Origin of the sequence: Comamonas trifloxystrobinivorans (genome assembly GCF_043359985.1) — a bacterium.
Classification (GTDB): domain Bacteria; phylum Pseudomonadota; class Gammaproteobacteria; order Burkholderiales; family Burkholderiaceae_C; genus Comamonas; species Comamonas trifloxystrobinivorans.
Map to the genome: position 1 here is coordinate 1 of NZ_JBHZGV010000005.1, position 113,281 is coordinate 113,281.

The window sequence follows — 113,281 nt, forward strand, 5'->3', positions numbered from 1 at the left end:
CGGGGACGCTGGATGTGGGGCAGATTTTTCGCCTCCCTTTTTGGCTGGGCAAAAAGGGAGGTCGCCTGCCGGGGCGAGACCCGGCCAGCTGCAGCATGCAAAACCCAGTAACGCCAGTTAGAAAAACAGCCTCATCAAATCTGCGTGAAGCGCAGAAAGCCCCGCCATGGGCGCGGACGCCACAAACTCCGCGCCCTCACCCAGCCGCTCCAATCAATGCCAGTCACGCCGAAGTGACACACCGCCTACTGGTTCGCCCACACCGGCTTGCGCTTCTGCGCAAAAGCCTGCGCCCCTTCTTGCGCATCAGTATCCATCATATTGGTGGCCATACATTGGCTGGCCGCCTGGTAAGCTGCCTCCAAGCCCAGCTCGCGCTGCTGGTAGACCAAGGCTTTGCCCATGGTGATGGCAGCGCGCGGTTTGTTGACGATGGCGGCCAGCAATTGCTCCAGCTCGGCATCCAGCTGATCGGCTGCCGCCACGCGGTTGACCAAGCCCTCCGCCCTGGCCTGCTCAGCGCTCAAAAATTCGCCCGTCAGCAGCATTTCCATGGCTTGTTTGATGGGCACATTGCGCACCAGCGGCACACTGGGCGTGGCGCAGAACAGGCCGTAGTTGATGCCACTGGTGGCAAAACTGGCCTCGCTGCTGGCCACGGCCAGGTCGCACTGCGCCACCAGTTGGCAACCGGCTGCAGTGGCCATGCCATGTACCCGCGCAATCACCGGCACCGGCAGTTTCTGGATGGCCAGCATCACCTTGGTGCAGCGCTGAAACAGATCCTGGTACCAGGCTTTGTCCGGGTGGGCCGCCATGTCCTTGAGGTTGTGGCCGGCGCAAAAGGCGCGGCCATTGGCGGCCAGCACCACGGCGCGCAGGCTTTCGTCTTGGGCGGCAGCCGCCAGCGCGGCTTGCAGGGCAGACAGCATTTCGTCGCCCAGCGCATTGAAGCGCGCCGGGTCGTTCATGGTCAAGGTCAGCACGCCGCGCGCATCGCGCGACTGCAGAAGGATAGTGCTCTCGGACATCGGCTCGGTCTTTACAGGTCAGCTTACAAATCGGCCAGCACGCGGATATGCGCTTCCACACTGGCGGCCAGCGGCGCCATGACATAGCCGCCTTCGAGGCAGGAGACGATGCGCCCCTTGCTGAAGCGCCGGGCAATGTCTTTAATGCGGTGCGTGATCCAGGCGTAATCGGCTTCTACCAGTCCGAGCTGGCCCATGTCGTCTTCGCGGTGGGCATCAAAGCCGGCGCTGATGAAAATCATCTCCGGTTTGAAGGCTTCGAGGCGCGGAATCCAGTAGGTCTCGACGATTTCGCGCACATCCATGCCCTTGGTATAGGCGGGCACGGGCACGTTCAGCATGTTCTCGGCCGGGTCTTTATCACCGCTGAAAGGGTAGAACGGGTGTTGGAAGATGCCGACCATCAGGATGTTCGGATCATGGGCACAAATATCTTCGGTGCCGTTGCCATGGTGCACGTCAAAGTCAACAATCGCTACGCGCTTGAGCTGGTGGCGCATGAGCGCATATTTGGCTGCCAGCGCCACGTTGTTGAAAAAGCAAAAGCCCATGGCCTGCTTGCGCGTGGCATGGTGGCCAGGCGGGCGCACGGCGCAAAAGGCGTTCTCCATCTCGCCGCCAATCACGGCATCGGTCGCAGCCAAGGCTGCGCCAGCGGCACGCAAGGCGGCGTTCCAGGTGTTGACGTTGACGGAGGTGTCGGTGTCGAGCATCAAGGTGGCCGGGCCGCCGACCGCCTGGTTGTCGCCCGCCATCTCGGACAGGCCGCGGATCGCGGCGATATGCAAGCGCTCATGACCCAACTCAAGATCTGATGGCATGGCCTTGGGCGCGTCGCGGCGCTCCAGCGCGTCACCCACGCCCGTCATCAGCAGGCGGTCTTCAATGGCGTCCAAGCGTTGCGGGCACTCGGGGTGGCCCGGGCCCATGTCGTGTTTCCAACAGTCACGGTGTGTGAAATAACCTGTCTTGGACACAGCTTTCGTCTCCTTGCTCGTTTTTATCGTCTATGGTTATGCTATGCAGACACAGCACACCATACAAAAATTATTGGCTCAGCTTAACACGGTGATTGTGGGGAAACCGGCGCAAGTCCAGGATTGTCTGACTTGTTTGCTGGCAGGAGGTCACCTGCTGATTGAAGACGTGCCGGGCGTGGGCAAAACCACCTTGTCGCACGCACTGGCACGCACTTTGGGGCTGCAGTTCTCGCGCGTGCAGTTCACCGCCGATCTGATGCCCAGCGATCTGACGGGCGTATCGGTCTACGAGCGCGAGCAGCAGAACTTCGTCTTCCACCCCGGCCCGGTGTTCACCCAGGTGCTGCTGGCCGACGAGATCAACCGCGCCAGCCCCAAGACACAAAGCGCCCTGCTCGAAGCCATGGAGGAAAAGCAGGTCACCGCCGAAGGCACGACGCGGCCGCTGCCCCAGCCGTTTTTCGTGATCGCCACACAAAACCCGCTGGAGCAGCTGGGCACCTATGCCCTGCCCGAGAGCCAGCTGGACCGGTTTTTGATGCGCATTTCGCTCGGCTACCCGGACCAGGCGGCCGAGTTCCAACTGCTGGCCGGCCAAGGCCACCGCGATATTGCCAACCAGCTGCCTGCGCTCACCTCGGCCGTGGAGCTGAAGTTTTTGCAGCAGGAGGTGAGCGCCGTGCGCACCAGCGATGCGCTCATCCACTACGTCCAAGCCTTGATGGCGGCCACCCGCTCGGGCAAATGGTTTGTGCAAGGGCTATCGCCCCGCGCCGGTATTGGCCTGGTGCGGGCGGCCAAGGCGCAAGCGCTGATCCAGGGCCGCGACTATGTGGCGCCTGACGATGTACAAGCCATCTTGCCGCAGACCACGGCGCACCGCATGGTGCCGGTCAGCAGCGCGGGGCGCAGCGCCGTCGAACAAGTACGCGCCATGATGGACAGCGTGCCGCTGCAATAAAGTGGCCAGCACTATCACCCCGCAAGCTGGCACCAGCCGCCCTGCCCGGCCCGCCTTGTTGCAGGCCTGGCGTCAGCGCATGCGCCGCTGGTGGCTGGGCAAGCTGTCGCTCAGCAGCACCCTCACGGTCACCCGGCGCAACCTCTACCTGTTGCCCACGCGCGCCGGCTGCATGCTCGGCGTGACCTTGCTGGTGCTGCTGATAGCCAGCATCAACTTTCAACTGAACCTGGGCTTTTTGCTGACCTTCATGCTGACCGGCGCGTCGCTGGTGTCCATCGGCGTTGGCTACCGCAATTTGCTGGGCATGCAACTGGGCTTGCACGCGCCGCAGGCGGCCTTTGTGGGCCAGGCCTTGCCCTTGGGCTTGAAGCTGGACAACCCCAGCCGCCGCGCCCGCTATGCGCTCGGCGTGCGCCTGTACGAAGAGCCCAGCTACAGCATGGCCAACGTCCCTGCCCAAGGCCAAACCACCGTGCAACTCGCCATGCTGGCCAGCCAGCGCGGCTTGCAGCCCTTGCCAGCGGTGGTGGTGGAAACACGTTTTCCCTTGGGTGTATTCCGCATGTGGACGGTGTTCCGCAGCGACGAGAAAGCCCTGGTCTACCCCAGCCCCGAATCCCACCCGCCGCCACTGCCGCATGGCCTGGCTGATGCGGGCCAAGGCCACAGCGCGCGCTTGCATGCCAGCGGCGGCGAGCTCGACGGCGTGCGCGGCTACCGCCGTGGCGACCCGCTCAAGCTGGTGGTCTGGAAAAAAGCCGCCAGCGCCTTGGCCACCGGCGTGGGCCCGTTTGTGGTGCGCGACAACCAGCAGCAAGCGCAGCAAGACCTGTGGCTCGACGCCAGCCGCTGCGGCCTGGCCGAGCTCGAGGCCCAGCTCTCGCGTCTGACCGCATGGGTGCTGCATGCTGAGCAGCAAGGCCTGCGCTACGGCTTGCGCATTGCCGCCAACGGCAACGACATAGCGCCCGACAGCGGCCCGGAGCACCGTGCTGCCTGCCTGCGGGCACTGGCCCTGGCGTAGAAAGCAAGCCATGCCCAACAGCTCTCTCTCTCTGCGCCAGCGCCTGAGCAACCTGCCCCGCGAAGCACGCGATACGCTGTTTCTGCTGGCCGTGGTCAGCTGGGTACTGATGCCACTGACCGCCACCTTGCCGGTTTGGGCTTCGGCCCTGGCCTATGGCTTGTTGCTGTGGCGTGCCTCGCTCGCTTTCCGGCAAAAACCCTTGCCCAACCGCTGGACGCTGGCCGCCTTGCTGGTGCTGACCGTCGGTGGTACCGCCCTCCACTACAAGACGATTTTTGGCGCCGATGCCGGGGTGACGCTGATCACCATGCTGCTGACCCTCAAAACCTTGGAGATGCGAGCCCGGCGCGATGCCATGGTGGTGTTTTTTCTGGGCTTTTTTGCCTTGCTGGCCAATTTTCTGCATTCGCAATCGCTGCTGACAGCGCTGGCCATCTCGATCGGGCTGGTCGGTTTGCTAACGGCCCTGGTCAATGCCCATATGCCCGTAGGCCAGCCTTCGCTGCGCTATGCCGCCAAGCTGTCGCTGAAAATGATCGCCATTGGCGCGCCGCTGACCTTGGCGCTGTTTGTCTTCTTCCCACGCATGGCGCCGCTGTGGGGCGTGCCCACGGCCAAAACCGCCAAAACCGGTTTGTCCGACGAGATGAGCGTGGGCAATATGGCCTCGCTGGCGCAAGACGAAGGCATTGCCTTCCGCGTCCGTTTCGAGACCGAAGGCAACCGCCCGCCGCCCAGCCGGCTGCTGTACTGGCGCGGCCCGGTGTTGGCCGATTTTGACGGCAAAACCTGGCGCGCTGCGGGCGGCCAGCCCGCGCCCAGCGACAAGCCCCTCACCGACATCAGCACCAGCGGCGAGCCCTTGCGCTATGAGCTGACGCTGGAGGCGCACCACAACTCCTGGCTGTTGGCTCTGGACCTGACCAGCGAGGCGCCAGCGCTGCCGCGCGGCCGGCCCTACCGCACGCAAGACATGCAGTGGCTGAGCTACCGGCCAATCACCGAAGTCACCCGCATCAGCATGCAAAGCCACACCAGCTACCGCTTTGGCATGCAGGCCAGTGAACGCGAGCTGCGCTTCAACCGCCGCTTGCCGGCCAACAGCAACCCGCGCACCCAGGCCTGGGTGCAACAGTTGGCGGCTGAAGTTGGCGACGGGCCCGAGCGCGACCAGCGCCTGGTGCAGCGCCTGCTGGCCCAACTGCGCAGCGGCGGCTACACCTACACGCTCAACCCCGGCGTTTATGCGGGCGAGGCAGCCGACCAGTTCTGGTTTGACCGCAAAGAAGGCTTTTGCGAGCATATTTCGTCGGCCTTTGTGATTGCGCTGCGGGCAGCTGGTGTGCCAGCACGCATCGTCACCGGATACCAGGGCGGCGAGATGAACGCGGTAGACGGATTTTGGACCGTGCGCCAGGCCGATGCCCATGCCTGGGCCGAAGTCTGGCTGGGCGCGCAGCAAGGCTGGGTACGGATCGACCCAACCGGCGCCGTCAGCCCTGGCCGTGTGACGGCTGCGCAGCGCATCAACACCAGCAACGTGATGGGCTTCATGGTCAGCAACCAGGCCGCCATCAACACCTTCCAGCACATGCGCGCCATGTGGGAAGCCGTCAACAACAGCTGGAACCAGTGGGTGCTGAACTACACCCAGCGCGACCAGATGGACATGCTCGGCAAGCTGGGCCTGTCCAGCCCGAACTGGATGGACCTGGTGCGTATTCTGGGCGGCCTGCTCATCGCGGCAGCGGCCATCGTCTCCCTGGTGCTGTACTACCAACGCCGCCACACCGATCCGTGGCTCGTCTTGTTGCTGCAAGCGCGCCAACGTCTGGCCAAGGCCGGTATCGCCAGTGCGGAGAGCGCCACGCCGCGCAGCCTGGCGCAGGCCATCCGCCAGCAGGCGCCCGAGCAGGCGCCGGCTTTCGAGGCCTGGTTGCAAGCGCTGGAACGCATCCGCTACGCCAGCGCTGGCGCGCCAGGCTCCACGACCGCTGCACTGGCAGGCTTGCGCAAACAGTTACGACAATTGCCCTGGTCTGGGCTGGCACGCCCCGCCGACAAGGTATAAAGCCGCATGCACCGCATTCTCCAAAAAACGCTCGTTTTGCTAGCAGCCAGCGCTTGCGTGGTCAGCGCCAACGCACAAAAACCCTCGAAGAAAAACCGCGACAGCGAAGCCAGCGCCTCAGCGCAAAGCTACGCCAACCGGCCCGAGGCCGATGACTTTGTGCGCGAAGTCGCGGCGCGCCGCCATGTTGACGAAGCCTGGCTGCGCGCCAGCGTCAACCAGGCCCGCTTCAACCCCACGGTGCAGCGCCTGATGACGCCGCGTACCGGCCCCGCCGGCGTCAAAAACTGGCGCGCCTACCGCAGCCGCTTTGTCGAGCCGATCCGCATCCGCGCCGGCCTGCGCTTTTGGAACGAGAACGAAGCCGCCCTGGCCCGCGCCGAGCAAACCTATGGCGTGCCGGCCGAATACATCGTCGGCATCATCGGGGTGGAAACCATTTACGGCCAGCAAACCGGCAACTTCAGCGTGGTCGATGCGCTGGCCACGCTGGCTTTCGACTACCCGGCCAACCACCCGCGCCAGGCCGAGCGCAGCAAGTATTTCCGCGGCGAGCTCGAGCAGTTTCTGACCACCGCCTACCTGAACAACAGCAACCCGTTCGACACCCAGGGCAGCTACGCCGGCGCCATGGGCCTGCCGCAGTTCATGCCCACCAGCTGGGCCAACTATGCGGTGGATTTTGACGGCGACGGCAAGATCAACCTTTTCAGCAGCAAGGCCGATGCGATTGGCTCGGTGGCCAATTATTTTGTCGGCCACGGCTGGCAGCGCGGCATGCCGGCTTATTACGATATGCAGCTCAACAGCACGCCCGCCCAACTGGCCACCTTGCTGGAGCCCGATATCAAACCCACGTTCAGCGCCGCCGAGATGGCCGCCAACGGTGTGCAACTGGCCGCGCCCGGCCCGCAGCACAACGGCCCGCTGGCCCTGATCGAGCTCAAGAACGGCGATGCCGACGCGCAGTACGTGGCCGGCACGCAGAACTTCTACACCATCACGCGCTACAACTGGTCAAGCTTTTATGCCATGTCGGTGATCCAGCTGGGCCAGGCCATCAAGCGTGCCCGCACCGGCACGCCGGTGGTGCCAGAGAGCTATACGCCCGAGGCCGAGCCCAGCAGCGAAAGCACCAACTCGCCCAGCGCTGAAGCTGCGGCCAAGGCCTATCTGCGCAACAAGGCGCGCCAACAACGCACACCCGATCCGGCCAGTTTCAGCCCGCAGTGACCGCTGGCGAGCGCGCAATATGGTCGTGATCCAGGCGCTTTCAAGGGCTTGGCAGCAAAAATAAAAAGCCGCCAATTTCTCTTGAAATCAAGACCTTGCCATCCAACTACCAGTCATCGAGCAGCAAGATGCTGCACTGATAGAAAAGGATTGAACATGATCATGACCCCTCTGCTGCACCGCTCTGCCTACGCTGTTTCTCCCGCTGCCATGGATGCCGCGCTGCAACGCTTTTTGCAAACCACCACGGCCGCCTCGCCAGCCAACGAAAACGTCAGCCAAGACGGCAGCGTCTTCACCATCCAACTCGACGTACCCGGCCTCAGCCGCGAACAACTCCAGCTGGAGCTGCAAGACAAAACCGTGCGCCTGAGCAGCGTGGAAGGCGCACCGCGCAGCGTACAACGCGCCTGGAAACTGCCAGCTGCCATCGACCTGGCCAACTCCAAGGCTGCACTGGAAAACGGCGTGCTGACCTTGACGCTGGCCACGCACCAGCCCGAGCCCCAAGTGCAGACGCTGGCCATCCAGTAAACGCCGTAGCAAGGCTGTAGCCACCAACAAAATGGGCCGCGATTTTCGCGGCCCATGGTTTTGGCAAAGCAATGGCGCTCAAGCTGTGGCGGTGTTCGCCAACACGATGGAATCCAGCGGCCAGCGTGGCTTCACATCAAAAGCGTATTCCTTGGTGGCTTCTTGCTGACCAGCCTGGATGCGCATGGCTGCGGCCATGGCAATCATGGCGCCATTGTCGGTGCACAAATGCAGCTCCGGGTAATGCACGCGCACGCGGCGCTTGGCGCATGCCGCGTTCAACTGCTCGCGCAGCAAGCGGTTGGCGCCCACACCACCAGCTACCACCACGCGTTGCATGCCGGTTTGCTTGAGCGCGGCCAGAGTCTTCTTCACCAGCACATCAACAATCGCCGCCTGCGTGGAGGCGGCCAGATCGGCCTTGCGCGCTTCCAGCTCGTCGCCCAGCTTTTTGGCCTGGGTCAGCACCGCCGTTTTCAGGCCGGCAAACGAGAAATCCAGATCGCCACTGTGCAGCAAAGGCCGCGGCAGCTTGAAAGCTTCGGGATCGCCGTTTTGCGCCAAGCGCGAGAGCTCCGGACCACCCGGATATGGCAGGCCCAGCAGCTTGGCGGATTTGTCAAAAGCCTCGCCAGCGGCGTCATCAATCGTTTCGCCCAGAATCTCGTACTGGCCCACGCCATCCACGCGCATCAGCTGCGTGTGGCCGCCCGAGACCAACAGCGCCACAAACGGGAACTGGGGCGGATCGTCGCTCAAGAACGGCGAGAGCAAATGGCCTTCCAGGTGGTGCACGCCCAGCACCGGCTTATCGAGCGCGGCGCCCAAGGCGCAAGCCACGCCCGAGCCCACCAGCAAAGCACCGGCCAAGCCAGGGCCACGGGTAAAAGCAATCGCATCTACGGCTTCAAGCGAGCTGCCCGCATCTTGCAGCACCTGGCGCGTGAGCGGCAGCACTCGGCGAATATGGTCGCGGCTGGCCAGCTCGGGCACCACGCCGCCATAGGCGCGGTGCATGTCGATCTGGCTGTACAACGCATGGCTCAGCAACTGCGGCACAGCGCCGTCGTCGCGCGTGCGCACCAGCGCCACGCCGGTCTCGTCGCACGAAGATTCGATTCCCAAAATCAGCAAACTCATGGAGCGAAAGTGTAGGCTTTCCGCCCTCTGCGCATGAAAAATCCCCAACACCACCCTGCGCTGCAGGAAGGTATTGGGGACTGTTTTGGGGATAGTGGCTGCGCGCAGCTACGGGCGCCTGCTTAGCGGCGGCCGCTGAGCAGGGAGCCGCCGATCTTCATCAGGTCACCAACGTCCAGCTTGCCGTCGCCGTTCTGGTCCAGCAGCGAGCCGAGCAGGCCGCCACCCAGGCCGCCTTGCTGCTGCACCTGGGCTTTTTCCTGGCCCAGGGCGTTGCCCAGGTCGGACGAGTTCATGCCGCCGGCCATGACGCGCTGCGCCAGGAACGACATCACCAGCGGTGCCAGCATTTTCAGCAGATTGGCCGCGTTGCCGCCGCCCAGGCCCGTGGCCTGGCCCAGATTGCTGGATGCCTGGTCTTGCTGGCCGCCAAAGATGTGGCCCAAGATATCGCCCGCGCCCGAGCTTTGTGCGCCAGCCGGTGCACCACCGCCCATGGCGCCACCGAGCACACTGCCCAGCATGCCGCCGAGACCGCCCAAGCCGCCCAATCCACCAGCAGCCTGGCCGCCGCCTGCGCCACCGCCGAGCAGCGAGCCCAGCAAGCCGCCCAGATCCGGGCTGCCGCCGTGGCTCTGCAGCGCGCCAAACAAGGCATCGGCACCGTCGGCGCTTTGAGCATTGTTGCCCAACGCGCCCAGCATCATCGGAATCGCGGCATGCACCGCCTGCTGGGTCTGCTCTTCGCTCTCACCCAGGCTTTGTGCCATCTGCTGCATGGGCGCGCCTTGCAACTGCTGCAACAGCTCGTCAACCATCGATGGGGATCCAGACATATTCTTTCCTTTCAAAAGCCCCGCAGGGCATGGCACAGACTGCGGATATTAGGGCTTGGCGGCGGCGGCGCAAGCTTTTGCAGCGCAAAATTTCGTCAATTCTGCGGGCCGGGCAAGGCGGCGCCGTGACAATGCCCTGCGCCCTCTCGGCCAGCGGACGGGCGCAGCCATTTTTCGTTATTACTTTTTCGTCTATAAAACCGAAAATAATACGCACAACTTTGCAAACACCATGGCCATACAGCACTACATCAAGGACATCGGGCGCGGCGCGCGCGGCGCCAAGGCGCTGGAGCGCGCGCAGGCAGCCGATCTGTTGGGCCAGATTCTGGACGGCCAGGTCAGCGACTACGAAATCGGCGCTTTCTGCATCGCCATGCGCATCAAAGGCGAGACTGCCGACGAGATGTGCGGCCTGTGGGACGCCGTGCACCAGCGCATTGCGCGCTTTTCGCTGGCGGGCGAGCAGCCTGCCATCGTCATCCCCAGCTACAACGGCGCGCGGCGTCTACCCACGCTGACGCCGCTGCTCGCCTTGTTGCTGGCCCGCGAAGGCTTGCCCGTGCTGGTGCATGGCATGCAAACCGAGGCCAGCCGCGTCACCGCATTTGCGGTTTTCGAGCTGTTGGGTATTCAGCCCCAGGCCGCTTTTGGCAGCTTGGCGGCGGGCCAAGTCAGCTGCGTCCACACTGCCAGCCTGCTGCCGGCGCTCGCCAAACTGCTGGCTGTGCGCCAGATCATTGGCCTGCGCAACCCCGGCCACAGCATCGCCAAGCTGCTGCAACCGGTGGCCGGGCCGGCGCTGCTGCTCGGCAGCTACACGCACCCCGAATATCTGCCCATGTTGCTCAGCACCCTTCAGCAATTGGGCGCTAACGCCCTGCTTTCGCGCGGTCTGGAAGGCGAAGTTTGCGCCGACCCGCGCCGCACGCCGCAGTACGACGGCTTTGTGCAAGGCCAGCACCTGCTGCTGCAAGAGCGCGCCGCCGGCACCGAAAGCGAAGTGCCCGGCTTGCCCAGCGCCATTGACGCGGTCACCACCGCCCGCTATACCGAAGACGTGCTGGCTGGCCGCCTGCCCGTGCCCGAGGCACTGGCCCAGCAGGTGCGCTACATCCGCCAATTGGCGGCTCGCATGCAAAACCCGGTTTGACGACCGCCCGCTCCACATCGACTTTCCGCAACACACCATGCCCTCGTTCACGCTGACACCCCACTCCAAGCCCGCCAGCACTGCCAGCGGCACTTGCACCTTGGTGGGCGCCGGCCCCGGCGACCCGGATCTGCTCACCATTGCGGCGGCCAAGGCCATCCAGCAAGCCAGCGTGCTGCTGGTGGACGACCTCGTCAACGACGCGGTGCTCGAATGGGCAGCGCCCAGTGCACGCATCGTGCATGTGGGTAAGCGCGGCGGCTGCAAGAGCACGCCGCAAGACTTCATCCAGCGCCTGATGCTGCAAGAAGTAAGCAACGGCGAGCGCGTGGTGCGCCTCAAAGGCGGCGACCCGTTCATCTTTGGCCGAGGTGGAGAAGAGGTAGATTTTTTGCGTGCCCATGGCGTAGAGCCACGCATCATCAACGGCATCACCGCCGGCCTGGCGGCCATCACCAGCCTTGGTGCGCCGCTGACGCACCGCGATCATGCGCAGGGCGTGGTCTTTGTCACCGGCCATGCCAAGCCGGGCGGTGCCGGGCCGGACTGGGCCGAGCTGGCCCGCACAGCCCACAGCGCCCGCTTGACCTTGGTCATCTACATGGGCGTCGCCAGCGCCCACAGCATCACCGAAGGGCTGCTGCAGGGCTTGCCCGCTGATACGCCTGTGGCCATCGTGCAGCACGCGAGCCTGCCGCAGCAGCGCCATGCCGTCACCGCGCTGGCAGATTTGCCCTCTACCATGGAAAGCCAGCAGCTCGCCAGCCCCAGCATCATGGTCGTGGGAGATGTGGTGCACTGCGTCGCTTTGGCCGCCCAAATGTCAAGCCGCCAAGCAATCGGCTGATTTCCCCGATTTCTACGACATTTCAGTCTACGATAGTCAACAACTGTCAGTGCTCAGGCACTGAACCGTTTGTCATTCACGCCGTAGCACCAGCGGCAAAGCAGCTGCGCTGCCACAGGTGCTGCGGCTGCGCGGCGGCCGCCAGTGGCACGCAGCCTACCCAAGACTATTCGAGGAGACTGAGTCATGCGAAAAAGAACCGCCTTGCAACTGAGTGTTGCGGCCCTGTGTGCTGCGCTGGTCAGCGGCTGCAATACCGAATGGGGCATCAACACCGACCCTGGCACGGGCACCGGCAACGACAAGTTCCCCACGCTGGACGGCAGCAAACCCAAGGCCTTTTCACAACCCGGCCTGGCCAACTTTCCGGCCAATTCGTTGGAGAGCATCCAAGAAGCTATCAACCAGAATGCCGATTTTCTAGCCATTGATCTGGTGATGAGCCAAGACGGCGTGCTGGTGGCCCTGGGCTCGCCCGACATCACCGAACTCACCGATGTCAAAGACATCCGCAGTTTCGGCTCGCGCAAAGCCACACGCGAGATCGATGGCAAATCCAGAACCGGCTGGTTCGCCGCAGACTTTACGCTGGCCGAGTTGCAGACCCTGCGGCTCAAAACGCCTAAAGGCGACTACGCCAGCAACAGCGCAGGCATCCAGTCGTTCAGCCAGATCCTCAACTACGTCCAGCGCCAAAACCGCAACGTTGGCCTGTACCTGCAAACCCGCCACCCCAGCTTCCACACCAAACTCAAACTGGGCATGGAAGACAAGCTGGTCAGCGCCTTGCAGCAAGCGGGCTACAGCAAGGCCAGCGATCCGGTGTTGATTCGCTCTTTCGAAGTGGCGCACCTCAAGAGCTTGCGCAGCAAAACCAAGCTGCGCCTGGTGCAGATGATCGACGCCAGCGGTGTAGCGGCCAACGGCGACGTGCTCATCCAGTCACCGCACGACCGCCCGTACGACTTCACGGCCAGCGGCACCACAACCACTTACCAGGACATGGTCACGGCCGACGGTCTGGCGCAAATCAAAACCTATGCCGACGGCATATCGCCCGCCAAGGCATACATCGTGTCCTCGAAAAGCGTGGACAAGAACAACGATGGCAAGATGGACGATCTGAACGGTGACGGCCTGTGGGACGAGCGCGACCGCGTCCTGACCACCAACACCGCCCTGGTCACCAACGCGCACGCCCAAAACCTGTTTGTACACCCCTGGGTCTTCTCCAGCGACCCGAGCCAACTGGCCAGCGATTACAACGGCAGCGCCACCAACGAGTACCGCAACTTCTACAAGCTCGGTGTTGACGGCGTGTTCTCTTCTGCGCCTCGCGACGCGGTGAAGTCGCGCTGAGCGCTCAGCGCGCTTGCACTGAGCCAGCACTGCGGTGCTGGCTTTTTTCTTGCGCACGGTTGGCAAGTTTTGCGTAAAGGCCTGGAGACGGCCCATCACCAACAGCGTGGCGGGCCATGCTGCAGCCAGCAACCCTGTTTCTTATGCTGCGCTGCCGGGCTATGCTTCCGCCTTCCGCGTCTCGGCAAAACGGCGCGCCAGCTCCTTGCGCAATTCCTTGCGCGTGATGGCGGCGTTCCAGCGGCGCTTTTCCTCGTCTGTCTCGGGTTGCAGCGGCGGCACAGGCACGGGCTTGCGGTTATCGTCCACAGCGACCATGGTGAAAAAGCAGCTGTTCACATGGCGCACGCTGCGCTCCTGAATATTCTCAGCCACCACCTTGATGCCGATCTCCATCGACGAGGTGCCGGTGTAGTTGACACTGGCGTAGAAAGACACCAACTCACCCACATGGATGGGCTCCAGAAACATCACCTGGTCCACGCTCAAGGTCACCACATAACGGCCTGCATAGCGGCTGGCGCAGGAATAAGCGACGTTATCAAGCTGGCGCAAAATCGCCCCGCCGTGCACATTGCCAGAGAAATTGGCCATGTCGGGCGACATGAGCACGGTCATCGTGAGTTGGTGGTGAGGAAGACGCATGAAAGCGATTGTAGGCAGATCGCATAACCATGGCCGGCGCTGCTTTTCGCTTGAAACACGCCTGCGCCAGGCTTTATGCTGCGCAGCATGGCCGCCACCGAACCAGCCGTAGCACTGCTCAGCCCTGCGCAACAACAGGCGCTAGAGGCCGTGCGCCAGCGCGGTATGCAGCGCGGTCCAGCCGTGCCCTACGCGGCCATGCACATTCACTTCCATCCTGACTGGTTGCATGGCGGCGCCACGGTGATCGAGCACCTGGCCAGCAGCGGGCGCTACCAGTCACAGTTCGAAAGCGGCAGCAGCAACGGCAGCTACAGCCCGCACAACGGCGGCCAGCGCTGGCAGTGGGAGCACGACTGGTTTGCCGGTGCCTACGATGCGGCGCCCAGCAGCGAGCGCCCGGTTTACGGCGCGGTAGATCTAAGCGCTTTGGGTGCCCGCCACTGGGTCGGCCACGGCGCAGCGCCGCGCTTTGGCTCGGCCTGGTTGCAGTTGCACGTTGGCGTTGCCGCCCGCAGCAGCTTTTGCGACCCCGACAGCTACTGGCAACCTGAGCACATCGGTCTGTGGCCGCAGATGGACTGGCAGCAATTGCAATGCCTGACGCTGCCCGACCCGCTGGACCACTATGTTGAAGCCCAAATCCACGGCGGCCTGCTCTTGGCGCGCGATGTGGCAGCCCTGGTGCTGGACCCCAGCTTTGCCGACACGCCGATTGCAGCGGCCGCACAGCGCTGCCAAGTGCCGGTGCACTGGCACGGCGGCTACCGTTTTACAAATCACAAGCTCACCGCAGCTGCTGAATACCGAGGCGATGAAATCGCTGCAACATTGCAAGACCTGTTGCAGCACTTTGGCTCGGGCAATGGCTCCGCCCGCAGCCTGAGCCCGGCCGATCTAGGGCGCGCCCAAGCACAGTCCACACGCAACCAGCGCTACGACGCCCAATCGTTGAAAAAGGCCTGGCATTGCATGGCCCGCTTTGGCGGCATGCCGCTCGGGCAGCCGTAGCGCCAGCCACCCGGATATGCCACATGGCCGATAATGCGCAGCTTTGCTGAACGGGCCCGCCCGCCTCAGCCGCACCGCAACCAGAGCCTTTCTCGCATGTCCGCTTCCCACTCCCTCTTGCAATTTGATGCCGTCATCATCGGCGCTGGCGCTGCCGGCCTGTTTTGCGCGGCCCAGGCGGGCCAGCGCGGGTTGCAGGTGTTGCTGATCGACCATGCGGACAAGGTGGCCGAGAAAATCCGCATCTCGGGCGGAGGCCGCAGCAATTTCACCAACCGCGATCTGGACGTGCGCCAGCCGCACAAGCATTTTGTCGGCCAGAACCCGCAGTTCTGCCGCTCGGCGCTGTCGCGTTTTGCGCCGGCCGACTTCATCGCCCTGGTCGACAAGCACGGCATCCCGCACCACGAAAAACACAAAGGCCAGCTCTTTGCCGACCGCTCGGCCGAAGACATCATCGCCATGCTGCTGGCCGAGTGCGAGGCCGGCCAAGTACAGCGCTGGCAGCCATGCGCGGTGAAAAACATCAGCGCCGTGGATGACGCCGCCAGCACGGCCCGTTTCCAGATCGACACCGATCGCGGCCGCGTGCACACGCGCAACCTGGTCATCGCCACCGGCGGGCTTTCCATCCCCAAAATTGGTGCTACAGATTTCGGCTACCGCATTGCCCAGCAATGGGGTCTGAAGCTGGTGCCACGCAACCCCGGCCTGGTGCCCATGACTTTTGATGGTGCGGCCTGGGCGCCCTACGCGCAATTAGCCGGCTTGGCTTTGCCGGTGGTGATTGGCACTGGTAGCAAAAAAACGCGCATGGAATTCCACGAAGACCTGCTCTTCACCCACCGCGGTCTCTCGGGCCCGGCCATCTTGCAAATCTCCAGCTACTGGCAGCCGGGCCAGCCCATCGACATCAACCTGGCGCCCGAGTTGGACGTGGCCGAACACCTGCAAGCGGCCAAACAACGCTCGCGCAAACTGATCGCCAACGAGCTGGCCGCCCTCGTTCCCGCCCGCCTGGCCGACGCCTGGGTGGCGCAAGACGCCGATTGGCAACGCCCGATTGCCGAAGCCAGCGACAAAGCCCTGCTGCGCCTGGCCGAACGCCTGAGCCGCTGGCAGCTGACGCCCACTGGCACCGAAGGCTATAAAAAGGCCGAAGTCACCGTGGGCGGCGTGGACACCAGCGAGCTGTCACAGCAAAGCATGGAAGCCAAGCGCGTGCCCGGCCTGTTCTTCATAGGCGAGGTGGTCGACATCACCGGCTGGCTCGGCGGCTACAACTTCCAATGGGCCTGGGCCAGCGCGCACGCCTGCGCGCAGGCGCTGGAAGCGGCCTGAGCCCACGGCCCGGTGCGTGCTTGCCAACAGTCCCTTGGCAAGCCCCAGGAAAACTGGTTATAATCCTCGTCTTTGCTGGCAAAGCCCTGTCTGCCAATACTAGTCAATATGACAGGGCACAACCGCCATTCAAGGCTTTCAGGCTGATCTTCCTGAAAACCCGCTGTTGGCACCAATGGAAAACATTAGCTAATGACGACTATCCGTGTAAAAGAAAACGAACCCTTTGACGTTGCTCTGCGCCGCTTCAAGCGCACCATCGAAAAGCTGGGCCTGCTGACCGACCTGCGCGCTCGTGAATTCTACGAAAAGCCCACCGCAGAGCGTAAGCGCAAGAAGGCTGCTGCCGTGAAGCGCCACTACAAGCGCGTTCGCAGCATGCAACTGCCTAAGAAGCTGTACTGATCGCAGCATTCACAGCTGGTGCGCACTGCGTCATCAGCTTGTGGAAACACCCGCGCTCGGGACGCCAGGCGCGGGTTTTTGTTTTTCTGGCGCTGCCACGCCGGCACGCCAAACCTTCGGCAGACCGCTGCTTGCTACCCACGGTATAACGGCCTGCCCCAACAGGAGAGAGCTATGAGCTTGAAGGCCCAAATCACCGAAGACATGAAGAACGCCATGCGCGCCAAGGACACCGAGCGCCTGGGCACCATCCGCCTGCTGCAAGCCGCGATGAAGCAAAAGGAAGTGGACGAGCGCGTGGAAATCGATGACGCCATGGTCATCGCCATCGTCGACAAAATGATCAAGCAGCGCAAGGACAGCATTGCCGCCTACGAAGGCGCCAACCGCCAGGATTTGGCTGACATTGAAAAGGCCGAGATCGCTGTGATCGAAGGCTACCTGCCCCAACGCATGTCGGCCGAAGAAATCACCGCCGCCGTCAAGGACATCGTCGCCAAAGTGGGCGCCACCGGCCCTGGCGACATGGGCAAGGTGATGGGCGCCGTCAAAACCCAGCTGGCCGGCAAGGCCGACATGGGCCTGGTATCGGCTGCGGTGAAGGCTGCCTTGAGCAATTGATCAGGCACTAACCGCCACCAGGCACGGGCAGCCCGCCAGCCTGGTACACAATCTGCCTTTTGCAAATATGCAAAAGGCATTTTTTTTGGACCATATTGGGTTTCCCGGGTGCGCAAGTGATGTGACGAAGCCAGTTACAACGCCTGTGCTGAGGGACTTCGTTTTGAGGTGCTGAACTGTTCCCGTGCCCGCTTCACTGCACGGCGAAGTGGTTTGAATACCAGCCAAGCAAGACCCATTGATCCAAGAAAATCCATTTCCGCCTCTGCACGCCCGATCGGTTCAAGCCTCCATGCCTTCTCCCACCAAGCCTCTGCCGCTCGCCGGCATCCGCGTTGTCGAATTCACCCACATGGTCATGGGCCCCACCTGCGGCATGGTGCTGGCCGATCTGGGGGCCGAGGTCATCAAGGTAGAGCCGGTGGAGGGCGACCGCACGCGCCATTTGCTGGGTGCGGGCTCGGGCTTCTTCCCCATGTTCAACCGCAACAAAAAGAGCATTGCCCTGGATTTACGCCAAGCGCAAGGCGTAGAGGCGGCGATCAAGCTGGCAGCTTCGGCAGACGTGGTGGCACAGAACTTCAAACCCGGCGTCATGACCAAGTATGGACTGGACTACGCCACGCTGTCGCAACTGAACGAGCGCCTGATCTATGTGAACCACACCGGCTTTCTGCCCGGCCCGTACGAGCACCGCACGGCGCTTGACGAAGTGGTACAGATGATGGGCGGCCTGGCCTATATGACGGGCCGCCCTGGTGACCCGCTGCGGGCCGGCACCAGCGTCAACGACATCATGGGCGGCATGTTTGGTGCGATCGGCGCCATGGCGGCGCTGATGCAGCGCGCCCAAACCGGCAAGGGCCAGGAGATCGACTCGGCACTCTTCGAGAACAACGTCTTTCTGGTGGGCCAGCACATGATGCAGTACAGCGTCACCGGCGAAGCCGCAGCGCCCATGCCGGAGCGCATTTCCGCCTGGGGCATTTACGACGTGTTCACCGTCCAAGACAAGGCGCAAATCTTTTTGGCCGCCGTGAGCGACGCGCACTGGCAAGCCATGTGCCAGGCCTTTGGCTGGGCCGATCTCCAAGCCGACCCGCAATACGCCAGCAACAACGACCGCGTGCGCGCCCGCCCCACGCTGCTGCCCGTGCTGCGCGAGCGCCTGGCGCCCATGAGCGCAGCCAGCATTGCCCAAATCTTCGAGGCCCAAGGCCTGCCGTATGCGCCCATCAGCCAGCCGCAGGATTTGCTGCAAGACCCGCACCTGCTAGCCACCGGCGGCCTTGCCGACATCCGCCTGCCCGATGGCGTCCGCGCCGGGCAGACCGCGCCCACCACCTTGCTGCCGCTGCGCATGGACGGCCAGCGCTTGCCGGTGCGCACCGATCCACCGCATCTGGGCGAGCACACAGCCGAGCTGCTTGCCAGCCTGGGCTACAGCGCCGCACAGATCAACGCCATGCAAGCGGCCAAAGCCGTGCTGTAACAAGCGCAATTTCGCTGCTTTCCTACAAAACCCGTTGCGTGCCGCGCCTACGCTAAGGGCTTTTCATTGCCAAAGGAATACAGCCATGAAGCATTGGATCGTCATCCTGGGTTTGGCGCTGGCAGGCGCAGGCAGCGCCCACGCGCAAGCGGCCAAAGCGGCCTCGGAAGCCGCAGATGCGGTAGAGCACAAAATCGACGAAAAGCGGGCGGAAAATGCCGCCGCCAAAAGCGGCCCCGTCGGCAAGGTGGTGAACAAAACCAAGGCTGGTTACCACAAGGCCCAATCCAAACGCTCGGCCAACAAGGCCAAGGCATCGGCGAAAAAGGCCGTGCAGTAAGGCCACGCTAAGCAGGCGGCAAGAGGGCTGCGGCCCTCTTTTTGGCGGGCCTCGGCCAGTACGCCAACATCCAGTTTCATCTCTCACCAGCGGCAGCGCCAAGGCGTGTGCGAAGATGCCCGCTTGTCTGCTTTACAAGGATTGCCGCCATGCTGCGCTCACGCTCGTCTTGTCTTGTCCTCGCACTTGCTACTGCCCTGCCCTTGGCCGCGCAGGCCCAAGTGCCTGGCTCCGGCAACCCGGCCTACTCCGGCCCGACACTGACGCTCGACGCCGAGGCCACGCAGCGCGTGCCCGAAGACACGGCCTGGGCCAGCTTCAGCGTGGAGAAGGAATCGGCCAACCAGGCCGATGCGCAAAAGGCCGGCCAGGCTGCGCTCAGCGAGCTGATGGCGGTGATCAAAAAAGTGCCGGCGCTGGAGACCAGCACCGAGAACCTGTTCACCCAGCCGGTCTACAACAAGGAAGGCAAGATCACCAGCTGGCGCACCCATTTCTCGGTACGCTTTGAATCGACCGATACCGCCCAGGTGGCCAAGACCATGGGCGAGCTGATCGGCAAGGCGCGCCTGTCGGGCTCGGGCTCCAGCCTCTCGGATGCTGCACAAAAGAAAGTGCAAGAGCAGCTGATCGGCAAAGCCGTCAAGGCATTTGAAGCCAAGGCCCAGGCCACGGCCAGCGCCATGGGCTTCAAATCTTACGAATATGGCAATGTGGCGATCAACCAATCGGGCGCCATGCCGATGCCACGCAACTCGGTCACGCTGTTCAGTGTTGGAGTCGCCTCCGCCAAGTCTGCTGCGGGCGACGCCATGGGCATCGAGCCCGGCCAAACCCAGGTGGCCGTGCAGATCTCCGGCACCGTCAAGCTCGTCAAATAAACGGCAATGCCCGCGCCGCCGGCGCCGGGCTTACAGGCTGCGCGAGAGAATCAGCACCACGCCGGCCACCGTCAGCACTGCGCCCACGCACGCGCCCAGCGTGGGCGCAACCCGGCTCTTCCACCACAGCAGGGGCAGCAGCAAGATCGGCGAGATCGAAGACAGCATGCCCACCAGGCCGGCACTGCCGTATTTGAGCGCCGCCAAAATCAAAGTCATGCCCAGCGCCATCGACAAAAAGGCACTGCCCGCCAGCAGCCACCAATCCTTGCGCTGCATTTGCGCTTGCAAGCGCGCCGGCTGCCAGCCCGAGAGCCACAAAATGGCATGGAAGCCAAAGCCCGCCGCCATGCGGATGGCCGATGCAGCCACGGGGTCCACCTCCGGCCCCATCACCGGCTTCACCACCAAGGTGCCCAGCGCCTGGCCCAAGGCCGCCACCAAGCCCAGGCCCACACCAATCGCCAGGCGGCCGCGCGTGGCCTCCCAGCTCGATTCATTGCCCGCACGGCTGCCAAAGGCAATGGCGCTCATCACACCGCTCACCACCAGCGCACAACCCAACATGGCCATGCCGCCCATGCGCTCGCCCAAGAACAAAGCCGCCAGCACCGCCGACATCATGGAATGCGTGGCAAACAAAATGCCCGAACGCCGTGGCCCGAGCCGGTTCATGCAGGCGAACAGCGCCGTGTCGCCGACAAAGATGCCGATAAAGCCGGACAACACCAACACGCCCACTACCGTGGTGTTGAGCGTGCCCCAACTGCCCATCAGCGTGGCCGCGCCGCCAAGCATGGCGCTGGCAAACACCATGCGCCAGCGCGTAAAGGCAAATGCGCCCATTTTGCGTGACACAGGCGCCGAGAACAGCGCCGCCAGCGCCCAGCAGGCAGCAGCCAGCACGGCCAGAAATTCGGGAGGAAAAGGTAAGTGAGACACGGCAGCGCAGAAAAAACCGCAGCTGGTGCCCTCTTCTGTCTCGCAGTTGCTGCGCAGGCGGTGGCAATGGCGCTAGGATGCTGAGCCAAACCGGCGCCCCCTGCTGCAGAGCAAGGAGGCGCCATTGTAGGGCTGCGGCCAACGCCTGCGCGGCAGCCCCTGACACCCAAAGGACGATTCCATGAGCAAGAAACAACGCATCGCCGTACTCGCTGGCGATGGCATCGGCAAGGAAGTCATGCCCGAAGGCATTCGCGTGCTGCAAGCCGCCGCCCAGGCTTTTGACCTGCCGCTCGAGATGCAGCATTTCGACTGGGCCCATTGCGACTACTTTGCGCAGCACGGCCAGATGATGCCCGACGACTGGAAGGCCCAGCTGCAAGGCTTTGACGCCATTTTGTTCGGCGCCGTGGGCTGGCCCGCCACCGTGCCCGACCATGTTTCGCTCTGGGGATCGCTGCTCAAGTTCCGCCGCGAGTTCGACCAGTACATCAACCTGCGCCCGGTGCGCCTGTTTGACGGCGTGCCTTGCCCGCTGGCCGGCCGCAAGCCCGGCGATATCGACTACTACGTGGTGCGCGAGAACACCGAGGGTGAGTACACCTCGCTGGGCGGCATCATGTTTGAAGGCACGGACCGCGAGATGGTGCTACAGGAGGCCGTGTTCACGCGCAAGGGCGCTGACCGCCTGCTCAAGTTCGCCTTCGATCTGGCCCAGAGCCGCAGCAAAAAGCATGTCACCTTGGCCACCAAATCCAACGGCATCGCGATCAGCATGCCTTGGTGGGACAAGTGCGCCGAAGCCATGGCCCAGAACTACCCCGATGTGGTGCTGGACAAGCAGCATATCGACATTCTGACCGCACGCTTTGTGCTGCAGCCTGGCCGCTTTGACGTGGTGGCCGCTACCAATCTGTTTGGCGACATTCTGAGCGACCTGGGCCCGGCCACCACCGGCACCATCGGCCTGGCACCGTCGGCCAACCTCAACCCGGAGCGCAACTTCCCCTCGCTGTTCGAGCCCGTGCACGGCTCGGCGCCCGACATTTATGGCCAGAACATTGCCAACCCGATCGCCATGATCTGGTCGGTGGCGCTGATGCTCGACTTTTTGGGCAACGGCCAGGGCAACTGGCGCGCCGCGCACGACGCTATTGTCGATGCCATCAGCCGCGTCATCCTGAGCGGCCCGCGCACGCCCGACCTGGGCGGCACGGCCAAGACGCCCGATGTGGGCAGCGCCATCGCCGCACTGTTGGCTTGACGCGACTGAACTGGCTGGCCCGTACCAGCCAGGGCAAAACAGCGCTGGCGGTTTTGCCCATCAGTGCCAGACGCTCATAAATAGATAGCACCCAAGACACCACAGGCGGCCTCTGCGCTGCCACGCGGGCGACAGCCGGCGCTGCCACAGAAAAGCGCAGACGCCTATCATGGTTTCCTCTGCAAGCCATGCACGAGCCGCCTGCCCGCAGGCGCCGCGTCCGCCCCATGACCGCCATCGTCACCCCTCCCCAGCCCGAATCCCCTGCGCCGCACAGCGGCCTGTACTTTGGCTGGGTCATCGTCGCCGCCTCCACCATCCTCACCTTGCTCACCGTCGGCATGCGCATGGGCATCGGGCCCTTCATGCTGCCCATGGCGCAAGACCTGGGTTTCAGCCGCAGCCTGCTGTCGTCCATCGTCGCCATCGGCATGCTCTGCTACGGCCTGGGCATGCCGGCGGCGGGCTGGCTGGTGGCGCGCAAAGGCACGCGCACGGTGCTGCTAGTGGGCACCGTCATCGTCGTGCTGGCCTGCATCTGGACGGTCAACGCCCGCACGCCCTGGAGCTTTTTCTGGGCCTATGGCGTGGTGTTGTCGCTGGGCCTGGCCTTTACCAGCCCAGTAGCGGTGACGCCGATGATCAGCCGCTGGTTCACACGCCAGCGCGGCATGGCGCTGTTCTTTTTGTCTACCGGCTCCATGGCCGGCATTGCGGTGATGACGCCGGTTTTCACCTACACCATCAGCCACTGGGGCTGGCAAAACACCTTGCTCGGCTTTGCGGCGGTGTTCGCGCTCATCATCAGCGCCATGGCTTTTGGCATTGTGCGTGACGACGCGCCAGAGAACACCGACCTCAGCCCCGCCCAGATCCAGGCCAGGCGCGCGCAAGCGGCAGCCAGCCCTGCGCAAGTGCTGCGCCCCGCCCACTCGCTGAGCTTTGCCCAGGCCATTGCCACCGCACCTTTCTGGCAAATTTTTCTGGGTCTGTTTGCCTGCGGTTTCAGCATGAACCTGCTCGGCACCCACGGCGTGCCCATGCTGATGGACCACGGCTTTGACGCCGGCAGCAGCGCAGGCGGTATTGGACTGATCGGCTTTGTCGCCATCTTCAGCACCCTGGGCCTGGGCAAGCTGTCCGACATGGTGCCGCGCCGCTATATCCTGGCCGTCATCTACCTGGTGCGCGGCCTGGGTTTTATCGGCCTGGTCGCTGTCATCCACCACTGGCAGTTGTACGCGGTGGCCGCCATTGGCGGCATTGTCTGGGCTGGCTCGATTGCCGCCTCCTCCGCCATCCTGGGCGATCTGTACGGCATCAAACTCGTCGGCCTGCTCTACGGCTGGGCCTACCTGGGCCACCAGATCGGCGCCATGATCAGCAGCTGGCTTGGCGGCTGGGCTTTCGAGCAGTTCGGTACGCACTGGATCGCATTTGGCGCCGCCGCCCTGCTGCTGGTGGCCGCAGCTGGCGTTTCGCTGATGTTGCCCACCAAGCTGGCCACCAGCGCCAACCCAGCCTGAAGCCTGCGCTACCCTGCTTGCGCTACCTGCAGCCAGGCGCAGCAGCTGCGATCAGGCCGCTGCGCTGTGCAAGCGGTGGCGCACCAAGTCCGAGCGGCTGTGGTTGACCAGCAGAATGCTGACCGCCGCCACCAGCGACGGAATGGCAATGGCCATGAAGTTCTGCTGCAGCGGCAGTTGCTTGCTGACGATCATGCCGATGATGACGGGCGCCACAATCGCGCCAATCCGGCCCACACCCAGCATCAGCCCCAGGCCCGTGGCGCGGATGCTGCTGGGGTAGAACTGGCTGCAGTACGCGCAAGACACGGTCTGCGTGCCAATGGTGCAAGCACCGGCCACGCCCACCACCAAAAACAGCGCTGCGGTGGGCAGGCCGCTGCCCATCAAGCTGATGGAGACTGCCGCAATCAAAAACATCAGCGCCAGCACCGCCTTGATGTGAAAGCGATCGGCCAGCCAGCCACCGATGATGGCGCCCACCGTGGCACCAATGTTCAGCGCCAGCACAAAGTTCAGCGCTGAGCCCAGGCTGAAACCGGCCTCGGCCATCAGTTTGGTCAGCCAGGTGTTGAGCGAATACACCATGAACAAGGACATGAAGCAGGTGAGCCAGAACATGACGGTGCTGAACGCGCGGCCTTCGGTAAACAGCGCCAGATAAGGTGAGCCCCCTTTGCTGGCAGCCTCGGCTTGTTCTGGTTTGGGCTGGTTTTGCAGCAGCACAAACTGGTCGCCCGGCTGCGGTTCATAACTGGGCGAGAGCCGCTGGGCAATGCGCTGCAGCTCTTCGGTGCGGCCTTGCTTGAGCAAGAACGCCATCGATTCGGGCAACTGCTTCCACAGCCAGGGCAGCAAGACCGCGGGCACGGCAGCGGCAAAAAATACCGTCTGCCAGCCATGCTGCTCGATCAGGCCTTTGCCCAGCACCGCCGCCAGCATGGCCCCTACCGAATAGCCGCTGAACATCAGCGCCACCAAAGTGCTGCGCTGCTTGAGCGGCGAGTAATCGGCGGTTTGCGCAATCACATTGGGCATGACGCCGCCAATCCCCAAACCGGCCAAAAAGCGCATCAGGCTGAAGCTCAGCGGGTCTTTGGCCAGGCCCGAGGCGGCCGTGAAAATGCTGAACACGCCGATGCACAGGCAGATGACAGCGCGCCGGCCAAAGCGGTCGGCAAAGCCGCCAAAGACGATGGTGCCGAACATCATGCCGAACAAGGCCGAGCTCGCCATAAAGCCGGCCTGCGTGCCATCGACCCCCATCTCTTTCATGATGGAGGGCAGCGCAATGCCCACTACGGCCAGGTCATAGCCATCGAACACAATGGCCAGGCCGCACCAGATGAGCACCACCCAGTGAAAAGACGAAAAACGGGCTTCGTCTACCATGCTTTGCAAATCGATCTGACGCATGTTTTGTCTCCCCAATCTCGGTTTGTAGTGATACGGGCGGGAACGGATGCCGAGCGGCTTGGGCAGCGCCTATTGGCCCAGGCCGGGATGGACCTGGCCCATAGGCCCCAGGCCGGCTTGGTCCGCGCCAAGTGGTTCCAGGCCGGGATGGTCCAGACCGGGATGGTCCAGACCCAAATGGCCCAGACCGAAGAATTGCCGGGCATTGCCGTCCAGCAGCTGCTGCTTGAGCGCCGCGTCGAACTGCGGCGCGCTCTGGATCAGCGAGCCAATGGGCTGCTCGCCGAGTGGAAACGGGTAGTCCGAGCCCATCATCACGCGCTCGGTGCCCATCACACCCACCAGCATGGCCAGCGCTTCGTGGTTGAACACCGCCGCGTCGGTATAGAGGCGGCTGGCGTATTCGGAGGGCGGGCGCGGGCAGTCTTTGCGCACAATGTCGCGGTGCTTCCAGGCGTTGTCCACGCGGCCCAGCGTGTAGGCAAAGCTGCCGCCGCCATGGGCAAAGCAGATCTTCAGGCTCTCGGGAATGCGCTCCAGCGCGCCCGACAGAATCAGCGACAACATGCCCAGCTGGGTTTCGGCCGGCATGGCTACCAGCCAGGGCAGCATCCACTGCTGCATGCGCTGCGGGCCGCCCATCATGTCCCAGGGGTGGACGAAGACGGGAATGTTCTCGTGCGCGCAGTGGGTCAGAAAATCCACCATGTCCTGGTGGTCCAGGTCTTTATCGCCCATGTGGTTGCCAATCTGCACGCCCACACAGCCCCGCTTTTGCGCCCGCGAGGCCTCGGCGCAAGCCCGCTTCAGGTCTTGCAGCGGCACCTGCGAAAGCACTTTGAGCCGCTCGGGGTGCTTGGCGGCGAAAGCCAACGCTTGCTCGTTCATTTGCGCAGCCCAGTCTGCCGCCCGCTCGGCTTCCCAGGCGTAGCCAAACATGACCGGCGTGGCGCAGCTCACCTGAATGTCAACGCCCTGGGCATCGAGCTCCTGTACGCGAAAATCCGCATCCCAGAGCGCACGGTAGACCGGGCGAAATGGCTGATCGCCCAGCATGATCTGCCCCGTCTCTCCGCCCTCGTCCATGCGCAACCAGGGGGCACGCAAAGCATCCACCTGCTGTGCTTGTGCACGGCTGATGGTGGGGAAGAAATGGGAGTGCATATCGATCATGGCGGTAGTCCTGAAGTGGTTGGTGGCATAGCCCAGCCAAGCGCCCCGGGCCGCGTGGGCAGCCGGTGGCGCAGCGCTGGCTTGCGGGATGGAGGAATGGCGACGCTGGCGTCAGACACGCCAAGCGGCATGCTGGCTGGCCGCCTTCCCCCTGTTGGTCACAAAACGGTGTGCGGATAGCTGGCGTTGAGCGTGCGGTGCCAGCTGGCGTAGTCCTTGCCTGGGTGCTGCACGCCGCAGCTCGGGCAGCAGCGCTCGCTGTCGGGCTTGGCGTAGAACTGCTCGTACACAGGAGGCAGATCGTCCACGATGCTTTGCAGTTGCATCTCGGCGCGCCAGATCAGGCTGCCGCAGGCAGCGCAGCTCCACTGCAGAGCATCAAGCTGGCCTTGGGGCCGCTCACGCTCGATCACCAGGCCCAGGCTGCCCGCTTCCGGGCGCTGCGGCGAGTGGATGACATGCGGCGCCATCAAAAACACCTCGCCTTCGTTGATGCGCACGCGCTCGTACTGGCCCCGGTCCCAGATCAGCAAGGACGCATTGCCCTTGATCTGGTAGAAGAACTCTTCGAGCGGATCGTCATGGAAATCGGTGCGCTCGTTGGGGCCACCGACGACCGTGATCATGAAATCGCTGTTCTTCCAGATCTGCTGGTTGTTCACCGGCGGCTGCAGCAGATGCTGGTGCTCGCTAATCCACTGCTGCAGATTCAACGGCAGACCGTGCTTGAAATTCTTCGCCATGGGCTTACTCCTTGGGTTGCGGGCTATAGGCCGTGGCACGGATTTCGATGACCAGGTGCGGATGCGGCAACTGGTGCACGGCCACGGTGGTACGGGTCGGGCCGCTCTCGTCAAAGAACTCGGCCCAGACGTCGTTGAATCCCCCAAAGTCGTTCATGTTGACTAGGAACACCTGGGTATCGACCAGGTCTTGGAGGCTGGCACCCGCGTGCTCCAGAATGCTGGCGATGTTGTTCAGCACCGCGCGGGTTTGGACTCGGATGTCGAGCTGGGTCACGCCCATGGCATCGACCTCGGCGCCCTCAAAACTGTTGTCGGGCCGGCGCGAACTGGTGCCGGAGACAAAGACCAGATCGCCAGCGCGTTTGAAGTGCGGGAAGCGCCCGCGCGGCTTGGCCTTGCCGGCAATCACGCCGGAGGGGTTGTGGTTCATGCGGTGCTCCTTTCAGGCGGTAAAAAACGCCACCCGGCCCAGGCCGTGGATGTCGCAATGCACATGGCTGCCCGGCGTCAGCGCCTGCGCCGCCGTAGCCGCACCGGCCATGATCAGCGAGCCCGCAGGCAAGCTGCTGCCGCTGGCGGCCAACAGGCGTGCCGATTGCACGACCGCGCGCATCGGGTGGCCCAGAATGGCGGCCGTGGAGCCGGTCTGCACCAGGCGGCCGTCGATGCCCATGTTCACGCCCGCGTTGGCCAGCGCCTCGAAATTGCGCGACCAGCCGCCAACCACCAGGCCAGCGGATGAGCAGTTGTCGGCCACCACGTCTTCCAGCGTGAACTTGAAGTTCTGGTAGCGCGAATCGATGATCTCCATGGCGGGCGCCACCGCCTCGATGTAGTCGAGCGCCTCCAGCGCGGTCAGCGGCCGGTCGATGGTGCGCTTGGTCAAAAAGCAGACTTCCGGCTCCGCCCGCGGGTGGATATAGCGTTGCAGCGAGACACTGGCGCCCTCTTCTTCGAGCATGCTGCGCGTGAGCCAGCCCCAGATCAGGTCGTTCACGCCCATCTGCAGCATCTTGGCGCGGCTGGTAAAGCCCAGCTTGATGCCACGCACATCGTCGCCACGCGCCACGCGACGCTGGATGGATGCGCGCTGGATGGCATAAGCCTCGTCCAGGCTGAAAGCACCGGCCGCGAACTGCGGCACCGCCTTGGCTTGCACGGCAGCGTTGTCCAGCTGCTCGGCCCACAAACGGATATCGGTCATGCGACTACCTCCTTGCCTTGTTGTTGGAGCATGTCCAGCGCCACGTCCACGATCATGTCTTCCTGCCCGCCTACCATGCGGCGGCGGCCCAGCTCGGCCAGAATGTCGAAGGTGCTCAGGCCATATTTGCGGGCCGCCGCTTCGCTGTGCAGCAAAAAGCTGGAATACACGCCGGCATAGCCCAGCGCCAGGGTTTCGCGGTCCACCCGCACCGGGCGAATCTGCAGCGGCCGCACCAAGTCTTCGGCGGCATCGATGAGCTGGCGCACATCGCAGCCGTGGTTCAGGCCCAGACGGTCCAGCACCGCAATCAACACTTCCAGCGGTGCATTGCCAGCGCCAGCGCCCATGCCTGCCAGGCTGGCGTCCACGCGGTCGCAACCATGCTCCAGCGCCACGATGCTGTTGGCCACGCCGAGGCTCAGGTTGTGGTGGGCGTGGATGCCGGTTTCCGTCTCGGGCTGGAGCACTTGCTTAAACGCCTTGATGCGCTCAGCCACGTCGTACATGTTCATGGCACCGCCCGAATCCACCACGTACACGCATTGCGCGCCATAGCTCTCCATCAGCTTGGCCTGCTGTGCCAGGGCTTCTGGCTCATTCATGTGGCTCATCATCAGAAAGCCGGTGGCGTTCATGCCCAGCTCGCGCGCATATTCGAGGTGCTGCTTGGCAATATCGGCCTCGGTGCTGTGCGTGGCTACGCGCACCACGCGAGCGCCAGCGTCGTAGGCAGCACGCAGATCGTGCACGGTGCCAATGCCCGGCAAGAGCAAAGTAGCCACCTGCGCGTGTTGCACGCTTTCTGCCACGGCGGCAATCCACTCCACATCGGTGTGTGCGCCAAAACCGTAGTTGAAGCTGGAGCCCTGCAGGCCATCGCCGTGCGCTATTTCTATGCTGTCCACACCGGCCTGGTCCAGCGCGCGGGCAATGGTTTTGACCTGCTCAAGCGAGTATTGGTGGCGCATCGGGTGCATGCCGTCGCGCAGAGTGACATCGGAAACGTAGATTTTCTTAGCCTTGTCAAACATCTCAACTCCCTTACGCCGCAGCGCTTTGTGAAACCGGCAAGTTGCTGGCAATGCGCTCGGCGGCCGCCAGGGCGGCGCTGGTCATGATGTCCAGATTGCCGGCGTACTTGGGCAGGTAGTGGCCGGCGCCTTCCACTTCCAGAAAGACCGAGACCTTCAGCCCCGGCAGATGCCCCACGCCCGGCACATTGAGCGGGTAGCTGGCATCGAACAGATCGAACTGCGGCGCCTGCTTGAGGCGGTAGCCAGGCACATAGGCCGCCACATCGGCCACCATGGCTTCGATGGAACGGGTGATGGCGGCGCGGTCGGCATCGACGGCGGTCAGGCAGTAGACGGTGTCGCGCATCACCAGCGGCGGCTCGGCCGGGTTGAGCACGATGATGGCTTTGCCGCGCTGCGCGCCCCCCACTTCGGAGATGGCGCGCGATGTGGTTTCGGTGAACTCGTCGATATTGGCGCGCGTGCCCGGGCCGGCTGATTTGCTGGCAATCGACGCCACGATCTCGGCATAGGCCACCGGCGCCACCCGCGAGACGGCTTTGACGATGGGTATCGTGGCCTGGCCACCGCAGGTCACCATATTGATATTGGGGGCGTCCAGGTGCTCTGGCAGGTTGACCACCGGCACCACATACGGGCCAATGGCGGCCGGCGTCAGGTCAACCACGCGCACGCCATGCTGCTGCAACAGCTCGTTGTTTTTGATGTGGGCCGATGCACTGGTGGCGTCAAAAACAATGCGCAGCGACGGGAACACCTCCATCGCCAACAGGCCTTGCACGCCTTCGTGCGTGGTGGCCACGCCCATGCGCTGGGCACGCTGCAGGCCTTCGGATGCCGGGTCGATGCCCACCATCACAGCCATCTCCAAATGCTGGGCCTGGCGCAGGATCTTGACCATCAGATCCGTGCCGATATTGCCCGAGCCGATGATGGCCACCGGCGTTTTGGCAAGCTTTTTTGTCATAGAGAACTCCGATCCAAAAGACAGGCGAGGGAAGAAAGACGAGCGCCGCTCGGCGGCCGCCAGGCTGCCAAGCGGCCAGACTCAGGCGCTGGCAAAAGCCGCTGTCACGCTGCCCAGGCCCTGGATATGCGCGCTGAACACATCGCCCGGCTGCGCAGCCACCATGGGCCCCAAGGCGCCGGTCAGTACCACATCGCCGGCACGCAAAGGGGTGTTCAGACGCACCATGGTGTTGGCCAGCCACACGGCAGCGTTCAAGGGGTTGTTCAGGCAGGCCGCGCCCGAGCCGACCGACACCTGCTCGCCCCGGCGCTCCATCACCATGCCGCACTGCACCAGATCCAGATCACGCAGCAGCACCGGGCGCGAGCCCAGCACAAACAGGCCGGACGAAGCGTTGTCCGCCACCGTGTCAACCAGCTGAATGTCCCAATTGGCGATGCGGCTGCCCACCACTTCGATGGCTGGCAAGGCATAGGCCACGGCGGAAATCAGGTCGGCAAAACTGTGTTGCTCATGACCCAGGTCGCGCTCCAACACCAGCGCAATCTCAGCCTCGGCCTTGGGTTGCTGGGTGCGGCTCCAGGCAATCTCTTCGCCGTCGCCCACGGCCATGTCGGCAAACAGGGCGCCGTAATCGGGCGCATCCACGCCGAGCTGGCGCTGCACAGCCACCGAGGTGAGCCCGATCTTGCGCCCCACCAGGCGACCGCCTGCCAGCAAGCGCCGGCGGCTCAGCTCCTGCTGCACCTGGTAAGCCACATCCAGGCCACGGCCCGCTTCGGCCAGTTGGGCGATCTCGTCTCGCACCGGCGCAATGGCCACTCCACTGTGGCTGGCCTGCCAGAGTTGCTCGGCAATGGTTTTGGGAGTGATGCTCATGGATACCCTTTTCAAAGTGAACCAGGCTTTTGCATGCCCTGGAACAGCGGTAAACACCAGCACGGGCCAGCAGAGGTAATGAAACGCCGCTCTGCTGCCGGTGCTGTTAGTGGGATTGACTATAGAAATCCACGCGCAGTCTGGAAAATGAATATTCAGACCGGCGCCATAAGCAACTGGAATGACGGTACAAACCCTAGGAATGGATAGGGCCCGCAAGCAAGTTTGAAAGCAGCATTGCTTGCCGTTGGCAAACTGAAACAAGACATGCAATGCCTTAGCGCAAAAGACTTCTGGCAATGCAGCCAATAAATTAATCGAGCTGCGTTAGATCAATGCAATACTTTCGGTGCAGAAAATCTCAGATCGTTTAAGCGGCTCCAATCCCTAGCCAATGACCCCCATTGCCTGCCAGGAAAGTGGAGATTTTTTGCATCCGGCATCGGTCACAGCTGCGCCAAAACGCAGCAATCTTCAAGCACCCGCCGGGCTGGCGACACAGTTGCCGGCTACCTCTTCAAGCGCCTGCAACAAGCGCGCCGTGGCTGGCGTGATATTGCGCCCCTTGGCCAAGGTGTAGCCCACCTGTGTCAACGATGCGGTTGGCGGCAACGGCAGCATGGTGATCAGCCCCAAATGCACAAATTTGCGCGCCACGCTGAATGGCATCAAGGCCACCATGGCCGAATCCACCAGCAGCCCGAGGCTGGTCATGATCGACACCGATTCGACAATGCGTACCGGCTTGGGCATGCCGATGGCGTCAAAAAACAGCTCGGCCGAGTTTTTGGCCTCCGAGTCCGAGGTGGGCAAAATCCAGTCCAGCTGCCGAATCTCGTCCAGATCGACCTGGCTTTGCAGCGCCAGCGGGTGCTGGCGACCCACCACCGCGCACAGGCTTTCTTCAAACAAGACCTTGTGCTCCACCTCGGCCGAAGCCGCGTGGCCTGGCACCAGGCCCACCACCACATCGATCTGGCCGCGCAACATGTCGGCGAACATGGTTTCGTTAACGCCCACATTCACCTGCACCACCACATTCGGCGCAATCTCGCGCATGCGAATGATGGCCTGTGGAAGCAGTTGCGCCGAAGCTGCCAACAAGGTGCCTACCATCACCTTGCCCGACACGCCGTCGTTCCAGGCATTGATGTCGTCGGCCAGGTAGCGCAACTCGGTCATCAGGCTTTTGGCGTGCTTTTGCACCATCAGGCCAAAGTCGGTCGGCAACACGCCGCGGGAAGAGCGGGTGAGCAAGGGGCGGCCAAAATGGTCTTCCAGCTCTTGCACCGCTTTGCTGATGGCCGGCTGCGTCAGGTGCAACTCGCGCGAGGCGGCCGAGATGGTACCGCTGCTCAGCACCTGCTCCAAGATGGCAACTTGCTGCAGCCGCAAGCGCCTGGCCAATGTGTGTTTGGAAAAAACCATCCATCTGCTCCTTGTTCAAGGCTCGCTGCACAAGCCCTGCTCTCGCCTTCCCGCTCTTCTCCAGCGCAGCAGTGTAGGCACTCAACGGGCGCTTGTCGCACCAGTAGCTCAAGCTCTGTGGCCGGCGCTGCCCGGCTTTACTCGGCGGGGTATTCCTGGCGTTTATGGCAGGCAGCCAAGTCTTCATTGGTCAGCCCGGCGCCTGCTGTCTATGCTTGGCTTGAGCGCGTCAGCCGGACGCCCAGCATTGCCCAAGGAGCACCATGGCCCGTTTTCAACTTCCCCCTTCCATCCGCCAGAACCGCAACTATGTGGATGGCCAGTTTGTCCAGACCGGCAAAACGTTCGACAACATCTGCCCTGTCGATGGCACGGTACTTGGCCAGGTGTACGAGGCCGACCAGGCCCTGGTCGACCAGGCCGTGGCCGCCGCCCGCAAAGCCGTCAGCAGCACCTGGGGCCAGATGCCGGTAGGTCAAAGAGCCGACTATCTGCACCGCGTGGCCGACATCATCGAGCGCCGCTTTGACGAATTTCTGGCCGCCGAGGTGGCCGACACCGGCCGCCCCATCAACCAGGCGCGCAGCCTTGACATTTACCGCGGCGTGCACAACTTTCGCACCTTTGCCGACCTGGGGCGCAACGCGCATTCGGAGTTCTACGAAACCCATCTGGGCGACGGCAGCGAGCTGATCAACTACGTCAAACGCAAACCGCTGGGCGTGGTGGCCAGCATCTCGCCGTGGAACCTGCCCCTGCTCTCGCTCACCTGGAAAGCCGCACCCGCGCAGATCTGCGGCAATGGCATCGTCTGCAAACCGTCAGAAGAAACCCCCTCCACCGCCGGCCTGCTGGCCGAGGCTTTTGATGAGGCTGGCGTGCCCGCTGGCGCCTTCAACCTGGTGCACGGCTTTGGCCCCAACTCGGCAGGCGCGTTTCTTACCGCCCACCCCGGCATTGATGCCGTCACCTTTACCGGCGAATCGCGCACCGGCGCCACCATCATGAAATCGGTAGCCGATGGTGTGAAAGAAGTCTCCTTCGAGCTGGGCGGCAAGAACGCTGCCGTGGTCTTTGCCGACGCGGATTTTGATGCGGCGGTCGCAGGCGTGCTGCGCTCCAGTTTTACCAATGCCGGCCAGGTCTGCCTGTGCTCGGAGCGGGTCTATGTGGAGCGGCCGATTTTCGAGCGCTTCGTCGCCGCGCTCAAAGCCCAGACCGAAGCGCTGGCGATCGGCTGGCCCGACGACGACCAGGTCTTCATGGGTTCGCTGATCTCGCAAGAGCACCGCCGCAAAGTGCAGTCGTACTTTGACCTGGCCGTGCAAGAAGGCGCCACCGTGGTGACCGGCGGCAAGGTGCCGCATTTTGGCGATGAGCGCGACAACGGTGCCTTCGTGCTGCCCACGATCTGGACCGGCCTGAGCGACGACGCCCGCACCACCACCGAAGAGGTGTTTGGCCCGGTCTGCCACATTGCACCATTTGACAGCGAGAGCGAAGTCATCGCCCGCGCCAACCACAGCGCCTACGGCCTGGCCGCCACGCTGTGGACCAGCAACCTCTCGCGCGCCCACCGGGTGGCACCGCAGTTGTCGGTAGGCATCGTCTGGATCAACACCTGGTTCTCGCGCGATCTGCGCACGCCTTTTGGCGGCACCAAGCTCTCGGGCATAGGCCGCGAAGGCGGCCAGCATTCGCTCGATTTCTACTCGGAAATCACCAATATCTGCATCAAGGTCTGAGCGCTTTGGCGCACCCGCCTGCGCCAAGCCAAGCTCAAAATCCCAAGGCCCGCGAATGCGTGCCTTGGTGCTTTGAGCGATGCGGTGCTGCAGGCGCCAGCACCTTCGGCAATCAATCGATCTTCAGGTTGGTGGCCTTGGCCACATCGCCCCAGCGTTTGATTTCAGCGTTCACAAAAGTCTTGAAAGTGGCCGGCGTATTCGGTGCAGGCGGCAGCAAGAAGCCATTGGTCTGGTACTTGGCCTGAATGTCGGCATTGCTCGTCAAGGCCTTGTTGATGGCCTGGTTCAGCTTGTCCACCACCTCGGCAGGCGTACCCGCCGGGGCGAACACCGCAAACCAGGCGGCCACATCGAAATCCGCCACACCGGATTCGGCCACGGTGGGGATGTCAGAAGCAAAGCTGACACGCTGTGCGGTGGTCACCGCCAGGCCCTTGAGCTTGCCGGCGCGGATTTGCGGCAACAAGGGCGGCAGATTGTCCATCATCGAATCGACCTGCCCGCCCAGCAGATCCGACACCGCCGGGCCGCTGCCGCGGTATGGCACATGCAAAATGCTGGCGCCGGTCCTGAGCTTGAACAGCTCGCAACCCAAGTGCGCCGAAGAGCCGCTGCCCGGCGATGCGCAGGTCAGCTTGTTCGGGTTCTGCTTGGCATAAGCAATGTATTCGGCCACCGTGTTCACCGGCAGCTTGGGGCTGACAGCCAGAATATTCGGCACCACATTGAGCTGCGCCACGGGCACCAGGTCTTTGGCCGCATCGAAGCTGAGTTTGGTGTAGAGCCCCTGGTTGATGGCCGTGGAGATGGAGCCTACAAACAAGGTGTAGCCGTCGGGCGCAGAACGCACCACGTATTCCGCACCAATATTGCTGTTGGCACCCGGCCGGTTTTCCACGATGAAGGACTGGCCGAAGTCTTTGCCCAGCGCATCGGCCACCATGCGAGCGCTGCTGTCCGTAGCGCCACCGGGCGCATAGCCCACCACCAGTTTGACCGGTTTGCTCGGGTAGTTGCTGGCCTGCGCGTGGACGCTTGCCACGCCCAACATGGCGCCGCTTGCGATCGCCGCAGACAGCAGCGCGGTTTGCATTCTTATCTTCATCTTTGTCTCCGTTTCTAAAAAGAGCCGCACCATCAGCGCAGCGAAAAATCTCCGTTGAGTCGCAACCAATTGGCGTTCAGCTCTTGCGGCTGGCTCACGCCCAACAAGGCCATGTCCGTCATCAGCTCCTGCCTGAATATGTGTACGGCATGCGCAATCCCGGCCTCACCCGCCACCGCCGCGCCATACAGCTGCGGCCGACCGGTGAAAACCAGGTTGGCGCCCAGCGCGATGGCCTTGAGCACATCGGTGCCACGGCGAAACCCGCCGTCGATGAACACGGGGAAATCGGCGGGCACGGCGCTGCGAATCTCAGGCAGTGCCTGCAAAGGCGAGATACAGGCATCGAGCTGGCGCCCGCCGTGGGTGGAGACGACAACCGCATCCGCACCGTGCGCCACTGCCAGGCGCGCATCGTCGGGGTGCATCAGGCCTTTGAGCACCAGCTTGCCTTTCCAGGCCGCGCGGATCTGGTCGATGCAATCCCAGTCGAGCTTATCGCGCTCGCCCCGAAAACCGTTGGGCGGATCGGCCGTAATGGCCGGCCCCATCTCGTGCGCCAAATTGGCAAAGCGCGGTATGCCCTGGCTGAGCACGGTTTTCAAAAACACGTTGGTGCTCCAGCGCGGGTGGCACAGGCCGTCGACCAACAGCTTGAAGCTGGGGCGAAAAGGCACGGTGAACTTGAGCCGTTGCAGGTTCTCGCGGTTGGCGCCCACGCAGGTGTCGATGGTGATCACCAGCACCTCGATCTGCGCCTGCTCCAGGCGCTGCAGCAAAGGCAGAATGCGCGCCATATTGCCGGGCAGATAGGCCTGGTACCAGCAGCGCTGCCCGTTCTCTTGCTGCAGCCGCTCCAAGGGCACGGTCGAGGCGCCGCTGATGATGAAGGGCAGTTGCTCTTGCCGCGCCACCTTGGCCAGCGCAGCATCGCACTCCTTCATCACGATGGCCGAAAAACCCGTGGGCGCAAAGCCCATCGGCAAAGCATAGGTCTGGCCCCATAGCGAGGCGGCCGTGCTGCGCTTTTCGACATTGCGCAGCCCACGCGGCACAAAGCCCAGGCGCTGAAAGGCTTGCAGGCTCTCTTGCAAGGAAGCGCCGTCTTCGGTGCCGCCACACACATAGCCGCGCACGCAAGCGGGCATGCGGCGGCGTGCGACACGCTCCAGGTCGGCAATCGAAAGGTATTGGTCTAGCGCTGGCATGCGCGGTCTCCGTGGGCTGTTCTTGTGGCTGACAGCGACCATTGTTCGGAGAGCGCCCGCAGCGGGCAAACGAAATTAAATAATCGAGCTATTCCAAAAATTCATGCGCCAGGCTGCGCACTGCTTGGGGAAGCAAAAACGGCCGCCTGCTCCAGCACCCAATCGACAAAGCTGCGCACCTTGGGTACCGCCGCACAGTGGCTGGCGTAGGCCACGTAATACGCGCCGTCGCTGGGCTGCACATACGGCCAGGCTTGCACCAGTGCGCCGGTTTGCAGCAGCGGCGCTGCAAACATGCGCGGCATGATGGCCAGGCCCATGCCTTCCAGCGCCGCCTGCAGGCACATGGCAAAGGTGTCAAAGCGCGGCCCGCGGTAGCAGTGCACCGAGGCAAAGCCTTGGTGGGCCAGCCAGTCGCGCCAGATTTCAGGGCGCGAGGAGCATTGGATCAAAGTGAACTGCTCCAGCTCGCTGAGCGCAGCCAAGCCCTGCGCTGGCAAGTAGGCCGGGCTGCCCAGCACCGCCACATCGGCAGCGAACAGGCGCTGACAATCGGCTCCGGGCACGCTGCCTGCGCCATAGAACAGCGAGACGTCGATGCGCGACTCCATCAGGTCGAAAGGCCGCGCATCGCCCTTGGTGACCACCTGAATATGCGGATGCGCTTGCAAAAAGTATTTGAGCCGGGGCACCAGCCAGCTGATGCCGAACGTGGGTTGTACCGCGATGGTGAGCGTTTCGTCGGAAGCGCCATAACCCATGGCGTAGCGGGCAGAGGCATCGACCTGGTTGAGAATGCTGCGCACCTCGGCCAGGTACATGCGGCCCGCCGGCGTGAGCGCCAAACCGCGGGGCGAGCGGTGGAACAAGGCCTGGTGCAGCAGCGCCTCGAGCTGGGCGATCTGTTTGCTGATGGCGCTTTGCGTCAGGTTCAGGTCTTGCGCGGCCAGCGTGAAGCTCATGTGCCGCGCCACGGCCTCGAAGCACTGGAGCGCGGTGATCGACGGCATGATGCGCTTGTTCATGCCGCTGACCCAGGGCGCCGGCTGCTTGTCGCCCTTGCCCATGTCAGGCCTTGGGCAACTGAGGCGCCTTGACAAAGTCGTCCAGCGACAGACCCTTCTCGCGCAGCAGCGCCTCCAGCACGGGTTTGAGCTGGCCCAGGCTTTCGTCGACGGCTTCGCGCACCGTGTCCACCACCACTTGCGTGCTGCGCTCGATCTCGATGTTCAGGCCGTCGCCCTCGCGCTTGCTCTCGAACACCGTCATGCGGCGGGTTTCGGGGATCAGCCAGACCTCGAACCAGCCTTCCTGGCGGTTGACCTCGGCAACCGTCAGGCTGGCGCCGTTGATGGCGATATAGCCCTTTGCAAACACGTAGCGGCGGAAAGGCTCGGGCACGGCCACGCGCATCACGTAGTTGTTGTCAAACTCGCGCACCTGCACCAGCGTGCCAGTGAAATCGATGTGGCCGGACAGCGGGTGGCCGCCAATCTCGGCCCCATCTTTGGCGGCGCGCTCCACGTTGACGGGCGAGCCCACTTGCAACTGACCCAGTGTGGTGATGTTCAGGCTTTGTTGCATGACGTCGAACTTGGCGTGCTGCGCATCGCTCAGCTCGGTCACCGTCAGGCACACGCCGTCGTGCGACACGCTGGCCCCAATGGCCAGATCTTGGCAAAAGCCCTCTGGGAAAGCCACCGTGAAGGTACGCAGCCCTGGTTGGTCTTCAATCGCGCTGATGCGCGCCACTGCCTGAATAATGCCGGTAAACACTGGCTATCTCCTCGCGCCGCAGTGAACCGACCGGCCCCGCTGGCAGCATGTCTGACAAAAGTATCTTCTCGGATGACCGAGAAAGATAAGAGCATGGTTCTGCGGTATTCAACCAGCATCACTTAGCAGCGAAGCGGGCGCTGGAATCGCTCACCACAATGGCGAGATGGCCGCGCAGGCTAGGCGCCGAGCGGGCAGGCCATCCTGTGCAGATAGTACCTGGGTACGGCAAAGCTCGGTAACAACGCATGCGTGGCCATATCGCCACCTCAAAACGAAGACTCTGATCCAGGCACAAGGGCTGGTTTCGTCACCACTCCTGCGCCTCCAGAGCCCCATAAAAAGTGCGAAAGAATTGCTTAAGAGCCTGCCACCTTCATGCGGTGGACCAGGATCGAGCCTAGGGTCTTGGAGCCGGCGCAATATTCGTCGGCACCCACTGCCTCGATACCCTTGAACATGTCTTTCAGGTTGCCGGCGATGGTGATCTCTTGCACCGGGAAGGCGATTTTGCCGTTTTCCACCCAGAAACCGCTGGCACCGCGCGAGTAATCGCCGGTGACCGGGTTCACGCCCTGGCCCATCAGCTCGATCACAAACAGGCCCGTGCCCAGCTTTTGCAGCATGGCGTCCAGATCGTCGGTGGGGCGGGTTTTGCTGGAGTAGAAGTGCAGGTTGTGCGAGCCGCCGGCGTTGCCGGTAGTTTTCATGCTCAGCTTGCGGGCCGAGTAGGTGGACAGGAAATAGCCGCCCACCTTGCCGTCTTCGATCACATGGCGCTTGGCCACGCGCACGCCTTCGTCGTCGAAAGGCGCACTGCCCTTGCCGCCGATAAGAAACGGGTCTTCCACCAGCTGGATGTGCTTGGGGAAGACTTTTTTGCCCAGCGAGTTGAGCAGGAAGGAGCTGCGGCGGTACAGCGCGCCGCCGCTGATGGCTTGCACCAGCGCGCCCACCAGGCCAGCGGCCAAAGGCGCGTCAAACAGCACCGGGCATTCGGTAGTAGGGATTTTGCGAGCGCCCAGGCGCGACAAAGCGCGCTCGGCGGCATAGCGGCCCACCACGGCGGGATCGGCCAGGTCTTGCGCACGGCGCATGCTGCTGTACCAGGCATCGCGCTGCATATCAGCGCCCTTGCCGGCGATGGGCGCTACCGAGATGCTGTGGCGCGAACTGGCATAACCGCCCGCGAATCCATTGGTGTGGGCGCTGTAGAAATGGCTTTGCTGGGCCGACACACCGGCGCCTTCGCTGTTGGTGATGCGCTTGTCGGTGGCAAAGGCTGCCGCCTCGCACTGCAGGGCCAATTGGGCGGCCATTTCGCTGTCGATCGACCAGGGATGGAAAAGATCGAGCTCGCGTTGCTCGGCTGCTGGCACAATATCGGCTGCATCGGGCAGTCCGGCGACCGGGTCTTCGGCCGTGAAACGGGCGATGTCATAGGCCGCCTGCACCGTACGCTCCACCGCTTGGGCCGAGAAATCCGAGGTACTGGCATTGCCACGGCGCTTGCCGATATAGACCGTCACGCCCAGCGATTTGTCGCGGTTGCGCTCTACCGTCTCCAGTTCGCCCTTGCGCACGCTGACCGACAGGCCAGCGCCTTCGGAGGCGTCGGCCCCGGCATCGGTAGCACCCAGTTTCTTGGCGTGCGCCAGTGCCTGGTCGACAAGGTCTTGGAAAAATGCGCGGCTGTAGCTGAAGCCGGCGGCAGCCTTGGCATCGCCTTGGCTATTGGAGCTGGAAACGGTTTTTTTCATACTGCCCGCTATGATACTGATAACTGCCATCGCCCTGACGCACTGCGGGGCCTTGGCCTTTTGAACCAAAACATTACCATGTCACGCAAACCCACCAAAGGCTATTTCGTACGCGGCAAGTTCGTGGCCGAAGGCAGCGAACTCGATATCGAACTCAAGGCCGAACTCAAAGGCACGACCGAGTCGAGCAAGTCCGACCTGAAAAAGGAGATGGACGCGCTGCAAGACCTGGGCAAGGAACTGATGGGCCTGCGCAGCGATTTGTTCAAGCGTCTGCAATTGCCCGAGATTCTGGTGGGCGCGCTGGCCGAGGCCAAGCGCATCACCAATTTCGAAGGCAAGCGCCGCCAGATGCAGTACGTGGGCAAGCTGATGCGCAAGCTCGACGAGAGCGAGGTGGCCGCCATCAACGCCGCGCTGACCGAGCAAAAAGAAGGCTCGAGCATTGAAAAAGCCTTGCTGCACGCCGCCGAGCAGTGGCGCGACCGCATGATCGTGAGCGACGACGCCGTGGCCCAGTGGATCAACGAAGCGCCCGAGACCGATATCCAGCAACTGCGCTCGCTGGTGCGCCAGGCCCGCAAAGACATGCCCAGCGCCCACGACGCCAAGGTGCAAGAATCCACCGGCCAGGCCACCCGCAAGGGCCGCGCCTACCGCGAGCTGTTCCAGCTGGTGCGCGACCACGTGATGGCCGCCCACGCCGCCCGCCTGGGCACGCCAACCAGCGCCGACGAGCCGGACGAAGACGAACAGCACTGAGCCAGACTATTTGCGCCCGGCGCGCCCTCAGCGCACCCGCCGAGCGCCCTCCATCCATGAGCATTACCTACGATTCCGTCAAAATCGGCATTGTCTCCATCAGCGACCGCGCCAGCAGCGGCGTGTACGAGGACAAAGGCCTGCCCGCTTTGCAAGACTGGCTAGGCCGCGCGCTGCACAACCCGGTGAGCTACGAGCCGCGCCTGATCGCCGACGAGCAGGCGCTGATCAGCCAGACCCTGGTAGAGCTGGTCGATGCCGGCTGCCACCTGGTACTGACCACCGGCGGCACCGGCCCGGCGCTGCGCGATGTGACGCCCGAGGCCACCTTGGCCGTGGCCGACAAAGAGATGCCCGGTTTTGGCGAGCAAATGCGCCAGATCAGCCTGAAGTTTGTGCCGACCGCGATCTTGTCGCGCCAAGTGGCGGTGATTCGCGGCCACAGCCTCATCATCAACCTGCCCGGCCAGCCCAAGGCGATTGCCGAAACCCTGGAAGGCCTGAAAGACGCCGAAGGCACGCAGCTGGTGCCCGGCATTTTTGCCGCTGTGCCTTACTGCATCGATCTCATTGGCGGCCCTTACCTGGAAACACGGCCCGAGGTCTGCAAGGCTTTCCGCCCGAAAAACGCGATTCGCCAGCCCCAAAGCTGATCGCCGCAGCGTGCGTGGTGGGCGGCAGCCCCGCCTGATCTTGGGTATATTGCAGCGCTTGTCTTGGATATTCGACCGCTGCCACCATGCCCACCTACGCCCTGCTCCTGGCCCACGACGAACACCCTGGCCCGACGACCGAATGGCCGGCCGAGCCCGGCGGCGCTTGCGATGGCTGGGCCGAGTGGTTTGGCAGCACGCCACTGCTGTTCAGCCTGCTGTTGGGCGATGCGCAGCATCTGCCCGAGCTGGTGCCTTGCAGCGCCTACCAGGACAAAGAAAGCCTGAGCGCACTTGCTGCGCCGATGGCCCAGGTGCAAGCCCGCTGGCAATGGCTGAACGCCCTGCTGCAACCGCTGCCCATGCACTGGCCAGAGTCGATCAAAAAACAGTGGCAGGAGATCGACACCGCCATCACCCGCAGCCAGCGCCAATGGCTGCTGCTCGACTGCGCCACGCTCTGCCCGCATGATTTTGACGAGCCGGAGTTTGCGGCGTTTTTGCAGGCGCAGCGCGACCGCTGCCTGCAATGGGATTGCCGCGCCAGCAGCCTGCCGCCAGCGCTGCAACCTTTGCAACAACAGCCTGCCAGCAAGCTGGGCTGGTGGAGCCCGGCTGTCATCGCCCGCACCGAGGTGGTCGAGCAAGAGAGTGAAGAGGACTGGCCCGCCTGGCTGGCCGACCACTATGCGCCGCGCCACCACAGCGCCTGGGAAGAGGCGCTGGACGCCTACTACGTGGTGCCCAAGCTGCACCCGCGCACCGGCAAGCCGCCCAAAAACGAAGACGAGCGCACGGACTGGCCGGTAGGCTTGGTCACGCCATACGGCCGCTGGCTGCAGCGCCCGATGGAAGACGCGCGCTGGGCCTATGCCAGCGGCGGCTATATCAATGTGCGCTATGCCGAGGCGGTGGAAGGCGAAGGCGCCAAGTCCGGCCTGAAAGATTTGAACGGCGTCTGGGTGGTCTCGCCCGCTGAGGGCTTGCGCGACGCCTATGCCATCACCCCGCATGTGCTGGCCTGCAAATCGCCCGATCAGGAGCACCGCGAAGACCTGCGCAGCCTGCCCGGGCTGGCGCTGCTGTATGCCGGCGTGCAGAGCATTTACTACAACGAAGAGCAGGACGCTTTCATCCGCGCCACCACCGGCCCGCAAGAGGAGCAATCGGCCCTGCTGCTCAATGCCCACGGCCAACCTTTGTTTGACAGCAGCCGCTACGAGCGCGTGGGCGATTTTGACGCCAAGCACGGCCTGGCCGTGGCCTATGTGCGCAAGCCCTTTACCGATGAGCACGGCCAGGAAAGCAGCCACGTTTACGAAGGCGTGGTACATGTGGACGGCCAGGAAATCATTCCCTGCGAGTACGAGCTGATCGAGCGCGGCTTCAGCAGCTCGCCGCCCAAGGTGTTGGTAGGCGGCAAGCTGCTGGCCTTTACCCACCAGGGCCAGCCGCGGGTTTACAACACCCGGGGCCAGTTGCTGGCGAGCCCCGATATCTGGTGCCCGCCACTCAACCGCAGCGTCAAAAAGAACGAGTTGCTCACCTTCATGGGTGACGGGCCCGAAGCCGAAATGGGCATGTTCTCCCTCAAGGACTTCAGCTTTACCCGCACCGGCGAGAGCTGGGACGATTACCGCAATGCCTTGCGCGGCATGTTCAAAGGCTTGCGCCTTGAAGAGGCTGCGGACAACGGCGATGCGCCAGAAACCACGACCATGACACGCGAGGAGCTGATCGAGGCCGAGGACGAAGTCTGGATGCAAGACCTGGCCCGCATGCTGTGCCTGGGCGACGAAGACGAAGCAGACGAGCTGGTGGCGCAGTGGCGCAACTGCGTGGCCGAGCCCGACCCGGACGACTTCGGCTGGGACGAGGACGACGACGAGTTCGACCCCGATCTGCTGGAGCTGGAAGGCGACGAGAACGCGCTGAGCCTCTACTGGACGCACCTGCTGGCCATTGCCACGCAGTTTGCGCGCTACGACTGGAAAGACGCTGACAGCATTGCCCAAACGCATTGGCTGCCCGGCACGGACGACTGGCACTGGGACACGCCTGCCGATGGTGTGGAAAGCGGGCTCGAACACATGGCCGAGCACCTGGCCGCCCGCGGGCTGGCCCTGATCAAGCTCTACACCGACGACGACAGCCTCCGCATCACCGTGGTGCGAGCCGACGATGCACAGGATTTTCTCGACCGCCTGGCGCAAGCCAGCCTGCAAGCCTGGAACTACAGCGCCGACTGAGCCAGCCTCAGCCCCGCGCCAGCTGTGCACATTTCAGCGCTTTACGCAGGGTTTGCATACGCTCGCCCCGAGTAATACGGTTGAATTGCAAACCCTCGCACCCGCGCCGGCGGCTTGTGCTTGAATGGATGCTTTTTCTGACCCAGCCAGCAGCGCCAGCTATCAACGCAATAGCAGTGCCTTGGCTGCGATAAAAGCGTTGATAAGCGCTGCTCTGCCCCATGAAGTCGCCCGCCGTTCTTACCGTGTTGTTTGCTCTGTGCACCATGCTTGGTCCGCTGGGCATCGACACCTACCTGCCCTCTTTCCAGGCCATCGGCCACGAGTTCAACGCCAGCCCGGCCACGGTGCAGCAAACGCTGTCAGCCTACGTCATTGCCATGGGCGCCACCATGCTGTTCTACGGCACGCTCAGCGACACCTTTGGCCGCCGCCGCGTGATGATGGTCTCGGGCATCGGCTACTGCATCACCTCGCTGGTGGCGGCCTTTGCGCCCAGCATCGAGAGCCTGATCGTGATGCGCTTCATGCAGGGCCTCACCGCCGGCTCGGGCATGGTGATCATGCGCGCCATGGTGCAAGACCGCTACCAGGGCGCCGAAGCCCAGCGCAAGATGGCCTTTGTGATGATGATTTTTGGCGTGGCCCCGGCGCTGGCGCCGATTTTTGGCGGCTGGCTGCAAACCCATGGCGGCTGGCGCGCCAGCTTTTACTTTCTCTCGGCCTTTGGCGCTCTGCTGGCCCTGCTGTGCTGGCGCGTGCTGCCCGAAACCCTGGCGCCGGAAAAGCGCGTGCCGCTCAAACTCGGCGTCATCAGCGCCAACTACCTGCGCGCACTGAGCAACCGCCGCTTTCGCACCATGCTGCTCGGCCTGGGCCTGATGGCCGGCGCCAGCTCGGTCTACATCAGCTCGGCAGCAGAATTTGTGGTGACCGTGCTGCGCAAAGATGTCACCTCGTTCGCCTGGCTGTTCATCCCGCTGATCGGCGGCACCATGGTGGGCTCGGCCATCTCGGGCACGTTTGCCAAGCGCTTGCCGATGCGCACGCAAAAGAAAATCGGCTACGGCTGCCTGGTGCTCGCCTGCAGCAGCAACCTGCTCTACAACAGCCTGGCTGCGCAACCCGAAGTGCCTTGGGCCGTGCTGCCGATTGCCATCTACACGCTGGGCATTTCGCTGCTCATGCCGATCCTGACCATCGAGACCATGGGCCAGTTCCCCGAGATGCGCGGCCTCGCCTCATCGCTGCAAGGCTTTACGCAGATGATGGTGTTCAGCCTGATCTCCAGCCTGCTCGTGCCCCATCTCTTCCACAGCGGCCTGCTGCTAGCGGTAGGCCAGAGCGTGGTGGTAGCAGCCGGCATGCTGGTGTGGTGGTGGGCCACGCGGCGCACAGGCGCGGCAGCAAAAGCCTGATGGGCGACGCCAGGTCACCGATACGACAATATCAATAGTTAAAAATCCATAGCTGCTAGTTAACCCGCTTGCCGGCTCCAACAGCCCAGCCATAGCATTTCTGCAGTGGCCGCCCACATCGGCGCCACCGTATTGCAAGAAGGAATGCTATGGATAACTACTGCAAAAACCGGTCAGCTCGCCTCTCTACCATGCTGTGCGCAGCCGCCTTGCTGGGTTTGGCCGCCCAGGCCAGCCAGGCCCAGGACAAAGTCAAGCTGGGCTTTTTGACCGACATGTCAAGCCAGTACGCCGACGGCGATGGCAAGGGCGGCGTGACCGCCATCCAGATGGCGATCGACGATTTTGGCGGCAAGCTGCTGGGCAAGCCCATTGAGCTGCTCTCGGCCGACCACCAGAACAAGGCCGACATCGCCTCGACCAAATCGCGCGAATGGGTCGATACCCAAGGCGTGCAACTGCTGATTGCCGGCACCAACACCGCCACTGCCTTGGCCATGGGCCAAGTGGCCAACGAGAAAAAGCGCGTGCTGCTGATCAATGGCGCCTACTCGTCGGGCATCACCGGCGCCAGCTGCTCGCCCTACTGGGTGCACTACAACTCGGACACCACGGCTATCGCCCGCGGCACCGGCAAGGCCGTGGCCGAGCAAGGCGGCAAAAGCTGGGCTTTGCTGGTGGCCGACTACACCTTTGGCCACACGCTGGAGAACGACATCACCAAGGTCATCACCGCCAACGGTGGCCAGGTGCTCAAGTCGGTACGCGCACCCTTCCACGCCAACGATTTCTCCTCGTACCTGATGCAGGTGCAAGCCAGCAAAGCCGAAATTCTGGGCCTGGCCAATGCCGGCGGCGATTTTCAAAATTCGCTCAAAGCGGCGCGTGAATTTGGCGTGACACCCAAAATGCGGCCAGTGGCACTGATGGTGTTTGCCAACGAGGTGGAAAGCCTGGGCCTGAAGCTGGCCGGTGGCCTGATGTTCACCGACAGCTGGTTCTGGGACCGCACGCCCGAAGCCCGCAAGTGGACCGACCGCTACTACGCCAAAACGGGCAAGATGCCGACCTCGCTGCACGCGTCGGATTACTCGTCGGCCATGAGCTACTTCAAGGCGGTAGAAAAAGCCCAGACGCTGGACGCCGACAAGGTGATGGCTACGCTCAAATCGATGGAGCTGAACGACATGTTCGGCAAGGGCAAAATCCAGCCGAACGGCCGCTACGTGCACGACATGTATCTGCTGCAGGTAAAGACGCCGGAAGAATCCAAGGCCAAGCACGATGCCTTCAAACTGATCAAAGCCCTGCCCGGCGACACCTTGTTTGCCAGCAAGGACGAAGCCAACTGCCCGCTCTGGAAATAAGCGCCGGCGCCCAGCGTCGAACCGCGCCAGGGCTCCAATGAACAAAGCCGCAAGGTGCAGACCTTGCGGCTTTGTGTTGAGTGAACCAGCCGCGCAGTGCAGTTGGCTCAGGCAGCGCTCAGACTTTAATCAAACCCACGCATTTGCGCCCATTCGGCAAACGGTGCGCGGTCAGCGCGCAGGCTGTTGATGGGTGCATTTTTGTCTTCATAACCCAGCGACACGCCAAACGCCACTTGGTAAGGCTCGGGCGCTTGCAACACCTTCTCGACCGTGTTGCCATAGCGGCGCCAGAAACCTTGGGCGCAGGTGGCCATGCCGCGCTCAGTGGCCAGCAGCATCAGCGATTGCAGGTAAATGCCCAGGTCCACCCACTGCGCGTAGCCCATGCGCTCGTCGGCAAACACCAAGATGCCGACGGGCGCGCCAAAGAACTGCCCGTTTTTGGCCAGTTGCTCCAGGCGAGCCGTCTTGTTTTCGCGCGGGATATTGATGGTCTTGTACAGGTCTTCGCCGTTCTTGAAGCGGCGGCTGCGGTACGGCTCCCACAGATTGGGCGGGTACGAGAGGTTGCTGGCCAGCTCTTCGTCGGGTTGGGCTGCGGCAATGGCATCCACCAGTTGCTTCAAGGCCGGGCCGGCCAAGGCCACTACGCGCCAGGGCTGCAGATTGCCGCCAGAGGCTGCCTGGGCCGCATCGCTGATGAGCTGGTGCACAGCCTCGGGCGTTGGCGCCTGGGGCAGATAAGCGCGCACCGAGCGGCGCTCCAACATGGCTTGGGTGACGTTCATGGCCTTCAGTTCCTCCAATAAAGACAAGCGGCCGCTAGTGTAGTGCAGCGCAACATGCGGGGCTGACGCGTGGGCGGCAAGGCCGGCCAGTTGCGCGCAAGCCCTCCCAGGCCCTACGATGGCAAGCTATGCAACTGACTGCCATCCAAGCCGATATCACCACCCTGCGCGTCGACGCCATCGTCAATGCAGCCAACTCATCGCTGCTGGGCGGCGGCGGTGTCGATGGTGCCATCCACCGCGCTGCGGGGCCGTATCTGGTGCACGAATGTCGCCTGCTAGGCGGCTGCAAAACCGGCGATGCCAAGCTGACGCACGGCTACCGTTTGCCAGCCAAGCACATCATCCACACAGTGGGCCCGGTATGGCGTGGCGGTGAGAACGACGAGGCCCAACTGCTCGCTTCTTGTTACCGGCACAGCCTGGCGCTGGCCGAAAGCGCAGGTGTGCAATCCATCGCTTTTCCCAGCATCAGCACCGGCATTTACGGCTACCCGATTGCGCTGGCCGCGCGTATTGCGGTGGCAAGCGTGCACACCTGCCAGCCCGACGCTCCCGGCATAAAGCAAGTGATTTTCTGCTGTTTCTCAGCCACCGATCTGGCCGTGTACCAGCAGGCTTTGCGCGAAATGGAGGATTGAATGCAGTTGTGGGATCGACTCGTCTACGCTTTCATCAGCGCTCTCTTTGGCGCAGCCATTGGCACGGCTGGCTGGTGGTTGTACGGCATGGCCCATTCGCTGAACTACGATGGCCCGAGCATGGACCCAGTGCTGCGCCACTGGCTGCTCAGCAGCATTGGTCTCTTTGGTGTGCTGGGCTTCATATTTCAGCAAATGGCGGCCGATTTTGCAGGCGACACCATCAGCGCCATTCTGCACTTTGAGTTCAACGACACACCAGGCAATGGCACGCGCTGGTTGGTTGCGCTGGTGTTCGTGGCCATTTGCATCGCGGCCATTTGGTTCACTACGCCACACGGCAAATAACGCCTGACCGCGCTTGATGACTGCTGGCGCTTTGTCACCCAGCGCCAGCAGTATTGTGGGCTACTTCAACCCGATTCAGCGCGCCGTGGTGTCGCTGGCAATCGGCGCGATCGGTATGTAGAAATCCCCGCCGGCCTGGTTGAACTCAGCCGCCTTGGCTTGCATGCCCACGGCAATGCCCTGCTCTGCCGCCACGCCTTGTTGTTGCGCAAAGTCGCGCACCTCTTGCGTGATCTTCATCGAGCAGAACTTGGGGCCGCACATGCTGCAAAAGTGCGCCACCTTGGCGCTGTCCTTGGGCAGGGTTTCGTCGTGGAAAGCGCGGGCCGTGTCCGGATCGAGGCCCAGGTTGAACTGGTCTTGCCAACGGAAATCAAAACGCGCCTGGCTGAGCGCATCGTCACGCGAGCGCGCGCCGGGGTGGCCCTTGGCCACATCGGCCGCATGCGCTGCAATCTTGTACGCGATGATGCCTTGCTTCACATCGTCACGGTCTGGCAGGCCCAGGTGCTCCTTGGGCGTCACATAGCAAAGCATGGCGGTGCCGAACCAGCCAATCATGGCGGCACCAATGGCCGAGGCGATATGGTCGTAGCCGGGCGCGATGTCTATGGTCAGCGGGCCCAGGGTGTAGAACGGCGCTTCGTGGCAGTGCTTGAGCTGCTCCGTCATGTTCGCCTGGATCATGTGCATGGGCACGTGGCCAGGGCCTTCGATCATGGTTTGCACATCGTGCTTCCAGGCGATTTGTGTCAGCTCGCCCAGGGTCTTGAGCTCGGCAAACTGGGCTTCATCATTGGCATCCGATGCACAACCGGGGCGCAGGCCATCGCCCAGCGAGAAGCTCACGTCGTAAGCTTTCATGATGTCGCAGATGTCTTCGAAATGCTCGTACAAAAAGCTTTCGCGGTGGTGCGCCATGCACCACTTGGCCATGATGGAGCCGCCGCGCGAGACAATGCCAGTGCGGCGTTGCGCGGTGAGGTGAATGTAGGCCAAGCGCACGCCGGCGTGAATGGTGAAGTAATCCACGCCCTGCTCGGCTTGCTCGATGAGTGTGTCGCGGAAGATTTCCCAGGTCAGGTCTTCCGCAATGCCGCCCACTTTCTCCAGCGCCTGGTAGATGGGCACGGTGCCAATCGGCACCGGCGAGTTGCGCACGATCCAGTCGCGCGTGGTGTGGATGTTCTTGCCGGTCGAGAGATCCATCACATTGTCTGCACCCCAGCGGATGGCCCAGACCAGTTTTTCCACCTCTTCTTCGATGCTGGAGGTGACGGCCGAGTTGCCGATGTTGGCGTTGATCTTGACCTTGAAATTGCGGCCAATCGCCATCGGCTCGATCTCGGGGTGGTTGATGTTGGCGGGGATGATGGCTCGGCCACGGGCCACTTCGCCGCGCACAAACTCGGGCGTGATGATTTTGGGGATGGCAGCGCCCAGGCTGTTGCCAGCCAGGCGCGCCTCACGCGCTGCGTCTTGCTGGTACTGCGCCATCCATTCGCGGCGGCCGTTTTCGCGCAGCGCCACGTACTCCATCTCGGGCGTGATGATGCCGCGCTTGGCGTAATGCATTTGGGTCACGTTCTGGCCGGCTTTGGCGCGGCGCGGCTGGCGCTGCAGGGCTGCAGCCTCGGCGCGCAGTTGTGCCACGCGGGCGTCTTCTTCGCCGCGCTTGCCGCCGTCGTCCAGCGCCACACGCTGGCGGCCCACGTAAAACTCGCTGTCACCGCGCGCCTCAATCCAGGCAGCGCGCACGCTGGGCAGGCCTTGGCGAACGTCGATGGCGACCGCCGGGTCGGTGTAAGGCCCCGAGGTGTCGTACACGCTGACCTGCTCGCCATTGGTCAGCGCAATATCGCGCACCGGCACACGCAGTTCGGGGTGGATAGCGCCGTGCAGATAGCTTTTGCTCGACGCCGGAAAAGGCTGGCGCGACTGGGCCAGCAGCTCGGCAAAACGGGCAGCATCCGGGGCATGCGCTGCAGCGGGCGTAAAGAGGGATTCAGGGGCGTTCATCGCGGTCTCCATAAGCGGTTGGTTGCATCAAACGCTCCGTGGAGTGCCGGCCCTGCTGCTGACTGCGGTGCTGTGGCTGATGGCCAGCTTACGCCGCTGCTACCGGTTGCTGCCTGCCACTGGTAGGCCAGTGTGGGCCGCTCCCGCCAGAATCTGCCGATTCCGGCCCTGGCCGCTGCGCCCTGGTGTTGGCCCTGCCCAAAAAAGACAAAACCCCAGTGCGCGAGGCGCCTGGGGTGTGCTGTGCTGGTGTGGGCGGATGGCGGGCTTGCTTTAAGCCACTGCACCTGCCTTTTACCAGCCCTGCGTCAGGGTCCCGCTCTTCTTCCGCCGGTATGAACCGGATCAAGTTCGTCGGGTTCGCAGGCAGCAGTTGGTCAACCGCAGCCCGCATCTCAGCGCTTTCGCACACCCCGGAGCTGGCGGCAGTATAGCCGTACTGGAGCGGCTTGGCCAATCCCCCTTTCTCGCTGCGCTGTCAAGCCGTGTTTTCGACAGGGTTGGTAGCTGCCACGGCTGGTGATTCCCCCAAGTGAAATTGACGGCCGCGCCTGCAAATATCGGGGGCCCGACGGCGCGCCTGCATGGTTCGCTGTCATCTTCAGATGGAATGAAAAACGGAGACAACATGCGCACACTCACCTCAACACCTCGCTTTGCCGTGCCTCGGCCTACGGTAGCGGCCGCATCGCTGGCCTGCGCTCTGGCATTGCTGGGCGGCTCGGCCCAGGCGCAAGATGCGGTCCGCATCGGCTTTATCACCGATATGTCGAGCGTTTACGCCGACGTGGATGGCAAGGGCGGCGCACTGGCGCTGCAGATGGCTATCGACGATTTTGGCGGCAAGGTGCTGGGCCGGCCGATTGAGCTGATGACGGCCGACCACCAGAACAAGGCGGATGTGGCCGCTTCCAAGGCGCGCGAATGGTTTGACCAGCGCGACATGCAAATGCTGGTGGGCGGCACCACCTCCAGCACGGGCCTGGCGATGGCCAAGGTGGCCGAGGAGAAAAAGCGCCTCATCATCGTCAACGGCTCGGGCACTTCGGCGCTGACCAACGACCAGTGCAGCCCCTACACCGTGCACTACGCCTACGACACTGTGGCGCTGGCCAAGGGCACAGGCGGCGCGGTGGTGGGCCTGGGCGACAAGGACTGGTTCTTTCTGACGGCCGATTACGCCTTTGGCCACGCGCTGGAAGCGGACACCACCAAGGTAGTGAAGGCGGCGGGCGGGCGCGTGGTGGGCTCGGTGCGGCACCCGATCAATGCCTCGGACTTTTCGTCTTTCCTGCTGCAGGCGCAAAACTCCAAGGCACAGATTCTGGCCATGGCCAATGCGGGCGGCGACACCATCAACACCATCAAGGCCGCGCGCGAATTTGGCGTGACCAAGACCATGAAGCTGGCCGGCATGCTGCTGTTCAGCTCAGACATCCACAGCCTGGGCCTCAAGCAGACCGAGGGCCTGATGTTCACTGACAGCTGGCACTGGGATCTGAACCCGGAAAGCCGCAAGTTCTCGAACCGCTTCATGGAGAAGTTCAAGAAGATGCCGACCTCGCTGCAGGCGGCCGATTACTCGGCGATGATGACGTATCTGAAGACCGTCGAGAAGATCAAATCGACCGACTCCGACAAGGTGATGGCGGCGCTCAAGGCCGAGCCGCTGTCTGACTTCTACGCCAAGGGCTCGATCCGCCCCGATGGCCGCTATGCGCACGACATGTACCTGATGCAGGTGAAGGCGCCTGGCGAGTCCAAGGGTGCCTGGGATTACTTCAAGGTGCTCAAAACATTGAACCCGGACGAGGTCTGGACGACCAAGGCCGAAACCACCTGCAAGCTCTGGAAATAAGCGCTCTACCCTCACAGCCAAGGCCCGCATCTGCGGGCCTTTTTCATACAAGTGCCATCGCTCAGCGAGAACGCCCCAAAAAGCGAATAGACACCAACTCCGACGCAAAGCCGCTCATGCTTTTGCGCAGCCCACAAAGCACAAGGCCCGCAATCTGCGGGCCTTGTTGTCTGTGGCGCTGAGTGGCGCTTATTTCTTCTTGCGGTCGATGAAAGCGATCAGCTCACCCATGATGCCGCGGCGGAACAGCAGCACGCAGATCACAAAGATCAGGCCGGTCACGATGGTCACCGATTCGCCCAGGGTGTTGAACCATTCAACGCCCGTCCAACGAGAGAGCGCGGAGCCAATGTCGCCGATCTTGTTCTCCAGTGCCACGATGACGGCCGAGCCGACAATCGGGCCGGAGAGCAGGCCCAGGCCGCCCACCAGCGTCATCAGAATGACCTGGCCCGACGCCGTCCAGTGCACATCGGTGAGCGTGGCAAAGCCCAGCACCACGGTCTTGAGCGAGCCGGCCAGGCCTGCCAGCGCCGCCGAGATGACGAAGGCCAGCAGCTTGAAGCGGTTCACGTCGTAACCCAGCGAAATGGCGCGGGGCTCGTTCTCTTTCAAGGCCTTGAGTACCTGGCCGAAGGGCGAGTGCACGGTGCGCATGATCAGCAGGAAAGCCAGCACGACGATGACCAGGGCCACGTAGTACATGGTGATATCGCTTTCGAGGCTGAGCACGCCGAACAGCTTGCCGCGCGGCACCGCTTGCAGGCCGTCTTCACCACCGGTGAAAGGCATTTGCAGGCAGGCGAAGAACAGCATCTGCGCCAGCGCCAGCGTGATCATCGAGAAATAGATACCCTGGCGGCGAATGGCCAGCCAGCCAAACACCAGGCCCAGCACGGCGCCAAAGGCCACGCCGAACAAGATGCCCAGCTCTGGCGTCAGGCCCCAGGCCTTGATGGTGTGGCCGGTGATATAGGCCGCACCACCAAAGAAGGCCGCGTGGCCGAAGGACAGCAGGCCGGTATAGCCCAGCAGCAGGTTGAAGGCACACGCAAACAGCGCGAAGCACATCAGCTTCATCACAAACACCGGGTAGGCGCCCAGCAGCGGCGCGGCGATCATGCCGAGCAGCAGCAATCCGTATCCGAGTTTGGCAAACTTCTTGGAATTCATCCCCTAGCCCTCACTTCGCTTTGCCAAACAGGCCCGCTGGACGCACCAGCAACACGATCACCATGATCACGAACACGACGGTTGACGAGGCTTCCGGGTAGAAAACCTTGGTCAAACCTTCGATCACGCCCAGACCCAGGCCGGTGACGATGGCGCCCATGATCGAGCCCATGCCGCCGATCACCACCACCGCAAACACGGTGATGATCAGGTTCTGCCCCATCAGCGGCGTGACCTGGTAGACCGGCGCAGCCAGCACGCCGGCAAAGGCGGCCAAGCCCACACCAAAGGCATAGGTGAGCGTGATCATCAAGGGCACGTTCACGCCAAAGGCTTCCACCAGGCGCGGGTTCTCGGTACCTGCACGCAGATAGGCGCCGAGGCGGGTTTTCTCGATCACGAACCAGGTGGCGATACACACCACCAGTGAAGCCACCACCACCCACATGCGGTAGTTGGGCAGCATCATCACACCGACGTTGGTGGCCCCTTCGAGCAGCTCGGGCGTGTCGTAACCCAGGCCCGAGACGCCGTAGATGGAGCGGAACACACCTTCGATCAGCAGCGACAGACCCAGCGTGAGCAGCAGGCCGTAGAGGTGATCGAGCTTGTAGATGTGGCGCAGCAGGAACCGCTCGATGAGGACGCCCACCACGCCCACCAGCAGCGGCGCCAGCAGCAACATCACCCAATAGTTGATCTTGAAGTAGGACGCGGCCATCCAGGTGAACATGGCCCCCAGCATGAACAAAGCTCCATGCGCGAAGTTGATCACGTTGAGCAGGCCGAAGATGACTGCCAACCCCAGACTGAGGATGGCATAGAACGAGCCGTTGACGAGGCCCAGCAGCAGCTGGCTCATCAGGGCCGGGACTGAAATACCGAAAATTTCCATGAGGGGCTCACGAATCAGTGGATGAACACGCGCCTAGGGTCCGCTTACTTCCAGAGTGCGCACTTGGATTCGGCCTTGGTGGTCCAGACCTGGTCGGCGGGCAGCGTGGCCAGCACCTTCAGGTAGTCCCAGGGCTTTTTCGACTCGGCCGGCGACTTGGCTTCGACCAGGTACATGTCGTGGGCAAAGCGGCCATCGGGACGGATCATGCCCTTGCCGTAGAAATCGTTGATAGGCGTGCTCTTGAGGTGCGCCATCACCTTGTCCGCGTCGGTGGTTTTGACAGCGGCCACGGCCTTCAGGTAGTTCATGGTGGCCGAGTAGTCAGCGGCGTGGATGTCGGTCGGCATGCGCTTGGTCTTGGCGAAGAACTTCTCGGCGAACTTGCGGCTTTCGTCGTTCATGTCCCAGTACCAGCTGGTGGTGTGCAGCAGGCCTTCGGTGTTCTTCAAGCCCATGGAGTGGATGTCGGACAGGAACACCAGCAGACCGGCGGTCTTCATGCTCTTGTTGATACCGAACTCGCGTGCCGCCTTGATGGCGTTGATGGTGTCACCACCAGCATTGGCCAGGCCCAGAATCTGTGCCTTGGAGTTTTGTGCCTGCAGCAGGAAGGACGAGAAGTCCGATGCGTTCAGCGGGTGCTTGACCGAGCCCAGCACCTGGCCGCCCTTGGATTTGATGACGGCCGTGGTGTCGTTCTCCAGCGAATGGCCGAAGGCGTAATCCGCCGTCAGAAAGAACCAGCTCTTGCCACCACGGTCTACCACCGCGCCGCCCGTGCCCTTGGCCAGAGCCACGGTGTCGTAGGCGTAGTGCACGGTATAGGGGCTGCATTGGTCGTTGGTCAGCGCCGAGGCACCCGCACCGCTGTTGAAGTAAACGCGTTTTTTCTCTTGCGCTACCTTGGCCGATGCCAGGGCTGTGCCCGAGTTGGTGCCGCCAAACAGCATGGTCACACCGGCGGTATCGATCCACTCGCGTGCCTTGGAAGCGGCGATGTCGGCCTTGTTCTGGTGGTCGGCGGACACCAGCTCGATGGGCTGGCCCAGCACCTTGCCACCGAAATCGTCGATCGCCATCTGGATGGCGACGGCGCCGTTCTTGCCTTCTACGTCAGCGTACAAGCTCGACATATCGGTGATGAAACCGATTTTGACTTTTTCCTGCGCTTGCGCGGCAGCAGCAGTCAAGGCCATCATAAAAGTCACTTGCGCAATGGCTTTGAACTTTGCTTTCATCTCTGTCTCCTGTAAAAACCCGGGTACGAACGGCTGGCCGGGACATCGTCCTCTGCTGGCCAGCCCGTTGCAAAAAACAATCAAACGCCCAACAAGGTGTTGAGCAAAGGCATCTTGGCTTCCAGCTCGTCGGCACCAAACTGCTCGACGATCTGGCCGTGTTCCATCACATACAAACGGTCGGCCAGCGGCGCGGCAAAACGGAAGTTCTGCTCCACCATGACGATGGTGTAGCCCTTGGCCCGCAGGCTCACGATCATGCGGGCCAGCGCCTGCACGATGACGGGCGCCAGACCTTCGGAAATCTCATCGAGCAGCAGCAGCTTGGCGCCGGTACGCAGAATGCGAGCCACTGCCAGCATCTGCTGCTCACCGCCGGACAGGCGCGTGCCCTGGCTCTGCTTGCGCTCGGCCAGGTTGGGGAACATCTCGTAAATCTCGGCCACCGACATGCCGGCCGAGCCGGTTTTCAGGTCGGGTGGCAGCATCAGGTTTTCTTCGCAGGACAGGCTCGCGAAAATGCCCCGCTCTTCCGGGCAGTAACCAATGCCCAGGTGCGCAATCTTGTGCGTGGGCATGTTGATGGTTTCCACGCCATCAACCTTGATCGAGCCCTTGCGCGAGCCGGTCAGGCCCATCACGGCCCGCATGGTGGACGTACGGCCAGCGCCGTTACGGCCCAGCAGCGTGACCACTTCGCCCGGCATCACGCGCATGTTCACGCCATGCAGCACATGCGATTCCCCGTACCAGGCCTGCAGATCGGTGATCTCCAGCGCTGGCGTCAAATTCTTGTCATTCATCTCAGTGCGCTCCCTGCAGCTGGCCGTCGGTGGTACCCATGTATGCTTCCATCACCTGCGGGTTCTGCGACACCGTCTGGTAATCGCCCTCCGCCAGAATGGCGCCGCGCTGCAGCACGGTAATGCGGTCGGCGATGGTGGAGATCACCTTCATGTTGTGCTCCACCATCAAGATGGTGCGACCGACCGAGACCTTCTTGATCAGCTGGGTGACGCGGTCCACGTCTTCGTGGCCCATGCCCTGGGTGGGCTCGTCGAGCAGCATCAGCTCCGGCTCCATGGCCAAAGTAGTGGCAATCTCGAGCGCCCGCTTTTGGCCATAAGGCAGGTTCAGCGTCACCTCGTGCGCCAGGTGGGCCAGGCCCACTTCTTCCAGCAACTCCACGGCGCGGCCGTTGAGCTGGTTGAGCGTCCTCTCGCTGCTCCAAAAGTGGAACGAGGTACCGAGCTGGCGCTGCAACGCAATGCGCACGTTTTCCATCAGCGTCAGGTGAGGGAACACCGCCGATATCTGGAACGAGCGGATCACACCACGGCGGGCGATCTGGGCCGGCTCTTCCTTAGTGATATCGATGCCGTTGAAATGGATCACGCCCTTGGTTGGCGTCAAGAACTTGGTCAACAGGTTGAAGCAGGTCGTCTTGCCGGCACCGTTGGGGCCGATCAAGGCATGGATCGACCCGCGCTGCACGGACAGATTGACATTGCTGACCGCTGTGAATCCACGGAACTCCTTGGTGAGCTCTCGGGTTTGAAGAATGACATCACTCATTGGCACTGCACCACTTCGCTTGAAAAAAGATCGGCGCATCCTTATGCAAAGGGCACGCCGCTTCGATGACGCCTATGCTAGGGAATAATGCAACGCGATAGTACTGGGGAAAGCCTGTAAGTGCGCATGCGTAGGCGTTTACCCGTGGGCGCTAGCTGCTAGCATTTTTATAGTCATCTGGGTGACATTTGATCCGTTTGCCATCACCAGAATCTGTCAGCATTCTGGCCACAATAGCCATCATCCGCAAACAAGCGCAAAACGGCAGTGCGCCGCCCTTTTGAAGCAGCCTTGTGGCTTGTATTACGTGTGGGGTGCAGAAGCGTGTGGCGGCAAGGGCCACACAAGCAAAGAAGCAGAGCAGCCTGCCCACCCCCTGCTCGCCAGCTTTACTGCAAGCTGTGCTTGGCGGCGTCGGGCAATGGCAAGGCCATCACCTCAATACCGTCCTCTGCCAATTCCTGGCGCTCTTGCGGGGTGGCCGTGCCACGGATGGGGCGCTCTTCTACCTCGCCCTCGTGCATTTGGCGTGCCACCTGGGCAAAGGTGGTGCCCACGTCTTCGGTATTCGCCACGATGTGGCGAGAAATCTGCAACCAGGCCTGCTGCAGTTGCTGCAACTCAGCGGCAGGCACGGCTTCGGCGCTGGACGCCGGGCTGCTGCCGGATGCTGCGCCAGCCGTTGTGGCGGCCGGCTGGGGTGCTGGGGAAGTATTGGATTTGCGGGCCAGACGCGGCGCGCTCAGGCCTTTGACCACATCGGTCGAGCCGCACAGCGGGCAAGTGAGCCAGCCTTGCTGCTGTTGCTGTTGAAACTCCGCCTCAGAGGCGAACCAGCCTTCAAACACATGGTCGGCCGGACAGCGCAGATTGAACACCTTCATGGCTCAACCCAGGCTTTTGGAGCGGCGCACCAGGTACTGGTAGACAAAGCCGGGAAAAGCAAAGGTCAGGAACAAAGTGCCGGTAATGGCGTAAAACTCCCAACCCTGGGCGCTGCGTTGGCCGGCGCGGCCTTCGAGCAGGCTGGCCAGCACGCCGACCACCAGGTACAGCAGCACCAACTCCAGCAAACGCACCCACAAGGGCTTGGGGCCTTGGGCCAAGCGCGGCCCCAGAGCCAGCACGCGCTGGTTGAAAAACGGCAAATTGGCCGCAACAAAGCCCGCCACGATCACCAACCAGATGGATGCAGTGATTGACATGCGGGCTTCTTACTCTCTCAACAAACGGGCAGGTTCTGCCCGAATCAGCTGGCCAGTGCGCGCAGGATGGCGTCCGTGCACAGCTTCATCAGGCCAGCGGGGAACAGGCCCAGCAACAGCACCAGGGCACCGTTGATGACCAGCACCACGCGCACGTCGAACGGAGCCGACACCTTGGTAGCGGTGATGGGCTTGTCGAAGTACATGACCTTGACCAGACGCAGGTAGTAGAAGGCGCCGATCAGCGACATGATCACGGCAAACACGGCCAGAGCAATGTACAGCGCGCTACCAGCGGCCACCACAGCTTGCAGCACGGCAAACTTGGCGTAGAAGCCGACCAGCGGAGGAATACCAGCCATGGAGAACAGGCAGACCGCCATCACGCCAGCGTACAGCGGGCTGCGTTGGTTCAGGCCGGCAAAGTCGGCGATCTCTTCGCTCTCGAAGCCTTCGCGAGCCAGCAGCAGCACCACACCGAAAGTAGCCAGGGCGGTGAGCACATAGCTGACCACATAGAACATGGCGGCGCTGTAGGCGTTGCCAGCCGTGGCCGCTTCCATGTTGCCATTCACCACACCCGACATCAGGCCCAGCAGCACAAAGCCCATTTGCGAGATGGTCGAGTATGCCAACATGCGCTTGACGTTGGTTTGCGCGATAGCAGCCAGGTTACCAATCAGCAGCGACATGATGGCCAGCACCGCCAGCATCTGTTGCCAATCGATGGCCAGCGGCAGCAGGCCGTCGACCAGCAGGCGGATCACGATGGCGAATGCAGCCAGCTTGGGTGCGCCACCGACGATGGCGGTGATAGCCGTAGGAGCGCCTTGGTAGACGTCGGGCACCCACATGTGGAAAGGCACCACACCCAGCTTGAAGGCCAGACCAGCCACCACGAACACCAGGCCGAACACCAGCACTTGGTGACGCAGCAGGCCGGAATTGACAGCCTTGAAGACTTCACCAATATCCAGCGAACCGGTGGCGCCGTAGATCATCGACAGGCCGTACAGCAGGAAACCCGAAGCCATGGCACCCAGCACGAAGTACTTCATGCCAGCTTCCACTGCTGCAGTGTTGTCGCGGCGCAGGGCCACCAGGGCGTAGCTCGACAGCGTCAGCAGTTCCAGACCCAGATAGATGATCAGGAAGTTGTTGCCGGCGATCATCACGAACATGCCAAGCAGAGCCAGCAGCGACAGCGAGAAGTACTCGCCGCCACGCAGCATGCCGCGGTCACGGGCATAGCCGCGGCCGTAGACCAGGGTCACAGCCATGGCGATGGCGCCAAAGCACTTGAGCCAGTTGCCCATGGAGTCAGAGACCACCATGTTGCCAAAGGCGTAGAAGGTGTTGCCATTGCTGGCATACATGCCGGTGAACAGCGCCACCACCACCAGGGTGAGCAGCGACAGCACATAGGTGACGGTGCGGCCTGCGCTCTTGACGCCCAGGTCCACCAAGGTGATGACGCAGCCCATCACCAACAGCACGATTTCAGGATAGATAGCCAGCCAGCTGATGTTATCAATCATCTCAAGTCTCTCAATTCTGTCCGGGCATCACAGCTTGGACGTGGCGACATGCTTGAGCAGGTCAGCAACCGACGCACCCATCACATCCGTGAACGGCGCAGGATAGATACCCATGTACAGCACTGCTGCTGCCAACACGGCCAAGATAAGGAATTCGCGGCAACCGATGTCCTTGAGCTCACGCACATGGTCATTGGTCACGGGGCCAAAGTACACCCGCTTGTACATCCACAGGGTGTAAGCGGCACCCAGGATCAGCGCCGTTGCGGCCAGCACGCCAATCCAGAAGTTGAACTTGGTGGCACCCAAGATCACCATCCACTCGCCGATGAAACCGGCGGTGCCTGGCAAGCCGCAGTTGGCCATGGCAAACAGCAGCGCGAAGGCGGCGAACTTGGGCATGGTGTTGACCACGCCACCGTAGGCAGCGATTTCACGCGAGTGCACACGGTCGTACAGCACACCGATACACAGGAACATGGCGCCCGAGACGAAGCCGTGGGCAATCATCTGCACCAGGCCGCCCATCACACCGATGTCGTTGAAGATGAAGAAGCCCAGCGTCACAAAGCCCATGTGCGCCACCGACGAGTACGCCACCAGCTTCTTCATGTCCTTTTGCACAATGGCCACCAGACCCACATAAATCACGGCCACCAGCGACAGCGCGATGATCAGCCAGGCCCACTTGTGAGCGGCATCAGGTGCGATAGGCATCGAGAAACGCAGGAAACCGTAGGCACCGAGCTTCAGCATGATGGCGGCCAGCACGGCGGAACCACCGGTAGGTGCTTCCACGTGCACGTCGGGCAACCAGGTGTGGAACGGGAACATCGGCACCTTCACAGCAAAAGCGGCGAAGAAGGCAAAGAAGATCAGCGTCTGCTCGGTCATCGACAGGCGCAGCTGGTGCCAGGCCAGGATGTCGAAGCTGCCCGCCTTGCTGAACAGGTACAGGATGGCGATCAGCGTCAGCAGCGAGCCCATCAGCGTGTACAGGAAGAACTTGAAGGCCGCGTAGATACGGTTCGGGCCGCCCCAGATACCGATGATCAGGTACATCGGGATCAGCGTGGCTTCGAAGAACACGTAGAACAGCAGGCCGTCCAGGGCCGAGAACACGCCGATCATCAGACCGGAGAGGATCAGGAAAGCGCCCATGTACTGGTTGACGCGCTCGGTGATCGACTCCCACGAGGCCAGCACCACGATCACCGTGATGAAGGCCGTCAGTGGCACGAACCAGAACGAGATGCCATCAACACCGAGGTAGTAGTTGATGCCAAAACGGGGAATCCAGGACGCCTTTTCGACGAACTGCATGGCCGAGGTACCGAGCTGGAAGCCCGTGTACAAAGGCAGCGTTACCAGCAAACCGATCACGGCGCCAATCAGCGCGATCCAACGCACCAGCTTGGCCTGCTCCGGCTTGCCGAAAGCCAGCACCACCACACCGAAGACGATGGGGGTCCAAATTGCAAGACTCAACAATCCCATTTTTCTTCTTCCTTACTTGTTGAGCAGCACAAAGTACGTCATGGCCAGGAAGATGCCCAGAATCATGACCAGTGCATAGTGATACACATAACCGGTTTGCAGCCAACGCACCAGCGCAGCGATGCGACCGACCACCTTCCAGGAGCCGTTGACGATCAGGCCGTCGATCAGGCCTTGGTCGCCCGCCTTCCAAAACACGGTACCCAGCACGCGCGAGCCGCGAGCGAAGATGTTTTCGTAGACCCAGTCCACACCGTACTTGCCTTCCAGCACCTGGTACAGACCGATCTTCTGCGACACCGACTTGATCTTGGCGGGGATTTGCGGCGCGAGCATGTAGAACACATACGACACCACCACACCAGCCAGAGCCAGCCAGAAAGGCGCAGCCGTGAAGCCGTGCAGAGCCATGGCCACCGGGCCGTGGATCTTTTCGGCCAGCTCGGCCATTGCGCCGTGCTTGGTGCCATCGACGTGGATCACGCCCTTGAAGAAGTCACCGAACAGCATGGGCATCAGCGCGATGTAGCCGATGATCACCGAAGGAATGGCCAGCAGCATCAGCGGGCCGGTCACGACCAGAGGCGACTCGTGCGGCTTGGCATCGTGGCCATGGCCGTGGTGGTCGTCATGGGCATGGTGGTCATCGTGGTGCGCATCCGGGTTCTGGTCGTAGCGTTCCTTGCCGTGGAAGACCAGGAAGTACAGACGGAACGAGTAGAACGCAGTGATGAACACGCCAGCCAGCACCGCAAAGGTGGCAAAACCGGCTGCAGGCAGGTTAGAAGCGTGCACGGCCTCGATGATGGCGTCCTTCGAGTAGAAGCCCGAGAAGAACGGCGTACCGATCAGCGCCAGGTTGCCCAGCAGGAAGGTGATCCAGGTGATGGGCATGTACTTGCGTACGCCGCCCATCCAGCGGATATCCTGGTTGTGGTGCATGCCCATGATGACCGAGCCAGCGCCCAAGAACAGCAGTGCCTTGAAGAAGGCGTGCGTCATCAGGTGGAACACCGACACCGAGTAGGCGGAGACGCCCAGGGCGATGGTCATGTAACCCAGCTGCGACAGCGTGGAATAAGCAATCACGCGCTTGATGTCGTTCTGGATGATGCCCAGGATACCCATGAACAGCGCCGTGATGGCACCGATCACCAGGATGAAGTTGAGGGCCGTGTCCGACAGCTCATACAGCGGCGACATGCGCGAGACCATAAAGATACCGGCGGTCACCATGGTGGCCGCGTGGATCAGTGCCGAGATAGGCGTGGGGCCTTCCATCGAATCGGGCAGCCAGGCGTGCAGCGGGAACTGGGCCGATTTACCCATGGCACCGATGAACAGGCAGATGCAGATCACGGTGACCAGCGACCAGGTGGTACCTGGCAGGCTCAGGCCCGACAGCTCTTGCGTTTTGGCAAAGATTTCGGTGTAGTTGAGCGTGCCGGTGTAGGCAGCGATCAGGCCGATACCCAGGATGAAGCCGAAGTCACCGACACGGTTGACCACAAAGGCCTTCATGTTGGCGAAGATCGCGCTTTCCTTCTTGAAGTAGAAACCGATCAGCAGATAAGACACCAGACCCACTGCTTCCCAGCCGAAGAACAGCTGCAGCAGGTTGTTGCTCATCACCAGCATCAGCATCGAGAAGGTGAACAGCGAGATGTACGAGAAGAAGCGGTCATAGCCGTCATCTTCTTCCATGTAGCCGATGGTGTAGATGTGCACCATCAGCGACACGAAGGTCACCACGCACATCATCATCGCGGTGATGGAGTCGATCATGAAACCGATCTCCATCTTCAGCGTGCCCACCGTCATCCAGGTATAGAGCGTCTGGTTGAAGGTGGCACCATCGAACACCACGCTCTGGAAAGTCATCGCAGAGATGATGAAGGCAATCAGCACGCCGGCAATCGTCAGGGTGCGGCTGCCTACGCGGCCAATACGGTTACCACCAAGCGCAGTACCGAATATGCCTGCCAGCAAAGAGCCTACCAGCGGAGCCAGGGGCACCGCCAACAGGGTGGAAGCATTAAGGGTTTGACTCATTCTTCTGAACCTTGCAAGTATTGGTGCCTCAACCCCGCAAGGAGTTGAGATCTTCCGCATCAATGGTGGTCTTATTGCGGAACAACAGCACCAAGATAGCCAAGCCAATAGCCGACTCCGCAGCGGCAACCGTCAAAATAAAGAACACGAAGATCTGTCCGTGCATATCGCCCAGGTAGTGGGAGAAAGCGACAAAGTTCATGTTCACCGCGAGCAGCATCAGCTCGATGGCCATCAGCAGCACAATCAGATTCTTGCGATTGAGGAAGATGCCCACCACCGACAGCGCAAACAGCATGGCGCCCAGCGTCAAAAAGTGACCAAGTGTCAGTGTCATGCCTTCTTCTCCTCGGCTGCGGGAGCCTCTTGCACCACAGGGGCGGCGGGCTTCACAGTCTCAACCTTCAAAACTTTCAGGCGGTCCGAAGCACGTACGCGCACTTGCAGCGATGCATCGATGGCCTTGGAATCCTTGCGGTGACGCAGCGTCAGGGCAATGGCGGCAATCATGGCTACCAGCAAGATGGTGGCAGCAATCTGCACCGGATAGAGGTACTCGGTGTAGAGCAGCGTGCCCAGCGCCTTGACGTTGCTGTAAGGCACAACCTTGCCTGCAGCGTCGACCACGGCCGGAATCGCCTTCGGTGCATCGACCGAGCTGAAACCGCCAATCAGCACTATGCCCATCTCAAAGGCGACGATGGCGAAGATGACCGCGGCCAGCGGGAAGTTCTTCCAGAAGCTCTTGCGCAGCTGGTCGAGGCGGATGTCGAGCATCATCACCACGAACAGGAACAGCACCATCACTGCGCCCAGGTACACCATCACCAGGACGATGGCCAGGAACTCAGCCTTGAGCAGCAGCCAGATACCGGCTGCTTGTGAAAATGCCAGCATCAGGTGCAGCACAGCGTGCACCGGATTGGGGGCAGTAACGACCCGGAATGCCGCGTACAGCAGCACTACCGAGAACAGATAGAAAAAACCAGTTGTGACGTCCATGTGGGGCTCTTTTCAATCAGTCTCCAAGTGCCGCCTTAACGGTACTTTGCGTCCGCAGCCTTGGCTGCAGCAATTTCAGGTTCGTAACGGTCACCCACGGCCAGCAACATTTCCTTGGTGAAGTACAGGTCGCCGCGCTTTTCGCCGTGGTATTCCAGAATCTGGGTTTCCACGATCGAGTCAACGGGGCAGCTCTCTTCACAGAAGCCGCAGAAAATGCATTTGGTCAGATCGATGTCGTAGCGGGTGGTGCGGCGCGAGCCGTCATCACGCACATCGGACTCGATGGTGATGGCCATTGCCGGGCAGACCGCTTCGCACAGCTTGCAGGCAATGCAACGCTCTTCGCCGTTTTCATAGCGGCGCAGTGCGTGCAGACCACGGAAGCGTGGCGACAACGGTGTCTTCTCTTCGGGGAACTGGACCGTGATCTTGCGGGCGAACGCGTAGCGACCGGTCAGGGCCATGCCCTTCATCAATTCCCAGAGCATGAAGCTCTTGAAGAAATCCTTCACCGAGAAGGAGCGGGGAGAAACTGCAGTAGTCATGGTAGGTGTCCTCCGCTTACTTCCAGATGTTCCAGGGCGACAGCAACCAGCCGCCCACGAAGACCAGGTAGACCAAGGTCACGGGAATGAAAATCTTCCAGCCCAGACGCATGATCTGGTCATAGCGGAAACGTGGGAAGGTGGCACGAATCCAGATGAACATCGATACCACGACGAAAGTCTTGATGCCCAGCCAGATCCAGCCAGGGATGAACGACAGGAACTCGAACGGAGGCAACCAGCCGCCCAGGAACATGACCACGGCCAGAATCGACACCAGCCACATGCTGGCGTATTCAGCCAGGAAGAACACCGCAAAGCCCATGCCCGAGTATTCGACCATGTGACCGGCCACGATTTCCGCTTCGCCTTCCACCACGTCAAACGGGTGGCGGTTCACTTCGGCCACGCCCGAGATCAGGTAGACGATGAACATGGGGAACAGCGGCAGCCAGTTCCAAGACAGGATGCCGACGCCGGCCGATGCCATCATGCCCTTGCCCTGGCCCAGCACGATTTCGGTCAGGTTCATCGAACCGGTGACCATGATCACCACCAGGAAGCAGAAGCCCATGGCGATTTCATAGCTCACCATCTGGGCCGATGCGCGCAGCGCGCCCAGGAAAGCGTACTTCGAGTTCGAGGCCCAGCCGGCGATGATCACGCCATAGACTTCGATCGAGGTGATCGCCATCACCAGCAGCAAGCCTACGTTGACGTTGGCCAGCGCCGCATCGGGGCCGAATGGCACCACCACCCAGGCCGCAAGCGCGGGCATGATGGCCATGATGGGGCCCAGGCGGTACAAGCCGGAGCTGGCAGCCGTGGGCGTGATGATTTCCTTGGTAGCCAGCTTCAGGCCGTCGGCCATGGGCTGCAGCAAACCGAAGGGACCCACGCGGTTGGGGCCGTAGCGCACTTGCATGAAGCCGAGCAGCTTGCGCTCCCACAGCGTCAGGTAAGCCACCGCGATCATCAGCGGCAAGACGATGCAGATGATCTTGATCAGGTTCCAGATCACCGGCCACACCAGGCTAGACCACCAGCCGGCCGCGACCAGGCCCAGACCACCGTTGTAAATTGCGTCAATCATGGTGCCACCACCTCCGAGGATTGGCGGGCATCCGCCGTCATTTGCAGCGAAGGCGCACGACGCACAATTCCATCCAACTGGTAAATGCTTGCGACCACCGGTTCCTGCGCAGCAGGGCCGGACACCGCCATGTTCTTCTTGGTGCTGTTGGACAACTGCTCAGCAGGCACTTGGCTTTGCGAGCGGGTGGCCACGGCCAGCACGTCTTGCGACGATTCGAAATCCATGCCGGCCACGCTGAGCAGATTGCCCAGCACACGCAGCACCTTCCAACCTGGACGGGTTTCGCCCAGCGGCTTGACGACTGCGTGGAAGCCTTGCACCAGACCTTCGGCGTTCACGAACGAGCCCGAGGTTTCGGTGAACGGTGCGATGGGCAGCAGCACATCGGCAATGTCCATATTGGCCTTGAACGGGCTCAGGCTCACCACCATCTCGCAGGCTTGCAGTGCTTGCGTGGCAGCGGCGCCGGCCGCCGAATCTTGTGCAGGTTCGGTGTTCAGCAGGAACAGTGCCTTGGTGCCGCCAGCCAGCATTTGTGCAGCGTTCAAGCCGTCTGCGCCTGGCAGTGCACCCACCCACTGTGCGCCCACGGTGTTGGCCGCTTCGGTGAGAAAGCCCACGGTAGCACCGGTTTGCGCGCCGATCCAGTTGGCAATGGCCAGCAAGGTACCGGCTTGCGCGTGGTGCGCTACCGCGTTACCCAGCAAGATGGCTTTTTGTTCACCGCTTTGCAGCGCACGAGCGATCTCGATCGCCTCGGGCGTTACCGTACCCGCATTGTTGGGCGATTCCAGGCCCTTCGATTGGGCAATGGCAGCCGCCACCGACGACAGCGCGTAAGCCCACTGTGCGGCAGGAGCCAGCAGTTGGTGCGCCACCGGCATGGCCAGATCGTAGGCCTTGGCGTTGATGGTAGCGAGCACTGCGCCCTTGCGGGTAGCTTGGCGAATGCGCTGTGCGAACAGCGGGTGTTCCTTGCGGATGTTGGAGCCCACGACCAACGCAGTGTTCAGCTCGGACAGCGAGGCGATCGAGCGGCCCAGCCAACGCACGCCATCGCTCTTGTCGAACGAGGCATTGCGCAGACGGTAGTCGACGTTCTGGCTGCCCAGACCGCGCACCAGCTCGGCGGCCAGGTACAGCTCTTCCAGCGTACTGTGCGGGCTGACCAAGGCACCAACGGCTTGGGCGCCGTGGTCGCGCTGGATGCTCTTGATGCCATTGGCCACATATTCCAGGGCCACTTGCCAGCTCACCTCGGTCCACTGACCGCCTTGCTTGAGCATGGGCTGGGTCAGGCGCTCATCACCGTTCAGGGCTTCGTAGGAGAAGCGGTCACGGTCGGCGATCCAGCATTCGTTGACGGCATCGTTCTCGAACGGCACCACGCGCATGACGCGGTTGTTCTTGACTTGCACCACCAGGTTGGCACCGGTCGAATCGTGCGGCGCCACCGACTTGCGGCGCGACAGTTCCCAGGTACGGGCGCTGTAGCGGAAAGGCTTGCTGGTGAGCGCGCCCACCGGGCAGATGTCGATCATGTTGCCCGAGAGCTCGGAATCAACGGTATCGCCCAGCACGGTGGTGATTTCGGAGTGCTCGCCACGGTTGACCATGCCCAGCTCCATCACGCCGGCCACTTCCTGGCCAAAGCGCACGCAGCGGGTGCAGTGGATGCAGCGGCTCATCTCTTCCATCGAGATCAGCGGGCCCACGTCTTTGTGGAACACCACACGCTTTTCTTCGTTGTAGCGCGAGGCACTGCCGCCGTAGCCGACTGCCAAGTCTTGCAGCTGGCATTCGCCACCCTGGTCGCAGATCGGGCAATCCAGCGGGTGGTTGATGAGCAGGAACTCCATCACCGATTGCTGGGCCTTGACCGCCTTGTCCGAGGTGGTGCGCACGATCATGCCCTGCGTGACCGGGGTCGCGCAGGCGGGCATGGCCTTGGGGGCCTTCTCGACGTCGACCAGGCACATGCGGCAGTTGGCCGCGATCGACAATTTCTTGTGGTAGCAGAAGTGCGGAATGTACTTGCCTGCAGCGTCAGCCGCGTGCATGACCATGCTGCCTTCCGCGACCTCGACCTTCTGACCGTCTATTTCAATTTCAACCATATGCTCACTCGCGATCAGGAAGAAGCAGCAGTCTGCTTGGCAGCAGCGTTGATCTTTGCTTCAAATTCGTGGCGGAAATGCTTGAGCATTGCGCGCACCGGCATGGCCGCCGCGTCGCCCAATGCACAAATCGTGCGGCCCATGATGTTGCCAGCCACCGAATCCAGCATCTCCAAGTCTTCCTGGCGGCCGTGGCCGTGCTGAATGCGGTCAACCATGCGCCACAGCCAGCCCGTGCCTTCGCGGCAAGGCGTGCATTGACCGCAGGATTCGTGCTGGTAGAAGTACGACAGACGCAGCAGGCTCTCGACCATGTCGCGCGAGTCGTCCATCACGATCACGGCGCCCGAGCCCAGCATGGAGCCGGCCTTGGAGATGGAGTCGTAATCCATCGTGCACTGCATCATGATGTCGGCCGGCAACACCGGTGCCGACGAACCGCCAGGGATCACCGCCTTGAGCTTGCGGCCGGTGCGCACACCGCCAGCGAGTTCCAGCAAGGCGCTGAACGGCGTGCCCAGCGGCACTTCGTAGTTGCCGGGCTTGTTCACGTCACCGCTGACCGAGAAGATCTTGGTGCCACCGTTGTTGGGCTTGCCGCATTCGAGGTAGGCCTGGCCACCGTTGCGGATGATCCAGGGAACGGCCGCAAAGGTTTCGGTGTTGTTGATGGTGGTGGGCTTGCCATACAGGCCGAAGCTGGCCGGGAATGGCGGCTTGAAGCGCGGTTGGCCTTTTTTGCCTTCGAGCGATTCGAGCAACGCGGTTTCTTCGCCGCAGATGTAAGCGCCAAAACCGTGGTGCGCATGCAGCTGGAAGCTGAAATTGCTGCCCATGATGTTGTCACCCAGGAAGCCGGCCGCACGGGCTTCTTCCAAGGCGGCTTCAAAGCGCTCGTAAACCTGGAAAATTTCGCCGTGGATGTAGTTGTAGCCCACCGAGATGCCCATGGCAAAAGCCGCAATGGCCATGCCTTCGATCACGATGTGCGGGTTGTACATCAGGATGTCGCGGTCCTTGCAGGTACCGGGCTCGCCCTCGTCCGAGTTGCACACCAAGTGCTTCTGGCCAGGGAAGTTGCGGGGCATGAAGCTCCACTTCAGGCCGGTGGGAAAGCCTGCGCCGCCACGGCCGCGCAATCCGCTTTCCTTCATGGTGGCGATCACCTGGTCTTGGGTCAGGCCTTCGCCGCCATCCTTGCCCAGAATCTTGCGCAAAGCCTGGTAGCCGCCGCGAGCTTCGTATTCCTTGATCGACCAGTTCGAGCCGTTCAGATCCGCGTAGATTTGCGGGTTGATGTGGCGACCGTGGAAACAGGTCTCGACACCGGTGGCCTGGAACTGGTTCAGAATTTGTGCAGCTGTAGTCACTTGCTGTCCTCCGCTGCGCGCAGGCCGTCGACCAGTTGGTCGAGCTTGTCGTTTTCCATGAAACTGCACATGTGGCGGTCGTTGACCAGCATCACCGGTGCGTCGGCGCAGGCGCCCAGGCATTCGGATTGCTCAACGGTGAACACGCCATCGGCGGTGGTCTCGCCCATCTTGATACCCAGCTTGTCTTCCAGGTGCTTCAAGGCTTCGCGGCCACGGCGCAGCTGGCAAGGCAGGTTGGTGCACACGCTCAGCTTGTACTTGCCGACCGGGTGCTGGTTGTACATGTTGTAGAAGGTGGTCACTTCATGCACGGCGATTTCGGGCATGCCCAGGTACTCGGCGATCACCGCCTCGCTCTCCTGGCTAACCCAGCCTTGTTCCTGCTGCACGATAGACAGGCAGGCCATGACGGCCGACTGCTTTTGCTCTGCCGGATACTTGGCAACTTCGCGGGCAAAGCGTGCCTTGGTTGCTTCGCTAATCATCGGTCAACGTCTCCAAACACGATGTCCAGGGTGCTCAGCACCATCACAGCGTCAGCCAGCATGTGGCCGCGCGAGAGCTCATCGAGAGCCGACAGGTGGACAAATCCTGGCGGACGAATCTTCAGGCGATAAGGCTTGTTGGCACCATCGCTCACCAGGTAGATACCGAACTCACCCTTGGGGTGCTCCACCGCTGCGTAGGCTTCGCCCTCAGGCACCTTGAAGCCTTCGGTGAACAGCTTGAAGTGGTGGATCAGCTCCTCCATGTTGCTCTTCATCGCTTCGCGGTGCGGAGGAGCCACCTTGTGGTTGTCGGTGATGACCGGGCCGGGGTTGGCACGCAGCCAATCGACGCACTGCTTGATGATGCGGTTGGACTCGCGCATTTCAGCCACGCGCACCAGGTAGCGGTCGTAGCAGTCACCGGCGGTGCCCACAGGTACGTCGAAATCGAGGCGGTCGTAGACTTCGTAGGGCTGCATCTTGCGCATGTCCCATGCCACGCCAGAGGCACGCAGCATCGGGCCGGTCAGGCCCAGGTTCATGGCGCGCTCACCATCGACCACGCCAATGGCCACGTTACGCTGCTTCCAGATACGGTTGTCGGTGAGCAGGGTTTCGTATTCGTCGCAGTTCTTGGGGAAGCGTGCGGTGAAGTCGTCGATGAAGTCGAGCAGCGAGCCCTTGCGGTTGCTGTTCATCAGCTCCAGCGACTTGGCATTGCGCACCTTGCTGGCCTTGTACTGCGGCATGCTCTCGGGCAGATCACGGTACACGCCACCGGGACGGAAGTAGGCAGCATGCATGCGGGCGCCAGAGACGGCCTCGTACATGTCCATCAGGTCTTCGCGCTCGCGGAAGGTGTAGATCAGGATGGTGGAGCTGCCGCCGTCGTTACCCGACGAGCCGAGCCACATCAGGTGGTTCATGATGCGGGTGATCTCGGAATACATCACGCGGATGTATTGCGCGCGGATCGGCACTTCCAGGCCCAGCAGCTTTTCGATGGCCAGGCAGTAGGCGTGCTCGTTGCACATCATCGAGCAGTAGTCCAGACGGTCCATGTAGGGCAGCGACTGGATATAGGTTTTGCTCTCCGCCAGCTTCTCGGTGGCGCGGTGCAGCAGGCCGATGTGCGGGTCTGCGCGTTGCACCACTTCACCGTCGAGCTCCAACACCAAACGCAGCACGCCGTGTGCTGCAGGGTGCTGAGGACCGAAGTTGAGTGTGTAGTTTTTGATTTCAGCCATGGTTTTTCATCGTGAGGACAGAGCGCCTCAGTGCAGGCCTCCGTAATGCTCTTCACGAATAATGCGGGGCGTGATCTCGCGCGACTCGATCGACACGGGCTCGTAGATCACCCGACCTTGCTCGGCGTCGTAGCGCATTTCGACATGGCCGGACAGCGGGAAATCCTTGCGGAACGGGTGGCCGATAAAGCCGTAATCGGTGAGGATGCGACGCAGGTCGTCGTGGCCTTCGAACACGATGCCGAACAGGTCAAAAGCTTCGCGCTCCAACCAGTTGGCCGACGCCCAGAGGTTACTCAGCGTGTCGAGCACCGGGAAATCGTCGTCTTGGCAGAACACGCGCACGCGCACGCGCTGGTTCAGACTGATGGACAAGAGGTGCGAGACCACGGCAAAGCGAGGGCCTTCGGTGCCCACTTCCTTGTACGACGAGTAATCTACGCCGCACAGATCCATCAGCATTTCAAACTTGCACTCGGGCGCATCACGCAGCAGCTGCATAGCCGCCAGGTAGTGCTGGGGCGAGACTTCTACCGTCACCTCGTCCAGCGCCAGCGTGACCGAGCGAGCCTTGTCACCCAGCACGCGAGCGATGTTTTCTTTCAGCACCGTGGGCTGTATCTGTTCAACACTCATTCCGACTCCTAGGCGCGCGCGATCGTGTTGGTGCGGCGAATTTTTTGCTGCAGCTGGATGATGCCGTAGATCAGGGCTTCAGCCGTGGGCGGGCAACCGGGCACATACACATCCACCGGCACAATGCGGTCGCAACCGCGCACCACCGAATAGCTGTAGTGGTAATAGCCACCGCCGTTGGCGCAAGATCCCATCGAGATCACCCAACGCGGCTCGGCCATCTGGTCGTACACCTTGCGCATGGCCGGAGCCATCTTGTTGCACAGGGTGCCGGCCACAATCATCAAGTCGGCCTGGCGCGGGCTGGCGCGGAACACTTCGGCGCCGAAGCGACCAATGTCATAACGCGCCGCTGCTGCGTGCATCATCTCGACCGCGCAGCAAGCCAAACCGAACGTCATGGGCCAGATCGAGCCCGTCTTGGCCCAGTTCACCACCGAGTCATAGCTCGTGGTGACAAAGCCCTTCTCCAATACACCTTCAATCATCGTGCACCTTTGTGATTTCCGGTTATTCCCAGGTCAAAGCGCCCTTTTTCCATTCGTAGGCGAAACCCACCACCAGAATGGCCAAGAACACGAGGACCGCGATAAAACCAGGGATTCCCACTTCGTGCAGCGAGACTGCCCAGGGGAAGAGGAAAGCGATTTCCAAGTCGAAGAGGATGAACAGAATGGCGACGAGGTAGTAGCGCACGTCGAACTTCATGCGCGCGTCTTCAAACGCCTCAAAGCCGCATTCGTAAGGGGAATTTTTCGCCGCGTTGGGGCGATTGGGACCCAGGATATAGCCCGCTACCAGGGGACCTACGCCGACAAGAATGCCTACCAGAATGAACAGGAGGACTGGGAGGTATTGATCGAGATTCATCTTGATTTCTCACCGCAGGAGCCAACCTGGGTAAAGCACAAGACGCGACCCAGGCAGGCCTTTTATTGTGTTGGTGCCGTCGGCGAGACTCGAACTCGCACAGCTTTCGCCACTACCCCCTCAAGATAGCGTGTCTACCAATTTCACCACGACGGCTGATTTGACTTGTCTGGGAGCTTGATTGTCTTTGCAACAATCCGCTCCCCTAGACAGACTCAGATTCTACTCTGGAAAAACCCTGATACCAGGATTCTTTCCAAAATAGTTCAGTTATTTCGCTGCCGGCTGAGCGGGCTCAGCGGGAGCAGGCGCCGGAGCAGCGGCTGCAGGCACATCAGCAGCAGGTGCGGAAGGTGCAGCAGCACCAGCAGCGGGGGCTGCCGCAGGAGCGGGCACCGAGCTGGCAGGAGGCACCGTGGTGTCCACCGGCGCTGGTGCGCTCGATTGCGGAATGGCTGCTGCCGGGCCTTCCAGCACGCTACCTGCCGAGCTGGGGCGAGAGTTGCCCATATAGGCCAGCGCCAGCGTGGCGACGAAAAACACCGCCGCCAATGCCGCCGTGCTGCGCGAGAGGAAGTTCGCGCTGCCCGAAGCCCCAAACAGGCTGCCCGAGCTGCCGCTGCCAAAGGCCGCGCCTGCATCTGCACCCTTGCCATGCTGCACCAGCACCAAGCCAATCATGCCCAGTGCCGCCAGCATTTGAACTGCCAACAAAATCGTTACCATCTTCTACCCTTTGTCAAAATTGATAGCTGCCTGCGCTTGCCCATCAGGCAGCGGCGGCAATAATCTTCAGAAAATCTGCAGCCTTCAGCGAAGCGCCACCGATCAGACCACCATTGATGTCCGGCTGCGCCAGCAGTTGCTCGGCATTGGCGGGGTTCATGCTGCCACCATACAGCAAGGGCACCTTGGCCGCCTGCGTGCTGGCCGCCAAGAGTTGCGCACGCAACACAGCATGCACCGCCTGCGCCTGTTCGGGCGTTGCCGTTTTGCCGGTACCGATAGCCCAGACAGGCTCATAGGCCACCACGATTTCCGTCACGCACTGGCCCACCACCTGGATGACCGCTGCCAACTGGCGCTTGACCACGGCTTCGGTTTCGCCAGCCTCGCGCTGCGCCAGCGTTTCACCCACGCAAACCACGGGCGTGATGCCGGCATTCAAGGCTTTTTGCGCCTTGGCAGCCACCACCGCATCGGTTTCTCCATGGTATTGGCGGCGCTCCGAGTGGCCCACCAACGCGTAGCGCACAGCGAATTCGCGCAGCATATTGGCCGCCACTTCGCCGGTGTAGGCACCGTTTTCGTGGGCTGACACATCTTGCGCGCCCAGCTGGATAGCCGAGCCTTGCAGCAGCGCCTGGGCTTGCGCCAGGTACACAGCAGGCACAGCCACCGCTACCGAGCAAGCGGGCTGACCCAGGCCTTGCAACACTTCGCGCAGCAAGGCTTCATTGGCCGCCAGGCTGCCGTTCATCTTCCAGTTACCAGCAATCAGTTTTTTCATGTTTGCGTCCAAGTCAGCACAATTTTGCCAATATGTTGGTTGGATTCCATCAGCGCATGGGCCTCGGCCGCCTGCGCTGCGTCAAACTGACTATGAATGATGGGTTTGACCTTGCCAGCCGCCAGCAGCGGCCAGACCTTGGTTTGCAAAGCCTTGGCAATCGCCGCCTTGAAAGCCACGGGACGCGGACGCAAGGTAGAGCCAGTGATATGCAGGCGGCGACGTAGCACCAGGCCCGCATTGAAGCCTGCGCCCACGCCACCTTGCACAGCAATGATGACCAAGCGGCCATCTTCTGCCAGCGCCTCCACTTCACGGGCCACATAGTCGCCCGCCACCATGTCCAGAATCACATCAACGCCCTTGCCGTCGGTGATGCGCTTCACTTCAGCCACAAAATCCTGGGTCTTGTAGTTGATGGCATGGTCTGCCCCCAGCGCCAGGCAAGCCTGGCACTTGTCGTCGGAGCCGGCAGTCACGATCACCTGGGCACCAAAGGCCTTGGCCAGCTGAATCGCCGTGACACCAATGCCGCTGCTGCCACCCTGGATCAGCAAAGTCTCGCCCGCTTGCATAGCACCGCGGTCAAACACATTGTTCCAGACGGTGAAAAAGGTCTCGGGCAGGCAAGCCGCTTCGATGTCCGACAGGCCAGCCGGCACAGGCAGGCATTGAGCCACCGGCGCCACGCAGTATTCGGCATAGCCGCCGCCAGCCACCAGTGCGCAAACACGGTCGCCCAGCTTCAAGCCCTGCTCGGCCATGGCCGCAGCATCACCAGCAACGATGACACCCGCCACTTCCAGGCCCGGCAGATCCGAAGCGCCCGGAGGCGGCGCGTAATGGCCTTTGCGCTGAATCACGTCCGGGCGGTTCACACCGCTGGCCGTCACATGAATGCACAACTCGCCCTGCCCCGCTTGCGGTACAGGGCGCTCGCCCAGCTTCAATACCTGCGGATCACCAAAAGCGGTGATCTCGACTGCTCGCATCTTTTCCACGCCGCGTCCTCGCTCCCACATCATTCACAGATTTCAGTACAAAAACGCACCCAGGGCCGTTTTGTGCCCACGGGTGCGTTCAGCAGGGCTTACTGCTGCTGCTGTTGTTGCTGCTGGTCAGCTTCGCCACCCACGCGTGGCTCGCGGGGTTCGCGGTGCTGACGTGGAGCGCGCTCGCCACGGGGTTCACGCGGCTCGCGGAACTCGCGGGGTTCGCGCTCGGGCATGCCGGCGGGACGCTCCAGCAGCGCCTTCATCGACAGCTTGACGCGGCCCTTTTCGTCGGTCTCCAGCACCTTGACCTTGACCACTTGGCCTTCTTGCAGGTAGTCGGTGACCTTTTCCACGCGCTCGTGGGCGATCTGGCTGATGTGCAGCAGACCGTCCTTGCCGGGCAGCAGGTTGACCAAGGCGCCGAAGTCCAGAATCTTGACGATCGGGCCTTCGTAGACCTTGCCGATTTCCACTTCAGCGGTGATCTCTTCGATGCGACGCTTGGCTTCGTCAGCCTTGGCGCCGTCGGTGGCGGCGATGGTGATGGTGCCGTCTTCCTCGATATTGATCTGGGTGCCGGTTTCTTCGGTCAGCGCACGGATGGTGGCGCCGCCCTTGCCGATCACGTCACGGATCTTCTCGGGGTTGATCTTCATCGTGTAGAGCTTGGGCGCGAACGACGAGATCTCAGCCTTGGCTTCGCCCATCGCTTCTTGCATCTTGCCCAGGATGTGCATGCGCGCTTCCTTGGCTTGTGCCAGTGCCACTTGCATGATTTCCTTGGTGATGCCCTGGATCTTGATGTCCATCTGCAGCGCGGTGATACCGTTGGTGGTACCGGCTACCTTGAAGTCCATATCGCCCAGGTGATCTTCGTCACCCAGAATGTCGGTCAGCACGGCGAACTTGTTTTCTTCCTTGATCAGGCCCATGGCAATACCTGCCACGTGTGCCTTCATGGGAACGCCAGCATCCATCATCGACAGGCAGCCACCGCAGACCGAAGCCATCGACGAAGAACCGTTCGATTCGGTGATTTCCGACACCACACGGATGGTGTAGGGGAACTCTTCCTTGGTAGGCAGGCAAGCCACCAGAGCGCGCTTGGCCAGACGGCCGTGGCCGATTTCGCGGCGCTTGGTCGAACCCATGCGACCCACTTCGCCGGTGGCGAACGGAGGCATGTTGTAGTGGAACAGGAAGCGGTCTTCGTACTCGCCAGCCAGCGCGTCGATCTTCTGTGCATCGCGCTCGGTGCCCAAGGTGGAGATCACCAGAGCCTGAGTTTCGCCACGGGTGAACAGGGCCGAACCGTGGGTGCGGGGCAGCACGGAAGAGCGGATTTCGATAGGACGCACGGTGCGCGTGTCGCGGCCGTCGATACGGGGCTCGCCAGCCAGAATCTGCGAACGCACGATACGGGCTTCAATGTCGAACAGCATGCCGTCGACCTTGACGCCGTCAAACGCCACGCCTTGCTCGGTCAAACCGGCCTTCACATCGGCGTAAGCGGTGCGGCAAGCCAGGGTACGCACTTGCTTGTTGCGCTCGTGGTAGGCGGCGCGCAGCTTGGCTTCGCCCAGCTCGGTCACCTTGGCAATCAGGGCTTCATCCTTGGCGGGTGCCGTCCAGTCCCATGCGGGCTTGCCAGCGTCGCGCACCAGGTCGTGGATGGCGTTGATGGCGATCTTGCCTTGCTCGTGGCCATACACCACAGCGCCCAGCATCACTTCTTCAGGCAGTTGTTGGGCTTCGGACTCGACCATCAGCACAGCGGCTTCGGTACCAGCCACCACCAGATCCATTTGCGAATCCTTGCGCTGGGTCTGGCCGGGGTTCAGCACGTATTCGCCGTTGATGTAACCCACGCGGGCAGCACCGATAGGGCCGTTGAAAGGAATGCCCGAGATCGACAGCGCAGCAGACACGGCGATCATGGCTGCAATGTCAGCATCCACTTCGGGGTTCAGCGAGATGGTGTGGATGACCACATGCACATCGTTGTAGAAACCTTCGGGGAACAGCGGGCGGATCGGGCGGTCGATCAGGCGGCTGGTCAGGGTTTCCAGCTCGGAAGGCTTGGCTTCGCGCTTGAAGAAGCTGCCTGGGATCTTGCCGGCGGCGTAGGTCTTCTCGATGTAATCGACAGTCAGCGGGAAAAAGTCCTGGCCGGCCTTGGCAATCTTCGAGCCCACCACGGTGGCCAGCACCACGGTATCGTCGATATTGACCAGCACGGCGCCCGAGGCCTGGCGTGCGATTTCACCGGTTTCCATGGTGACCGTGTGCTGGCCCCATTGGAAAGTCTTGGTCACTTTGTTGAACATCGTCATAAGAGTCCTTGTTTGTTGGCAGCGCATGCGGGCGCTGCCGGGTTGTATGGAGCGCAAACAGAACACGATGCCATTCCAGTGGTGCACTTGTCGCTATTTATTCAATAGCATTTTTTGCTGTTGGTACGGCGCCAATGCAGCACTGGAATGACACAGCTTCGCTCTGTTGTGCGTTCTCCGAAGTAAAAAACGCCTGAGCTAGCGGACTAACTCAGGCGTCTTCATCTCACCTTGGGCTTACTTACGCAGGCCCAGCTTGGCGATCAGCGCGGTATAGCGGTCAGCGTCCTTGGCCTTCAGGTAGTCCAGCAGCTTACGACGACGGCTCACCATGCGCAGCAGGCCGCGACGACCGTGGTGGTCCTTGGCGTGCTCTTTGAAGTGAGGGGTCAGTTCGTTGATACGAGCGGTCAGCAGAGCCACTTGGACTTCTGGGCTGCCCGTGTCGCTAGCGGAACGTGCGTTGGCCTTGACAACTTCGGCCTTGATAGATGCGGCGATCATGTGTTTTTCCTTCTTACGGAACGCGGCTTGCGCTGCGCTCCCTGGTTACTTGCGCCGCTGCCGGAAAAGCCTGCGACGTGCGTCTTGCACCATGCAAAACCGGTCGATTATAACAAATGTCCCCAAGCACTGGTTTTACAGCAGCCAGCGCGCGGCCGCCGATGCAGCGGCACCCAGCACCACCACCAGCAAAAACGGGGCACGCAAAGCCAAAGCAACAGCAGCCACCAGCAAAGCTGCCAGGCGGGCATCCAGCACCAGTTGCTGGCCGTTGGCAAAAGTATTCATCGCGGTCAAAGCCGCCAGCAAGGCAATCGTCAGCGCGCCCGCCACCCGCGCCATCAGCGGATGGTGCAGCCAGCGCGCGGGCACACCATAGCCCAGCAACTTGGTCGCATAAGCCAGCGCACTCGCCAGCAAAATCCACAGCCACCAATGGGTCGTCATACAGCCTCCTGCGCTGCCACTGGCTTTTTCGCGCGGCCGCTGATGCAGCAACCCCACAGCGCGCCCAGCACCGCCGCAATCAAAATGGGAATGCCCGGCGGCACCCAAGGCACAGCCAGCATGGCAATAGCCGCCGCTGCCACCGCCAGCGCCACAGGCTCACGCCCGCGCAAACGCGGCCACAGCAAGCCCAGAAAAGCCGCCACCGCCGCGCCATCCAGGCCCCAGCGGCTCGGGTCGCCCAAGGCATTGCCCAGCAAGGCACCCACGGCCGTAAACAGGTTCCACAGCAGATACACGCCCACACCTGCCGTCCAAAAACCGCGCTTTTGCTCGGTTTTGTCGGCCTGACCCAAAGCCGTGGCAGCCGATTCATCAATTGTCAGCTGCGCCGACAGCAGCCGCGTCAACCCGCGCGGCCCTAGCGTTGCCGCTATCTGCATGCCGTACACCGCATTGCGCACGCCCAGCAAACTGGCCGCGCCCAGCGCTGCAGCGCCTGCGCCACCGGCAGCCACCACGCCAACAAAAGCGAACTGCGAGCCGCCAGTGAACATCAGCAAGCTGAGCGCGCAGGTCTGCCACACACTCAGGCCCGCAGCCACACCCAAAGCCCCAAAAGAAATACCGTACAGGCCCGTGGCGATACTGATCGACACCCCCATCCGAAAAGCCGGCGACTGCCGCCACAGCGTTGAAAGTTGCATGGGCAGCGATTGTAGGGGTGCAGCCCCCTGCCCGTTTGCCGCTGGCTTACTTGCTGGCCGCTGCGGCCTGCAGCAAATCCAGCCGCCGCTGCACTTGGGCGGCCAGGGCGGTGTCGCCCTGTTCCTGGGCCAGGCGTTGCTGGTTGATGAGCCAGGCCAGCAGGGCGCGGCGCCAGCCTTGGGCGGAGGCGGTGTCGACGGCTTGTTGCACCACAGCCATAGGCAGCGGGCCACGCACGGCCAGCGCGCCAGCGGCCACCAGGCGCGAGAGCGGGTCTTCGATAGCCGCCAGCGTGGCAGTTGCTTGCGCCGCTTGCTGGGTGGCAATGGCTTGTTGCGCCTTAGGCAGCAGCGCCACATCTGCCGCGCTGAGCTGGCCGCGCAGATAGCGCGCATAGGCTTGTTCGGGTGCCGCCGCATCAGTGGCCACGGCGTCGTAGCCGCTGCAAGGTGCTGCATCCAAGGCGGCTACCTGCGCTGCGCAGCGCGCCAGCTCCAGGCGCGCCAGCAGATCGGGGCGTGCAGTGCGGGTAACTTCGCTACGGGCGCGGCGCCATTCGGCTTCGGCCACGCGGCTGTCGCCGGACAGATAGGCTTCGGTGGCACGCTCGGCCGCGCCTTGTTCATTGATCGCCCAATCCGGCGCCCGGTGCTTGCTGGCACAGGCCGACAAAGCGCCAAGCGCCAGCAAAATGGCGGCAATTCTGGTTCCGTGCACGCGCATCATGGCAGCTTGACCTCCGCATCCTTCTTGGCAAACGGCCATTTGCGGTTCAGCTCGGTCAGCATGCCTTCAACTTTGCGCAGGCTGGCCTCCACATCGGCGCGCAGATCGCCCAGGTTGTTGGTGGCGTCCTTGGCGTTGGCGCCCACGGCTTGCGCCTCTACCAGCACGGCGTCCACTTTTTTCAGGCTGCCGCGCACATCGCTCAGCACGGCATTGAGTTGCCGCACGGTGGCATGCACCTCGGGCATCACGCCTTGCGCGCCAAATACCTGTTTGTCGGCATTTTTGGCAATGCCGTCCAAGCGCGCCAGCAGCTGGTTGGCGCGGTCGAGGGTGAGCGATATTTTCTTGGCCTCACTGTCACCGCCCAGCGCCGCGCCCAGCACACCGCCCGGGCCGTTGAGCTTGGTGCTCAGCTCGCGCAGTTGCTCCAGCGTGCCGCCCAGGGCCGAGCCGGTGGCCGTCATATTGTTCAGGTTTTCCAGCAGCTGGCGGGCATTGCTCATCAGTTGCGGCAGCTCGGCCGTGGCGTCGCCCGCCAGCACGGCGCGCACGGCACCGTCTTCCAGCGGCGGGTCGTCCAAGATGCCCGAATAGGCCTTGATCGTGGTGCCGCCCACCAGGCCTTTGACCAGCGTGAACACGCTGCTGATGCGCAGCCAGTGCGCGTCTTTTTTCGGCACCGCCACCAGGATACGCACCGTGCCGTCCTTGGCCAGCTCGATCTTGTCGACCTTGCCGATCGGGAAGCCCGAGAAAGTCATGTCCATGCCGATCGACACGCCTTCGGAGTTTTCGGCCGTGAGCACCAGCGATTGCGTGGGCTCGAACACGCCCCGTGCATACAACAGATACAACCCCGAGCCCACGATCAGCAGCAGCGTAAACAGCAGCAGCGCAGCCGCCTTGCGCTCCAGGTGGGGCACCGGCTCCAGCCCGTCGATCGGCAAGGCGCCATCGTCGGGCGCGCTGCGCCGCTGCGATGGAGCGGCTGCTGCGGGCCGCTCGGCATGGTCGTGGGGTTCTGGGGTATGCATGTGCTGCCGATCTTAACTGCGCCCGGCGCCCAGCCGCAAAAAACGCGGCCAGCGCAGACAGGCCATCCATTGTTTGCTATGCATTTACCCAGCGCTTGTCAGCGCAGTTCCACAGTTTCAGCGTTGGCCTGCAGATCGTTTTATACTGTATATAAATACAGTTAATTACTATGCTTCAGCGCAGCCAAAAACCTCTTGCTCTGCCGCCCACCGTGGCCAACGCCGTCTGGCGTGGCGACCATTTGCTGCGCACGCAGCGGGTCTGCGCGCCCAGCGGCTGGGCAGCGCTGGATGCCGAGCTGCCCGGCCACGGCTGGCCCAGCCACAGCCTCATCGAGGTGCTGCAGGCCCAGGCCGGCCAGCTGGAATGGCGCCTGGCAGCCGCGGCTTTGCAGCAACAAAGTGCTCAGCGCCAGGCCATTGTGGCGCTGGGTGCGCCCTTGCCGCCGCACGCCAGCGGCCTGGCGCAGCAAGGCATTGCGCCCGAGCAACTGGTTTGGGTACAAGGCGGCAGCCCGCAAGACCAGCTCTGGGCACTGGAGCAATTGCTGCGCGCCAACGCGGCCGGCGCCCTGCTCGCCTGGCTGCCCCAGGCGCTGCCCGAGCAGATACGCCGCCTGCAGATCAGCGCACAGCAGTTTGCCGGGCTGGTCTTTCTTTTTCGGCCTCAGCACTGCCAGCAGCAGGCATCGGCCGCGCCGCTGCGCCTGCTGGCACGCGCCAGCTCGCCCTGGGCGCTGCAAGTGCAAGTGTTCAAGCGGCGCGGCCCGGTGCATACCGGCTGGCTCGATCTGCCTGCCGTGCCGCACTGCCTGCAAACTGCGCTCACACCGCGCATGCAGCCCGAGGCGCCGCACAGCACGCCGCACACATCGCCACTTCCGGCCAAACAGCATGACACCGCTTTGGGTCGCCTTGTTGCCCCACGCACCGCCCTGCAGCACTGAAGCGGCAGCGCCCGGCGCAGTGGCCAGCATGCATGGCCTGGCGCTGTGGGCGCTGCAGTTCACGCCGCGGGTGGCTTGCGTGCCTTCCAGCTCGGCCTGGGGCGATGCGCTGGTGCTGGAGCTGGCGGCCAGCGAGCGCCTGTTTGGCGGCCGCCAAGCGCTGGCGCGGCGGCTGCTGCGAGAGAGCCGCTTGCAAGGCGTGCAACGCATCAGCTGGGCGCCCACCAGCTTGGCCGCCATTGCGCTGGCCCGCTGCGGCCTGCGCCACGGCTTTGGCGCGCCGCTGGCGCAAGTGCTGGCAGAGTTGCCGCTGAGCGCCTTGGATGCGGTAGCCGAGCACGCCGAGCTGCTCGCCCCGCTGGGCTGTCACAACCTGGGCGCCGTGCAAGCGCTGCCGCGCAGCGGTGTGGCACGGCGCTTTGGTGCCGGCTTACTCCAGGCGCTCGACAGCGCCTGCGGCCTGCGCACCGACAGCCAGCGCTGGATCACGCTGCCGGCGCGTTTTGACGCCCGGCTGGAGCTGCCTTTTCGCATCGACCATGCCGAAGGCCTGCTGCACGGCGCACGCCACTTGCTGCTGCAGCTGTGCGGCTGGCTGGCCGCGCAGCGCGCTGGCATCCGCAGCTGCACACTGCGCTGGTGCCACGACGCCATGCGCAGCAAACACGCTGGCGATGGTGGCGAGCTGGTCCTGAACACCGCCAGCACCACCCGCAACCACCAGCACCTCAGCCGCCTGTTGCAAGAGCACCTGGCCCATGTGCAATTGCTCGCGCCGGTGGGCGAGCTGAGCTTGCACGCCGATGCGCCCGAGCCGCTGGCCGAGAGCAGTGCCAGCCTGTTGCCCGAGGCCGGCGCCAGCAGTGAGAGCCTGGAGCTGGTGCTCGAACGCATCAGCGCCCGCCTGGGCACGCACCAGGTGCAGCGCCCGCTGCTGCGGCCCGACCACCGGCCCGAATGGCAGGTGCAATGGCACCCCGCCAACAGCGCTGCACGCACCCGCGCCGAAGCCGTGCCGCCGCTGCCGCAACCGAGCTTTTTGCTGGCCGAGCCGCTGCGCCTGCTGCAAGACGGCAACAGCCAGCCGCTCTACCAAGGGCCGCTGCAACTGCTGCTGGGCCCGCAGCGCCTCGAAGGCGGCTGGTGGCATCGCAGCCCCGGTTTTTTGGCCGACCGCGCCGCTGACGATGCGCCTGTCAGCCCGCAAACTGCCCACACCGCCGTGCGCGATTACTGGGTGGCGCACAACGCCCAGGCCGGCCTGCTGTGGATCTTCCACACCCGGCTGGCCGCGCAAGGCGGCGCCTGGTTTTTGCACGGCAAATTTGCCTGAGGCGCAGGCCAGCCATGCACCCTTCTGAACGCTTTGCCTTCCCCGATTACGCCGAGCTCTGGAGCCTGAGCAACTTCAGCTTTCTGCGCGGCGCCAGCCACCCGCACGAGCTGGTCGAGCGCGCACACAGCCAGGGCTACCGCGCACTGGCGCTGACCGACGAATGCTCGCTCGCCGGTATTGTGCGCGCCCATGTGGCCGCGCAAGCCTGCGGCCTGCCCTTGCTGGTAGGCGCGCAGTTCCAGGTGAGCAGCAGCGACAGTCAGGCGCCCGATTTCACCCTGATCGCCCTCGCCTGCAACCTGCACGGCTACGGCAACCTGTGCGCACTCATCACCCAGCTGCGGCGCAACTCCCCCAAAGGCAGCTACCAGCTGGCTCAAGCGGCCATCAAAAGCCGGGCCTTGCAAGACTGCGTGCTGCTCGCCGCGCCGGCCCGCAGCGCCAACGCAGAACAAACCCAGGCCTTGGCCCATTGGCTGCAAACGCTGTTTGCCGGCCGCTGCTGGCTGGCCGTACATCTGGACCGCAGCCTGGGCGACGAAGCCTGGCTGCTGCAGCTGCGCCAAACCAGTCGCGCCAGCGGCGTTCCCCTGGTTGCTGCGGGCGATGTGCACATGCACGTGCGCTCGCGCAAACCGCTGCAGGACGTGCTCACCGCCACCCGCTTGCGCACGCCGCTCAGCGTTTGCGGCTACGGCTTGCAAGCCAATGCCGAGCGCCATTTGCGCAGCCGCCTGCGCCTGGCGCAGCTCTACCCGGCCGATCTGCTGGCGGCCACGCTCACGGTCGCGGCACACTGCCATTTCTCGCTGAGAGAGCTGCGCTACCAGTACCCGGACGAAGTGGTGCCGCCGCACTGCACACCGGCCGCCTACCTGCGCCAGCTCAGCTACCAGGGCGCGGCCGGGCGCTGGCCGCAAGGCATTCCCACCAAGGTACAAGCCTTGCTGGAAAAAGAGCTGGCCCTGATCGGCGAGCTGCGTTACGAGCACTATTTTTTGACCGTGTACGACATCGTGCGCTTTGCACGCAGCCAAGAGATCCTCTGCCAAGGCCGGGGCTCGGCCGCCAACTCGGCGGTCTGCTACTGCCTGGGTATCACCGAGGTCAACCCCGACGAAAGCACCGTGCTGTTCGAGCGCTTCATCAGCAAAGAGCGCAACGAGCCGCCCGATATCGACGTGGATTTTGAGCACGCGCGGCGCGAAGAAGTCATCCAGTACCTCTACAAAAAATACGGCCTGCACCGCGCCGGTCTGACGGCTGTCGTCATCCGCTACCGGCGCAAATCGGCCATCCGCGATGTGGCCAAAGCCCTGGGCTTCAGCCCCGAGCAGATCGAGCCCCTGGCCCGCAACCATTCGCAGTGGGACCACGAACTGCTGCGCGCCGAAGCGCTGCAACAAGCGGGCTTGCAGGCCGACGATCTGGCCGTGCGCCAGCTCCAAGAGCTGGTGACCGCCTTGCGCCATTTCCCGCGCCACCTGTCGCAGCATGTGGGCGGTTTTGTGCTGACCCGCGGGCCGCTGTCGCGCATGGTGCCGATCGAAAACGCCAGCATGAAAAACCGCACCGTCATCCAGTGGGACAAGGACGACCTCGACGCCGTCGGCCTGCTCAAGGTCGATGTGCTCGCGCTCGGCATGCTGACAGCGCTGCAGAAAATGCTGCGCCTGGTGAGCGAGCGCCAAGGCTGCAGTTTTGGTTTGGGCGATATCCCGCGCGGCGACCAAGCCACCTACGACATGGTCTGCGCCGCCGACACCGTGGGCGTCTTCCAGATCGAAAGCCGTGCACAAATGGGCATGCTGCCGCGCCTGCAACCGCGCAACTACTACGACCTGGTGATCGAGGTTGCACTGGTGCGACCCGGCCCCATCCAAGGCGGCATGGTGCACCCTTATCTGCGCCGCCGCCAAGGGCTCGAGGCGGTCAGCTACCCCAGCGCCGCGCTCCAACAAGCACTGGAGCGCACCTTGGGCGTGCCCATCTTCCAAGAGCAGGTGATGCAGATCGCCATGCTGGCCGCCGACTTCACCGCCGGCGAGGCCGACCACCTGCGCCGCAACATGGCCGCCTGGCGCCGCACTGGCGACCTGCAGCAGTACTACGACAAGATCGTCAACGGCATGGTCCAAAACGGCTATACGCAGGAGTTTGCCGAATCGATTTTTCAGCAGATCCAGGGCTTTTCCGAATACGGTTTTCCCGAAAGCCATGCCGCCAGCTTTGCGCTGCTGGTGTACTTCAGCGCCTGGCTCAAATGCCATTACCCGGCCGAATTTCTGTGCGCCATGGTCAACAGCCAGCCGCTAGGCTTTTACAGCAACAGCCAGCTCATTCAGGATGCGCAGCGGCACGGCGTGCAGGTCTTGCCGGTCGATGTGCTGTACAGCGGCATCGACTGCAGCATGGAAGCCGCCACTGCCGCGCAACCCGCCGTGCGCCTGGGTTTACGCCTGGTGCGCCAGCTCTCGCAAGCCCAGGCTTTGCGCGTGGTGCAAGCCCGCCAGGTGGCCGCGTTCATCAGCGCCGAAGACCTGGCCCTGCGCGCCCAGCTCGACGCGCCGGCCATGCAACAACTCGCTGCCGCCGATGCTCTGCTCAGCCTCGAAGGCCACCGCCGCAACCAGCTCTGGCAAGCCGCAGCACCGCGCCAGGCCCGCGCCTTGCTGCGCGACGCGCCCATCGACGAAGAACGGCTGGAGCTGCTGCCCGCCAGCGAGCCCGAAGCCATTCATTGGGACTACGCCGCACTCGGCCTGAGCCTGCGCCGCCACCCGCTGGCCTTGCTGCGCGAGCGCCTGCAGCAGCACCGCTTTCGCAGCCAGGCCGAACTGCAACAATGCCGCGACGGCAGCTGGGTGCGCGCCTGCGGCCTGGTCACTTTGCGCCAGCAACCGCCCACAGCCAAGGGCGTGGTCTTCGTCACCCTGGAAGACGAAACTGGCAACCTGCAAGTGATCTGCTGGCCCCGCATCCGCGAGCAACAACGCGATGCCCTTTTACAAGCCCGCCTCTTGGCCGTAGAGGGCCGCTGGCAGCGCAACGGCGCAGGCGCCGGCAACCTGATTGCTCAGCGCTTGCGCGATCTGTCCGATTGGCTGGCACCGCTACGCATGCGCAGCCGAGATTTTCGCTGACGCGAACAAAAACCAAACACACTGCGCCAGGCGTACCAGGCACGCGTGCCTGCCGCCTGCGTGGACGCGCAGTGTGTTCAGCATCATCGTGCCGCGAGCACGCCTTTTTCTTTCAGCGCCAGAAGTACGCATGCAGCGCAACTCTCGCAGGCTGTTGGCTATTCGGCTGTTCGGCTGTTCCTCCCCACCCCTTTCAGCCAGCGCCTGCGATCGCAGCAAATACCGGCGGTTTGGCTGCCGAAGAGCAGCCAAACTTCGTGCTCTGACTTGCGGTGGCTGTTTGAGTGGAGCGCCTTGGCGCGCAACGAGTTCCACCGCACGCCGGTATTTTCTGTGAGCGCAGGTTGCCCCGATTGCCCCGCTACGCGGGGCGGTCGGGGACGCTGGCTGCAGGGCACGTTTTTTCCCCTCGCTTTTTGCCGTGCAGCAAAAAGGGAGGTCGCCCGCCGGGGCGAAATCCCGGCATCTGCGCGAAGCGCAGACCTCTCCGTTCGGGGACGCAGATGCTCACCTCTACACGTCCGCCCCCAGCCAGCTGCAGCCAGCAAGCCAGCGCCCCTTTACTGCGGCCGCGGATTCAAATCCACCCCATCTTGCTTGGCCGCCAGCAACTCCTGCTGCACAGCACTGCGGCTGCGTGGCTCGGCCTGCTGCGCAGCGGGCTCAGCCGGGTACGTGCCTTCGCGCAAGCGCTGGTCCCAGCCTGGGGCTTTGCGGGCGGCGGCCAGATCGGCTTGTACCTGGGCGCGGTCGGCCGTGCCGGGCGTGTTCTCCACGGCCATGCCGGTTTCGCCGCCTACCCAGTGCGCGCCGGGTTGTGCCAGTGCGGGCGAGCCCGCCAAAGCCAGCATCACCGTAGTCATGGCCAAACGTTCCAAATGGGTCATCTTTCTACTCCGTAAGTTGTGCAACAGCCAGCCCTGTAGCCGGCCTGGAACGCACTGTAGAAAGCCGACACCCACAGTGGGCTGACGCGCACATTACGCTTTTGTCAGCAAGGGGCTGACAAGGCTCGCCGGCTGCTTGCCTTAGGCTGAGACAGTGGCAAATCACAGCAGATGACAGGCAGATTACATTTCCGTTATCTCAGCCTGCAGGCCGGCTGCGCTGGCACACTAGCACCGCCCCCGAGCCCCACCGAGCCATGAAAATACTGATTGTTGAAGACGAACCCAAGACCGCGCAATACCTGCAAAAAGGCTTTCAGGAGGCGGGCTACAGCGTCAACCTGGTGCAAGACGGCATCGACGGTTTCCACTGCGGCTGCGTGGAGCCGCACGATCTGGTGGTGCTCGATGTGATGCTGCCGCGCATGGACGGCTGGCAGATTCTCGCTGCCTGGCGCGCCAGCGGCCTGCAGATGCCGGTGCTGCTGCTCACCGCCAAAGACCAGGTGGCCGACCGCGTGCGCGGGCTGGAGCTAGGCGCGGACGATTATTTGATCAAGCCCTTCTCGTTTGCCGAGCTGCTGGCCCGCGTACGCACCATCACGCGGCGCGGGCGCATCAGCCAGGAGAGCCCCAACCTGGTGATTGCCGATCTGGAGCTGGATCTGATTCGCCGCCGCGTCACACGCAGCGGCAAGCGCATCGACCTCACGGCCAAAGAGTTCGGCCTGCTGGAGCTGCTGATGCGCCGCGCTGGCGAGGTGCTGCCGCGTTCGCTGATCGCATCGCTGGTTTGGGACATGAACTTTGACAGCGACAGCAATGTCATCGAAGTAGCAGTGCGCCGCCTGCGCGCCAAGATCGACGACGATTTCGAGCCCAAGCTGATCCGCACCGTGCGCGGCATGGGCTATGTGCTGGAAGCGCCCGCGCCATGAAGCGCAAGCCCTACTCGCTGACCACGCGCCTCACCACGCTCTACACCGCCGTTTCGCTGCTGGTGCTGGCCAGCATGTCGGCCCTGGTGCTGTATGCCACACAGCGCAATTTTGTGCAGCAGGACGCCGACTTTTTGCAAGAGAAGTTCCAGGTGATCCACACCTTCATGGAAGGACGCGATGCGCAAGACCTGCACCGCGTGCTCGATGCCTTGCAGCGCAGCCACCACGGCCTGCATGTGCAGTTACGGGAAGGCGAGCAATTGCTGTTTGGCGACGCTGCGCTGGTGCCTCCGCCCGAAAGCCGCAAAAACCGGCAAGGCATTCTCAGCTGGCAGGCTGGCGAGCTGGCTTTGCGCGGGTTAGAGCAGCCTTTGCCACTGCACACTGAGGCGGCACCTGCCACTACGCCCTACCAGTTGCTGCTGGCGTTGGAGACAAACCGCAAAAACCAGTTTCTGCGCCACATGACGCGGGCGCTCGCGCTGTTTGTGCTGCTCGCCACCTTGGCCAGCGGCCTGCTCAGCTGGCTGGCGGCGCGCGCCGGGCTGCGGCCCTTGCGCATCATGCGCGAGCGGGCCATGCGTGTGAACGGCCAGCAGTGGCAAGCGCGCATGCCCGAGGCCGAGGTGCCCGCCGAGATGCAAGGCCTGGCGCAGTCGCTCAACCAGATGCTAGACCGGCTGCAATCCGATTTTGAGCGCCTGCAACAGTTCTCCGGCGATCTGGCGCACGAGCTGCGCACGCCGCTCAACAGCTTGCTCATGCAGGCCGAGGTCATTCTGGCGCACCCGCGCGATGCGGCCGAATACCAGGAAGCCCTGGCCTCCACCACCGAAGAGCTGCAGCGCTTTGCGCGCATGATCGGCGACATGCTTTTTCTCGCCCATGCCGGCTCAGGCGCAGCGCTGCCGCAATCCGAATCCGTCGATCTGCACGAGCAGGCTTTGCAGCTGTGCGACTTTTACGATGCGCTGGCCGAATCGCGGCAGATGCAATTGCGCGTCAGCGGCCAGGGCCAGTTGCAAGGCGACCCGCTGATGCTTCGCCGCGCCCTGGGCAATCTGCTGTCAAACGCGCTGCGCTACGGCGCGCCCAACAGCACGGTGGACATCCACATCCAGCAAGAGGCTCAGGCGCTCACGCTGTCGGTCTGCAACAGCGGCGAGACGATTGCGCCCGAGCATTTGCCGCGCCTGTTCGACCGCTTTTACCGCGTGGATCGCTCGCGCCAGCGGCCCGATGCCGAAGGCAGCGGCCTGGGCCTGGCCATTTGCCAGGCCATCGTGCAAGCGCATGGCGGCCAGATCGAAGTGCAATCGACCCACGGGCGCACTTGTTTCAGCGCCCGCTTTGCACGGTCTGAAGCAGCCAAATAATCTGGCCGATATCGCGCCCCAGCCTTGGAAACCGCGCCACAATAAGCATAGCAAGCCCGCGGGCTTGCGTTTGCTTTGCTGGGCCGCAGAACGGCCCTGGTGTTGGTGTATTTCATGGCTTGCTCTCCGCCCCGTTCCCGTTCGTCTTCGCGCTCTGGCAAGCGCAAAAACAGCAGTGCTTCCGGCTTGCTGGGCCGCTTTGTCCGCCCGCTGGTGGGCAAGGCAGCGCTGACGACCTACGGCGTGCTGGCCACAGCGGGTTCCATGCTCTGGGTGCCGCAGCTCGAAGCCTTGCGCAACCAGGCCATCAGCACCGCCACCGGCTGGGTGCAGCAAGTGCCCGCCGTGCGCAATGCCAGCCATTGGTGGGGCGAGCAGCAAGAGCGCTTCGACGACTGGCGCAGCTCTTTCCAAGAGGTAGCCCGCCAAAGCCGCGACGCTGCGCACCCGCAGGCCAGCGGCAGCGTCGGCAACAGCTCTGCCAGCAGCCACAAAGCCAACGACAAGCCAACGCAAGGCAACAACAGTTTTGCGCAATGCGCTGAGCAGTTGCCGCCCAGCGCGCCTTTGTCGCTGGCGAGCGTGGGCGCGGGCTGGAAGCCGGTGGTGCTGTGCTCGGACGGCTTTGCAGTGCTTTACTCGGGCCTGTCCAAAACGCCGATCGTCACCATCGAAAGGCTCAACCGCCAGCGCCTGCAATACGCCGCCGGCCAGGAGCGCACCGACCGCTTTTATGCCGATGCGCGTTTGCGCTCGGCCTACAAGGCCGATCTGGCCGATTACCAAGGCAGCGGCTACGACCGCGGCCACATGGCCGCTGCCGCCAACCAAAGCAGCGAGAGCGGCATGGCGCAGTCGTTTGCGTTGTCGAACATGGTGCCGCAAGACCCGACGAACAACCGCAAGGTCTGGAGCAAGCTCGAAGCCGATGTGCGCAAATACGCCAAGCGCGCCGGTGGCAATGTGTTTGTCTACACCGGCCCGCTGTTCGAGCAAGGTGCCCGCACCATTGGCCACAACCATGTCTGGGTGCCCAGCCATTTGTACAAACTGGTCTACGACGAGCAGCAGCAACGCGCCTGGGCCTGGGTGCTGCCCAACAACGCCAGCGCCCAGATGGGCCCGCCCATGACTTACGCCAGCTTTGTCGAACGCACCGGGCGCAACTTTCTGCCACAACTGGCACCTTGACGACTGCCCGGCGTAAGCGGTTTGCGCATAACCGCTATGCTGCGGCACCTGCACTGCCTTGCTGCCACCATGCGCTTTTCCGGCTTATCGCGTCTGCTTGCTTTTACTGCGCTCAGCGCATCCCTGCTCGCCTGCTCAACGCCGCCCGGCTCAACCGGCAACGCAGCCGCCAAAAACGACAACGCCGCAAGCACTAAGGAACTGGGCACAGGCGTGCGCGAGAGCAGCGAAAAAATCGCGGTCAGCTTCCGCAACCAAACAGGTCAGCCGGTGCAGGCCGAGCTGATGGTGACGCTGTACACACCCCCAGGCCCAGGGCCGCATCCGCTGGTTGTCATCAACCATGGCCGCGCTGTCGATGCGGCCGACCGCGCCAAGCTGGGCCGCGCCCGCTACCCGGCGGCAGCGCACTACTTCACACAATCGGGCTTTGTCGTGGCCGTGCCAGTGCGGCTGGGTTACGGCGTGACAGGCGGTGCCGATGTCGAGCAGATGGACGCCTGCCGCAACCGCCACTACACGCCCACCTTCGACATGGTGGCGCAAGAGATTGCGCAAGTCGTCCAGGCTTTGCAAAAACGCCCCGAGGTGGACCGCGAGCGCGTGGTGGTGGTTGGTGTTTCCTTTGGCGGCGCGGCCACTATCGCCTTGGGCGCGCAGCCGGTGCCGGGTGTGCGGGCGCTCATCAACTTTGCTGGCGGCGGCGGTGGCAACCCGGTCAAGTTTCCGGGCAAGCCTTGCAGCGCCGAGCACCTGGAGCAAAGCTGGGCCCACTACGGCAGCCGGACGCAGCTGCCCTCTTTATGGGTCTATGCCGAGAACGATTTGTTCTGGGGCCCCGAGCTGCCGCAGCGCTGGGCTCAGGCCTATAACAAAGCCGGCGGCCAGGCCCGCTTTGTGCGCTTGCCGCCTGACGGCGACAACGGCCACAACCTGTTCTCGCGCAGCCCGAAGAAATGGCAGCCGCTGGTGGGTCCGTTCCTGCGCCAGCTCGGCTTTGCGATGCGGGATTGACGGGTTCAGCGGCGCAGCCGCTGAACACTGTTACGGCTGGGTTTGCTGCGCCAACCAAGGCGCATGCCAGCCACCGCCCAGCTCTTGCACCAGTTGTGCGGCGGCCAGTTGCTGGTTCAACTCCAGCTGGATCAGCGAGCGGCGGGCATTCAAGGCGGTAGCTTGCGCGGTGACCACCTCGGTGTACTGTACCTGGCCGGCCTGGTAGCGGTTGAGCATTTGCTGCTCCACCTGCTGCGCAGACTCCAGGCTTTGCTGCAGCAACGGGCGTTGTGCAGCCAGCGCCATGCTGTTGCTCAGCCCGTCTTCCACGGCCTGAAAAGCCGAGAGCACGGTCTGGCGGTAAGTGGCGGTTTTGGCGGCGTGCGCTGCCTTGGCCGCATCCACCTGCGCGGCGGTCGCGCCGCCGTTGAAGATGCTTTGGCCCAGCGATGCGCCCAGCGACCACAGCAGGCCCGAGGCACTGAACAGGTTGCCCAGGTTGGAGCCCGAGCGGTTGAGCGAGCCCGAGAGATTCAAGCTCGGGTAATACGCGGCCTGCGCCACGCCAATCTGCGCATTGGCAGCGGCCACGGCGCGCTCGGCGGCCGCAATATCGGGCCGGCGCTCCAGCAAGGTGGAAGGCACCACCAGCGGCACTTGCGGCAGCGTTACTTGCCAGGGCACGGCGGGCAGGCTGAACTGCGCGGGCGCCTGGCCAGTGAGCACGGCAATGGCGTGTTCGTAGCTCTGGCGCGCCTGGCGGGTGGATTCCAGGCTGGCCTGGGTATTGGTCAGCGTGGTCTGCGCTTGCAGCACGGCGGTCTTGGCTTCTACGCCCACGTTGTAGCGGTTTTGCACAATCTGCAGGCTGCGTTGGTAGCCGTCGATGGACTGCTGCAAGATCTGCAACTCGGCATCGGCCTCACGCAGTTTGAAGTAGTTTTGCACCAGGCTGCCCACGGCCGACAAGCGTGCGGCGGCCAGGTCTGCCTCGCTGGCTTGCGCACTGCTTTGCGCAGCGCTGACCGATTCGCGCAAGCGGCCCCACAAATCCGCATCCCAGCTGGCGTTGATGCCTATCGATGCGCTGCCATTGCCATTGGCCTGGCCGCCGCCTTGGCGGGTTTGGCCGAGTGAGCCGCTCACGCTGGGCAGCAAGCCGGCTTGCTCGGAGCGCAAGGCGGCTTGCGCCTGCGCCACGGCGGCCACGGCAGCGGCAATATTCTGGTTGTTTACCTGCACTTGCGCAGCCAGCCGGTTGAGCTGCTCGTCGGCGAACAGCTGCCACCATTCGCCGCGGTCCAGCGCGTCGTTGGGCTGGGCGCTTTGCCACAGCGCGCCCGCTTCTTTGAAGCTGGCTGGCGCTGGCGTGCTGGGCACCTCGTACACCGGCGCTACCGAGCAGGCGCTCAGCACGCCTGCGCAGCACAGAGCCGCAGCCAGGGTGCGCAAGGGTGCGGCGGTCATCATCAATACAAATATTTGGCTCATTGTCTTATCCCATGCTCGGCGCAGCGCCGTCGTTGCCAGTGCGGCTGAGCTGGCGTTCGTCGGGCGCGCGGCGGCGCTGTTTGTCCATCAGTACATAAACGACGGGCGTGGTCACCAAGGTCAGCACCTGGCTGGCCAGCAGGCCGCCGATGATGGCGATGCCCAGCGGCTGGCGCAGCTCCGAGCCCTGGCCAAAACCGATGGCCAGCGGCAAGGCGCCCAACGCTGCGGCCAGCGTGGTCATCAAGATCGGGCGGAAGCGCAGCAGGCAGGCTTCGCGCACCGCCTCCACTGCACTCAGGCCGCGCGAGCGCTCGGCCTCCAGCGCAAAGTCGATGATCAGGATGGCGTTTTTCTTGACGATGCCGATCAGCAAAAACACCCCGATCAGCGCGATCACCGTGAACTGCATGTTGAACAGCATCAGCGCCAGCACCGCACCCACGCCGGCCGACGGCAAGGTGGAGAGCACGGTGACCGGGTGCACCAGGCTCTCATAGAGCATGCCCAGCACGATGTAGATCACCACGATGGCCGCCAGAATCAAATACAGCTGCTGGTTCTGCGTTTGCTGAAAACTCGCTGCCGAGCCCTGGAAGCTGCCGCGCACATTGATAGGCATGGCAATGCTGGCTTCGGCCTGGGCAATCACCGCCTGCGCCTGGCTCAGCGCCACGCCTTCGTCCAGGTTGAAGGAGATGGTGGTGGCCAGCTCGCCGTCCTGGTGGCTGACCGAGGTGGGCGCCGGCCGGTCCACCACTTTGGCAAAACTCGACAAGGGCACCATGGTGTCGGCCGCCGTGCTGATGACGTTACCGGTCGAGGCGCTCTTGAGCGCCGGGTTGGCCGCCGTGCCTACGCTGCCGCTCAGGTTCGAGGGCACGTAAATGTCTTGCAGTGCTGGCGGCCCGCGCGTGTACTCGGGCGCCCATTCCATGATCACCGAGTACTGGTTCAAATCGCTGTAGATCGTGGCCACCGAGCGCTGGCCGAAAGCGTTGTAGAGCGCGTTGTTGATGGATTTGGGGTTGACGCCCAGGCGCGCTGCGGCTTGCTTGTCTACCTCGACATACACCTCGACGCCGTTTTCCGACTGGTCGGTATCCACGTCTTGCAGCAGCGGCTCTTGTTTGAGGCGGTCGGCCAGGCGCGTGGCCCAGAGCTTGAGGTCGGCCGTGTTGTCGCTCTTGAGCGTGTACTGGTAGGTGGAGTTGGACGAGCGCCCGCCCATGCGCAAATCTTGCACCGGGTTCAGAAACACGCGCAGGCCGGTGATCTGCGCCAGCTGCGGGCGCAGGCGCGCCACCACTTGCAGGCTGGTGACATCGCGCTCTTTGACGGGTTTGAGGTTGATGAAGACAAAGCCGCTGCCCGCGCGGCTGCCGCCCGAAAAACCCACCACGGTATCCACCGCCGGGTCTTGCTGGATGATGGCCAGCGCCTCGCGCAGCTTACCGGCCATGGCGGTGGACGAGATGCTCTGGTCAGCGCGCAGGCCGCCGTTGAGCTGGCCGTTGTCCTGCTGCGGGAAAAAGCCTTTTTGCACATGCATGAAGAGGTAGCCGTTCATGCCTATCACCACCAGCAAGATCGCAATCACCAGCGCCTTGCTGTGCAAGGCCCAATCCAGGCAACGCTCGTAGACACGCAGCATCCAGGCAAAGCCGGCTTCCAAAGCGCGGGCCACGCGGCCTCGCGGCGCAGCCTCTAGCGCGTCTTCATTGCGCAGAAACCAGGCGCACATCATTGGCGTGGTGGTGAGCGAGATCACCAGCGAGATCATCACCGCCACCGACAAGGTCACTGCAAACTCTTTGAACAGGCGGCCAATCTGGCCGTCCATGAACAAGAGCGGTATGAACACCGCCACCAGCGACAAGCTGATCGACAGCACGGTAAAGCCCACCTCGCGGGCGCCTTGCAAAGCGGCGGCCATTTTGTCCATGCCCGCTTCGATATGGCGGCTGGTGTTCTCCAGCACCACAATTGCGTCGTCCACCACAAAGCCGGTGGCCACAGTCAGCGCCATCAGGCTCAGGTTGTTGAGGCTGAAGCCCAGCAAGTACATGATGGCAAAAGTGCCCAGCAGCGAGACCACAGTGGCCACCGCCGGAATCACCGTGGCCCGCACCTTGCGGATGAAAGCGCCCACCACCAGCACCACCAGCACGACCGAGACCATCAGCGTGGTTTCGATCTCGCGCAGCGACGAGCGAATGGAGTTGGTGCTGTCGCTGGCCACGCGGATGGTCACGTCCTTGGGCAGCTGCGCCTGCAGCTCGGGCAGCAGCTTGCGCACGTTGTCCACGGTCTCGATGATGTTGGCCCCGGGCTGGCGCGTGATCAGCACCAGAATGGCCGGCTGGCCGTTGAACAGGCCCATGGTGTGCACATTGGCCGGGCCGTCGATCACACGCGCCACATCGCCCAGTTTCACGGCCGCGCCATCGCGCCAGCCCACCACCAGGCCGGTGTACCAGCTGGCGCGGCGCTCGGGCGCGGGCGTGTAGATTTGCAGGCGGTTGCCGTCGTTCTCGATCGCGCCTTTGGGGCGGTTGGCGTTGGCGGCCTGGATGGCGGCGCGCACGTCTTCGGTGGCAATGCCGTATTTGTTGAGCGACTGCGGCAGCAGCTCCACGCGCACGGCCGGCAGCGAGCCGCCGCCGATTTCTACATCGCCCACGCCGTTGACCTGCGAGATGCGCTGGCTGACCACGTTCGACACTTCGTCGTACAGCTCGCCCGGCGTGCGCGTGGGCGAGGTCATGGCCAGGATGATGACCGGCGCGTCCGACGGGTTCATCTTGCGGTAGGTGGGATTGGTTTTGAGATCAGACGGCAGATCGGTGCGCGCTGCGTTGATGGCGGCCTGCACCTCGCGGGCCGCACCGTCGATGTTGCGCTTGAGATCGAACTGCAGGTTGATGCGGCTCGATCCGGTCGAGCTGTTCGAGGTCATCTCGTTGACGCCGGCAATCACGCCCAGGTGCCGCTCCAGCGGCGTGGCCACGCTGGAGGCCATGTTCTCCGGGCTGGCGCCCGAGAGGCTGGCGCTGACCGAGATCATCGGGTAGTCGACCTGCGGCAGCGGCGCCACCGGCAGCACAAAGAAAGCTGCAATGCCGGCCAGCGCGATGCCGATGGTCAGCAAGACCGTGGCCACCGGGCGTTTGACAAAGGGCGAGGACAGGTTCATGCCTCGGCTCCGTGGTCAGCGCTGGTGCGGTCGCCCAAGCGCGCGCCCAGGCGGTCAAAAGCCAGGTAGATGACCGGCGTGGTGAAGAGCGTGAGCAGCTGGCTGAGCATCAAGCCGCCAAAGATGGCCAGGCCCAGCGGGCGGCGCAGCTCGGCGCCATCGCCCCAGCCGAACATCAGCGGCAAGGCGGCAAACAGCGCGGCCAAGGTGGTCATCAAGATGGGGCGGAAGCGCAGCAGCGCCGCCTGGTGGATGGCCTCTTGCGGGCCCATGCCCTGGTGGCGCTCGGCGTCGATGGCGAAGTCGATCATCATGATCGCGTTTTTCTTGACGATGCCGATCAGCAAGATGATGCCGATGATGCCGATCACCCCGAGGTCGTTGCCGCTCCACATCAGCGCCAGCAAGGCACCCACGCCGGCCGAGGGCAAGGTGGAGAGAATGGTGAGCGGGTGCACATAGCTCTCGTACAGCACGCCCAGCACGATATAAACGCAGACCAGCGCGGCCAGAATCAGCAGCAGCTGGCTGGTTTGCGATTGCTGGTAGGCACCGGCAGCGCCCAGAAACTCCATGCTCAGCGAGGCCGGCAAACCAATCTCTTGCGCCGCTTTTTTGATGGCTGTCACCGCATTGCCCAGCGATACGCCCGGCGCCGTGTCAAAGCCCAAGGTAGCCGCCGGGTACTGCGCCACGCGGGTGACTTGCAGCGGCGCCATTTGCTCCTGGATGGCGGCAATCGCCGACAACGGCGTGGCACCGCTGCTGTTGGCGCTGATGGCCAGGTTGCCCAAAGTTTGCACGCTGTTGAGCTGCTCTTGCTGGGCTTCCAGAATCACGCGGTACTGGTTGGTTTCGGTAAAAATGGTCGAGACGATGCGCTGGCCGAAAGCGCTGTAGAGCGTGTCGTCAATGCTGCTGGCGCTGATGCCCAGGCGCGATGCGGTGTCGCGATCGACATTGACGAAGGCCGACAAGCCCTGGCGGCCCGCATCGCTGGTGGCGTTTTGTACTTGCGGCACTTCGTGCAGCTTGCTCACCAGCTTTTGCGTCCACTGGTTGACCTCGTCGGTGTTCACGCCGCCAATGGACAAGCGGTATTCGGTGGCGCCGCTTTGCGAATCGATGGTCAGGTCTTGCGTGGGCTGCAAGAAGATCGAGACGCCGGCCACGCTGTTGACGCGCTCGCGCAGGCGCTGCATCACCGCTTCTTGCGCATCGTGCGGGCGCTTGAGATTGATCGACAAACTGCCCGTGTTCAGCATGGTGTTGTTGGCCGCATCCACGCCCACCACGGAGCTGACCGATTCCACATCTGGGTCTTGCACGATGGCGGCCACGGCCTGCTTTTGCAGCTCGCTCATGCGGGCAAACGACACCTCTTGCGCGGCCACGATCTGGGCCTGGAGCTGGCCGGTGTCTTGCGTCGGGAACAAGCCCTTGGGAATCAGCAGATAGAGCAAGCCGGTGAGCACCAAGGTGGCCACGGCCACCAGCAAGGTCAGCGCCTGGTGGCGGAAAACCAAGTGCAGGCCGCGGTCGTAATGGTGGATCACCTTGTCGAAACCGCGCTGCACGGCAGCCGACCAGCCGGTGGCTTTGGCGCCCGTGTCTTCGCGCTTGAGCCAGCGTGCCGACATCATCGGCACCAGGGTGAGCGAGACCACGGCCGAGATCAAGATGGTGAGCGCCAGCGTGACGGCAAACTCGCGGAACAGGCGGCCCACGATATCGCCCATGAACAAGAGCGGAATCAGCACCGCGATGAGCGACACCGTCAGCGAAATGATGGTGAAGCCGATCTGCGCCGCGCCCTTGAGCGCAGCTGCCATCGGTGTTTCGCCTTCTTCGATGTAGCGGGCGATGTTCTCGATCATCACGATCGCATCGTCGACGACAAAACCGGTGGCAATGGTCAGCGCCATCAGGCTCAGGTTGTTGAGGCTGTAGCCCAGCAAATACATGGCGCCGCAGCTGCCGATGAGCGAGATGGGCACCGCCAGGCTGGCGATCACCGTGGCGCGCAGGCTGTGCAAAAAGAAGAAGATGACCAGCACCACCATCAGCACGGCCAGCGCCAGCTCCATCTGCACATGCTCGACCGAGGCGCGGATGCCGGTGGTGCGGTCGGTCAGCACTTTCACCTGAACGGAGGTCGGCAGCGAAGCGGTCAGCTCGGGCAGGCGCGCCTTGATGGCGTCGACCGTGGCGATCACGTTGGCGCCGGGCTGGCGCTGCACGTTGACGATGATGGCTGGCGTGTCGCCCACCCAGGCGGCCAGGCGGTTGTTCTCGGCGCTGGCCACCACGCGGGCCACGTCTTTCATGAGCACCGGGGCGCCGTCTTTCCAGGTGACGATCAGGTTCATGTAATCGGCGGCGGTCAGCAGCTGGTCGTTGCTGTTGATCGAGTAGGCGCGCTTGGGGCCGTCAAAACTGCCTTTGGCCGAGTTGGAATTGGCGTTGCTGATAGCAGTGCGCAAGCTGCTGAGCGTGATGCCGTTGGCCGCCAGCGCCTGCGTGTTGGCCTGGATGCGCATGGCCGGCTTTTGCCCGCCTTCCAAGCTGACCAAACCCACGCCGCTGACCTGGCTGATCTTTTGCGCCAGCCGCGTGTTGACGATGTTCTGCACCTCGGTCAGCGGCAGCTCGTTGGAGGTGATGGCCAGGCTCAGCACCGGCGTGTCGGCCGGGTTGACCTTGGCGTATACCGGCGGCGCCGGCAAATCTGCCGGCAGCAAGGAGCTGCTGGCGTTGATGGCGGCCTGCACCTCCTGCTCGGCCACATCAAGCGACAGGCCCAGCTGGAACTGCAAGGTGATGATGGACACGCCGGCCGCGCTGGTGGAAGCCATGCGGTCGAGCCCGGACATCTGGCCGAGCTGGCGCTCCAGCGGCGCGGTCACGGTGCGGCTCATCACCTCGGGGCTGGCGCCGGGGTACAAGGTTTGCACCTGGATGGTGGGGTAATCCACCTCGGGCAGCGCCGACAGCGGCAACAGCTTGAAGCCGACCAGGCCCGACAGCACGATGGCCAGCATGAGCAAGGCCGTGGCCACCGGCCTTTGGATAAACGGACGGGAAGGACTCATCGCAAACCGGCCTTACTTTGCTTGGGCAGGCGCATTGCCAGCGGCGCTGGCGGCGGGTGCTGCGGGCGCAGCTGGAGCTGTGGGCGCAGCAGCAGGAGCGGCTGGCACCACCGCGCCTTCTGCGGCCGGCGCTGCCCCCGGTGCGCCGCCGCCGGGGCGGCCCTCACCCGGGCGGCCCTCACCACGCCGGCCACCGCCTTCGCCACGGGCGCCGCGGCGGCCGCTGCTGGCGCCGGGCGCCTGCGTGGGCGTGTCGCCTTGCAGCATGACGCTGGCGCCGTCTTTCAAGCGATCGGCGCCTTCGGTCACTACCAGCTCGCCCTCTTTCAAGCCGCTGCTGATGGCCACCAGCTCTACCGTGCTCATGCCACGGATGACGGAGCGCTGGCTCACCGTGCGGTCGCTGTTGATGACGTAGACAAAATCGCCATTGCCGCCAGTGCGGATGGCGGTGACGGGGATCACCAGGCTGCTGATGTCCTTCAACGTCAGGCGCGTGTTGACAAACTGGTTGGGGAAGAGCTGGCCGTCGGCATTGTCAAAGCGCGCCTTGGCCTTGACAGTGCCGGTGGTGGTGTCGACCTGGTTGTCCAAGGTGAGGAACTGGCCGGTCGCCAGCGGCTTGCTGCCAGCGCGGTCCAAGGCCACCACGGCGAGCTGGGAGGCTTGCTTTTGCGCATCGAGCACCGAGGGAATATGGTCTTGCGGCACGGTAAAGCTCACGTCAATCGGCGCTACCTTGGTGATGACGGCAATGCCCGTGGTGCCACCTGCACTGACGTAGTTGCCCGGGTCGATGGCGCGCAAACCGATACGGCCGTCGATGGGCGAAGTGATATTGGTGTAGCCCAGGTTCAGCTGCGCGGTTTGCACGGCCGCCTGGTCTGCCAGCACCGTGCCTTCGAGCTGCTTGGCGGTGGCCGATTGCGTGTCCAGATCTTGGCGCGCAATCGAATCCTGCGCCCACAGGGTTTGGTAGCGCTTCAAGGTAACGCGCGCGGCATCGAGCTGCGCCTGGTCACGCGCGAGCTGGCCCTTGGCCTGCATCAGCGCTTGCTCGAAAGGACGTGGGTCGATCTGAGCCAGCTTCTGGCCTTTTTTCACCATTTGGCCTTCGGTAAACAACACGTCGCGCAAGATGCCCGAGACCTGGGTGGTTAACGTGACCGTAGTCGTGGGCACCACCGTGCCCATGGCCGTCAGCGTAACCGGCAGGCTTTGGCGTTTGACGGCAGCACTGCCGACAGTCACCGTCATGGCGCGCATGCCGCCAGGGCCGCCGGGGCCACCCGGCCCGCCCATGCCGCCGGGCGCTCCGCCCGCCTGCCTGCCTTGCACCAGGTACCAGGCGCCACCGCCTAACGCCGCCACCAGCAGCACCGCAATGGTCGAGCCCAGCCAGCGCCGACGCGGCTTGGGCGGCTCCGTGGTGACAGAAGAAGGCTGGGAGACGGGCGCTGCGTTGGTGGTATTGGTTTTCTGGTCCATGGCTGGCGATGAATGCGTTTTTTCGACCACAGCAGGCACCATACCCCGTTGGCATAGCCCCTGTGTATCAAGAATGATCGCATGCTAGTGCAGCCTTGTTGCGCTTGCCCTGCATTGACTGCGAAGAAAAGTAAACCCGCCTACATCAAAGCCAGCGCAAGCCCAAGCCACATTCAAACGCGCTGACGCAGCTCCTGCCAGCGGTAACCCAGCACGGCCAGCACAATCAGCGCCATGCCCAACCACTGCGCGCCCGCCGGCTCGGTGCCGAACCAGTACAGATCCACCAGCAAAGCCACGGCCGGGTAGACAAAGCTGAGCATGGCAATCGCAGCCGCGCCCAGGCGCTGGAAGGCGGCATACATCAGCCCGTACATGAGCGAGGTGTGCACCAGGCCCAGCAGCAAAACACAAGCCCAGGTTTTGCCCGGCTGCGCCAGCACCAGCCAGCCGCTTTGCGCCCACAAGGCCAGACCCGCCGGCAACTGCCACAAAGCCAGCGCTGCGCCACCCGCCAGCATTTGCCCCATGGCGACTTGCGCCGCTGGCAAACGCTGCACCCGGCGCGTGGCAAGCACAGTTACCGTGTACAGGCTCGCGGCCAGCAAAGCCAGCGCCACGCCCCAAGCTGCTTGGCTGGCTGCGTGCGGAGCAGTTGCAAGAGCAGCGGCTGCCGAGCTGCCCAGCCCGCTGGTCAGCACCACGCCGCCCAAGGCCAACAGCATCCAAGGCAGTTGCCGCCAACGCAGCGGCTCACCGCCTAAAGCGGCTGCGAGCACCAACAAGAACGGCTGCACGTGGTACACCACCGTGGCCACAGCAATGCCCACGAACGCATAGGCATGGAACAAAGCCACCCAGTTGGCCACCAGGCAAACGCCGCCCAGCAGCATCCAGGCGCTATCGCTGCGCAAGGGCCGAACCCAGGCGCGGCGCCACGACAGCCAAGCCGCCAAGCCCAGCGAGCCCAGCAGGCAGCGCAGCAACACCACGGCTTCTACCGGCAAGCCGCTTTCCACCACCACCAGCCCGATGGTGCCCGAGAGCAGCATGGCCGCCACCATGCTCCAGGTGCCGCCCTGGTGCTGAGACTCGCTAGAGCTTGTTGCCGTGTGAGAAGGGGCAGGCAAAACAGAGGTTTTCATGGCAGTCCTGGTTAGAGCATCAACAATGCTTGCCATGCTCGCAGCGCAATGAAAAATCAACAATCCCTGTTTATTTCAATTTATTATTGAATTGAAAGCAACAAACTAGCGGAGCTGCCATGTCCCTGTCGTCCTTGCCTTTGGCTGATTTGCAGGTGTTTGCCCAAGTGGTGCAGCAGCGCAGCTTTGCGGCCGCCGCACGCCAGCTGGGCTTGACGACTTCGGCCGTCAGCCGCAGCGTGGGCCGGCTGGAGGCGCAATTGGGCGTGAAGCTGCTGCTGCGCACCACGCGCTCTTTGTCGCTGACCGAGGTGGGCGCCGAAGTGCACGCCGCCTGCGGCCAGATGCTGCATGGCGCCGAGCTGGCTTTGTCTCGCGCTGCCGCGCACCGCCAGCAACCGCAAGGCGTGCTGCGCATCAGCGCTCCCGCCGTGTTTGGCGATTGTTGGCTCGCGCCGCTGCTGCCCGGCTTTTGCGCTCGCTGGCCCGAGGTGCGGGTGCAGATGCAGCTGAGCGACACCATGGCCGATCTGACCGCGCAAGGCCTGGATCTGGCCATCCGCATTGCCCTGCCGCAGGCCTTGCCGCCCGCCTTGGTGGCACGGCCTTTGGTACCGGTGCGCTACCTGCTGGTGGTGCAAGCCGCGTATTTGCAGGCGCAGCCGCCGATCCACGAGCCGGCCGATCTGCAAGCCCACGCTTGCATGAGCCTGGGGTATGGCGCTTTTCAGAACGTGGTGGAGTTGGTGCCAAGCGCAACACCCGAGGCCAGCCCCACCAAGCTGCGCTTGAACACGCCCATCACCATTGCCAGCAGCCAAGGCATGCTGCAGGCTTTGCTGCAACCGCTGCCCGCCGGCATTGCACTGATGGCCGATTTTGTGGCCCGGCCTTACCTGCAGGCCGGCCGCCTGGCCCAGGTGCTGCCCGCCTGGCAACTGGTGGGCAGCTACGCACCACGCATGGCTTACGCGGTGTACGCGCCCGGCCCGCATATCCCGCCCAAGCTGCGCGCGCTGGTCGATTACCTGCAGGAACAAGCCAGCGCCAGTTTGTCCCCATCCGGCGGGCACAATCTTGTGGAAAGCTGAGGAAAGCCTTGTAGATAAGCCAGACAAGCCTTTGATCTAGCGGGATAAAGCCAGCACTGCTCAAAATTAAGGCAAGGCCGAACTTATCCCCACTCGACGGGCTGAAAGCAGCCCCATCTGCCTGTTTTTATAGCAGACTGCCCACCAAACACGGCCTGTTCCACCCGGCTGAGGCCAGCGCAGCGCTTATCCCCACCCGCCGGGCACAATCTTGTGGATGGGCCTGTGCACAGCTGTAGATAAGCTTGGAAGCTGTTTGATTTATATAAACTTTGCCAAGCGTGATGAAAAAACAGGCAGGATACCTGCCTGCCTGTTTTCCTGCCTGTTCCGAGCGGCCCGGGGCTGGGCGGCCCGGCTTTATTCCGTGCGCCGGATCAGTGCCATGCCTTGCGCGGTAATCGCCAATTCGCCGTCACGGCGGTCCAGCATGCCCCATTCGAACAAGCGCTTGGACACATGGGCCAGCAAGGCATCGGTGATGGACATGTGTTGGCCCAGCTCCAGTTTTTTGAGCAAGGCCAGCTCATCGACTGTGGGCTCAAAAACCGGGGCGTGGTAGACGGTGTCGGGTTTGACGGGGTTCAAAGACAACATGGCAACTCCTGGGTTGCGATGCGTGCGGTGTAGGCCGGGTGGGGGTCTGCGCAGTCGCGCATCGGTGGATGGAAGACCTCAGCGTATGCCTGCGCCAAGAGCGCTGCTGTCAGACAAAGCCGCATGGCGGCTGAGCGGCGCAGGCTTTGCTGGCGCTTTACCTGCGCTTTGCCAAGCTTTGCAAGCAATGGTTGGCTCTGCTGGGGCTCAACCCGCAGCGCCTCCCACACCATCTCGTTGACCGCGCACCAGCTGCAGTACGCGGTCTACCCCTTGCTGGGGCTGCGCCATGGCCAAGCGCCACAGCTCGTAAGAAGCGTCTTCCAAGCCTATATAGGCGTGCGCCTTGCGCTCTGCAATGGCACGCAGGCTTTGGCCTGCGGCCAAGCCTACGGGACAGCCCGCCGCCGAGTTATTGCCGCCACCGGCCTGGCCGTCGGGCCCCAAGGCCTTGGCGCCGAAAGCGGTTTGCATGGCACCGGGCACCAGCACGGTTACCGAAATCCCCTCAGCGCCCGCCAGCACCAGCTCCGAGCGCAGGCAGCCAAAATAGGCTTCCAGCGCGGCTTTGGCAGCGGCATAGCTGGAGCGGCCGGGCAAGTGCAGCTGCGCGAGCAAGCCCGAGACCACCACGATCTGGCCGCTGCCGCGCTCCAGCATGTGGGGCAGCACGCTGCGCGCCAACAAGGTCTGGCTGAAATAATCCACCTCCATCAATTGGCGCTCAACCTGATGCTTGACTTGCATGACCGGCGCTTGCTGGGCCAGTGCGCCGGCCAGCACCAGGCAATCGATGCGGCCGAACACGGCCTGGGCCTCGGCGACTTTTTCGCGCAAGTTGCCGGTTTGTGCCAGATCCAGCGGCACGGCGACGGCTTGGCGCATAGCTGCGGCCTGCGATTCCAAGCGCTCGGCCCGGCGTGCCGACAGCAGCAGACGAGCACCTGCCTGATCAAACCCGTGGGCCAGCGCCGCACCAAAACCCGAGGAAGCCCCAACCACCCAGACCACCTGGTCGCTGAAGCGCTTTTTCTCTGCCATAGCTGCATCTCTCCGCATTCCACCTCTGGCAGTACACACAGCGCGCGCTACCCGGTTGCGCCCATGCTATGAACTATCAAAAATGAAACACTGATACATATCATCATCAGTTGGCAAAGCGCCGCCGCTTCAGCGCAGCAGGTATCAGCGCGTAGGCCAGCTGCCAAGCTGGTAGGCGCTGTCCCAGAACATCCATTCCAGCTCAGCCGAGTAACGGTAAGCCTCGGCCATGCGCTGGCGGGTGGTGCTGTCAGCGCTGTCGGCCAAGCGGTCGATGGTGGCGATCACGCCGCGCACAATGCTGTGAAAGTCTTCGCCCGCATAGGTGTCCACCCAAGCCTGGTACGGGTTGCCGGGCACCGAGCGCGCATGGATGTCGCGCCCCACTTCGGCATAGATCCAAAAGCAAGGCAGCAAGCCGGCCAGCGCTACCGGGTAGCTTTCGGACCAACTGTTGGCCAGCAAAAAGCTGGTGTAGTGGTGGCAGGCCGGGGTGAGCGGCGTGGCGGCAAACTCTTCGGCGCTGATGCCGAAATCGCGCATGAAGCCGCTGTGCAGCTTGCGCTCTTCCACCACTGCCTCGTTGGCGGCATTGGCGAACTGCACCACGCCGTCAGCGTTGTCGGCCTTGGCCGCAGCCACGGCCAGCGCCCGGCCATAACCCACCAGGTAGTGCGCGTCCTGAATCATGTAGTGGCGAAAGCGCTCGCGGCTGAGTGTGCCCGCTGCCAGCTCGCGGTTGAAAGGCAGGTCCAGCGTGCGCTGGTACAGGGCTTGGTTGGCTTGCCACAGGCTTTGGCAAAACGACATGGAAACTCTCCTTGGCTGCTGAATATTCAAGCCAGGCATTGTCGGCGATTCGCCAGTCGGCCCAAGCGCTAACGCTGCGCAGCCTGACCCAGCCAGTGGCTGAAGGCCGCCAGCGCCGGCTGTGAGGGCGCGCCATCTGCTGCCAGCGGCGTCATCAAATAGTAAGCACGGCTGCCTTTGAGTGGGTGGTTGCTGGCGATCACCAGCTCGCCGCGACCCAGCTCGTCTTCGATCAGCATTGGCGGAATCAGCGCCACGCCCATGCCTTGTGCGGCGGCGACAGCGAGCATAGAGAAAAGCTCATAACGCGGGCCATCAAGCGCATGCGGCGCATCCACGCCCACTTCGTCAAACCACTGCCGCCAGCCGCTCGGGCGGGTGCTTTGCTGCAAAAGCGGCAAGCCTGCCAGCACCTGCGGGGCAACTGGCTGGTAAGCGCGGCCCCGGCCGCGATCGGTGGCCGGCTCCAGCAAGCGCGGGCTGCAGACGGGCACGATCACCTCGTCCATCAACCAGGTGGCTTGCGTGCCCGGCCACTGGCGCGCCTGCTCAGGCGTGCCGGCGTAAATGGCAGCGTCGACCTGACGCTCGGCAAACACAAAGGGGCGGGTCTGCACGTCGATATGCACCACCACGCCCGGGTGCTGCTGCAAGAACTGCGGCAAACGCGGCAACAACCAACGCGTGGCGAAAGTGGGCACGGCAGCAATGCTGATGGCGCCGCCCGCGCCCTGGTGGGCCATGATGTCCAAGGTGCCGCGCTCAATGCCTTGCAACCATTGCGCCACCTGCTGGCTGTACTGGTGGCCAGCGGGCGTGAGCACCATGCCGTGGCGTGAGCGTTTGAAGAGCTGCACGCCCAACTGCTCTTCCAGCGCAATGATCTGGCGCGAGACGGCGCTTTGCGTCAGCGACAGCTCTTGCGCGGCGCGGGTATAGCTCTGGTGTCGCGCAGCCGACTCGAAACAGGCCAGCGACTGGGTCGAGGGAATCATTCGGCGCATAACTCATCCTTTGCAGCTTGCCTGTTGGCGACGGTTTTTACAGCCATTTTTGACGCTTCATCGAATGAGAGCATGGAAATCCGCATCAAAAACTGCAGCACACCCGCATGCAGACTCTCGGTTAAAAATGATTTTTCAGAATATCTGGATGATAAACAATCGTTTGCCAGCCGGCCCGCCTGCGCCTACTATTGCCCCATGTTCGGCTGGCGGCGCAGCGCCCCGGCCCACCACCTAAACCTATTCAAGGAGCACACACATGGCCAATTTCACCTGGGACGATCCTCTGCACCTGGACGAGCAGCTGACCGAAGACGAGCGCATGATCCGCGACGCGGCCCGCGCCTACTGCCGCGACAAGCTGGCACCGCGTGTGCAAGAGATGTTCCGCAAGGAATCGGTGGACACCAGCATCTTCCGCGAGATGGGCGAGCTGGGCCTGCTGGGCCCCACGATCCCCACGCAATACGGCGGCGCTGGCCTGAACTATGTGAGCTACGGCCTGGTGGCGCGCGAGATCGAGTACATCGACTCGGGCTACCGCTCGATGGCCTCGGTGCAATCGTCGCTGGTGATGGTGCCCATCAATGAATTCGGTACCGAAGCGCAAAAGCAAAAATACCTGCCCAAGCTGGCATCGGGCGAGTACATCGGCTGCTTCGGCCTGACCGAGCCCGACCACGGCTCCGATCCCGGCTCCATGGCCACCCGCGCCTACAAGGTGGACGGCGGCTACAAGCTCAAGGGCAGCAAGATGTGGATCACCAACTCGCCGATCGCCGACGTGTTTGTCGTCTGGGCCAAGGAAGTGTCCGAAGGCGGCGCCGTGGGCCAGATCCGCGGCTTCGTGCTGGAAAAGGGCATGAAGGGCCTGTCCGCTCCGGCCATCCACGGCAAGGTCGGCCTGCGGGCGTCGATCACCGGTGAGATCGTGATGGACGACGTGTTCGTGCCCGAAGAAAACGCCTTCCCCGAAGTGCGTGGCCTGAAAGGCCCCTTCACCTGCCTGAACAGCGCGCGCTTTGGCATCGCCTGGGGCGCCATCGGTGCGGCCGAGTTCTGCTGGCACACCGCCCGCCAGTACACCATGGACCGCAAGCAGTTTGGCCGCCCTCTGGCCGCCAACCAGCTGATCCAGAAAAAGCTGGCCGACATGCAAACCGAAATCACGCTGGGCCTGCAAGCCGCGCTGCGCGTAGGCCGCATGAAGGACGAGCACCAGAACGTGATCGAGGTAACGTCGCTGATCAAGCGCAACAACTGCGGCAAGTCGCTCGACATCGCCCGCATGGCCCGCGACATGATGGGCGGCAACGGCATCTCCGACGAGTTCGGCGTGGCCCGCCACCTGGTGAACCTGGAAGTGGTGAACACCTACGAAGGCACGCACGATGTGCACGCGCTGATCCTTGGCCGCGCCATCACCGGCATCGCCGCTTTCGCCAACTAAGCGCCTGCGCAGCAAGACAGCAAAAGGTCTTGCGCGGCAGCCACCCAACCCACCTCCACGCAGCGACTGCCGAGGTGGGTTTATTGTTTTGTGATCGCTTAACCACCCCCTTGCCGGATGCGAATGGCGCGGCCGCCGAGCCCGCCTTACCATCGACAAGATTTGCTGAATGTTTCATGCTGCGGCGCAGAGTTTGCCGGCGCCAGCAGCTATCAAAATTGGAGACCTCATGACCGCAACCATGGCGCCGCTCGACGGCATCAAAGTTCTCGACCTCTCGCGCGTGCTGGCCGGCCCCTGGTGTGCGCAGATGCTGGGCGATCTGGGGGCCGACGTGATCAAGGTCGAGCGCCCGATTGCCGGCGACGACACGCGCCACTGGGGCCCTCCGTACCTGCACACCGACGACGGCGAAAAAACCGACCAGGCCAGCTACTACACCTGCTGCAACCGCAACAAGCGCAGCATCACCATCGACATGGCCACGCCCGAAGGCCAGGCCCTGATCGTGGAGCTGGCCAAAGACGCCGACATTCTGGTGGAGAACTTCAAGGTAGGCGGGCTCAAGGCCTACGGCCTCGACTACGAAAGCCTGAAAAAGATCAACCCGCGCCTGATCTACTGCTCGGTCACCGGCTTTGGCCAAACCGGCCCCTACGCGCCCCGCGCCGGCTACGACCTGATGGTGCAAGCCATGAGCGGCATGATGAGCATCACCGGCCACCCCGATGGCGAACCCGGCGGCGGCCCGCTGAAAGTGGGTGTGGCGGTGACCGATGTGTTCACCGGCGTCTTCTCGTGCAGCGCCATTTTGGCCGCACTGCATGCCCGCCACACCACCGGCGAAGGCCAGCATATCGACATGGCGCTGCTCGACGTGGGCATGGCCGTGCTGGCCAACCAGGCCGTCGGCTACCTGAACGCGGATGCCATTCCGCAACGCGCCGGCAACATCCACCCCAGCGTCGGCCCCTACCAAGACTTTCCCAGCAAAGACGGCAACGTGCTGCTGGCCATTGGCAACGACGGCCAGTTTGCACGCTTCTGCGCTGCCACCGGCAACGATGCCTGGGCGCAAGACCCGCGCTTCATCAAAAACTCCGACCGCATCATCAACCGCAAAGCGCTGGCCGAGCTGCTCTACCCGCTGATGAAAACACGCACCACGGCCGAATGGATCAAGCTGCTCGAAGACAAGGCCGTTCCCTGCGGCCCGATCAACAACGTGGCCGAAGCCTTTGCCGATGAGCAAGTGGTGGCCCGTGGCCTGCACGTGAAAATACCGCGCGAAGCCGGCGACGGCGTTGGCACCATCAGCACCGTAGCCAGCCCACTGCGCCTCACCGGCACGCCTCCGGTGGTGCGCCGCCCGCCCCCAGCCATGGGCCAGCACACCGACGAGATCCTCGCCGAAATGGGCCGCAGCCCCGAGCAGATTGCCAAGCTGCACGAAGGTGGCGTGGTGTAAAGCACGTATCTTCGCCAACCCCACACCCAGCCGCAGCGCCAAAAGCTGCGGCTTTTTTGTTTTTGCAGAGTTGCGAGCGCCCCGCCGCACGGGATGGCGCCACCGGCACCAACAGGCTGGCGCCCCACGCTGCTTGCACAGCTACGAGCGCTTTTGGCGCCGGCTGAAAACAGCACTGCTTCCCCCCCAAAAATGACTAGCTACGACTATTACCGCGATTATCGAGGCAGTTGATTCGCATATACACATGACGAATCAATAGCTTCCTGACCAGCCTCCATCCATTTGACTGCCGGAGCAGCTTGCACTTGCATCCTTGAATCCACCCCCTATTTTTCTTTTCGCCTGGATCATGCTCTGCTGGAAAAGCAAGCAAGAATCTCATGGTGCGGGAATCAGTGCATTGACCTCATGAGAAAATGACCGCAATGTGTGATTTTTTCCCTGAGTCAGCCTTCAACACAGCAGATAAATTTGAACTAAAAATCAGAAGAAGCAGTTCAACAACCATGCCGAACAAGCCATGAACCACCCAAGACGGCTGGCATTATCCTATTTCAAATCAATCCATGGAAATATTGAATACTTTCGCCGATGACATAGCTATTGCACCGCTACTCATTCTGGCTGCAGTGGAATTGGCAGCAGGTTTTTTTGATGCCATAGCTGGTGGTGGTGGATTAATCACGGTTCCCGCCCTTCTGTTAGCGGGTCTTCCACCCGTTTCTGCCATCGCCACCAGCAAACTCCAAGCAATATTTGGTTCCGCCGCCTCCACCATCAGTTTTTCGCGTGCAGGACTTATTAATTGGCGAAAAATATACCCTGCAGTCATTTTTTCATGCGCAGGGTCGATAGCAGGCGCTCTCGCCATCAGCAATATATCCCCTGATGCTTTAAAGAACATCATGCCCTGGATGCTGATTGCCATGGCGCTTTATTTTGCGTTTTCAAAAAAAATGACAGACCGAAGCGCTGAACAACGCCTTTCCCCGATGGTTTACTGCTTCACCATCGCTGTGGCAATTGGTTTTTATGATGGAATTTTTGGTGTTGGCACTGGTTCATTTTTTCTTATTTCTCTCATCAGCCTGCTAGGCTATGGCGTAACCATGGCCACAGCGCATACCAAAATTCTGAATCTGGCCACCATTTTTGGTGCGCTTTGCATCTATTTGCCGCAGGGTTTCGTGTACTGGAGGGTTGGCATCGCCATGGGCATTGCCTCCTATATCGGCAGCAAAATTGGCTCCAAAGTAGCCATCAGCAATGGCGCAAGAATCATTCGCCCCATGCTGGTCATGGTTTGCTTGTTGATGGCTGTGAAAATACTGTCAGATCCATCTTTGTATTTTTATCAATTTTTTTAGCAGGCATCTTCAGCTTTTCAAGAATACAAGCCAAGGCCTCTGCCCTTGCCAATCCGCGCTAACCAAACAAAGGCAAGCTGCTGCCGTCACCCAAAACGGCGCCCTCAAACTCCAGCATGCTGAGCTTGGTGCGCGTGCCGCCGCTGGCTGAGAAGCCACCCGACGCGCCGTGGTTGGCCAGGATGCGGTGGCAAGGCACTACGGGTACAAACGGGTTGGCACCCAAGGCCTGGCCTACGGCGCGGGCCAGAGTTTTGCCGCCCAGGGCGTCGGCCAAATCACCGTAGCTGCGCGTCTGGCCGGGCGCAATGGTGCGCGCCAAAAAGTACACATGCTGGGCAAAATCGGGCACGCCATGCCAGTCGAGCACCAGGTCGTCCAACAAAGGCAAGCCATTGGCGGCCCAGCGTTGGGTGTTCAGGTGTTCGCGCAGATCGGGCAACACCATGCCTGCGGCGGTGAGCTGCGGCTGCGTATAAGCCCAGCTCGCTTCGGCCAGGTTGCCTGCGGGCGCCCCCGCCAGCAACCACTGCACGCCAGCCACGGCTTGCAAGGCTTCGGCGCTGAGGTTGCTGGCCGATAGCGCCTGGCGCCAGTCGCCCTGGTGGCGCTTGTTGGCGCTGGCCAGCACGCGGTCGCGGGTGATGTCAGGGCTGGGGTCGGGCAGCATGACGGCCACCACGCCATGCACGCCCCAGGCCAGGCCGCAAACACCCAAGCGGGTGCAGAACAAGGCGTGGCCGGTGCGACCGGGGTTCCAGCCAGCGGCAGGAGCGAGAGTAGAAGAGCGGGTGGGGCGCATGGGCGCTATCTTGCCGCGAGCGGGCGGCCACTGTCGAGCCCCAAGCCGCAGCGCCGGTGTCAGCCTTTGTGGCGGCGGCAGGCAGCGCCCATAGCAGCAGCCGGACAATGGCGGTCTTGATTTATAGCAAAAACAGCAGGCAATGCATGCCCAGCATGCGTCAACCGCTCCTAAAACCATGGCAGACAATCCGAACCAACGCGACCTGGACATCCTGCGCCAGGTGCTGCAGCAGGCCTACCACAACCGCCAGCAAGGCGGCCGCCCCTTCGCCGCCTGCGTGGCTGACGAAGGCGAGATCATCAGCCAGGGCGTAAACAGCATCCACGCCACGCAAGACCTGAGCGCCCACGCGGAGATGGAAGCCATCCGCGCCTGCTGCCGCAGCCGCCAGCAAGCCACGCTGCAAGGTTTGACGATTTATGCCAGCGGCCACCCCTGCCCCATGTGCCTGGCCGCCATCGTGGCTGGCAACGCCAAGCAGGTATTTTTTGCTTTTGCCAATGCTGACGCGGCGCCCTACGGTCTGTCCAGCGAAGGCACTTACCAGCGCCTGGGCTTGCGCCTGCAACCGCCGCCGCTGCCCATCACCCGGCTGGACGTGGGCATCAGCGCCGCGCAGTTGTATGGCGATGCGCCCTGGCCCCAAAACAGCTGACAGGTTTTCCGCGTGACTTCCGCCTCCACTTCCGGCGCTGCTCCAGCGCCAGCCGCACCATTGCCTGCAGCAGGCCTCGCCGCCATTCCGGCCGCGCTGTGGCTGCTGACCGTGGTGCTCATCACCATCAATCTGCGTCCCTTTCTGACCGCGCCTGGGCCTCTGGGCCATGCCATCCAGCAAGCGACTGGCATGGATTTGCGCATGTTCTCGTGGCTCACGCTGCTGCCCATGGCCTTGATGGGCATTGGCGGCTGGCTGGCACCGGCCGCATTGCGGCGCCTGGGCGCACGCACGGCCGTGTGTGCCTCGCTCTTGCTGATTGCACTGGGCTGTGCCTTGCGTTTGCTGCCTGCCGGCAACGCGCTGGCCGGCCTGCTGATTGCCACGGCCGGCCTGTGCGGCGCGGGCGTGGCGCTGGTGCAAAGCGTTTTGCCTGGCCTGATCAAACGCCAATCGCCCCACCAGGTAGCACCAATGATGGGTTTGTACTCCGCTGCTTTGATGGGCGGCGGCGCACTCAGCGCCCAATTGGCACCGCTGTCCATGCAGTGGGGTTTGGACTGGCAAGCGGCCTTGGCCGTGTGGGCGCTACCTGTTTTGCTGGCGCTGCCACTGGCTTGGTGGGCCTTGGGCCGCATGCGCCAGCCACGGGCCGCCACCAGCGCCACGCCAAAAGCAGCCGCAGAGAGCACCGCCTGGCTCTGGCGGCGCCCGCGCAGCTGGCTCTTGCTGCTCAGCTTCGGTTT

The 113,281-nt window shown here is 62.9% G+C and carries 102 protein-coding genes, 1 tRNA gene and 1 riboswitch (1 of these 104 cut by a window edge); of the genes, 39 read left to right on the forward strand and 64 right to left on the reverse strand.

Annotated elements, in window-relative coordinates; genetic code table 11:
* Positions 1-245: 245 nt before the first annotated feature.
* Positions 246-1,031 carry an enoyl-CoA hydratase gene (locus tag ACFIQF_RS06425; RefSeq protein ID WP_393941210.1) on the reverse strand — a complete coding sequence of 262 codons (786 nt, stop codon included), beginning with the start codon at positions 1,029-1,031 and terminating at the stop codon, positions 246-248.
* 23 nt (positions 1,032-1,054) lie between these two features.
* Complete coding sequence (locus ACFIQF_RS06430) at positions 1,055-1,960, reverse strand: histone deacetylase family protein (RefSeq protein ID WP_393941212.1); 906 nt, start codon at positions 1,958-1,960, stop codon at positions 1,055-1,057.
* A gap of 91 nt (positions 1,961-2,051) precedes the next feature.
* On the opposite strand from ACFIQF_RS06430, the gene ACFIQF_RS06435 reads away from it, so the two are divergent.
* From ACFIQF_RS06435 to ACFIQF_RS06455, 5 genes are all read left to right on the forward strand, one after another.
* Entirely contained in the window at positions 2,052-2,972 is a 921-nt protein-coding gene (locus ACFIQF_RS06435; RefSeq protein WP_393941213.1) for an AAA family ATPase, read from the forward strand.
* 1 nt (position 2,973) lies between these two features.
* The gene (locus ACFIQF_RS06440) at positions 2,974-3,999 is read left to right on the forward strand and encodes a DUF58 domain-containing protein (RefSeq protein ID WP_393941215.1); all 1,026 of its coding nucleotides are present in this window, start codon (positions 2,974-2,976) and stop codon (positions 3,997-3,999) included.
* A gap of 10 nt (positions 4,000-4,009) precedes the next feature.
* Positions 4,010-6,073, forward strand: a complete 2,064-nt coding sequence (locus ACFIQF_RS06445) for a transglutaminase TgpA family protein (RefSeq protein ID WP_393941217.1) — start codon at positions 4,010-4,012, stop codon at positions 6,071-6,073.
* 6 nt (positions 6,074-6,079) lie between these two features.
* Positions 6,080-7,306: a lytic murein transglycosylase B gene (mltB, locus tag ACFIQF_RS06450; protein WP_393941218.1), complete on the forward strand. Its 1,227-nt coding sequence runs from the start codon at positions 6,080-6,082 to the stop codon at positions 7,304-7,306.
* A gap of 156 nt (positions 7,307-7,462) precedes the next feature.
* Positions 7,463-7,840 carry an Hsp20/alpha crystallin family protein gene (locus ACFIQF_RS06455; protein WP_393941220.1) on the forward strand — a complete coding sequence of 126 codons (378 nt, stop codon included), beginning with the start codon at positions 7,463-7,465 and terminating at the stop codon, positions 7,838-7,840.
* Between the two features lie 78 nt (positions 7,841-7,918).
* Here the strand turns inward: ACFIQF_RS06455 and tsaD are convergent, their stop codons facing one another.
* Both tsaD and ACFIQF_RS06465 read right to left on the reverse strand, forming a co-directional pair.
* A complete protein-coding gene (tsaD, locus tag ACFIQF_RS06460) occupies positions 7,919-8,980 on the reverse strand; it encodes a tRNA (adenosine(37)-N6)-threonylcarbamoyltransferase complex transferase subunit TsaD (RefSeq protein ID WP_393941221.1) in 1,062 nt (353 codons plus the stop codon).
* Positions 8,981-9,102: 122 nt separating this feature from the next.
* Entirely contained in the window at positions 9,103-9,816 is a 714-nt protein-coding gene (locus ACFIQF_RS06465) for a DUF937 domain-containing protein (protein ID WP_393941223.1), read from the reverse strand.
* A gap of 232 nt (positions 9,817-10,048) precedes the next feature.
* Between ACFIQF_RS06465 and ybiB the strand changes: the two genes are divergently transcribed.
* The 3 genes from ybiB to ACFIQF_RS06480 all read left to right on the forward strand — a co-directional run bounded on the left by ybiB (position 10,049) and on the right by ACFIQF_RS06480 (position 13,175).
* Positions 10,049-10,969: a DNA-binding protein YbiB gene (gene ybiB / locus ACFIQF_RS06470; RefSeq protein WP_393941225.1), complete on the forward strand. Its 921-nt coding sequence runs from the start codon at positions 10,049-10,051 to the stop codon at positions 10,967-10,969.
* Positions 10,970-11,006: 37 nt separating this feature from the next.
* On the forward strand, positions 11,007-11,816 hold the full coding sequence (cobA, locus tag ACFIQF_RS06475; RefSeq protein WP_393941227.1) for a uroporphyrinogen-III C-methyltransferase: 810 nt from the start codon (positions 11,007-11,009) through the stop codon (positions 11,814-11,816).
* Positions 11,817-12,002: 186 nt separating this feature from the next.
* Positions 12,003-13,175 carry a glycerophosphodiester phosphodiesterase family protein gene (locus tag ACFIQF_RS06480; RefSeq protein ID WP_393941229.1) on the forward strand — a complete coding sequence of 391 codons (1,173 nt, stop codon included), beginning with the start codon at positions 12,003-12,005 and terminating at the stop codon, positions 13,173-13,175.
* Between the two features lie 159 nt (positions 13,176-13,334).
* On the opposite strand, the gene ACFIQF_RS06485 is transcribed toward ACFIQF_RS06480, so the two are convergent.
* A complete protein-coding gene (locus ACFIQF_RS06485; protein ID WP_393941230.1) occupies positions 13,335-13,820 on the reverse strand; it encodes an acyl-CoA thioesterase in 486 nt (161 codons plus the stop codon).
* A gap of 87 nt (positions 13,821-13,907) precedes the next feature.
* Here ACFIQF_RS06485 and ACFIQF_RS06490 point away from each other — a divergent pair, with 87 nt between their 5' ends.
* From ACFIQF_RS06490 to ACFIQF_RS06520, 7 genes are all read left to right on the forward strand, one after another.
* Positions 13,908-14,831 (forward strand): DUF3626 domain-containing protein, encoded by a 924-nt coding sequence (locus ACFIQF_RS06490; RefSeq protein WP_393941232.1) that lies wholly within the window; start codon positions 13,908-13,910, stop codon positions 14,829-14,831.
* Positions 14,832-14,927: 96 nt separating this feature from the next.
* Complete coding sequence (locus tag ACFIQF_RS06495; protein WP_393941234.1) at positions 14,928-16,172, forward strand: BaiN/RdsA family NAD(P)/FAD-dependent oxidoreductase; 1,245 nt, start codon at positions 14,928-14,930, stop codon at positions 16,170-16,172.
* A 192-nt stretch (positions 16,173-16,364) separates the two neighbouring features.
* The gene (gene rpsU / locus ACFIQF_RS06500) at positions 16,365-16,577 is read left to right on the forward strand and encodes a 30S ribosomal protein S21 (protein WP_007833691.1); all 213 of its coding nucleotides are present in this window, start codon (positions 16,365-16,367) and stop codon (positions 16,575-16,577) included.
* A 174-nt stretch (positions 16,578-16,751) separates the two neighbouring features.
* Positions 16,752-17,198 carry a GatB/YqeY domain-containing protein gene (locus ACFIQF_RS06505; RefSeq protein ID WP_393941244.1) on the forward strand — a complete coding sequence of 149 codons (447 nt, stop codon included), beginning with the start codon at positions 16,752-16,754 and terminating at the stop codon, positions 17,196-17,198.
* Positions 17,199-17,490: 292 nt separating this feature from the next.
* Positions 17,491-18,690, forward strand: coding sequence for a CaiB/BaiF CoA transferase family protein (locus ACFIQF_RS06510; protein WP_393941246.1), 1,200 nt, complete (start codon positions 17,491-17,493; stop codon positions 18,688-18,690).
* An 85-nt stretch (positions 18,691-18,775) separates the two neighbouring features.
* Positions 18,776-19,030, forward strand: coding sequence for a hypothetical protein (locus tag ACFIQF_RS06515; protein ID WP_393941247.1), 255 nt, complete (start codon positions 18,776-18,778; stop codon positions 19,028-19,030).
* A gap of 149 nt (positions 19,031-19,179) precedes the next feature.
* Positions 19,180-19,911: an SIMPL domain-containing protein gene (locus tag ACFIQF_RS06520; RefSeq protein ID WP_393941249.1), complete on the forward strand. Its 732-nt coding sequence runs from the start codon at positions 19,180-19,182 to the stop codon at positions 19,909-19,911.
* Positions 19,912-19,941: 30 nt separating this feature from the next.
* Here ACFIQF_RS06520 and ACFIQF_RS06525 read toward each other — a convergent pair whose 3' ends face one another.
* Positions 19,942-20,853 carry a DMT family transporter gene (locus tag ACFIQF_RS06525; RefSeq protein ID WP_393941251.1) on the reverse strand — a complete coding sequence of 304 codons (912 nt, stop codon included), beginning with the start codon at positions 20,851-20,853 and terminating at the stop codon, positions 19,942-19,944.
* Positions 20,854-21,034: 181 nt separating this feature from the next.
* On the opposite strand from ACFIQF_RS06525, the gene ACFIQF_RS06530 reads away from it, so the two are divergent.
* Complete coding sequence (locus ACFIQF_RS06530; RefSeq protein WP_393941253.1) at positions 21,035-22,117, forward strand: tartrate dehydrogenase; 1,083 nt, start codon at positions 21,035-21,037, stop codon at positions 22,115-22,117.
* A 227-nt stretch (positions 22,118-22,344) separates the two neighbouring features.
* Positions 22,345-23,643: an MFS transporter gene (locus ACFIQF_RS06535; RefSeq protein WP_393941718.1), complete on the forward strand. Its 1,299-nt coding sequence runs from the start codon at positions 22,345-22,347 to the stop codon at positions 23,641-23,643.
* Between the two features lie 51 nt (positions 23,644-23,694).
* Here ACFIQF_RS06535 and ACFIQF_RS06540 read toward each other — a convergent pair whose 3' ends face one another.
* The 9 genes from ACFIQF_RS06540 to ACFIQF_RS06580 form a co-directional block, all read right to left on the reverse strand.
* The gene (locus ACFIQF_RS06540; RefSeq protein ID WP_393941255.1) at positions 23,695-25,059 is read right to left on the reverse strand and encodes an MFS transporter; all 1,365 of its coding nucleotides are present in this window, start codon (positions 25,057-25,059) and stop codon (positions 23,695-23,697) included.
* Between the two features lie 69 nt (positions 25,060-25,128).
* A complete protein-coding gene (locus ACFIQF_RS06545) occupies positions 25,129-26,232 on the reverse strand; it encodes an amidohydrolase family protein (RefSeq protein ID WP_393941256.1) in 1,104 nt (367 codons plus the stop codon).
* 158 nt (positions 26,233-26,390) lie between these two features.
* Positions 26,391-26,975, reverse strand: a complete 585-nt coding sequence (locus ACFIQF_RS06550) for a 3-hydroxyanthranilate 3,4-dioxygenase (RefSeq protein ID WP_393941258.1) — start codon at positions 26,973-26,975, stop codon at positions 26,391-26,393.
* 4 nt (positions 26,976-26,979) lie between these two features.
* Positions 26,980-27,408 carry a RidA family protein gene (locus tag ACFIQF_RS06555; protein WP_393941260.1) on the reverse strand — a complete coding sequence of 143 codons (429 nt, stop codon included), beginning with the start codon at positions 27,406-27,408 and terminating at the stop codon, positions 26,980-26,982.
* Between the two features lie 12 nt (positions 27,409-27,420).
* Positions 27,421-28,182, reverse strand: a complete 762-nt coding sequence (locus ACFIQF_RS06560) for a 2-keto-4-pentenoate hydratase (protein ID WP_393941262.1) — start codon at positions 28,180-28,182, stop codon at positions 27,421-27,423.
* The gene (gene dmpG / locus ACFIQF_RS06565; protein WP_393941264.1) at positions 28,179-29,216 is read right to left on the reverse strand and encodes a 4-hydroxy-2-oxovalerate aldolase; all 1,038 of its coding nucleotides are present in this window, start codon (positions 29,214-29,216) and stop codon (positions 28,179-28,181) included. The genes ACFIQF_RS06560 and dmpG overlap by 4 nt, the downstream gene beginning before the upstream one ends.
* 10 nt (positions 29,217-29,226) lie before the next feature.
* Complete coding sequence (locus tag ACFIQF_RS06570) at positions 29,227-30,186, reverse strand: acetaldehyde dehydrogenase (acetylating) (RefSeq protein WP_393941265.1); 960 nt, start codon at positions 30,184-30,186, stop codon at positions 29,227-29,229.
* Positions 30,187-30,267: 81 nt separating this feature from the next.
* Entirely contained in the window at positions 30,268-31,068 is an 801-nt protein-coding gene (locus ACFIQF_RS06575; RefSeq protein WP_393941267.1) for a 2-keto-4-pentenoate hydratase, read from the reverse strand.
* Between the two features lie 474 nt (positions 31,069-31,542).
* Positions 31,543-32,496, reverse strand: coding sequence for a LysR family transcriptional regulator (locus ACFIQF_RS06580; RefSeq protein ID WP_393941269.1), 954 nt, complete (start codon positions 32,494-32,496; stop codon positions 31,543-31,545).
* A gap of 263 nt (positions 32,497-32,759) precedes the next feature.
* Between ACFIQF_RS06580 and ACFIQF_RS06585 the strand changes: the two genes are divergently transcribed.
* Entirely contained in the window at positions 32,760-34,241 is a 1,482-nt protein-coding gene (locus tag ACFIQF_RS06585; protein WP_393941271.1) for a 2-hydroxymuconic semialdehyde dehydrogenase, read from the forward strand.
* A 112-nt stretch (positions 34,242-34,353) separates the two neighbouring features.
* Here ACFIQF_RS06585 and ACFIQF_RS06590 read toward each other — a convergent pair whose 3' ends face one another.
* The 5 genes from ACFIQF_RS06590 to pmbA all read right to left on the reverse strand — a co-directional run bounded on the left by ACFIQF_RS06590 (position 34,354) and on the right by pmbA (position 40,093).
* Complete coding sequence (locus ACFIQF_RS06590) at positions 34,354-35,349, reverse strand: Bug family tripartite tricarboxylate transporter substrate binding protein (protein WP_393941273.1); 996 nt, start codon at positions 35,347-35,349, stop codon at positions 34,354-34,356.
* 32 nt (positions 35,350-35,381) lie between these two features.
* Positions 35,382-36,557, reverse strand: coding sequence for an alpha-hydroxy acid oxidase (locus tag ACFIQF_RS06595; RefSeq protein ID WP_393941275.1), 1,176 nt, complete (start codon positions 36,555-36,557; stop codon positions 35,382-35,384).
* A gap of 101 nt (positions 36,558-36,658) precedes the next feature.
* Positions 36,659-37,624, reverse strand: a complete 966-nt coding sequence (locus ACFIQF_RS06600; RefSeq protein WP_393941277.1) for a LysR substrate-binding domain-containing protein — start codon at positions 37,622-37,624, stop codon at positions 36,659-36,661.
* Position 37,625: 1 nt separating this feature from the next.
* Positions 37,626-38,333, reverse strand: a complete 708-nt coding sequence (locus tag ACFIQF_RS06605; protein WP_393941279.1) for a riboflavin synthase subunit alpha — start codon at positions 38,331-38,333, stop codon at positions 37,626-37,628.
* A gap of 359 nt (positions 38,334-38,692) precedes the next feature.
* Positions 38,693-40,093 (reverse strand): metalloprotease PmbA, encoded by a 1,401-nt coding sequence (pmbA, locus tag ACFIQF_RS06610; RefSeq protein ID WP_393941281.1) that lies wholly within the window; start codon positions 40,091-40,093, stop codon positions 38,693-38,695.
* A gap of 78 nt (positions 40,094-40,171) precedes the next feature.
* Between pmbA and yjgA the strand changes: the two genes are divergently transcribed.
* From yjgA to ACFIQF_RS06635, 5 genes are all read left to right on the forward strand, one after another.
* Entirely contained in the window at positions 40,172-40,855 is a 684-nt protein-coding gene (yjgA, locus tag ACFIQF_RS06615) for a ribosome biogenesis factor YjgA (RefSeq protein WP_393941283.1), read from the forward strand.
* 56 nt (positions 40,856-40,911) lie between these two features.
* Positions 40,912-41,508 (forward strand): molybdopterin adenylyltransferase, encoded by a 597-nt coding sequence (gene mog / locus ACFIQF_RS06620; RefSeq protein WP_393941285.1) that lies wholly within the window; start codon positions 40,912-40,914, stop codon positions 41,506-41,508.
* 86 nt (positions 41,509-41,594) lie between these two features.
* On the forward strand, positions 41,595-43,757 hold the full coding sequence (locus tag ACFIQF_RS06625) for a DUF6630 family protein (RefSeq protein WP_393941287.1): 2,163 nt from the start codon (positions 41,595-41,597) through the stop codon (positions 43,755-43,757).
* 221 nt (positions 43,758-43,978) lie between these two features.
* Positions 43,979-45,175, forward strand: coding sequence for a multidrug effflux MFS transporter (locus tag ACFIQF_RS06630; RefSeq protein WP_393941289.1), 1,197 nt, complete (start codon positions 43,979-43,981; stop codon positions 45,173-45,175).
* Positions 45,176-45,324: 149 nt separating this feature from the next.
* Positions 45,325-46,542 carry an ABC transporter substrate-binding protein gene (locus ACFIQF_RS06635; protein WP_393941291.1) on the forward strand — a complete coding sequence of 406 codons (1,218 nt, stop codon included), beginning with the start codon at positions 45,325-45,327 and terminating at the stop codon, positions 46,540-46,542.
* Positions 46,543-46,667: 125 nt separating this feature from the next.
* Here the strand turns inward: ACFIQF_RS06635 and ACFIQF_RS06640 are convergent, their stop codons facing one another.
* The gene (locus ACFIQF_RS06640) at positions 46,668-47,333 is read right to left on the reverse strand and encodes a nitroreductase (protein WP_393941293.1); all 666 of its coding nucleotides are present in this window, start codon (positions 47,331-47,333) and stop codon (positions 46,668-46,670) included.
* A 128-nt stretch (positions 47,334-47,461) separates the two neighbouring features.
* Here ACFIQF_RS06640 and ACFIQF_RS06645 point away from each other — a divergent pair, with 128 nt between their 5' ends.
* Entirely contained in the window at positions 47,462-47,974 is a 513-nt protein-coding gene (locus tag ACFIQF_RS06645; protein WP_393941294.1) for an O-acetyl-ADP-ribose deacetylase, read from the forward strand.
* Complete coding sequence (locus ACFIQF_RS06650) at positions 47,975-48,322, forward strand: hypothetical protein (protein ID WP_393941295.1); 348 nt, start codon at positions 47,975-47,977, stop codon at positions 48,320-48,322.
* A 75-nt stretch (positions 48,323-48,397) separates the two neighbouring features.
* On the opposite strand, the gene thiC is transcribed toward ACFIQF_RS06650, so the two are convergent.
* Entirely contained in the window at positions 48,398-50,341 is a 1,944-nt protein-coding gene (gene thiC / locus ACFIQF_RS06655) for a phosphomethylpyrimidine synthase ThiC (RefSeq protein ID WP_393941297.1), read from the reverse strand.
* Between the two features lie 305 nt (positions 50,342-50,646).
* Positions 50,647-50,767: riboswitch (TPP riboswitch) on the reverse strand.
* A 202-nt stretch (positions 50,768-50,969) separates the two neighbouring features.
* On the opposite strand from thiC, the gene ACFIQF_RS06660 reads away from it, so the two are divergent.
* The gene (locus ACFIQF_RS06660) at positions 50,970-52,199 is read left to right on the forward strand and encodes an ABC transporter substrate-binding protein (RefSeq protein ID WP_393941298.1); all 1,230 of its coding nucleotides are present in this window, start codon (positions 50,970-50,972) and stop codon (positions 52,197-52,199) included.
* Positions 52,200-52,388: 189 nt separating this feature from the next.
* Here ACFIQF_RS06660 and ACFIQF_RS06665 read toward each other — a convergent pair whose 3' ends face one another.
* From ACFIQF_RS06665 to ACFIQF_RS06815, 31 genes are all read right to left on the reverse strand, one after another.
* On the reverse strand, positions 52,389-53,372 hold the full coding sequence (locus ACFIQF_RS06665) for a branched-chain amino acid ABC transporter permease (RefSeq protein WP_393941300.1): 984 nt from the start codon (positions 53,370-53,372) through the stop codon (positions 52,389-52,391).
* A 10-nt stretch (positions 53,373-53,382) separates the two neighbouring features.
* Positions 53,383-54,267, reverse strand: a complete 885-nt coding sequence (locus tag ACFIQF_RS06670) for a branched-chain amino acid ABC transporter permease (protein ID WP_393941301.1) — start codon at positions 54,265-54,267, stop codon at positions 53,383-53,385.
* Positions 54,268-54,311: 44 nt separating this feature from the next.
* Complete coding sequence (locus ACFIQF_RS06675) at positions 54,312-55,508, reverse strand: ABC transporter substrate-binding protein (RefSeq protein ID WP_393941303.1); 1,197 nt, start codon at positions 55,506-55,508, stop codon at positions 54,312-54,314.
* Positions 55,509-55,588: 80 nt separating this feature from the next.
* Positions 55,589-56,311 (reverse strand): ABC transporter ATP-binding protein, encoded by a 723-nt coding sequence (locus tag ACFIQF_RS06680; protein ID WP_393941306.1) that lies wholly within the window; start codon positions 56,309-56,311, stop codon positions 55,589-55,591.
* Position 56,312: 1 nt separating this feature from the next.
* A complete protein-coding gene (locus ACFIQF_RS06685; RefSeq protein WP_393941307.1) occupies positions 56,313-57,083 on the reverse strand; it encodes an ABC transporter ATP-binding protein in 771 nt (256 codons plus the stop codon).
* Positions 57,084-57,472: 389 nt separating this feature from the next.
* Complete coding sequence (locus ACFIQF_RS06690; RefSeq protein WP_393941309.1) at positions 57,473-57,967, reverse strand: DUF1178 family protein; 495 nt, start codon at positions 57,965-57,967, stop codon at positions 57,473-57,475.
* A gap of 3 nt (positions 57,968-57,970) precedes the next feature.
* Entirely contained in the window at positions 57,971-58,288 is a 318-nt protein-coding gene (locus ACFIQF_RS06695) for a DUF2818 family protein (protein ID WP_393941311.1), read from the reverse strand.
* A 44-nt stretch (positions 58,289-58,332) separates the two neighbouring features.
* Positions 58,333-59,826, reverse strand: a complete 1,494-nt coding sequence (nuoN, locus tag ACFIQF_RS06700; RefSeq protein ID WP_393941312.1) for an NADH-quinone oxidoreductase subunit NuoN — start codon at positions 59,824-59,826, stop codon at positions 58,333-58,335.
* A 27-nt stretch (positions 59,827-59,853) separates the two neighbouring features.
* A complete protein-coding gene (locus ACFIQF_RS06705; RefSeq protein WP_393941314.1) occupies positions 59,854-61,323 on the reverse strand; it encodes an NADH-quinone oxidoreductase subunit M in 1,470 nt (489 codons plus the stop codon).
* A gap of 12 nt (positions 61,324-61,335) precedes the next feature.
* Positions 61,336-63,375: an NADH-quinone oxidoreductase subunit L gene (gene nuoL, locus ACFIQF_RS06710; RefSeq protein ID WP_393941316.1), complete on the reverse strand. Its 2,040-nt coding sequence runs from the start codon at positions 63,373-63,375 to the stop codon at positions 61,336-61,338.
* A 28-nt stretch (positions 63,376-63,403) separates the two neighbouring features.
* Positions 63,404-63,712: an NADH-quinone oxidoreductase subunit NuoK gene (gene nuoK, locus ACFIQF_RS06715; RefSeq protein WP_393941318.1), complete on the reverse strand. Its 309-nt coding sequence runs from the start codon at positions 63,710-63,712 to the stop codon at positions 63,404-63,406.
* A complete protein-coding gene (locus ACFIQF_RS06720; RefSeq protein ID WP_393941320.1) occupies positions 63,709-64,377 on the reverse strand; it encodes an NADH-quinone oxidoreductase subunit J in 669 nt (222 codons plus the stop codon). The genes nuoK and ACFIQF_RS06720 overlap by 4 nt, the downstream gene beginning before the upstream one ends.
* Before the next feature lie 35 nt (positions 64,378-64,412).
* Positions 64,413-64,925 carry an NADH-quinone oxidoreductase subunit NuoI gene (gene nuoI, locus ACFIQF_RS06725; RefSeq protein ID WP_393941322.1) on the reverse strand — a complete coding sequence of 171 codons (513 nt, stop codon included), beginning with the start codon at positions 64,923-64,925 and terminating at the stop codon, positions 64,413-64,415.
* Positions 64,926-64,941: 16 nt separating this feature from the next.
* Positions 64,942-66,018 carry an NADH-quinone oxidoreductase subunit NuoH gene (nuoH, locus tag ACFIQF_RS06730; protein WP_393941324.1) on the reverse strand — a complete coding sequence of 359 codons (1,077 nt, stop codon included), beginning with the start codon at positions 66,016-66,018 and terminating at the stop codon, positions 64,942-64,944.
* Positions 66,015-68,138 carry an NADH-quinone oxidoreductase subunit NuoG gene (nuoG, locus tag ACFIQF_RS06735; protein ID WP_393941325.1) on the reverse strand — a complete coding sequence of 708 codons (2,124 nt, stop codon included), beginning with the start codon at positions 68,136-68,138 and terminating at the stop codon, positions 66,015-66,017. Before nuoG ends, nuoH begins: the two co-directional genes overlap by 4 nt.
* A 14-nt stretch (positions 68,139-68,152) precedes the next feature.
* Positions 68,153-69,508 (reverse strand): NADH-quinone oxidoreductase subunit NuoF, encoded by a 1,356-nt coding sequence (nuoF, locus tag ACFIQF_RS06740; protein WP_393941327.1) that lies wholly within the window; start codon positions 69,506-69,508, stop codon positions 68,153-68,155.
* Positions 69,505-69,996 carry an NADH-quinone oxidoreductase subunit NuoE gene (nuoE, locus tag ACFIQF_RS06745; RefSeq protein WP_393941329.1) on the reverse strand — a complete coding sequence of 164 codons (492 nt, stop codon included), beginning with the start codon at positions 69,994-69,996 and terminating at the stop codon, positions 69,505-69,507. Before nuoE ends, nuoF begins: the two co-directional genes overlap by 4 nt.
* Positions 69,993-71,246 carry an NADH-quinone oxidoreductase subunit D gene (locus tag ACFIQF_RS06750; RefSeq protein WP_393941331.1) on the reverse strand — a complete coding sequence of 418 codons (1,254 nt, stop codon included), beginning with the start codon at positions 71,244-71,246 and terminating at the stop codon, positions 69,993-69,995. The genes nuoE and ACFIQF_RS06750 overlap by 4 nt, the downstream gene beginning before the upstream one ends.
* Positions 71,247-71,273: 27 nt before the next feature.
* Positions 71,274-71,882, reverse strand: coding sequence for an NADH-quinone oxidoreductase subunit C (locus ACFIQF_RS06755; protein ID WP_393941333.1), 609 nt, complete (start codon positions 71,880-71,882; stop codon positions 71,274-71,276).
* A gap of 8 nt (positions 71,883-71,890) precedes the next feature.
* Positions 71,891-72,370: a NuoB/complex I 20 kDa subunit family protein gene (locus ACFIQF_RS06760; RefSeq protein WP_393941335.1), complete on the reverse strand. Its 480-nt coding sequence runs from the start codon at positions 72,368-72,370 to the stop codon at positions 71,891-71,893.
* 22 nt (positions 72,371-72,392) lie between these two features.
* Positions 72,393-72,752 carry an NADH-quinone oxidoreductase subunit A gene (locus ACFIQF_RS06765; protein WP_393941337.1) on the reverse strand — a complete coding sequence of 120 codons (360 nt, stop codon included), beginning with the start codon at positions 72,750-72,752 and terminating at the stop codon, positions 72,393-72,395.
* 71 nt (positions 72,753-72,823) lie between these two features.
* A tRNA-Leu gene (locus tag ACFIQF_RS06770) sits at positions 72,824-72,908 on the reverse strand.
* A 114-nt stretch (positions 72,909-73,022) separates the two neighbouring features.
* On the reverse strand, positions 73,023-73,478 hold the full coding sequence (gene secG / locus ACFIQF_RS06775; RefSeq protein ID WP_393941339.1) for a preprotein translocase subunit SecG: 456 nt from the start codon (positions 73,476-73,478) through the stop codon (positions 73,023-73,025).
* Between the two features lie 43 nt (positions 73,479-73,521).
* Positions 73,522-74,262, reverse strand: coding sequence for a triose-phosphate isomerase (gene tpiA / locus ACFIQF_RS06780; RefSeq protein WP_393941341.1), 741 nt, complete (start codon positions 74,260-74,262; stop codon positions 73,522-73,524).
* The gene (locus ACFIQF_RS06785) at positions 74,259-75,254 is read right to left on the reverse strand and encodes an NAD(P)H-quinone oxidoreductase (protein WP_393941343.1); all 996 of its coding nucleotides are present in this window, start codon (positions 75,252-75,254) and stop codon (positions 74,259-74,261) included. Before ACFIQF_RS06785 ends, tpiA begins: the two co-directional genes overlap by 4 nt.
* A gap of 98 nt (positions 75,255-75,352) precedes the next feature.
* On the reverse strand, positions 75,353-77,590 hold the full coding sequence (pnp, locus tag ACFIQF_RS06790; RefSeq protein ID WP_393941345.1) for a polyribonucleotide nucleotidyltransferase: 2,238 nt from the start codon (positions 77,588-77,590) through the stop codon (positions 75,353-75,355).
* Positions 77,591-77,827: 237 nt separating this feature from the next.
* Positions 77,828-78,094: a 30S ribosomal protein S15 gene (gene rpsO, locus ACFIQF_RS06795; protein WP_393941347.1), complete on the reverse strand. Its 267-nt coding sequence runs from the start codon at positions 78,092-78,094 to the stop codon at positions 77,828-77,830.
* 135 nt (positions 78,095-78,229) lie between these two features.
* Positions 78,230-78,541: an AzlD domain-containing protein gene (locus ACFIQF_RS06800; RefSeq protein WP_393941349.1), complete on the reverse strand. Its 312-nt coding sequence runs from the start codon at positions 78,539-78,541 to the stop codon at positions 78,230-78,232.
* On the reverse strand, positions 78,538-79,206 hold the full coding sequence (locus tag ACFIQF_RS06805) for an AzlC family ABC transporter permease (protein ID WP_393941720.1): 669 nt from the start codon (positions 79,204-79,206) through the stop codon (positions 78,538-78,540). The genes ACFIQF_RS06800 and ACFIQF_RS06805 overlap by 4 nt, the downstream gene beginning before the upstream one ends.
* Before the next feature lie 88 nt (positions 79,207-79,294).
* Positions 79,295-79,975, reverse strand: coding sequence for a hypothetical protein (locus ACFIQF_RS06810; protein ID WP_393941351.1), 681 nt, complete (start codon positions 79,973-79,975; stop codon positions 79,295-79,297).
* The gene (locus ACFIQF_RS06815; protein WP_393941353.1) at positions 79,972-81,012 is read right to left on the reverse strand and encodes an MlaD family protein; all 1,041 of its coding nucleotides are present in this window, start codon (positions 81,010-81,012) and stop codon (positions 79,972-79,974) included. Before ACFIQF_RS06815 ends, ACFIQF_RS06810 begins: the two co-directional genes overlap by 4 nt.
* Positions 81,013-81,182: 170 nt before the next feature.
* On the opposite strand from ACFIQF_RS06815, the gene imuA reads away from it, so the two are divergent.
* The 3 genes from imuA to ACFIQF_RS06830 are packed head-to-tail and all read left to right on the forward strand — an operon-like array spanning position 81,183 to position 86,438.
* A complete protein-coding gene (gene imuA / locus ACFIQF_RS06820) occupies positions 81,183-81,959 on the forward strand; it encodes a translesion DNA synthesis-associated protein ImuA (protein WP_393941355.1) in 777 nt (258 codons plus the stop codon).
* Positions 81,907-83,292: a Y-family DNA polymerase gene (locus tag ACFIQF_RS06825; protein WP_393941357.1), complete on the forward strand. Its 1,386-nt coding sequence runs from the start codon at positions 81,907-81,909 to the stop codon at positions 83,290-83,292. The genes imuA and ACFIQF_RS06825 overlap by 53 nt, the downstream gene beginning before the upstream one ends.
* A 14-nt stretch (positions 83,293-83,306) precedes the next feature.
* Positions 83,307-86,438, forward strand: a complete 3,132-nt coding sequence (locus ACFIQF_RS06830; protein ID WP_393941358.1) for an error-prone DNA polymerase — start codon at positions 83,307-83,309, stop codon at positions 86,436-86,438.
* A gap of 560 nt (positions 86,439-86,998) precedes the next feature.
* Here ACFIQF_RS06830 and ACFIQF_RS06835 read toward each other — a convergent pair.
* On the reverse strand, positions 86,999-87,325 hold the full coding sequence (locus ACFIQF_RS06835; protein ID WP_393941359.1) for a hypothetical protein: 327 nt from the start codon (positions 87,323-87,325) through the stop codon (positions 86,999-87,001).
* Positions 87,326-87,582: 257 nt separating this feature from the next.
* Here ACFIQF_RS06835 and ACFIQF_RS06840 point away from each other — a divergent pair, with 257 nt between their 5' ends.
* From ACFIQF_RS06840 to ACFIQF_RS06855, 4 genes are all read left to right on the forward strand, one after another.
* On the forward strand, positions 87,583-88,263 hold the full coding sequence (locus tag ACFIQF_RS06840) for a heavy metal response regulator transcription factor (protein ID WP_393941361.1): 681 nt from the start codon (positions 87,583-87,585) through the stop codon (positions 88,261-88,263).
* Positions 88,260-89,642 (forward strand): heavy metal sensor histidine kinase, encoded by a 1,383-nt coding sequence (locus ACFIQF_RS06845; RefSeq protein WP_393941363.1) that lies wholly within the window; start codon positions 88,260-88,262, stop codon positions 89,640-89,642. Before ACFIQF_RS06840 ends, ACFIQF_RS06845 begins: the two co-directional genes overlap by 4 nt.
* 114 nt (positions 89,643-89,756) lie before the next feature.
* Positions 89,757-90,833 carry a DNA/RNA non-specific endonuclease gene (locus ACFIQF_RS06850; RefSeq protein ID WP_393941365.1) on the forward strand — a complete coding sequence of 359 codons (1,077 nt, stop codon included), beginning with the start codon at positions 89,757-89,759 and terminating at the stop codon, positions 90,831-90,833.
* 213 nt (positions 90,834-91,046) lie between these two features.
* Positions 91,047-91,847 (forward strand): dienelactone hydrolase family protein, encoded by an 801-nt coding sequence (locus tag ACFIQF_RS06855; RefSeq protein ID WP_393941367.1) that lies wholly within the window; start codon positions 91,047-91,049, stop codon positions 91,845-91,847.
* A gap of 30 nt (positions 91,848-91,877) precedes the next feature.
* On the opposite strand, the gene ACFIQF_RS06860 is transcribed toward ACFIQF_RS06855, so the two are convergent.
* The 5 genes from ACFIQF_RS06860 to ACFIQF_RS06880 all read right to left on the reverse strand — a co-directional run bounded on the left by ACFIQF_RS06860 (position 91,878) and on the right by ACFIQF_RS06880 (position 102,241).
* Complete coding sequence (locus tag ACFIQF_RS06860) at positions 91,878-93,320, reverse strand: efflux transporter outer membrane subunit (RefSeq protein ID WP_393941368.1); 1,443 nt, start codon at positions 93,318-93,320, stop codon at positions 91,878-91,880.
* A 4-nt stretch (positions 93,321-93,324) separates the two neighbouring features.
* Positions 93,325-96,516 (reverse strand): efflux RND transporter permease subunit, encoded by a 3,192-nt coding sequence (locus tag ACFIQF_RS06865; RefSeq protein ID WP_393941370.1) that lies wholly within the window; start codon positions 96,514-96,516, stop codon positions 93,325-93,327.
* Positions 96,513-99,608: an efflux RND transporter permease subunit gene (locus ACFIQF_RS06870; protein WP_393941372.1), complete on the reverse strand. Its 3,096-nt coding sequence runs from the start codon at positions 99,606-99,608 to the stop codon at positions 96,513-96,515. Before ACFIQF_RS06870 ends, ACFIQF_RS06865 begins: the two co-directional genes overlap by 4 nt.
* A gap of 12 nt (positions 99,609-99,620) precedes the next feature.
* Positions 99,621-101,096 carry an MdtA/MuxA family multidrug efflux RND transporter periplasmic adaptor subunit gene (locus tag ACFIQF_RS06875; protein WP_393941374.1) on the reverse strand — a complete coding sequence of 492 codons (1,476 nt, stop codon included), beginning with the start codon at positions 101,094-101,096 and terminating at the stop codon, positions 99,621-99,623.
* A gap of 173 nt (positions 101,097-101,269) precedes the next feature.
* The gene (locus tag ACFIQF_RS06880; RefSeq protein WP_393941376.1) at positions 101,270-102,241 is read right to left on the reverse strand and encodes a DMT family transporter; all 972 of its coding nucleotides are present in this window, start codon (positions 102,239-102,241) and stop codon (positions 101,270-101,272) included.
* 119 nt (positions 102,242-102,360) lie between these two features.
* Here ACFIQF_RS06880 and ACFIQF_RS06885 point away from each other — a divergent pair, with 119 nt between their 5' ends.
* Positions 102,361-103,332 carry a LysR family transcriptional regulator gene (locus tag ACFIQF_RS06885; protein ID WP_393941377.1) on the forward strand — a complete coding sequence of 324 codons (972 nt, stop codon included), beginning with the start codon at positions 102,361-102,363 and terminating at the stop codon, positions 103,330-103,332.
* Positions 103,333-103,692: 360 nt separating this feature from the next.
* Here the strand turns inward: ACFIQF_RS06885 and ACFIQF_RS06890 are convergent, their stop codons facing one another.
* From ACFIQF_RS06890 to ACFIQF_RS06905, 4 genes are all read right to left on the reverse strand, one after another.
* Entirely contained in the window at positions 103,693-103,929 is a 237-nt protein-coding gene (locus ACFIQF_RS06890; RefSeq protein ID WP_393941379.1) for a hypothetical protein, read from the reverse strand.
* Between the two features lie 207 nt (positions 103,930-104,136).
* Positions 104,137-104,970, reverse strand: a complete 834-nt coding sequence (locus ACFIQF_RS06895; protein WP_393941381.1) for an SDR family NAD(P)-dependent oxidoreductase — start codon at positions 104,968-104,970, stop codon at positions 104,137-104,139.
* A gap of 144 nt (positions 104,971-105,114) precedes the next feature.
* A complete protein-coding gene (gene tenA, locus ACFIQF_RS06900; protein ID WP_393941383.1) occupies positions 105,115-105,780 on the reverse strand; it encodes a thiaminase II in 666 nt (221 codons plus the stop codon).
* 68 nt (positions 105,781-105,848) lie between these two features.
* Entirely contained in the window at positions 105,849-106,784 is a 936-nt protein-coding gene (locus ACFIQF_RS06905) for a LysR family transcriptional regulator (RefSeq protein ID WP_393941385.1), read from the reverse strand.
* 259 nt (positions 106,785-107,043) lie between these two features.
* Between ACFIQF_RS06905 and ACFIQF_RS06910 the strand changes: the two genes are divergently transcribed.
* From ACFIQF_RS06910 to ACFIQF_RS06920, 3 genes are all read left to right on the forward strand, one after another.
* Positions 107,044-108,234 (forward strand): acyl-CoA dehydrogenase, encoded by a 1,191-nt coding sequence (locus ACFIQF_RS06910; protein WP_393941388.1) that lies wholly within the window; start codon positions 107,044-107,046, stop codon positions 108,232-108,234.
* Between the two features lie 229 nt (positions 108,235-108,463).
* Complete coding sequence (locus ACFIQF_RS06915; RefSeq protein WP_393941390.1) at positions 108,464-109,702, forward strand: CaiB/BaiF CoA transferase family protein; 1,239 nt, start codon at positions 108,464-108,466, stop codon at positions 109,700-109,702.
* Positions 109,703-110,271: 569 nt separating this feature from the next.
* A complete protein-coding gene (locus ACFIQF_RS06920) occupies positions 110,272-111,072 on the forward strand; it encodes a TSUP family transporter (RefSeq protein WP_393941392.1) in 801 nt (266 codons plus the stop codon).
* A gap of 58 nt (positions 111,073-111,130) precedes the next feature.
* Here ACFIQF_RS06920 and ACFIQF_RS06925 read toward each other — a convergent pair whose 3' ends face one another.
* Positions 111,131-111,874 carry a methylated-DNA--[protein]-cysteine S-methyltransferase gene (locus ACFIQF_RS06925; RefSeq protein WP_393941395.1) on the reverse strand — a complete coding sequence of 248 codons (744 nt, stop codon included), beginning with the start codon at positions 111,872-111,874 and terminating at the stop codon, positions 111,131-111,133.
* 178 nt (positions 111,875-112,052) lie between these two features.
* Between ACFIQF_RS06925 and ACFIQF_RS06930 the strand changes: the two genes are divergently transcribed.
* A complete protein-coding gene (locus tag ACFIQF_RS06930; protein WP_393941397.1) occupies positions 112,053-112,532 on the forward strand; it encodes a nucleoside deaminase in 480 nt (159 codons plus the stop codon).
* A gap of 84 nt (positions 112,533-112,616) precedes the next feature.
* On the forward strand, positions 112,617-113,281 hold the 5' portion of the coding sequence (locus ACFIQF_RS06935) for a cyanate transporter (protein WP_393941722.1). Its footprint extends 547 nt past the window's final position; the window shows 665 of its 1,212 coding nt (coding positions 1-665); the start codon lies at positions 112,617-112,619; the stop codon falls past the right edge of the window.

What these genes read in the sequence shown, in the direction of transcription:
- ACFIQF_RS06425 (WP_393941210.1), bottom strand. Translation starts at nt 1,031, where the DNA reads ATGTCCGAGAGCACTATCCTTCTGCAGTCGCGCGATGCGCGCGGCGTG.
- ACFIQF_RS06430 (WP_393941212.1), bottom strand. Translation starts at nt 1,960, where the DNA reads ATGGGCCCGGGCCACCCCGAGTGCCCGCAACGCTTGGACGCCATTGAA.
- ACFIQF_RS06435 (WP_393941213.1), top strand. Translation starts at nt 2,052, where the DNA reads ATGCAGACACAGCACACCATACAAAAATTATTGGCTCAGCTTAACACG.
- ACFIQF_RS06445 (WP_393941217.1), top strand. Translation starts at nt 4,010, where the DNA reads ATGCCCAACAGCTCTCTCTCTCTGCGCCAGCGCCTGAGCAACCTGCCC.
- mltB (WP_393941218.1), top strand. Translation starts at nt 6,080, where the DNA reads ATGCACCGCATTCTCCAAAAAACGCTCGTTTTGCTAGCAGCCAGCGCT.
- ACFIQF_RS06455 (WP_393941220.1), top strand. Translation starts at nt 7,463, where the DNA reads ATGATCATGACCCCTCTGCTGCACCGCTCTGCCTACGCTGTTTCTCCC.
- tsaD (WP_393941221.1), bottom strand. Translation starts at nt 8,980, where the DNA reads ATGAGTTTGCTGATTTTGGGAATCGAATCTTCGTGCGACGAGACCGGC.
- ACFIQF_RS06465 (WP_393941223.1), bottom strand. Translation starts at nt 9,816, where the DNA reads ATGTCTGGATCCCCATCGATGGTTGACGAGCTGTTGCAGCAGTTGCAA.
- ybiB (WP_393941225.1), top strand. Translation starts at nt 10,049, where the DNA reads ATGGCCATACAGCACTACATCAAGGACATCGGGCGCGGCGCGCGCGGC.
- cobA (WP_393941227.1), top strand. Translation starts at nt 11,007, where the DNA reads ATGCCCTCGTTCACGCTGACACCCCACTCCAAGCCCGCCAGCACTGCC.
- ACFIQF_RS06480 (WP_393941229.1), top strand. Translation starts at nt 12,003, where the DNA reads ATGCGAAAAAGAACCGCCTTGCAACTGAGTGTTGCGGCCCTGTGTGCT.
- ACFIQF_RS06485 (WP_393941230.1), bottom strand. Translation starts at nt 13,820, where the DNA reads ATGCGTCTTCCTCACCACCAACTCACGATGACCGTGCTCATGTCGCCC.
- ACFIQF_RS06490 (WP_393941232.1), top strand. Translation starts at nt 13,908, where the DNA reads ATGGCCGCCACCGAACCAGCCGTAGCACTGCTCAGCCCTGCGCAACAA.
- ACFIQF_RS06495 (WP_393941234.1), top strand. Translation starts at nt 14,928, where the DNA reads ATGTCCGCTTCCCACTCCCTCTTGCAATTTGATGCCGTCATCATCGGC.
- rpsU (WP_007833691.1), top strand. Translation starts at nt 16,365, where the DNA reads ATGACGACTATCCGTGTAAAAGAAAACGAACCCTTTGACGTTGCTCTG.
- ACFIQF_RS06505 (WP_393941244.1), top strand. Translation starts at nt 16,752, where the DNA reads ATGAGCTTGAAGGCCCAAATCACCGAAGACATGAAGAACGCCATGCGC.
- ACFIQF_RS06510 (WP_393941246.1), top strand. Translation starts at nt 17,491, where the DNA reads ATGCCTTCTCCCACCAAGCCTCTGCCGCTCGCCGGCATCCGCGTTGTC.
- ACFIQF_RS06515 (WP_393941247.1), top strand. Translation starts at nt 18,776, where the DNA reads ATGAAGCATTGGATCGTCATCCTGGGTTTGGCGCTGGCAGGCGCAGGC.
- ACFIQF_RS06520 (WP_393941249.1), top strand. Translation starts at nt 19,180, where the DNA reads ATGCTGCGCTCACGCTCGTCTTGTCTTGTCCTCGCACTTGCTACTGCC.
- ACFIQF_RS06530 (WP_393941253.1), top strand. Translation starts at nt 21,035, where the DNA reads ATGAGCAAGAAACAACGCATCGCCGTACTCGCTGGCGATGGCATCGGC.
- ACFIQF_RS06535 (WP_393941718.1), top strand. Translation starts at nt 22,345, where the DNA reads ATGACCGCCATCGTCACCCCTCCCCAGCCCGAATCCCCTGCGCCGCAC.
- ACFIQF_RS06540 (WP_393941255.1), bottom strand. Translation starts at nt 25,059, where the DNA reads ATGCGTCAGATCGATTTGCAAAGCATGGTAGACGAAGCCCGTTTTTCG.
- ACFIQF_RS06545 (WP_393941256.1), bottom strand. Translation starts at nt 26,232, where the DNA reads ATGATCGATATGCACTCCCATTTCTTCCCCACCATCAGCCGTGCACAA.
- ACFIQF_RS06550 (WP_393941258.1), bottom strand. Translation starts at nt 26,975, where the DNA reads ATGGCGAAGAATTTCAAGCACGGTCTGCCGTTGAATCTGCAGCAGTGG.
- ACFIQF_RS06555 (WP_393941260.1), bottom strand. Translation starts at nt 27,408, where the DNA reads ATGAACCACAACCCCTCCGGCGTGATTGCCGGCAAGGCCAAGCCGCGC.
- ACFIQF_RS06560 (WP_393941262.1), bottom strand. Translation starts at nt 28,182, where the DNA reads ATGACCGATATCCGTTTGTGGGCCGAGCAGCTGGACAACGCTGCCGTG.
- dmpG (WP_393941264.1), bottom strand. Translation starts at nt 29,216, where the DNA reads ATGTTTGACAAGGCTAAGAAAATCTACGTTTCCGATGTCACTCTGCGC.
- ACFIQF_RS06570 (WP_393941265.1), bottom strand. Translation starts at nt 30,186, where the DNA reads ATGACAAAAAAGCTTGCCAAAACGCCGGTGGCCATCATCGGCTCGGGC.
- ACFIQF_RS06575 (WP_393941267.1), bottom strand. Translation starts at nt 31,068, where the DNA reads ATGAGCATCACTCCCAAAACCATTGCCGAGCAACTCTGGCAGGCCAGC.
- ACFIQF_RS06580 (WP_393941269.1), bottom strand. Translation starts at nt 32,496, where the DNA reads ATGGTTTTTTCCAAACACACATTGGCCAGGCGCTTGCGGCTGCAGCAA.
- ACFIQF_RS06585 (WP_393941271.1), top strand. Translation starts at nt 32,760, where the DNA reads ATGGCCCGTTTTCAACTTCCCCCTTCCATCCGCCAGAACCGCAACTAT.
- ACFIQF_RS06590 (WP_393941273.1), bottom strand. Translation starts at nt 35,349, where the DNA reads ATGAAGATAAGAATGCAAACCGCGCTGCTGTCTGCGGCGATCGCAAGC.
- ACFIQF_RS06595 (WP_393941275.1), bottom strand. Translation starts at nt 36,557, where the DNA reads ATGCCAGCGCTAGACCAATACCTTTCGATTGCCGACCTGGAGCGTGTC.
- ACFIQF_RS06600 (WP_393941277.1), bottom strand. Translation starts at nt 37,624, where the DNA reads ATGGGCAAGGGCGACAAGCAGCCGGCGCCCTGGGTCAGCGGCATGAAC.
- pmbA (WP_393941281.1), bottom strand. Translation starts at nt 40,093, where the DNA reads ATGAAAAAAACCGTTTCCAGCTCCAATAGCCAAGGCGATGCCAAGGCT.
- yjgA (WP_393941283.1), top strand. Translation starts at nt 40,172, where the DNA reads ATGTCACGCAAACCCACCAAAGGCTATTTCGTACGCGGCAAGTTCGTG.
- mog (WP_393941285.1), top strand. Translation starts at nt 40,912, where the DNA reads ATGAGCATTACCTACGATTCCGTCAAAATCGGCATTGTCTCCATCAGC.
- ACFIQF_RS06625 (WP_393941287.1), top strand. Translation starts at nt 41,595, where the DNA reads ATGCCCACCTACGCCCTGCTCCTGGCCCACGACGAACACCCTGGCCCG.
- ACFIQF_RS06630 (WP_393941289.1), top strand. Translation starts at nt 43,979, where the DNA reads ATGAAGTCGCCCGCCGTTCTTACCGTGTTGTTTGCTCTGTGCACCATG.
- ACFIQF_RS06635 (WP_393941291.1), top strand. Translation starts at nt 45,325, where the DNA reads ATGGATAACTACTGCAAAAACCGGTCAGCTCGCCTCTCTACCATGCTG.
- ACFIQF_RS06640 (WP_393941293.1), bottom strand. Translation starts at nt 47,333, where the DNA reads ATGAACGTCACCCAAGCCATGTTGGAGCGCCGCTCGGTGCGCGCTTAT.
- ACFIQF_RS06645 (WP_393941294.1), top strand. Translation starts at nt 47,462, where the DNA reads ATGCAACTGACTGCCATCCAAGCCGATATCACCACCCTGCGCGTCGAC.
- ACFIQF_RS06650 (WP_393941295.1), top strand. Translation starts at nt 47,975, where the DNA reads ATGCAGTTGTGGGATCGACTCGTCTACGCTTTCATCAGCGCTCTCTTT.
- thiC (WP_393941297.1), bottom strand. Translation starts at nt 50,341, where the DNA reads ATGAACGCCCCTGAATCCCTCTTTACGCCCGCTGCAGCGCATGCCCCG.
- ACFIQF_RS06660 (WP_393941298.1), top strand. Translation starts at nt 50,970, where the DNA reads ATGCGCACACTCACCTCAACACCTCGCTTTGCCGTGCCTCGGCCTACG.
- ACFIQF_RS06665 (WP_393941300.1), bottom strand. Translation starts at nt 53,372, where the DNA reads ATGAATTCCAAGAAGTTTGCCAAACTCGGATACGGATTGCTGCTGCTC.
- ACFIQF_RS06670 (WP_393941301.1), bottom strand. Translation starts at nt 54,267, where the DNA reads ATGGAAATTTTCGGTATTTCAGTCCCGGCCCTGATGAGCCAGCTGCTG.
- ACFIQF_RS06675 (WP_393941303.1), bottom strand. Translation starts at nt 55,508, where the DNA reads ATGAAAGCAAAGTTCAAAGCCATTGCGCAAGTGACTTTTATGATGGCC.
- ACFIQF_RS06680 (WP_393941306.1), bottom strand. Translation starts at nt 56,311, where the DNA reads ATGAATGACAAGAATTTGACGCCAGCGCTGGAGATCACCGATCTGCAG.
- ACFIQF_RS06685 (WP_393941307.1), bottom strand. Translation starts at nt 57,083, where the DNA reads ATGAGTGATGTCATTCTTCAAACCCGAGAGCTCACCAAGGAGTTCCGT.
- ACFIQF_RS06690 (WP_393941309.1), bottom strand. Translation starts at nt 57,967, where the DNA reads ATGAAGGTGTTCAATCTGCGCTGTCCGGCCGACCATGTGTTTGAAGGC.
- ACFIQF_RS06695 (WP_393941311.1), bottom strand. Translation starts at nt 58,288, where the DNA reads ATGTCAATCACTGCATCCATCTGGTTGGTGATCGTGGCGGGCTTTGTT.
- nuoN (WP_393941312.1), bottom strand. Translation starts at nt 59,826, where the DNA reads ATGATTGATAACATCAGCTGGCTGGCTATCTATCCTGAAATCGTGCTG.
- ACFIQF_RS06705 (WP_393941314.1), bottom strand. Translation starts at nt 61,323, where the DNA reads ATGGGATTGTTGAGTCTTGCAATTTGGACCCCCATCGTCTTCGGTGTG.
- nuoL (WP_393941316.1), bottom strand. Translation starts at nt 63,375, where the DNA reads ATGAGTCAAACCCTTAATGCTTCCACCCTGTTGGCGGTGCCCCTGGCT.
- nuoK (WP_393941318.1), bottom strand. Translation starts at nt 63,712, where the DNA reads ATGACACTGACACTTGGTCACTTTTTGACGCTGGGCGCCATGCTGTTT.
- ACFIQF_RS06720 (WP_393941320.1), bottom strand. Translation starts at nt 64,377, where the DNA reads ATGGACGTCACAACTGGTTTTTTCTATCTGTTCTCGGTAGTGCTGCTG.
- nuoI (WP_393941322.1), bottom strand. Translation starts at nt 64,925, where the DNA reads ATGACTACTGCAGTTTCTCCCCGCTCCTTCTCGGTGAAGGATTTCTTC.
- nuoH (WP_393941324.1), bottom strand. Translation starts at nt 66,018, where the DNA reads ATGATTGACGCAATTTACAACGGTGGTCTGGGCCTGGTCGCGGCCGGC.
- nuoG (WP_393941325.1), bottom strand. Translation starts at nt 68,138, where the DNA reads ATGGTTGAAATTGAAATAGACGGTCAGAAGGTCGAGGTCGCGGAAGGC.
- nuoE (WP_393941329.1), bottom strand. Translation starts at nt 69,996, where the DNA reads ATGATTAGCGAAGCAACCAAGGCACGCTTTGCCCGCGAAGTTGCCAAG.
- ACFIQF_RS06750 (WP_393941331.1), bottom strand. Translation starts at nt 71,246, where the DNA reads ATGGCTGAAATCAAAAACTACACACTCAACTTCGGTCCTCAGCACCCT.
- ACFIQF_RS06755 (WP_393941333.1), bottom strand. Translation starts at nt 71,882, where the DNA reads ATGAGTGTTGAACAGATACAGCCCACGGTGCTGAAAGAAAACATCGCT.
- ACFIQF_RS06760 (WP_393941335.1), bottom strand. Translation starts at nt 72,370, where the DNA reads ATGATTGAAGGTGTATTGGAGAAGGGCTTTGTCACCACGAGCTATGAC.
- ACFIQF_RS06765 (WP_393941337.1), bottom strand. Translation starts at nt 72,752, where the DNA reads ATGAATCTCGATCAATACCTCCCAGTCCTCCTGTTCATTCTGGTAGGC.
- secG (WP_393941339.1), bottom strand. Translation starts at nt 73,478, where the DNA reads ATGGTAACGATTTTGTTGGCAGTTCAAATGCTGGCGGCACTGGGCATG.
- tpiA (WP_393941341.1), bottom strand. Translation starts at nt 74,262, where the DNA reads ATGAAAAAACTGATTGCTGGTAACTGGAAGATGAACGGCAGCCTGGCG.
- ACFIQF_RS06785 (WP_393941343.1), bottom strand. Translation starts at nt 75,254, where the DNA reads ATGCGAGCAGTCGAGATCACCGCTTTTGGTGATCCGCAGGTATTGAAG.
- pnp (WP_393941345.1), bottom strand. Translation starts at nt 77,590, where the DNA reads ATGACGATGTTCAACAAAGTGACCAAGACTTTCCAATGGGGCCAGCAC.
- rpsO (WP_393941347.1), bottom strand. Translation starts at nt 78,094, where the DNA reads ATGATCGCCGCATCTATCAAGGCCGAAGTTGTCAAGGCCAACGCACGT.
- ACFIQF_RS06800 (WP_393941349.1), bottom strand. Translation starts at nt 78,541, where the DNA reads ATGACGACCCATTGGTGGCTGTGGATTTTGCTGGCGAGTGCGCTGGCT.
- ACFIQF_RS06805 (WP_393941720.1), bottom strand. Translation starts at nt 79,206, where the DNA reads ATGGGGGTGTCGATCAGTATCGCCACGGGCCTGTACGGTATTTCTTTT.
- ACFIQF_RS06810 (WP_393941351.1), bottom strand. Translation starts at nt 79,975, where the DNA reads ATGATGCGCGTGCACGGAACCAGAATTGCCGCCATTTTGCTGGCGCTT.
- ACFIQF_RS06815 (WP_393941353.1), bottom strand. Translation starts at nt 81,012, where the DNA reads ATGCATACCCCAGAACCCCACGACCATGCCGAGCGGCCCGCAGCAGCC.
- imuA (WP_393941355.1), top strand. Translation starts at nt 81,183, where the DNA reads ATGCTTCAGCGCAGCCAAAAACCTCTTGCTCTGCCGCCCACCGTGGCC.
- ACFIQF_RS06825 (WP_393941357.1), top strand. Translation starts at nt 81,907, where the DNA reads ATGACACCGCTTTGGGTCGCCTTGTTGCCCCACGCACCGCCCTGCAGC.
- ACFIQF_RS06830 (WP_393941358.1), top strand. Translation starts at nt 83,307, where the DNA reads ATGCACCCTTCTGAACGCTTTGCCTTCCCCGATTACGCCGAGCTCTGG.
- ACFIQF_RS06835 (WP_393941359.1), bottom strand. Translation starts at nt 87,325, where the DNA reads ATGACCCATTTGGAACGTTTGGCCATGACTACGGTGATGCTGGCTTTG.
- ACFIQF_RS06840 (WP_393941361.1), top strand. Translation starts at nt 87,583, where the DNA reads ATGAAAATACTGATTGTTGAAGACGAACCCAAGACCGCGCAATACCTG.
- ACFIQF_RS06845 (WP_393941363.1), top strand. Translation starts at nt 88,260, where the DNA reads ATGAAGCGCAAGCCCTACTCGCTGACCACGCGCCTCACCACGCTCTAC.
- ACFIQF_RS06850 (WP_393941365.1), top strand. Translation starts at nt 89,757, where the DNA reads ATGGCTTGCTCTCCGCCCCGTTCCCGTTCGTCTTCGCGCTCTGGCAAG.
- ACFIQF_RS06860 (WP_393941368.1), bottom strand. Translation starts at nt 93,320, where the DNA reads ATGAGCCAAATATTTGTATTGATGATGACCGCCGCACCCTTGCGCACC.
- ACFIQF_RS06865 (WP_393941370.1), bottom strand. Translation starts at nt 96,516, where the DNA reads ATGAACCTGTCCTCGCCCTTTGTCAAACGCCCGGTGGCCACGGTCTTG.
- ACFIQF_RS06870 (WP_393941372.1), bottom strand. Translation starts at nt 99,608, where the DNA reads ATGAGTCCTTCCCGTCCGTTTATCCAAAGGCCGGTGGCCACGGCCTTG.
- ACFIQF_RS06875 (WP_393941374.1), bottom strand. Translation starts at nt 101,096, where the DNA reads ATGGACCAGAAAACCAATACCACCAACGCAGCGCCCGTCTCCCAGCCT.
- ACFIQF_RS06880 (WP_393941376.1), bottom strand. Translation starts at nt 102,241, where the DNA reads ATGAAAACCTCTGTTTTGCCTGCCCCTTCTCACACGGCAACAAGCTCT.
- ACFIQF_RS06885 (WP_393941377.1), top strand. Translation starts at nt 102,361, where the DNA reads ATGTCCCTGTCGTCCTTGCCTTTGGCTGATTTGCAGGTGTTTGCCCAA.
- ACFIQF_RS06890 (WP_393941379.1), bottom strand. Translation starts at nt 103,929, where the DNA reads ATGTTGTCTTTGAACCCCGTCAAACCCGACACCGTCTACCACGCCCCG.
- ACFIQF_RS06895 (WP_393941381.1), bottom strand. Translation starts at nt 104,970, where the DNA reads ATGGCAGAGAAAAAGCGCTTCAGCGACCAGGTGGTCTGGGTGGTTGGG.
- tenA (WP_393941383.1), bottom strand. Translation starts at nt 105,780, where the DNA reads ATGTCGTTTTGCCAAAGCCTGTGGCAAGCCAACCAAGCCCTGTACCAG.
- ACFIQF_RS06905 (WP_393941385.1), bottom strand. Translation starts at nt 106,784, where the DNA reads ATGCGCCGAATGATTCCCTCGACCCAGTCGCTGGCCTGTTTCGAGTCG.
- ACFIQF_RS06910 (WP_393941388.1), top strand. Translation starts at nt 107,044, where the DNA reads ATGGCCAATTTCACCTGGGACGATCCTCTGCACCTGGACGAGCAGCTG.
- ACFIQF_RS06915 (WP_393941390.1), top strand. Translation starts at nt 108,464, where the DNA reads ATGACCGCAACCATGGCGCCGCTCGACGGCATCAAAGTTCTCGACCTC.
- ACFIQF_RS06920 (WP_393941392.1), top strand. Translation starts at nt 110,272, where the DNA reads ATGGAAATATTGAATACTTTCGCCGATGACATAGCTATTGCACCGCTA.
- ACFIQF_RS06925 (WP_393941395.1), bottom strand. Translation starts at nt 111,874, where the DNA reads ATGCGCCCCACCCGCTCTTCTACTCTCGCTCCTGCCGCTGGCTGGAAC.
- ACFIQF_RS06930 (WP_393941397.1), top strand. Translation starts at nt 112,053, where the DNA reads ATGGCAGACAATCCGAACCAACGCGACCTGGACATCCTGCGCCAGGTG.